We start from the raw sequence: 102804 nt of genomic DNA, 5'->3' as shown, positions 1-102804 counted from the left end.
TGGATGTCCACGATCAGCAGCGGCAGCTCCAGGGAGACCGCGAGCCCGATCGTTTCCGACTTCAGGGCAACGCCGGGGCCCGAGGTGGTGGTCACGCCGAGCGCGCCGCCGAAGGCCGCGCCGAGGGCCGCGCCGATGCCGGCGATCTCGTCCTCGGCCTGGAAGGTCCGTACGCCGAAGTTCTTGTGCCGGCTCAGCTCGTGCAGGATGTCCGAGGCCGGGGTGATCGGGTAGGAGCCCAGGTAGAGCGGCAGATCGGCCTGCCGGCTCGCCGTGATCAGGCCGTACGACAGGGCCAGGTTCCCGGAGATGTTGCGGTAGGTGCCCGTCGGGAAGGCGCGGGTCGCCGGGGCCACCTCGTACGAGACGGCGAAGTCCTCGGTGGTCTCGCCGAAGTTCCAGCCGGCCCGGAAGGCGGCCACGTTCGCCTCGGCGATGTTCGGCTTCTTCGCGAACTTCTGCCGCAGGAAGGTCTCCGTGCCCTCGGTGGGCCGGTGGTACATCCAGCTCAGCAGCCCCAGCGCGAACATGTTCTTGCTGCGCTCGGCCTCCTTGCGGGAGAGCCCGAAGTCCTTCAGCGCCTCGACGGTCAGCGTGGTCAGCGGCACCTGGTGGATGTTGTAGGCGCCCAGCGAACCGTCTTCCAGGGGCGAGGTCTCGTATCCCACCTTCGCCATCGGGCGCTTCGTGAATTCATCGGTATTGATGATGATCTCGGCGCCGCGCGGAACGTCCGCGATGTTCGCCTTCAGCGCCGCCGGATTCATGGCCACCAGTACGTTCGGGGCGTCGCCCGGCGTCAGGATGTCGTGATCGGCGAAATGCAACTGGAATGACGAAACGCCCGGCAGGGTGCCGGCGGGGGCGCGGATCTCGGCCGGGAAGTTCGGCAGCGTGGAGAGGTCGTTCCCGAAGGAGGCCGTCTCCGAGGTGAAGCGGTCGCCGGTGAGCTGCATGCCGTCACCCGAGTCACCCGCGAAGCGGATGATCACCCGGTCCAGACGGCGTACTTCCTTGCCCCCCGGAGCCGGGGGGGTCCGCTGTTCGCCGACTACGGCACCTTCGGCCCCGTCGGCCTGCTCGGCTGGACTACTGACCTGGCTGGTCACTGAACTGGACCTCCTTCGAGGCGTGGCGTTCCCGTTCCCAAGGTCAACCCTACGTCGGCAGGGACGGCCTTCCTGGGGGACGCTCGTATTCTGGACCGTCGTCCGCGGCGGTCTGTCGAGAGAATCCCGTGGGATTGCGCCGGTCCACGGGATTCCGAGAGATTCCGAGATTTCGTGCCGTGCAGAAATAGTGCGAGCCCCGTGCGGCCGGGTGAGGGAACGCCACACCTGACAGAGTGTCAGTTGATCAAGGTTTTGATCAATGCCCCGGATCTGTCGATCAAGACCGCAGGTAGGTGAGAACGGCCAGAACTCGCCGGTGGTCCCCGTCGCTGGGCGACAGCCCGAGCTTCATGAAGATGTTGCTGACGTGCTTCTCCACCGCCCCGTCGCTGACCACGAGCTGCTTGGCCACGGCCGAATTGGTCCGCCCCTCGGCCATCAGGCCCAGCACCTCGCGCTCGCGCGGGGTCAGCCCCGCCAGCACGTCCTGCTTCCGGCTGCGGCCGAGCAGCTGCGCGACCACCTCCGGGTCCAGGGCGGTCCCGCCCCGGGCCACGCGTACGACGGCGTCCAGGAACTCGCGCACGTCGGCCACCCGGTCCTTGAGCAGATACCCCACCCCGGTACTGGAACCGGCCAGCAGTTCGGTGGCGTACTGCTCCTCCACGTACTGCGACAGCACGAGCACGCCTATCCCGGGATGCTCGCGCCGCAGCCGCACGGCGGCCCGTACGCCCTCGTCGGTGTGGGTCGGCGGCATCCGTACGTCGGCCACCACCACGTCCGGCAGCGCATCCTCTGCGGCCAGCTCCGCCACCGTCTTGATCAGGGCTTCCGCGTCCCCGACGCCGGCCACGACGTCATGCCCCCGGTCGGTCAGCAGCCGGGTCAGGCCCTCACGCAGCAGCACTGAATCCTCGGCGATGACCACCCGCACCCTGTCTTCCACGTCCAGCAGCTCCCGAGTCCACGTCGTCCGATGTACCTGACGCAGCCAAGCATCCCAGCCCGGGGGCCGGATGGAGGCGAGTAGGGATCATCGAATGAGGCGGACGCGGGAGCCGCGGACGGGACTACCGGGAACGCCAGGGGAGCTCGGCGGTGACGGTGGTGCCGTCACCGGCCGGGGAATCCACGACCAGCACCCCGTCCACGGCGTCCAGCCGCTCGGCGAGACCGGCCAGCCCGGTGCCGGATCCGTCGCTGCGCGCACCGCCGCGGCCGTCGTCCACGACCTGGATCAGGAGCCGGTCCCCGGACTTCCACACGTCCACGCTCGCCGTACGGGCCCCGGAGTGCTTGCTGATGTTCTGGAGCAGCTCGGAGACGGTGAAGTACGCGATCCCCTCGATCGCGGCCGCGGGCCGGTCCGGCAGATCCGCGGACACCCGGACGGGCACCGCGCAGCGGGAGGCCACCGAGGACAGCGCCGCGTCCAGACCGCGGTCGGTCAGCACGGCCGGGTGGATCCCGCGGGCCAGGTCGCGCAGTTCCTGGAGTGCGACCTTCACCTCTCCGTGCGCCTCGTCCACCATCCGGGCGGCGGCCTGGGGGTCCTCGGCCAGCTTCTCCTTCGCCAGACCGAGATCCATGGCCAGAGCCACCAGGCGGGCCTGGGCCCCGTCGTGCAGGTCGCGCTCGATGCGGCGCAGGTCGGCGGCGGCCGTGTCCACGACGACCCCGCGGTCGGACTCCAGCTCGCTGACGCGGTCGTCGAGGCGCGAGGGGCCGAGCAGCCCGGCGACGAGGACGCGGTCGACGGTGGTCAGGGCCCGCACCACCCAGGGCGTGGCCAGGGTGAAGGCCAGTCCGACCAGGCAGGCGAGGGCGATCTCGGCGGGGGAGTCGAGGTAGAAGGTGTAGTCGTCGTTCTGGAAGAGCTGGAGCCCGGGCATGTCCGTGTAGGCCGGGAAGACCCAGAACCAGACGGGGTACAGGAGGAACGCCCACCCGTACGCCCAGAACACCAGTGCCAGGGTGAAGGCGAAGACGGCCCAGGGGAGGTGGATCACGGAGTACAGGACGTGCCGCCAGGCGGTGCCGCTCTTGAGCAGGGCTCCCATGGCGGCGAGCGCCCCCCGCTTCCGCGCCCGGACGGGCGCCGGCTCGGCGATGTCCAAGCCGAGCATGGCCCGTGCCCGGCCCCGCTCGACGCGCCCGAACCCCCGGCACATCGCGAGCACCCCGGCGAGCACCGGGATCCCGAGGAAGGTGACGAGCAGCCCGGCGCCGAGGCTGACACCGGTGATCGCGAGCGAGAAGTAGAGAACGCTCAGCGGCAGCCCGAGCAGGAGATAACCGAATTCCCGCCAGGTCCGCCCCTCGACGGGAGCCCGCAACGCTCGCCCGAAACCCATGACCCGGCCCGCCCTTCCCGCATCTCCCATGACAACCCCCACCCTCCCGCCCGGCCGCTCGGGAAACCATCGGGCGGGTAGGCGTCCCCATGGTGGGGATAACCCCACCACCCCCCGGTCCAGCCCGCCTGGACCGCGGTCGGATCCCGGCCCCCGGCCCCCGGCAGAACGACGGGACCCCCGCCCGCACCCACCCCGGACGGGGCCCCGATCACAGGCCGAAGCCGGCGGCTCAGCCGCGCCCGCGCCACGGCAGCTCCGCCGTCACGACCGTCCCGCGGCCCTCGGGGGAGTCGACCACGAACACCCCGTCCACGGCCCGCAGCCGCTCCGCCAGCCCGGCCAGCCCCGACCCGCCCCCCACATCGGCCCCGCCCCGCCCGTCGTCCGAAACCCGGATCAGCAGCCGGGCCGACGCGGGAGAGGCCCCGGCGCCCCGCCAGACCTCCACGCTCGCCACCCGGGCTCCCGCGTGCTTGCTCACGTTCTGCAGCAGCTCCGACACCGTGAAGTACGCGATCCCCTCGATCGCGGCCACCGGCCGCTCCTCCAGGTCCACCGCCACCTTCACCGGCACCACGCACCGCGAAGCCACCGCCGACAGCGCCGCGTCCAGCCCCCGGTCCGTCAGCACCGCCGGATGGATCCCCCGCGCCAGGTCCCGCAGTTCCTGGAGCGCCAGCTTCACTTCCCCGTGCGCCTCGTCGACCATCACCGCCGCCGCGTCCGGATCCTCCAGCAGCTTCTCCTTCGCCAGGCCCAGCCCCATCGCCAGCGCCACCAGGCGGGCCTGGGCCCCGTCGTGCAGATCCCGCTCGATGCGCCGCATGTCGGCCGCCGCCGTGTCCACGACCACTCCCCGGTCGGACTCCAGCTCCGCGATGCGCCGCTCCAGCTCGTCCGAGGGCGACAGCAGCCCCCGCACCATCAGCCGGTCCACGTTCGACAGCCACCGCACCACGTACGGCAGCACCGGCCACAGCACCAGCAGCCCGATCAGCGCCACCGTGAAGGTCAGCACCCCCCACGGCAGCCGGACCAGCCCGTACAGCACGGTCCGCCAGCCCACGGGGTCCTTCACGCCCGCCCACAGCCAGGGGAAGAACCCGCCGGCCCGCCGCGGCCCGGGCAGCGGGCTCGGCTCCTCCACCCGTACGCCCAGCAGCACGCGCGCCCGCGCCCGTTCCAGCCGTCCCAGCTGGCGGGATCCGAACAGGCCGACCGCGAGCAGCGGCAGCCCGATCGCGGTCACGGACAGGCCGCCCGCGGTCGCCACCATGGTCACCGTGTAGACGAAACCGACGAGCGCGAGCGGCAGATTGCCCAGCAGATGGACGGTCTCTTTCCACGCCGCGGCCCCCAGAGCGGGGCGTACGGGCGGCGGCCGGTCGTTGTCGGGACCGGGGTGGGAGGCTTGAATGGGCGCGGTCATGCGGCCCAGCCTGCCAAATCCCGGTCCGCCGCTGCCATGGGGCAGCCGGGCGGCTGTAAACGGGGGATAACCCCACCCTGTGTGGACCAGGCCCTAGACTCCCGTCCGTACCAGATCATCGACAGTGGCCAAGGAGCGAGGAACGGACGTGCCCGACCCGACGGTATCGACCGTAACCGTGCTCGCGGCGGACTATTTCCGGAGTTATTCGGTCGTCGGCCTGCTGGCCGTCCTCGGTGTGCTCTTCGTGGCCGTCGCGTTCGGCGCGGGCCGCCTGCTGAGACCCGTCGTCCCGACCCCCGAGAAGCTGCTGACGTACGAGTGCGGCGTGGACCCCGTCGGCGAGGGCTGGGCGCACACCCAGGTCCGCTACTACGTCTACGCGTTCCTCTACGTCATCTTCGCCGTCGACTCGATCTTCCTCTTCCCGTGGGCGACGGTGTTCGCCGACACCGGCTACGGCGCCACCACGCTCGTGGAGATGTTCGTCTTCCTGGGCTTCCTGGCCGTCGGCCTGCTCTACGCGTACAAGAAGGGCGTCCTCGAATGGACGTGACACCGGCCGCGACGCCGGCCGAGCCCCAGCTGCTCCCGGAGCCCAAGCGCCTGGGAGTCCTCTCCCGCCTCGCGCCCGAGCCCATGAAGGTGGTCCTGAACTGGGGCCGCCGCTACAGCCTGTGGGTCTTCAACTTCGGCCTCGCCTGCTGCGCGATCGAGTTCATCGCCGCGTCGATGGCCCGGCACGACTTCATCCGCCTCGGCGTCATCCCGTTCGCGCCGGGCCCGCGCCAGGCGGACCTGATGATCGTCTCGGGCACGGTGACGGACAAGATGGCGCCGGCCGTGAAGCGGCTGTACGAGCAGATGCCGGAGCCGAAGTACGTCATCTCCTTCGGTGCCTGCTCCAACTGCGGCGGGCCCTACTGGGACTCGTACTCGGTGACCAAGGGCGTCGACCAGATCATCCCGGTCGACGTCTACGTCCCCGGCTGCCCGCCGCGCCCGGAGGCGCTGCTCCAGGGCATCCTCAAGCTCCAGGAGAAGATCGCCAGGGAGTCGCTGGCGGACCGCTACGCGACCGGGCCGTCGACCGCCCAGCTCACGAGCGGTCTGATCACCCCGCCGCCCGCCCCGGGGGCCGACGCGTGAACCTCTACGACTCCCTCCCGGACGCGGCGGCGACGATCTTCGGCGCGGAGGCGCTGGCCGACCACTCCTACGACGTGCTGACGGTGGACGTGCCGGCCGGGAGCTGGATCCCCTCGCTGGAGATCGCCCGGGACAAGCTGGGCTGCACGTACTTCGACTGGCTGAGCGCGGTGGACGAGCCGGGAACGGGTTTCCGCGTCTGCGCGCACGTCGTGTCCCTGGAGAACCACCGCGTACGCCGCCTGCTGCTCCGTACGACGGTCCCGCACTCGGCGCCTTCCCTGCCCTCCGCGGTCGCGATCTACGCGGGCGCGGAATGGCACGAGCGGGAGACGCACGAGATGTTCGGCGTGGTCTTCACGGACCACCCGCATCTGGTCCCCCTCCTCCTCCCGGAGAACTTCGAAGGCCACCCGCTGCGGAAGGACTTCGTCCTGGCCGCGCGCGTCGCGAAGGCGTGGCCGGGAGCCAAGGAGCCGGGCGAGGCCCATGACCCGGCCGCCCCCAAGCGCCGCCAGATGCTCCCGCCGGGCGTTCCGGACCCCAACGACTGGGGCCCCATGAAGGGCCAGCTCCCGCCGGCCCCGGCCCGCCCCGCCCGAGGCGCCCGCGCGGCGGCCGCAGGAGCCACAGGCACTGCAGGAGCCGAAGCCCCCGCCCGCCCGGCCCGCCGTACCCGTTCGGTGGCGGAGGGCTCGGCGAGCCAGGCGGCCACCCCGGCGGAGCCCGGCGCCGAGGCCGCGCCCGCGCGCCCGGCCCGCCGTACCCGCTCGGTCTCGGAAGGCTCGGCGAGCCAGGCGGCCACCCCGGCGGAGCCCGGCGCCGAGGCCGCGCCCCCGCGCCCGGCCCGCCGTACCCGCTCGGTCTCGGAAGGCTCGGCGAGCCAGGCGACCCCCTCGGCGGCATCCGAAGCGACGCCCGCCGCCCCCGAGGCCGCCCCGCAGGCCGACGCCCCGCGCCCGGCCCGCCGTACCCGCTCCGCATCGGACGGTCCGGCCGGCCAGGCCGTCACCCCGGCCGAGCCGGAAGCCGAGGGCGGGCAGGGCGACGCGGCCGCGAGCCAGGCGATCCGAGGCCGCACGGTGGCGCCGGGCAGGCGCCCCGCCCCCCGCAGCGCGGACGCCCCCTGGCACAACGCCCAGCCCGCCTTCGCGGAACCGGAACCCACGCCCGCACCCACGCCCGCACCCGCACCCGCACCCGCGGCCGAGCCCGAGCCCGAGTCCGCACCCGCACCCGCGGCCGAGCCCGAGTCCGCACCCGCACCCGCGGCCGAGCCCGGGGCCGCCCCCAGGCCCGACGCCGAACCGGATCCCGCCCCCGGCGCGGATCCCGGCGCGGGCCCCGCCGAATCCGAATCCGACACCAACGGAGGCGACGCGTGAACGACGTCCTCGACGTCGCGCTGCGACTCATCGTCGTCTTCGCCGTGTTCCTCGTGCTCCCGCTCGTCGTCGGGCAGACCGAGCACAAGGTCATGGCCCACATGCAGGGCCGCCTCGGCCCCATGTACGCCGGCGGCTTCCACGGCTGGGCCCAGCTCGTCGCCGACGGCGTGAAGTTCGCGCAGAAGGAAGACGTCGTCCCGGCGGGCGCCGACCGCCGGATCTTCCAGCTCGCCCCCGCCGTCGCCCTGCTCCCGTACCTCCTCGTCCTCGTCGCCATCCCCATCGGACCGGGAGAGGGTGCCGTCGGCCAGGTGATCGACGCCGGGCTGTTCTTCGTCCTCGCCGTCATGGGCGTCGGCGTCCTCGGCAGCCTCATGGCCGGCTGGGCCTCGGCGAACAAGTTCTCCCTCCTCGGAGGCCTGCGCACCGCCGCCCAGCTCCTCGCCTACGAGCTCCCCATGCTGCTCGCCGCCGCCTCCGTCGCCATGGCCGCCGGGACGGTGTCCCTCCCCGGCATCGTCGGCGCCTTCCAGTGGTGGTGGCTCCCCTGGCAGATCACCGGCGCGCTCGTCTTCTTCACGGCCGGCCTCGCCGAACTCCAGCGGCCGCCCTTCGACATGCCCGTCGCCGACTCCGAGATCATCTTCGGCGCCTACACCGAGTACACCGGCCTGCGCTTCGCGCTGTTCCTGCTCGCCGAGTACGCCGGCATCGTCGTCCTCTGCGCCCTCACCACCGTCCTCTTCCTCGGCGGCTGGCACGGCCCGATCGCCGACGGCTGGGTCTGGACCCTGCTCAAGACGGCCGTCCTCGCCTTCGTCGTGATCTGGCTGCGCGTCAGCTACCCGCGACTTCGCGAGGACCAGCTCCAGAAGCTCGCCTGGACCGTACTCATCCCGCTCGCGCTCGCCCAGATCGCGCTCACCGGCATCGTGAAGGTGGCGATCAGCTGATGCCCATCCCCGGATCCGGCCTCGCCAAGGGCCTCGCCGTCACCCTGCGCACGATGACGAAGCGCGCGCACACCGCCCAGTACCCCGAAGTGCAGCCCGAGCTCCCGCCCCGCACCCGCGGGGTCATCGGCCTGTTCGAGGAGAACTGCACGGTCTGCATGCTGTGCGCCCGCGAGTGCCCCGACTGGTGCATCTACATCGACTCCCACAAGGAGACGGTCCCGGCCGCCGCCCCCGGCGGCCGCGAGCGCAGCCGCAACGTCCTCGACCGCTTCGCCATCGACTTCTCCCTCTGCATGTACTGCGGCATCTGCATCGAGGTGTGCCCCTTCGACGCCCTCTTCTGGTCGCCGGAGTTCGAGTACGCGGAGACGGACATCCTCGAACTCACCCACGAGCGCGACAAGCTGCGCGAGTGGATGTGGACCGTCCCGGCCCCGCCCGCCCTGGACCCGGCCGCGGAGGAGCCCAAGGAGATCGCCGCGGCCCGCAAGGCGGTGGAGAAGGCCGAAGCCGCCGCCGCCGCGGCGGCGGCGGCAGCGGCAGCAGCGGCCGCCGAGGCCGCCGCCCCCACGACGCCCGAGACCGACACCCCCACCACCCCGGAGGCAGACGCGTGAGCGACCTGACCCCCGCGGCCACCGCCCTGGCCGCCGCGGCGACGGGTCACGGGTTCCTCTCCCCGACCGGCGTCGAGATCGCGTTCCTCCTCGTCGGCCTCGCCACCCTCGGCGCGGCCGTCGTCACCGTCACCACCAAGCAGCTCGTGCACGCCGCCCTCTGGCTGGTCGTCGCCCTCGGCGGCATCGCCGTCGAGTACCTGCTGCTGACCGCCGAGTTCATCGCCTGGGTCCAGGTCCTGATCTACCTCGGCTCCGTGGTCGTCCTCCTCCTCTTCGGGCTGATGCTGACCAAGGCCCCCATCGGCCGCTCCCCGGACGCCGATTCCCACAACCGCTGGGTCGCCCTCGGCGTCGCCGTCGTGGCCGCCGCGTCCCTCGTGTGGGTCGTCGTCGATGCCTTCCGCACCACGTGGATCGACCTCGACGGACCCGTCCAGGGCTCGACGAAGGTCTCCGGCGAGATCCTCTTCCAGCACTGGGTGCTGCCCTTCGAAGCGCTCTCCGTCCTCCTCCTCGCGGCCCTGATCGGCGCCATCGTGCTCTCCCGCAGGGAAGCCGCCGATGGGCCCGAAGACAACACGAAGGGGCAGCAGCGCTGATGCACCTCGCCTACCCCGCCGTGCTCGCGGCGCTCCTCTTCTGCACGGGCCTGTACGGAGTGCTCGCCCGCCGCAACGCCATCCTGGTCCTGATGTCCGTCGAGCTGATGCTCAACGCCGTCAACCTCAACCTGGTGGCCTTCGACGTCTGGCTGCGCGACGCCCTGCACGCCGGCCAGGCCCTCACGCTCTTCACCATCGCCATCGCCGCCGCCGAGATCGGCATCGGCCTGGCGATCGTGCTGATGGTGTACCGCAACCGCGGCACCTCGGACGTCGACCGGCTGCGCGACACCGCGGAAGGCCACGAGCCCGCGGTGAACGCCCGGATCGCCCCGAACGGCCAGCCCGCCCCGAACCACCAGAGCGAGGTCACCGCGTGAGCACCACGACCCTCGCCGTCCTCGTCCCGCTCCTGCCCTTCCTGGGCGCGGTGGCGGGACTGCTGCTCGGCCGCAGCGCCCCCGGGTTCGTCCGGCCCCTCGCGGTGCTGCCGGCCCTGGCCTCCGCCGTACTGGCCGTGGTCGTCGCCGTCCGCCAGGGCGGTGGCAAGCCGATCGTCGCCTCGACGCAGCTGACCCCGACCGGCTCGGTGCCGATCGACCTCGCGCTCTACCTGGACGGATTCGCCGTCCTGGTCGCCGTGCTGGTCGGCGTCGTCGCCACCTGCGTACAGCTCTACTCCACCGCGTACCTCCGCGAGGACCCGCGCTACCCCTCGTACGCCGCTCTGGTCTCGCTGTTCACCTCCGCCATGCTGCTCGTCGTCTACTCCGGCGACCTGATGGTGCTGCTGGTCGGCTGGGAGGTCATGGGCATCTGTTCGTACTTCCTCGTCGGCCACTACTGGGAGACCGAGGCGGCCCGATCCGCCTCCCTCAAGGCCTTCCTCGTCACCAAGCTGGGCGACGTCCCCTTCCTGATCGGCCTGTTCGCGCTCGCCACCGACGCCGGCTCCTTCCGGATCACCAAGATCCTGGGCACCGTCGCCGCGGGCGGGCTCGACCACCCGACGCTGATCGCGCTGCTGCTGCTCGCCGGAGTCGCGGGCAAGTCCGCGCAGTTCCCGCTGCACACCTGGCTCCCCGACGCCATGGCGGGCCCCACCCCGGTGTCCGCGCTGATCCACGCCGCGACGATGGTCGCCGCCGGTGTCTACTTCGTCGCCCGCCTCCTCCCGGTCTTCGAGGCCTCGCAGGCCGCGATGGTGGTCATGGCCGTCATGGCGGCCGTCACGATGGTCGGCTCCGGCCTCGCCGCCCTGGCCCAGGACGACATCAAGCGCGTGCTCGCCTACTCCACGATCGGCCAGCTCGGCTACATGACCGGGGCCCTGGCCGTCGGCGACCGCGGCGCCGCCGTGTTCCACCTGCTGTCCCACGGCGCCTTCAAGGCGCTCCTGTTCCTCGGCGCGGGCGTGATCATCCACGCCGCCGGGACGAACTCCCTGGCCGCCATGTCCCGCATGGACGGCCTGGCCAAGCGCATCCCCGACGCCTTCTGGACCATGACGATCGCGCTGCTCGCGCTCGCCGCGATCCCGCCCTTCGCCGGCTTCTTCTCCAAGGAAGCCGTCCTCGTCGCCGCCGAGCACGCCGCCGGCGGGCACACGGAGGCCGCTCCCAGCGCCGCCGGCTGGCTCGTCCTCGTCGCGGGCGTACTGACCGCCCTGCTCACCGCCGCCTACGCCGCCCGGCTGTGGCTGATGGCCTTCCGCGGCCGGGGCGCGGCCGCCCCCGACCACGGCAAGGAGCCCGTCGCCATGACCGGCGTGCTGTGGCTGCTCGCGATCCCGTCCCTCGGACTCGGCCTCGCCGCCGGCCCGATCGCCGACTGGTTCGACGGCAACGGGCTCACCCCGACACCGGTCACCTCCGTGCTCGGCACCGGAGCCGCCGCCGTCGGCGCGGTCCTGACGTACGCCCTGTGGCAGCGGGCCGCCGCGAAGGCCGCCGCGGCTCCCGCCACGGCAGCACCCGCCCCCGGCGCCACCATCGCCGCTGCCGAACAGCCCGCCGCCGTCGCCGCCACGGTGTCCGCGGCCACCGCCGCCGCCGAATCCGCCGCCGAGACGCCCGAGGTCGCCGAGGTCACCCACGAGCACCCCGCCGTCCCGGCCGGCCCCGCCGCCGACCCCGGCCGGGCGCTGCTCGGCCCCCTGCACCGCCACGCGGCCGCCGGCTTCCACCTCGACGCCGTCTACGACCGGCTGTTCGTCCGACCCGTCCGCGCCGCCGCGAGCCTCGTCCGCTTCCTCGACCGCGAGGTCGTGGACACGTACGTCAGCGGCGCGGGCGCCGGCCCCCGGCTGCTCGGCGCTCTCGTACGCCGGGCCCAGACCGGCAACGTGCAGAGCTACCTGAGCGCCCTGCTCGCCGGCGCCGTGGTCCTGGCGATCGCCACCGCCGTCCTCGCCAACGTCAACGCCGGATCGTGAGCCGTGAGTCAGCCGTGATTGATATCAGCCCGTCCGTGATGCAGTTCCTTCTGGCGTTCGTCGTGGCCGCACCGCTCCTCGGCGCCCTCGCGGCCTTCCTGCCGGCCCCGCCCGGACTCAAGGGCAAGAGCCCCGAACAGGCCGTGCTGCGCCACGGCGTGACCGTGACCGGCGTGATCCTCGCCGCGGCCATCGCCCTCGCGCTGGGCTTCGACCACGACGCCCCGGCCCGCTTCCAGGCGACCACGGACATCAGCTGGATCCAGGCGCTGAACGTCCGGATCCACCTCGGCGTCGACGGCATCTCGCTCCCCCTCCTCCTGATGACCGCGCTGCTGTTCTTCCTCTGCGCGCTCTACAGCTACTTCAAGCTCCCCGAAGGCCCCTCCCCGAAGGCCTTCGTCGCCCTGCTGCTCGTCCTCGAATCCGGCACCCTCGCGACCTTCGCCGTCCTCGACCTGCTGCTGTTCTTCCTCGCCTTCGAGATGGTCCTCATCCCGATGTACTTCCTCATCGCCCGCTGGGGCGGCGCTCAGCGGCAGGCCGCCGCCTGGAAGTTCATCCTCTACACCCTCCTCGGCTCCGTGGTCATGCTCCTCGGACTGCTGCTCATCGGACTGAACAGCGGCACCTTCGACATGGTGGCACTCGCCTCCGACAACGGCCGCGAACTGACCCACACCACCCAGCTCCTGGCCGTCCTCGCCATCGGAATCGGCCTCGCCGTGAAGACCCCGATGTGGCCGCTGCACAGCTGGCTGCCCGACGCCCACACGGCCGCGCCCACCGTGGGCTCCGTCCTGCTGGCGGGCGTCCTGCTCAAGATGGGCACCTACGGGTTCGTCCGCATCCTGCTGCCGGCCACCCCCGACGGCATGGCGACCTTCGCCCCGTACCTGGGCGCCTTCGCCGCCGTCGGCATCGTCTACGGGTCGCTCGCCTGCCTCTGGCTCGCCCGCAAGGGCAACAAGGGCGACCTCAAGCGCCTCATCGCGTACTCCTCAGTCGGCCACATGGGCTTCGTCCTCCTCGGCATCGCCTCCATGACCCCCACCGGAGTCAACGGCGCACTGTTCGCGAACATCGCCCACGGCCTGATCACCGGCCTCCTCTTCTTCCTGGTCGGCGCCCTCAAGGACCGCTACGGCACCGCCGACCTCGACACCCTCGCCGGAGCCACCGGCGCCGCCCTCTACGGCCGCGCCCCCCGCCTCGGCGCCTTCCTCGCCTTCGCCGCCGTCGCCTCGCTGGGCCTGCCCGGCCTGGCCGGCTTCTGGGGCGAGATGCTGGCCCTGTTCGGCGCGTTCGAGCCGGCGCAGGGCCTCTCCCGGCCCGCCTTCCTCACGTACATGGCCTTCGGCGCCTTCGGCACCCTGCTCACGGCCGCCTACCTGCTGACCGTCGTACGGCGCGTCTGCATGGGCGACCCCAAGGCCCGGCCGGAGCCCGCGCCCGCAACCGCGTCCGGGCCGGCCCTCGAACTCGCCGACATCCAGCGCTACGAGTTCGCCGCCTGGACCCCGCTCGTGGCCCTCACCGTCCTCGCCGGCCTGTGGCCCGCCGTCCTCCTCGGCCTCACCGACCCGGCCGTCCAGAAGCTCCTCGCAGGAGGCAACGCATGACGGCCATGACGGCCCCGCACACCACGGCCGCGAGCCTCGTCCAGAGCGTCGACTGGCTCGCGATCACCCCGGTGGTCCTGCCCGCCGCCGTCGCCCTGGTCGTCCTGGTCGCCGACCTCTTCGTACCGCAGCGCCGCAAGCCGCTGCTCGGCTGGCTCTCCGTCGCCGGCCTCGCCGCGGCGACCGCCACCCTGATCCCGCTGCGCGCCGGCGACCGCGCCACCTTCTGCCTCGCCACCGACCCCGGGGCGTGCAGCTACACCGCCGACCACTTCGCGCTCGTCATCCAGTTCCTGGTGCTGGCCGGCGCCCTGGTCACGGCCCTGCTGTCGGTCACCGCGGTCCGCGACGCGCGCATGCCGGCCGGCGAGTACTGGTTCCTGCTGCTGTCCTCCGCCGCCGGAGCCGCCCTGCTGCCCGCCTCCCGCGACCTCGCCACCCTGATCGTCGCCCTCGAAGTGGCCTCGCTGCCCGCCTTCGCCCTCGTCGGCATGCGCCGCGGAGACCGCCTCTCCTCCGAGGCGGCCCTCAAATTCTTCCTCTCGTCGGTCACCGCGACCGCCGTGTCGCTGATGGGCGTCAGCTTCGTCTACGCCGCCACCGGCTCCCTGCACCTCACCCAGGTCGCCGACCGGCTCGAAGACGTCCCCGGGCAGCTCGACACCCTCGCCATGGCCGGCGTCGCGCTCACCCTCGTCGGCTTCGCCTTCAAGACCGCCGCCGTCCCCTTCCACTTCTGGGTCCCGGACACCTACGTCGGCGCGCCGCTGCCCATCGCGGGCTACCTGTCCGTGATCGGCAAGGCCGTCGGCTTCACCGGCCTCATCCTCGTCACGGTGATCGCCTTCCCGGCGTACTCCGACGTCTGGGGCCCGGCCCTCGCCGTCCTCGCCGCGCTCACCATGACGCTCGGCAACTCCGCAGCCGTGCGCCAGCACGCGGACCGGCCGAACAGCGCGGTCCGGCTCCTCGCCTGGTCCTCCGTCGGCCAGGCCGGCTACCTGCTCGTCCCGATCGCCGCCGCCGCGTACTCCGGGCGCGACCAGATCGGCTCCACCGTCGCGTACGCCCTCATGTACGGCGCAGTGAACCTCGGCGCCTTCGCCGTGGCCGCCCTGGTCGCCCGGACGAAGCCGCAGAACCGGATCAGCGACTACCGCGGCCTGTACGCGCAGCGCCCGGCGGCCGCCCTCGCGCTGGCGTTCTTCCTGCTGTGCCTGGCCGGTCTGCCGCCGGGCCTCATCGGCCTCTTCGCCAAGGTCACCGTCTTCCGCTCCGCGGTCGACGCGGGCCTGGGCTGGCTGGCCGTGGTCATGGCGGTCAACGTCGTCATCGCCCTGTACTACTACCTGCGCTGGACGGCGCTGCTCTTCCGCGCCCCGCAGGCCCCCGCCGAAGGCGTCCGTACGAAGGCCCCGTGGCCGGTCAGCGTCGCGATCGCGGTCACGGCCGTCGTCGCGGTGGTGCTCTCGGGCGCCCCGCAGCTGGTCCTGCGCTTCGCGTCGGGCAGCCTGTTCCCGCTGTAGCCCGCTGTAGCCCGCTGTAGCCCCCGCGGTACCGGGGGCCGCCCGCACGAGGGGCCCGCACCGGCACACCCGTACGCCATGACCCGTACGGCCCAGCGCCCGCCACGGGCCCGCCGCCCCGGCCTCCCGGGCGGCGGGCCCGCCGCGCCCCGGGAACCAGACGCCCTCACCTCGCGTTGAGCGATGAGGGAGGGTCCACTGGACCGTAGACCCTCAGAACCAGGACGGGGCTCCCCTGCCGCACCATTTGGAGGGCGTACCGTGCACCGCCGGCACAACGGGCTGAAGACCGCCGTACTCCTCGGCGGGCTGTCCGCACTCATCATCGTCATCGGCAGTTTCTTCGGGCGGGGCGGCCTGATCATCGCCGTCCTCATCGCCCTCGGGACGAACGCGTACGCGTACTGGAACAGCGACAAGCTGGCTCTACGCGCGATGCGCGCCCGCCCCGTCAGCGAGTTCGAGGCCCCGCAGCTCTACCGCATGGTGCGCGAGCTCTCCACGTCCGCGCGCCAGCCCATGCCGCGGCTCTACATCTCGCCGACCGAGGCGCCGAACGCATTCGCCACCGGCCGCAATCCGCGCAACGCCGCGGTCTGCTGCACCGAGGGCATCCTGCGCATCCTCGACGAGCGCGAGCTGCGCGGGGTGATCGGCCACGAGCTGAGCCACGTCTACAACCGCGACATCCTGATCTCGTCCGTCGCCGGAGCCCTGGCCTCCGTCATCATGTTCCTGGTGAACTTCGCCTGGCTGATCCCGGTCGGCCGGTCCAACGACGAGGAGGGGCCCGGCATCCTCGGCATGCTGCTGATCATGATCCTGGGCCCGCTGGCGGCCTCCGTGATCCAGCTGGCGATCAGCCGCTCGCGCGAGTACGAGGCGGACGCGTCCGGCGCCCAGCTCACCGGCGACCCGCTCGCCCTGGCCAGCGCCCTGCGCAAGCTGGACGCGGGCGTCAAGCAGCTCCCGCTGCCCCCCGAGCCCAGGCTGGAGACCGCGAGCCACATGATGATCGCCAACCCTTTCCGCCCGGGCCAGGGCCTTTCTAAGATGTTCTCGACGCACCCTCCGATGGCCGAGCGCATCGCCCGGCTCGAACAGATGGCAGGACGTAGCCGATGAAGACCATCCTCAACATCATTTGGCTCGTCCTCAGCGGCGTCTGGCTGTTCCTGGGCTACTGCCTGGCGGGCGTGATCCTGTGCATCACGATCATCGGGATCCCGTTCGGCATCGCCGCCTTCCGCATCGCCCTGTACGCCCTCTGGCCCTTCGGCTACACCACGGTCGAGCGCCACGACGCGGGCGCGGGATCCTGCATCGGCAACGTCCTGTGGCTGGTCCTCGCGGGCTGGTGGCTGGCCCTCGGCCACATCGTCACCGGCATCGCCCTGTGCGTGACGATCATCGGCATCCCGTTCGGCATCGCCAACTTCAAGATGGTCCCGCTGTCCCTGCTCCCGCTGGGCCGTGAGATCGTCCCGACCGACGCGCCGTTCGCGTCCCGGTAGGCGGCAGAACCAGTGTCGGCTGCGAGCACGGCCACGACCCTCTCGGTCATCGTGCCGATGTACAACGAGGAAGAGGCCCTTCCCGCCCTGGTGGGCCGGCTGCGCCCGGTGCTCGACGACACCGGCGTCCCGTACGAGGTGCTCGCCGTCGACGACGGGAGCACCGACCGGACCCCCGAACTCCTGGAGAAGTTCCGTACGGACTGGCCCGAGCTGCGCATCGTCCGGCTGCGCGGCAACTCCGGCCACCAGGCCGCCCTGCGCGCCGGACTGCACAGCTCGGTCGGGGCGTACGTGGCCAGCATCGACGCCGACCTCCAGGACCCGCCGGAGAAAATACCGGAGATGCTGGACCTGGCCCGGTCCGAGAACCTCGACATCGTCTACGGCGTCCGCTCCGACCGCAGCACCGACACCGGCTTCAAGCGCCGCACCGCCGCCGCGTACTACTGGCTGATGCGCCGCATGGTCGGCAAGCAGGTGCCCGCGCAGGCCGGGGACTTCCGGCTGCTCAGCCGCGAGGCGGTGGAGGCCCTCAAGTCCCTGCCGGACCAGCACCAGGTCTACCGGCTGCTGGTGCCGTGGCTCGGCTTCCCGAGCGGGCAGGTGACCTACCGCCGGGGCGAGCGGGTGGCGGGCGAGACCAAGTACCCGCTGAGCAAGATGATCCGCCTCGCCGTGGACGGCATCACCAACTTCTCGGCCGCGCCGCTGCGGCTGGCGACCTGGCTCGGCGTCGTCAGCTTCGTCACCTGCTTCGTGATGATCGCCTGGACGCTGGTGGTCTTCCTGCTCGGCAAGACCGTGCCCGGCTGGAGCTCGCTGTTCGTCGCCATGCTGTTCCTGGGCGGAGTGCAGCTGATCTGCGTGGGGCTGCTCGGCGAGTACATCGGCCGGATCTACACCGCGGTGCAGCGCCGGCCCACGTACTTCATCGGGTACGACTCGGCGCGCGATGACTGCGGCAAGTCCCCCGGGCAGCAGGGGAGCTGACGGCGAATCCGAAGGCGTCGTCGCAGGTCGGGGTGATTGTCAGTGGGGTGGGTCACGATGGGTGCATGGACGAGACCGAGCAGTTGCTGGAGCAAGTCGCCCGACATGTGAGCGGCTTCGGGCCCGAGGGCGGGACCTTGGTGCCCGGGCGCCTGCCCGCCCCCGCGGACCAGGACGCGGTGCGCCGGGCCGAGGGCGTGCTCGGCTTCGCCCTGCCCCCGCTCCTGGCCGGTCTCCACACCCGGATAGCGGACGGCGGGTTCGGCCCGGAGTACGGGCTGCTCCCCCTGGAGGCGGCCGTCGCGCAGTACACCGCGATGCGCGCCTCGGACTGGGGCTGGCCCGAGGGCGTCCTGCCGATAACCGACTACGGCTGCGCGATGCTGGGGTGCGTGGACTGCCGCTCCGATACGGCCCGGGTCCTGCTGTTCGAGCCGAATCCGGGAGATCCCGACCTCGCCTGGTACGCCGACTCGCCCGCCCTCGCCGACTGGCTGCGCGGCTGGCTCGACGGCACCGCCTGGTTCTGCGACGACTCGCAGGACGCGGGCCTGGAGATGGCCCCCTGGGCGGAGTTCAGATCCCGGATCTGAGCCGGCCGCGCACCCCGTGGGCGGCCGCGCCCAGTGCCAGTACCGCCGCCCCCGCCAGCGCCGAGGCGGCCGGCAGTGCGCAGGCCAGTACGACACAGCCGGACAGCCCGACGGCTGCCACGGCCCGGCCCTTGACACCTGAACCGAGCGTCCACGCGGAAGCGTTCGCGATCGCGTAATAGGCCAGCACCCCGAAGGACGAGAAGCCGATCGCGCCCCGCAGATCGGTGGTCGCCGCGAGCACCGCGACCACCGCACCCACGGCGAGCTCCGCATGGTGCGGCGCCCGGTGCCGGGGATGTACGGCGGCCAGGGCGCGGGGGAGATGGCCGTCCCGGGCCATCGCCAGGGTGGTCCGCGACACCCCGAGCACCAGGGCCAGCAGCGAGCCCAGCGCGGCCAGGGCCGCCCCGACCCGGACCACGGGGGTCAGTCCGGGCACCCCCGCCGCCCGTACGGCATCGGCCAGCGGGGCCGGCGAAGCCGCCAGGGCCCCGGCGCCCAGCACCGACAGCGCGGCGACCGCCACCGCGGCGTAGACGAGCAGGGCGATCCCCAGGGCCAGGGGCACCGCCCGCGGGATCGTGCGCTGCGGATCACGCACCTCCTCGCCCAGGGTGGTGATCCGGGCGTACCCCGCGAAGGCGAAGAACAGCAGCCCGGCCGCCTGCAACAGACCGCCGGCACCGGCCCCGGCCGGGCCGCCGAGCCGTCCGGCGTCCGCCGCGCCGGACGTCAGGCACACCACCACGACCCCGGCCAGCACGGCCAGTACCGCCGCCACGATCACCCGGGCGATCCGGGCGGACTTCTGCACGCCGCCGTAGCTCGCGGCGGTGAGCGCCACCACCGCCGCGACGGCCACGGCACGCTGCTGCCCGGGCCACACGTACGCCCCCGCGGTGAGCGCCATCGCCGCGCACGAGGCGGTCTTGCCGATGACGAAGCCCCAGCCCGCCAGATATCCCCAGAACGGGCCGAGCCGCTCCCGCCCGTACACGTAGGTCCCCCCGGAGGCCGGATACCGGGCGGCCAGCCGCGCCGAGGAATGCGCGTTGCAGTAGGCGATCAGGGCCGCCACCGCCAGGGCCGCGAGCAGCGCGCCGCCCGTCGGCCCCGCCGCGCCCGCCGCCGGGGCGAGGGCGGCGAAGATGCCCGCCCCGACCATGGCGCCCAGTCCGACGACGACGGCGTCGGCCACCCCCAGCGTGCGCTTCAGCTCGTTGTCCACGCGGCGGAGGGTAACCGCCCTAGATGACGCCTTCGCGGCCGGTCAGTGGCGTCCGGGTCTGCTCCCAGCCGTGGAGGGCCGTCAGGCAGGCGTGGTCGAGGTGGCGCAGCCCGCTCAGGTCGAGCCGTACGGGGTGCCCGGCCGGCAGGGCGTCCAGCTCGTCCAGCAGCTTCGGCAGTCGCAGGAAGCTGGCGCTCCCCAGCACCTGGACGTGGAGCTCGCCGCCCTCCCAGACCTCCTCGATGTGCACGTGGGAGGTCTCCCAGGCCGCCTTGACCACGGCCATCCCCAGTCCGATGAGCACGCCCTCGAAGAGGTTGGTGGCCACGACCGCGGCGGCCGTCGTCACCAGCACCACCGCCTCGCCCCGGTGCGTCCGCCACAGGCCGGCGACGGCCCGGGCCGGCAGCAGCTTCCAGCCGGCGTGCAGCAGCACCCCGGCCAGCGCGGCGAGCGGCACGATCTGCAGCAGCTGGGGGAGCGCCACGGCGAACAGCAGCAGCCAGCCGCCGTGCATGACCCGGGAGGCCCGGGTGCGGGCCCCGGCCTCCACGTTGGCGGCGCTGCGCACGATCACGGCGGTCATCGGCAGCGCCCCGAGCAGCCCGCAGACGGTGTTGCCGACGCCCTGGGCCATGAGCTCCCGGTCGTAGTGGGTCCGCGGCCCGTCGTGCATCCGGTCGACGGCGGCCGCGCTGAACAGGGTTTCGGCGGAGGCGATCAGCGCCAGGGCGGCCACGGTGCCGAGGGCCCCGGCGGAGGCCAGCAGCCCGAAGTCCGCCCAGCCGGGCGGGGCGATGGCCCCCAGCACCCCGGTCACGGTCACCTTGTCGACGGGCAGCCCGAGCATCACCGACGCGGCGGTGGCGGCCGCGACCCCGACCAGCGCGCCCGGTACGAGCCGCAGCCGGGCCGGCATCCGGCGCCAGGCCACGAGGATCGCGATGGTCCCGGCCCCGAGCGCCACGGCCGCCCAGTTCGCCTCCGCGGCGAGCGCCGGGACCGCGGCCAGCTTCTCCAGGGTGGCGCCGGGAGCCGGTACGCCGCCCAGGGCGTACAGCTGCCCGGCGATCAGTACGAGCCCGATCCCGGCGAGCATCCCGTGCACGACGGCGACGGAGATCGCCCGGAACCACCGCCCGAGCCGCAGCGCCCCCATGCACAGCTGGAGCACCCCGGCGGCCAGGACCAGGACCCCCAGCGCGCGGGCCCCGTGCGTGTGCACCGCTTCGTAGACGAGCACGGTGAGCCCGGCGGCCGGCCCGCTCACCTGGAGCGAGCTCCCCCGGAACCAGCCGGTGACCAGCCCGCCCACCACCCCGGTCACGATCCCCAGCTCCGCGGGGACGCCGGAGGCGACGGCGACCCCCACGCAGAGCGGCAGTGCGACGAGCGCGACCACGACGGAGGCCCCGAAGTCTTCGCGAAACGTTCCGACTCCAGACATCCGTGAACCTCCCCTGTCCCGCGGCGATGAATACCGCCAGGTTGGCGGGCGCGGGCACGGTTGCCCAAGTGCTCATTGGGGGCTGGTGAGGCGCATGCGCCGCGCACGCCGGGCACATGATCCGCACGCCCCCGAAGAGGGCGCGGCCCCCGGCTTCTAAGATCTTCGGCATGGCGACACGACTGGTGCAGATCAACATGAAGGCCCACGACGACCTCGCGCTCGGCCGGTTCTGGGCGGCGGCGCTCGGTTGGGGGGTCGACAGCGAGGGCCCCGGCGTGACCAACCTCGAACCCGTGGGCTTCGCCTACCCGGACCCGGTGGCCGTGTGCATCGACATCGTCGCCCGCCCGGAACCCAAGACGGTCAAGAACCGCGTGCACCTCGACCTGGCCACCACCTCGACCGCCCATCAGGCGGAGCTGGTCGCACGCCTGGAGGAGCTCGGCGCGACGCTCGCCGACGTGGGGCAGGGCGACGTCCCGTGGACGGTCATGGCCGATCCGGAAGGCAACGAGTTCTGTGTCCTGGAGCCCCGTCCGATCTACCAGGACACCGGGCCGGTCGCCGCGGTGGTGGTCGACTGCACCGACCCGCGGGGCATGGCCCGGTTCTGGGGCGAGGCGACGGACTGGACCGTGCACGAGGTCACCGACGAGCGTGCGGCCCTGCGCTCCGCCAAGGGCGTCGGACCCTACCTGGAGTTCCTGCGCACTCCCGACACCAAGAGCGGGTGGAACCGCGTCCACCTCGACGTCTGCCCCTACCCCGGTGACGACCTGGCCGCAGAGGCGGCCCGACTGCGCGCCCTGGGCGCCACCGACCCCGATCTGGACCGGTCCGCGATCCACTGGACGGTTCTGGCCGACCCGGAAGGCAACGAGTTCTGCCTCCTCACGCCCCGCTGACCGTCGATCGCGCCCGACGCGTACACGCACCCGAGGCCGGACGAGGAGGGCACAACGAGGGCCGTCGTCGAAGCTGTGCTCGGCGATGTGCCCCCGCTGTGCCCCGCAAGGTCTGCCCAGCCACGTCCGTGCAGGTCAGATCAGTCGATCAGCGGTAGTTCACGAACTGGATCGCGAAGTCGAGGTCCTTGCCCTTGAGCAGCGCCTGGATGGCCTGCAGGTCGTCACGGCTCTTGGAGCTGACGCGCAGCTCCTCGCCCTGGACCTGGGCCTTGACGCCCTTCGGGCCCTCGTCCCGGATGATCTTGGCGACCTTCTTGGCGTTCTCCTGGGAGATGCCCTCCTCGATCGAGGCGAAGATCTTGTACTCCTTGCCGGACAGCTGCGGCTCGCCGGCGTCGAGCGCCTTCAGCGAGATGCCGCGCTTGACCAGCTTGGTCTCGAACACGTCGAGGACGGCCTTGACGCGCTCCTCGGAGTTCGCCTCCATCAGGATCTTCTCGCCGGACCAGGCGATGGTGGCGCCGGTGCCCTTGAAGTCGTAGCGCTGCGAGAGTTCCTTGGCGGCCTGGTTGAGGGCGTTGTCGACCTCCTGCCGCTCGACCTTCGAGACGATGTCGAAACTGGAGTCGGCCATGTGCTGTGGCTCCTTGAAGTCGGCTGTCATTGCCCCGGAGGGCGCGGCCGGACATCCCCGGCCCGCTCGGCAAAGCCTAGGGGGTGTCCGGTGGATCAGACCCGGGACCGGGCCTGATCCACCGGACACCCCCAGGCCCCCGCGCCCGGTCCCGGCGCTGATCAATCCAGTGGCGAAGCACCCCCGAGCATCAGGTATCGTTTACGTCGTTGCCAGGGAGCGCCGCCGAGAGGCGGAAAAATGGCAGCGATCATGGCGGTGTGCCCGAGTGGCCAAAGGGAGCAGACTGTAAATCTGCCGGCTCAGCCTACCCAGGTTCGAACCCTGGCGCCGCCACGCGATGTGAGACCCCCGTTACTGCGGAAACGCAGCGGCGGGGGTCTTCTCGTACGCCCCCGCACCGGTGCCCGTATCGTCCGGGTCGCGTGTTCGTTCTCCGGACGTGAACTTCATTTCTGACACGCGCGGGAGGGTCGGCGGCGGCGTGCTGCTCGCCCTCCTCGGAGCCGGGATCCCGGCCCTCGTCGGGGCGGCACTGCACAGCCACGTGGGCGAGCCCTACCAGGAGACCACGCTCTACTTCGGCACCGAGCGCCCCGGCGGCCGGACCCCCGTCGCCGAACAGGAGTTCATGGGCTTCCTGGACCGGGAGATCACCCCCGCCTTCCCCGAGGGGCTCACCGTCCTGGACGGGCACGGCCAGTGGCAGCGGGCCGGGAAGGTCATCCGCGAGACCTCCTACGAGGTGGTGCTCCTCTACCCGGAGAAGGAGGCCGAGGAGCGCAGCGCGCGCATCGAGCGGATCCGGCAGGCCTACGAGGACCAGTACCAGCAGGACTCCGTCGGGCGTTCCGACGACAAGGTGACCGCCGAGTTCTGAGAGCCCGTCAACGCGGAGGAGCCCCCGGCGGCCTCAGTTGCCCGCGACGGCCTTGACGGCCACCGCGACGGGGGTCGATCCCTCCACCAGCTCCAGCGTCAGGCCGGCCGTCGCCGGGGTTTCGACCAGCTCCGCCAGCACGGCGGCCACGTCGTCGCGCGGCACCGCCCCGCGGCCCGTCCGCGCCTCCAGCCGCACCTGCCCGCTCCCTGGGTCGTCGGTCAGCGACCCGGGCCGCAGCACCGTCCACTCCAGGCCCAGCCGGGTGCGTACGTGGTCGTCCGCCTCGCCCTTCGCCCGCAGGTAGACGTCGAAGACCTCGTCGCCCCCGTGGTGCGCGTCCGCTCCCATCGAAGAGACCATCAGGAAGCGCCGCACCCCCGCCCGTTCGGCCGCGTCCGCGAACAGCACCGCCGCGCCCCGGTCCACGGAATCCTTGCGCGCCACGCCGCTGCCGGGACCCGCGCCGGCCGCGAACACCGCGACGTCCGCGCCCTGAAGAATGCCCGCCACATGGTCGACCGAAGCCGATTCCAGGTCGCAGAGCACCGGTTCGGCGCCCGCGTCCCGCAGGTCGTCGCCCTGCTCCGGATCGCGGATGATGCCCGCGACCCCGTATCCGCGCGCGGCGAGCAGTTGCTCCAGCCGCAGCGCGATCTGACCGTGTCCACCCGCGATGACGATGCGCATGCCCCGACCGTACGACGAGCCGGGCGCCGCCGCCCGCGAAACCCCCCGCCGCCGGGTCGCCGGGCGATCAGGGGCCGGGCTCCGCACGGCCCTGCCGGGGCAGGTCCAGGGCCACCGCGACCGCCGAGTCGCAGTACTCCCGTACGGCACTCGTCCGGGCCACCACCCGGCCGCGGTGGATCACGATCCGGCTGTACGCCAGGGACAGCACCCCCGCGATCCGGTCCCCCCGCACGGCCAGCAGCTCCGCCGGGAACCCGGCCTCCACCCGGACCTCCGGCAGGCCCATGGCCTCCCGGGCGGCCCCGCTGACCGACGCGTAGGCCTCCGGCGCCCGCAGCCCGCCCTGGGAGGCGAGCAGGAAGGCGGCCTCCAGCGGGTCGCCGCGGCCGACCGGGTTCCCGGCGTCCCGCACCGCCCCGCTGCCGGCCGCGACCCGGACCCCGGCGGCGCGCAGCAGCCGTACGGGCGCCGTGCGCAGGCCGCGCCGCTCCAGGGCCGCGCAGTCGCCCTGGGGCAGGCAGGTGACCCGTACGCCGGCCGCGGCCAGCTGGTCGGCGGCCCGGTGCGCCACGTCCAGCGGGAGGCGCGAGAGGCCGCCGCAGGGGCCGATCGTCACCCCCGGGCGCAGCCCGCCGGCCATCGCGGCGAGCCGGGCCAGCCGGCCGGGATCGTCACCGTCCGTGTGCAGGTCCACGGGGCAGCCGTGCTCGGCGGCGAGTTCCAGGACGGCTTCGAGGAAGCCCGTCGGGTCGGGATCCAGGTCCGGGCAGCCGCCGATGACGGAGGCGCCCATCTTGACGGCGTCGCGCAGCATGGCGAGCCCGTCGGCGCCGGCCAGGCCGGTGAGGAGGCGGGGCACGGCGACGGTGGTCAGGTCGGTGAGCCCGCGCAGCGAGCGGCGGGCCTGGAGCACGGCCTCCATGGGGCCGAGGCCGTGCACGTCGCCGATCCGGACGTGGGAGCGGACGGCCGTGGCGCCGTGTCCGAGCTGGAGCAGCGCGGCCTCGGTGGCCCGGCGCTGCACCTCGTCGGTGCCGTACGAGACGGGCCCCTCGCCGTCGGCGGTCAGGGCGGTGTCCCCGTGGGCGTGCGGCTCGGCGGGGGCGGGGAGCAGCAGGTAGCCGCCGAGGTCGACGCGGGCGAGCGCGGGGGAGGGCAGGCTGCCCGCGGTGCCGACGGCCTGGATCCGACCGCCGCCGAGCCGGACGTCGACCGTACGGCCGTCCGTGAGGCGGGCTCCGCAGAGCAGGAGGGTGGTGGACTCGGCGGCGGCCGCGTTCGCGTTGCCGGGCGGGCGCCGGGGCCCTTGGCCGCCGCCCTCACCACGGCCGCCCGGCGGGAAGGGGGACGGCTGCTGCGGCTGGCTGTCGGACATCGCGCTCCTGCGGTGGCTCGGGCGGTTCCTGGGCCGAGTGGCCGCGGCCCGCGGCCCAAGATCACGCAGCGTGCTCAGAGCCTAGGGCGCGGGGCTCCCCGCTTCGGGGAAGAGCGAAATAGTCGTACCGGTGTGGTGCCCGAGCGCGCCGCGGCAGGGGGGCTCGGAGCGTCTCGCGGGGCCGCCGGGAATGTGAGCCCGGCCACATTCTGCCCCGAAAAGGGCCTCGGCGGTGCTCGGAGCTTGATCGGGAAAGCCTTGGCCGCCCCCTCGGAGGCCAGTCCCCGCAAAGGATTTGGGCGATGGGCGGGCAACCGTGTAATGTCTTCATCGCTCGCCCCAATAGCTCAGTCGGTAGAGCGTCTCCATGGTAAGGAGAAGGTCTGCGGTTCGATTCCGCATTGGGGCTCTGGTGAGAGAGGTTCCCCACCCTCGGGTGGGGACTGATCACATCAAAGCGGCGTAGCTCAGTCGGTAGAGCAAGCGGCTCATAATCGCTGTGTCACCGGTTCAAGTCCGGTCGCCGCTACCAACAGTAGCCGATTGCGGGGTCGGTCTCCCGATCGGCTACTCTTTTATGCGTTCATCCGTCCCATAGTCCGTCAAGGAGCACTCACGTGGCTGCCACCGACGTCCGCCCGAAGATCACGCTGGCCTGCGTGGAGTGCAAGGAGCGGAACTACATCACCAAGAAGAACCGGCGTAACAACCCGGACCGCATGGAGATGAAGAAGCACTGCCCGCGCTGCAACTCGCACACCGCGCACCGCGAGACCCGCTGACCCCAGCGAAGTCTCGAATACAGGCACCGTCATGAGGTCGTCCCCTTCTTTGGGGGGCGGCCTCGTGTCGTTTCCGTGATCGCCGGTCTCTGATCGTTTTCCTCATGTGACCGACTTTTTCCAACAGGAGGTAGGGAGCCATGGCGCTCGACCAGTCCTTCGTGGGGCGGAGCTACCCGCCCACCGATCCGTACGAGGTCGGCCGGGAGAAGATCCGCGAATTCGCGGTGGCGGTGGGGGACGCGAATCCCGTCTACACCGACCCCGATGCCGCCAAGGCGTTCGGCCACCTGGACGTGATCGCTCCGCCGACTTTCGTGTTCGCGATCACATTTGCGGCCGCCGGCCAGGTCGTCGAGGACCCGCAGCTGGGCCTGGACTACAGCCGCGTCGTGCACGGCGACCAGAAGTTCGCGTACTCGCGGCCCGTGCGTGCCGGTGACCGGCTGTCGGTGACCTCCACGATCGAGGCCGTGAAGTCGATGGCGGGCAACGACATCATCGACATCCGCGGCGAGGTCCACGACGAGACCGGCGAGCACGTGGTGACGGCGTGGACGAAGCTCGTGTCCCGCGCCCCCGAGGAGGCCTGAGATGACCGCGCAGATCAAGTACGCCGACGTCGAGGTCGGCACCGAGCTGCCGTCGGCCTCCTTCCCCGTGACGCGCGCCACGCTGGTGCGCTACGCGGGCGCCTCGGGCGACTTCAACCCCATCCACTGGAACGAGAAGTTCGCCCTGGAGGTCGGACTGCCGGACGTGATCGCGCACGGCATGTTCACCATGGCCGAGGCGATCCGCGTGGTCACCGACTGGGCCGGCGACCCGGGTGCGGTCGTCGAGTACGGGGTCCGCTTCACCAAGCCGGTCGTCGTGCCCAACGACGAGGCGGGTGCGCTGATCGAGGTCACGGCCAAGGTCGCGGCGAAGCTGGACGACAACCGCGTACGCGTGGACCTGACGGCGATGAGCGCGGGGCAGAAGGTCCTGGGCATGTCCCGGGCCCTGGTGACCCTGGCCTGAGTCCGGCGCGCTGCGTACCGGGCGCCGAGCACCGAGCCGGGCGCCGGGCGGGGAGGATCCCGCTCGGCGCCCGGCTCAGCGCGTGCCGATGCCGTGGGCGGTGCCCCCGGTGACGGCCCGGAGCTTGTCCGGGTTGGCGACGTTGTGGATCGTGGTGATCCGCCCGTCGGCATCGAAGTCGAAGGTGACCGTGGAGATCACGCGGTCCGGTGCGCTGAACAGCAGGCCCGGGCCGCCGTTGATCTCGACCAGCTCGGCCCTCATGTCGGCGGGGGCGACGCCCTGGTAGGTGACGCTGCCCATGGCGGCGAACCAGGAGGCCACCGTCTGCGCGCCCAGGACCGGCCGCATGGCCTGGCGGACCTTGCCGCCGCCGTCGGTCCACAGGGTCACGTCCGGGGACAGGACTTCCATCAGCGCGTTGACGTCGCCGCCGGTCGTGGCGGCGAAGAACCGCTCCGTGACCTCGCGCTGGCGGGACCGGTCGGCGGTGAAGCGCGGCCGCCGCGCCTGTACGTGCTCGCGGGCCCGGTGAGCGGCTTGGCGCACCGCCGCCTCGGAGCGCTCCAGCGCCTCCGCGATCTCGGCGTGGCTGAAGTCGAAGACCTCCTTCAGCACGAACACCGCGCGCTCCAGCGGGCTGAGCGTCTCCAGTACGACGAGCACGGCCATGGACACCGATTCGGCGTCCATGACGGTCTCGGCGGTGTCGCCCGTGGTGAGGATGGGCTCCGGGAGCCACGGTCCGACGTAGGTCTCGCGCTGGTGGCGGGTGGACCGCAGCCGCGCCAGCGCCTCGTTCGACACGATCCGCGCCAGGTACGCCTTGGGGTCGGCCACCTGTGAGCGGTCGGCCGCCGACCACTTGATCCAGGTGTCCTGGACCGCGTCCTCCGCGTCGGCCGCCGTGCCCAGGATGCGATAGGCCACCGTGAACAGCAGGTTCCGGTGCCGGTGGAACACCTGTTGGTCGAGGTCCGTGGACGGATCGGCACCGGTCACCGGAGTGCCCCGTTCCGGGTGAAGCGGCCACCACGCGGCCAGACGGCTCCCGAGGCGGGCATCTTCTTCATGCGGCCGTACGTCGGCCAGGGTGCAGCGCTCACCACCTCTTTGTACCGGGCCGCCGTACGGCCGGTCAGATGAATACGCCGCGGACTGTCGTCGGGCCGGGTGAACTGCACCACCGCGTCGTTGCGCCCCAGGCTGACCGGCGTGTGGTAGTAGCCGAAGCGGAACGGCCGGGGCTCCTTGCCCTTCAGGGTGCGGACGATCGACACCGCGGCGTGCACGCCCGTCGGCATGCCGCCCTGGCAGGTGCCGTGCATGACGCCGTAGCCCTGCCGGATCGCCGCCGCGTCGCCCACCGCGTACACCTGCGGGTGCGACAGCGACCGCAGCGCGGCGTCGGTGAGGACGCGGCCGCGCTCGTCGACGTCCAGTCCCGCGGCGGCCGCCAGTGGCGACACCCGCGTACCGCTGGTCCACAGGACCGCGTCGGCGGGGATTCGCTCGCCCCCGGCCAGCGCGACCGTGCCGGGGAGCACCTCCACCACCTCGACCCCGCTGCGCACGGCCACGCCCAGGCGGCCGAGCGCGGCCCGCAGGTACGCCCCGGCCTTCGGGGTCATGGCGGCGCCGGGTTCCTCCCGCCCCAGCAGGACGACGTTGAGCCCGGGGTGGCGCTCGGCGATCTCCGCGGCGGACTCGACGCCGGTCAGCCCGCTCCCGACGACGACCACGGTCCCGCTGCCGCTGCCGCTGCCGCTGCCGCTGCCGCTGCCGCTGCCGCTGCCGCTGCCGCTGCCGCTGCCGCTGGCGCTGGCGCTGGCGAGTCGCTCCAGCCGGTCGGCCAGGAGCGCCGCGTCCTCGGCGCTGTTCAGGGTGTACGCGTGTTCCTCCACCCCCGGCACCGCCGCGAGGTCGGCCACGCTGCCCAGCCCGTAGACCAGCGTGTCGTAGTGCAGGACCCGGTCGTCGTCGATGCGGACCGTCCTCGCGTCCGCGTCCACCGCCGTCACCCAGCCGCGGACGAATCCCGCGCCCGTCCCCTCCAGCAGCTCCGGGATGCTCAGCTCGGCGAGCTGCTGCCCGGTCGCCGTCATGTGGAGCCGCAGCCGCTCGGTGAACCGTTCCTGCGCGTTCACCAGGGTCACCCGCACGTCCTGGCGCCGTCCGACCCGGGCCCCGAGCTGGACGGCCGCGGACATCCCCGCGTACCCCGCCCCCAGGACCACGACGCGGTGGGTGCCGGTCCCGCTGTCGACTCCGTCCACGTCCACGTCCACGTCCGCGTCCGCCTGCCGTGTGTTCTTCGGCTGTGCGCTCATCGCTCTCGCCCTTCTCCACTCGCTGTTGACGACCACCAGATGCGAGCAGGCCTCCCGTTCGTGACACGGCTCGGGTATGACGCGCGTCACACGGGTGTCCGGGCGCGCTGCGCCGCGCGGGAGCAAGGGGCTTGCCAAGTTAGTGATTGAGTACTAACTTCGTATCCATGGCAAGGATGAGTGCGGACGAGCGGCGCGAGAGCGTCATCCGCGCGGCGGTGCACGAGTTCGCCCGCGGCGGCTTCCACGGGACCTCCACCGAGGCGATCGCCAAGCGGGTCGGCGTCTCGCAGCCGTACCTGTTCCGGCTCTTCCCCAACAAGCCGGCCATCTTCCTCGCCGCCGCCGATCGCTGCCTCCAGGAGACCCGCGAGGTGCTCGCCGGGGCGGCCGAGGGGCTGGAGGGCGAAGAGGCCATGCACGCCATGGCGAACGCGTACGCCCGGCTCATCACCGAGGATCCCGACAAGCTGCAGATGCAGCTCCAGATGTACGTCACCGTCGCCGCCGCCGAAGCGGCCGGCGACCACGAGCTCGGCGAGCTCGTGCGCAAGGGCTGGATGGAGCTCTGGGACGCCGTTCACATCCCCCTCGGCGGGGACGCGAACGAGACCACGACCTTCATGGCCTTCGGAATGCTGATCAACAACCTGGCCGCCATGGGCTTCCCGCCCGGGCACCGGGTCTGGGGGGCGCTGTATCCCGCCGCCCGCGTCCAGGGCCGGGACGGTCGGCCGGGGGAGTGAGCTCCCGGCGGACCCGGTCCGCCGGCCCGCGCGCGCGTTCTCATGGGCGCAAAAGTTAGTCAGTGATAACTAACAACGCTTGTCATCACCTTCAGGGGAAAATCGTGAACTCCACGCACGAAGCCGAAGGCGCCGAAGGCACCCGGGACACCGCGCTGCGCGGCCCCGCCGTCTGGGCGCTCGTCCTCACCTCCGTCGCCGGCTTCATGGCCGCCCTCGACAACCTCGTCGTCACCACCGCCCTCCCCGCCATCCGGGGGGATCTCGGCGGCGCGCTGGAGGACCTGGAGTGGACGGTGAACGCGTACACGCTCACCTTCGCCGTCCTCCTCATGTTCGGCGCGGCCCTCGGCGACCGCTTCGGGCGGCGGCGGCTCTTCATGGCCGGCCTCGTGGTGTTCACCGGCGCCTCGGCCGTCGCCGCCCTCTCGCCTGGCATCAACGAGCTCATCGCCGCCCGCGCCGTCCAGGGCGTCGGCGCCGCGGTCATGATGCCGCTCACCCTCACCCTGCTCACCGCCGCCGTCCCGCCCGCCCGCCGCGGCATGGCCCTCGGTATCTTCAGCGCCGTCAGCGGCCTCGCCGTCGCCAGCGGCCCGCTCGTCGGCGGCACCCTCACCGAGCACATCTCCTGGCAGTGGATCTTCTGGCTGAACGTCCCGATCGGGCTGGCCCTGATCCCGCTCGCCCGCCTGAAGCTGTCCGAGTCCACCGCCCCGAACGCCCGGCTCGACGTCCCGGGAACGCTCCTCATCAGCGGCGGCCTCTTCGGCATCGTCTACGGCCTCGTCAACGCCAACGCCCACGGCTGGACCAGCGGCCCCGTGCTCACCGGCCTGATCGCCGGCACCGCGCTCGTCGGCGCGTTCGTCGTCCACGGCTTCCGCAACGCGAACCCCATGCTGCCCATGCGCCTCTTCCTGAACCGGGGCTTCCTGGGGATCAACATGGCCAGCCTCCTGATGTACCTGGGCATGTTCGGCTCGATCTTCCTGCTCAGCCAGTTCTTCCAGGGCGTCGCCGGCTACTCGCCCACCGAGGCCGGTGTGCGCATGCTCCCCTGGACCGCCATGCCGCTGGTCGTCGCCCCGATCGCGGGCATCCTCTCCGACCGAATCGGCGGCCGCCCCGTCGTCGCCGCCGGGCTCGCGCTGCAGGCCCTCGGCCTCGGCTGGTTCGCGATGATCCTGAGCACCGACGTCTCGTACGCCGCCCAGCTCCCGGCGCTGATCCTCAGCGGCATCGGCATGGGCCTCTACTTCGCCCCCGCCTCCAACATCCTGATGTCCACCGTGTCCCCCGCCGACACGGGCAAGGCCTCCGGCGCCAACAACGCGCTGCGCGAGGTCGGCGGCGCCCTCGGCGTCGCGGTCCTGGCCTCGGTCTTCTCCGCCCAGGGCGGCTACGAGTCCCCGCAGGCCTTCACCGACGGGACCGTGCCCGCACTGTGGATCGGCGCGGCCGGGGTGGCCGTGGCGGCCGCCTTCGCCCTGCTGGTCCCGGCCAAGCGCAGCCTCGCGACCCCCGAGCCCGTCGCCGCCGGGAACACCTCCGGGAACACCTCCGGGAACGCCTCCGGGAACGCCTCCGGCACCGGGTACGCGACCTCCGCCAAGGTCTCCGCGACCGGCTGACCGCCCGCCCCCTCCCCTCCCTTCCCCGGAACGGCTCGACCAAGGAGCGCACACCATGCCCGACATCCCCTGGTTCACGCCCACCCCGCCCGCTCCCGACGCCGAGGTCCACGTCATGGCCTCCCGCTTCGAGACCGAGACCCTGCTCGGCGCCGTCAGGTTCTTCCTCAAGGCGCCCGGCATCATCAACCAGATCCGCAAGGCCCCCGGCGCCCACGGCGTCGCCCTGCGCGCCCGGATCCTCGACCGGACCTTCCTCACCCTCTCCGCCTGGGAGGACCCGGGCGCGCTCCACCGCTTCGCCCGCAGCGAGCCGCACCGCTCCAGCTCCCGGGCCGCCGCCGCGTTCATGCGGGAGTCGACCTTCACCTTCTGGACCGTCCCGGCCTCCGCCCTCCCCATCACCTGGGCCGAAGCCGAGCACCGGCTCGCCGAGGAGGCCGCCCGCCCGCAACGTACGGCGTGACATGCGACGAGACGTACGGTCCGTGGCCCCGCAGGGATGCGAGGGGTACGGACCGTACTCTTGTGCACGTGCAGGAACTCCACGACGCCCCCCTCGCCCCCCTGACCACCTTCCGCCTCGGTGGCCCCGCCACCCGTCTGGTCACCGCGACCACCGACGCCGAGGTGGTCGAAGCCGTCCGCACCGCGGACGGGAGCGGCACCCCGCTCCTCGTCATCGGCGGAGGCAGCAACCTGGTCATCGGCGACCGCGGCTTCGAGGGCACCGCCCTGCGCATCGCGACCACCGGCTTCCACCTCGAAGGCACGCGGCTGGAGCTCGCCGCGGGCGAGAACTGGAGCGACGCCGTCGCGCGCAGCGTCGAGGCGGGTCTGGCCGGCATCGAGTGCCTCGCCGGAATCCCCGGCTCCGCCGGTGCCACCCCCATCCAGAACGTCGGGGCGTACGGCCAGGAGGTCCGCGACACCATCACCGAGGTCGTCGCGTACGACCGCACCACCGGCGAGACGGTCACCCTCACCACCGCCGAGTGCGCCTTCCGCTACCGCAACAGCACCTTCAAGGACCAGCCCGGCCGCTACGTCGTCCTGCGCGTCCGCTTCGCCCTGGAGGACGCGGGCGGGCTGTCCGCGCCGATCAAGTACCCCGAGACCGCCCGCGCCCTGGGCGTCGAGGCCGGCGACCGGGTCCCGGCGGCCCGCGCCCGCGAGACCGTACTGCGGCTGCGCGCCGGCAAGGGCATGGTCCTCGACCCCGCCGACCACGACACCTGGTCGGCCGGCTCCTTCTTCCACAACCCGATCCTGAGCGACGAGGCGTACGCCGCCTTCCTCGCCCGCGTCCAGGACCGGCTCGGCGCCGAGGCCGCCCCGCCCGCGTACCCCGCCGGCGAAGGCCGTACGAAGACCAGCGCGGCCTGGCTGATCGACAAGGCCGGCTTCACCAAGGGCTACGGCACGGGCCCCGCCCGCATCTCCACCAAGCACACCCTCGCGCTGACCAACCGCGGCCAGGCCACCACCGAGGACCTCCTCGCCCTGGCCCGCGAGGTCGTCGCGGGCGTCCACGCGGCCTTCGGCGTCACCCTGGTCAACGAGCCGGTGACGGTCGGCGTCAGCATCTGAGGAGTCCCGGCCGCCATGCTCTGTCCACTGCACGGGGCCGGTACGGACCCCACCCGCCTGGTGGGACGCACGATCAGCAGGATCGTCGCGTCCTGGCACGTCTGCGAGGGCGAACGCTCCGAGGCGCCGCTCGACGTCTGGCTGATCGACAGCGAGGGCGAGTCCACCAGGATCAGCACCGGGTCCGACGGGTGCCTCATCGTCGAATGCGCCCCGCCGCACGAGCCGTACGACATGGGGGAGTGGGGCCGCATCGAGGTCGGTGAGGACCTCGGCGACCACCCCTTCCTGCGGCACCTCGGCGACACGGTGGCGACCGTGGCCGAGTTCGCGGCGCCGCGGACCGGGCGCACGCAGCTGGAGATCGGCTTCACCGACGGGGACCGGGTCCGGGCCGACTGCTGGGAGGGCGACCTGCGGCTCACGCGGTGAGTCCCGCCGGCCCCCTCAGGTGGCCAGCCAGTGGTCGATCCCGGCCAGCAGCTTGTCCTGCACCTCGCCGGGCGCGGCGCTTGCGCGCACCGACTGCCGGGCCAGCTCGGCGAGCTCCGCGTCCGTGAACGCGTGGTGGCGGCGGGCGATCTCGTACTGGGCCGCCAGCCGGGACCCGAACAGCAGCGGGTCGTCCGCGCCCAGCGCCATCGGCACCCCGGCCTCGAAGAGCGTGCGCAGCGGGACGTCCTCGGGCCGCTCGTAGACCCCGAGGGCGACGTTCGACGCCGGGCAGACCTCGCAGGTGATCTGCCGGTCCGCGAGCCGCTTCAGCAGCCGGGGGTCCTCGGCGGCCCGCACTCCGTGGCCGATGCGGGAGGCGTGCAGATCGTCCAGGCAGTCGCGGACGGAGGCGGGACCGCCGAGTTCGCCGCCGTGCGGGGCCGCGAGCAGCCCGCCCTCGCGGGCGATGGCGAAGGCCCGGTCGAAATCGCGGGCCATGCCGCGGCGCTCGTCGTTGGAGAGCCCGAATCCGACGATGCCGCGGTCGGCGTAGCGGACGGCGAGGCGGGCCAGGGTGCGGGCGTCGAGGGGGTGCTTCATGCGGTTGGCGGCGATCAGCACCCGCATGCCGAGTCCGGTCTCGCGCGAGGCGGCCTCGACGGCGTCCAGGATGATCTCGACGGCCGGGATCATGCCGCCGAGCAGGGGGGCGTAGGAGGTGGGGTCCACCTGGATCTCCAGCCAGCCGCTGCCGTCCCGTACGTCCTCCTCGGCGGCCTCGCGGACCAGTCGGCGGATGTCCTCGGGCTCGCGCAGGCAGGAGCGGGCGGCGTCGTAGAGCCGCTGGAAGCGGAACCAGCCGCGTTCGTCCGTGGCGCGGAGCCTGGGCGGCTCGCCGGCGGTCAGGGCGTCGGGGAGGCGCACGCCGTACTTGTCGGCGAGCTCCAGGAGGGTCGAGGGGCGCATCGACCCGGTGAAGTGCAGGTGGAGGTGGGCTTTCGGCAGAAGCGTGAGATCGCGTACGTGCTCCATCCGGTGATCCTGCCGCACTTGTCACCCGTTCGGCAGCCCGATTCCCTGAACGGGACCTTGCTCGAACGTAAAAACGCCGGTGGGGCGGTACCCGTACGGGTACCGCCCCACCGGCGTTCGCGGAGCGGCGGCTCAGGCCTTGGCCTCGGCCAGCAGCTTCTGGATGCGGGACACGCCCTCGACCAGGTCCGCGTCGCCCAGGGCGTACGACAGGCGCAGGTAGCCGGGGGTGCCGAAGGCCTCGCCGGGAACGACCGCGACCTCGGCCTCGTCCAGGATCAGCGCGGCCAGCTCGACGGAGGTCTGCGGGCGCTTGCCGCGGATCTCCTTGCCCAGGAGCTCCTTGACCGACGGGTACGCGTAGAACGCGCCCTCGGGGGTCGGGCAGAACACGCCGTCGATCTCGTTCAGCATCCGCACGATCAGCTGGCGGCGGCGGTCGAAGGCCGTGCGCATCTCGTGGACGGCGTCCAGGTTGCCGGAGACGGCGGCGAGCGCCGCGACCTGGGCCACGTTGGAGACGTTGGAGGTGGCGTGCGACTGCAGGTTGGTCGCGGCCTTGACCACGTCCTTGGGGCCGATGATCCAGCCCACGCGCCAGCCGGTCATGGCGTACGTCTTGGCCACGCCGTTGACGATGATGCACTTGTCGGCGAGCTCGGGGACGATCGCCGGCAGGGAGACGAACTTGGCCTCGCCGTAGACGAGGTGCTCGTAGATCTCGTCGGTCAGGACCCACAGGCCCTTGTCGGCGGCCCAGCGGCCGATGGCCTCCGCGTCGGCCTCGGAGTACACGGCGCCGGTCGGGTTCGACGGGGAGACGAACAGGACGACCTTGGTGCGCTCGGTGCGGGCGGCTTCGAGCTGCTCGACGGAGACGCGGTAGCCGGTGGTCTCGTCGGCGACGACCTCGACCGGGACACCGCCGGCGAGGCGGATCGACTCGGGGTAGGTGGTCCAGTAGGGAGCCGGGACGATGACCTCGTCACCCGGGTCCAGGATGGCCGCGAACGCCTCGTAGATCGCCTGCTTGCCGCCGTTGGTCACCAGGACCTGCGAAGCGTCCACCTCGTAGCCCGAGTCGCGCAGCGTCTTCGCGGCGATCGCGGTCTTGAGCTCGGGCAGGCCGCCGGCCGGCGTGTAGCGGTGGTACTTGGGGTTGCGGCAGGCCTCGACCGCGGCCTCGACGATGTAGTCGGGCGTCGGGAAGTCGGGCTCGCCGGCGCCGAAGCCGATCACCGGGCGCCCGGCGGCCTTGAGGGCCTTGGCCTTGGCGTCCACGGCAAGGGTGGCGGACTCGGAAATGGCGCCGATACGGGCGGAGACGCGGCGCTCGGCGGAAGGCGTTTCAGAGGTCATGAGGCCAATCGTCCCAGACGCCTCAGAAGCCCCGCACGCCGTTTCAGTCATCGGACGGACCAGTCGGGAATGTGCTCTGTTCGACGTCAGGTCCAGGACCACGTACACTCACCTGTCGTTGGCCCCTGCCGGTCACTCCAGAGCGTGAGCACTCCGTGCACCCGACTGGATGCGGTAGGTTGGGGGACGCAACAAAGGGTCGTAGCTCAATTGGTAGAGCACTGGTCTCCAAAACCAGCGGTTGGGGGTTCGAGTCCCTCCGGCCCTGCTCCACACTCCTTCTCGGACGTGTGCGCAGGTACGTACTTCGATGCAACGCCGTGCGGCGCAACCGGGCGCGGCTACGGCCACGACCCGGATTCAGGTGAGAGACGTGACGGACGCCCTGGGCTCCATCGACATGCCTGACGCCGAGGACGACACCCGCGAGAAGAAGGCCCGCAAGGGCGGCAAGCGCGGGAAGAAGGGTCCTCTGGGTCGGCTCGCGCTGTTCTACCGCCAGATCATCGCGGAACTCCGCAAGGTCGTCTGGCCGACGCGCAATCAGCTCACGACGTACACCACCGTGGTGATTGTCTTCGTCGTCATCATGATCGGTCTGGTGACCGTGATTGACTATGGGTTCCAGGAAGCCATCAAGTTCGTCTTCGGCTGATCCCCGCGGAGGGCGGCGCCTTGATGGGTGCCGCCCGTTTTCGCATGTTCGACCACCTTTTGTATCCAGGAAGAAGCAGCCACCGTGTCTGACCCGAACCTGAACGCGAGCCCCGACTCCGTCGAGTCCGTCGAGGACGCGCTCGACATCGTCGAGGCGGCAGACGCTGTGGACCCGGACGAGGCCGAGCTGGCCGACGCCGAGGCCGGTGTCGCCGCCGAAGAGGCCGCGCTCCACGTCGAGGACGAGGCTGACGAGGTCGCGGACGACGCAGAGGCCGGCGAGGACGAGGACTCCGACGAGGACGCCCCCGAGGCCGTCGAGGCCGAGGACGCCCCCGAGGCCGACGAGGACGCGGAGGAGGCCGAGGAGGCCGCCGACGCCGAGCCCGTCGACCCGATCCAGGCCCTGCGCGACGAGCTGCGCCTCCTGCCCGGCGAGTGGTACGTGATCCACACCTACGCGGGCTACGAGAAGCGCGTGAAGGCCAACCTGGAGCAGCGCGCCGTCTCGCTGAACGTCGAGGAGTTCATCTACCAGGCCGAGGTGCCCGAGGAAGAGATCGTCCAGATCAAGAACGGCGAGCGCAAGAACGTCCGGCAGAACAAGCTGCCCGGTTACGTTCTGGTCCGCATGGATCTGACGAACGAGTCCTGGGGCGTCGTCCGCAACACCCCCGGTGTCACCGGCTTCGTCGGCAACGCGTACGACCCGTACCCGCTGACGCTGGACGAGATCGTCAAGATGCTCGCCCCGGAGGCGCAGGAGAAGGCCGCCAAGCAGGCCGCCGAGGACGCCGGTCTGCCGGCCCCCGCGGTCAAGCGCACCATCGAGGTCCTGGACTTCGAGGTCGGCGACTCGGTCACCGTCACCGACGGTCCGTTCGCGACGCTGCAGGCGACCATCAACGAGATCAACCCGGACTCGAAGAAGGTCAAGGGCCTCGTCGAGATCTTCGGTCGCGAGACCCCGGTCGAGCTCAGCTTCGACCAGATCCAGAAGAACTGACGATCTTCTGAGCCAACGCTTCCGGACAGGTCAGACAGCCCCCTGAAGGGCGGTCTGACCTGCTCGGTTTTTAGCCCCGCTCCGATACCCGTTATCGTGGTGCGGTATGCCTCCATCCGGATGACCGGATTGGCGGCGAAAAACTCTCACTAGGACCCGGAGAGAGCAATGCCTCCCAAGAAGAAGAAGGTCACGGGGCTTATCAAGCTCCAGATCAAGGCCGGTGCGGCCAACCCGGCTCCGCCGGTCGGCCCCGCGCTCGGTCAGCACGGCGTCAACATCATGGAGTTCTGCAAGGCCTACAACGCCGCGACCGAGTCGCAGCGTGGCATGGTCGTGCCGGTGGAGATCACGGTCTACGACGACCGCTCCTTCACCTTCATCACGAAGACTCCGCCGGCCGCGCGCCTCATCCTGAAGGCCGCGGGCATCGAGAAGGGCTCCGGCGAGCCCCACAAGACCAAGGTCGCCAAGCTCACCGGCGCCCAGGTCCGCGAGATCGCCGAGCTGAAGATGCCCGACCTCAACGCCAACGACGTCGACGCCGCGATGAAGATCATCGCCGGCACCGCGCGCTCGATGGGCGTCACGGTCGAAGGCTGATCCAGCCACCCCCAGCACCACCAGTGGTAGGGCCAAGCGCTGGTCCGCACCACGACTCCATGCCTGAAGCCGAAAAACAGGAGCAGAAGTGAAGCGCAGCAAGACTCTCCGCGCTGCGGACGCCAAGGTCGACCGGGACAAGCTGTACGCCCCGCTCGAAGCCGTCCGTCTCGCCAAGGAGACCTCCGCGACCAAGTTCGACAGCACCGTCGAGGTCGCCTTCCGCCTGGGTGTCGACCCGCGCAAGGCCGACCAGATGGTCCGTGGCACCGTGAACCTCCCGCACGGCACCGGCAAGACCGCCCGGGTCCTGGTCTTCGCGACCGGTGACCGTGCTGCGGCCGCGGAAGCCGCCGGCGCCGACATCGTCGGCGATGACGAGCTGATCAACGAGATCGCCAAGGGCAACCGCCTGAACGAGTTCGACGCGGTTGTCGCCACTCCGGACCTCATGGGCAAGGTCGGCCGCCTCGGCCGCGTGCTCGGTCCCCGTGGCCTGATGCCGAACCCGAAGACCGGCACCGTCACCATGGACGTTGCCAAGGCTGTCACCGAGATCAAGGGTGGCAAGATCGAGTTCCGTGTCGACAAGCACTCGAACCTGCACTTCATCATCGGCAAGGTCTCCTTCACCGATGAGCAGCTGGTCGAGAACTACGGTGCGGCCCTGGACGAGATCCTTCGTCTGAAGCCGTCCGCCGCGAAGGGCCGCTACGTCAAGAAGGCCGCCCTGAGCACCACGATGGGCCCCGGCATCCAGCTGGACTCGAACCGCACCCGGAACCTCCTCGTCGAGGAAGACCCGGCCGCTGTCTGAGCTCCGCTGAGCCCCCGGCTCACCTGAGTGGCTGAAACGGGCCCCTCGCCCCCTTCACAGGGTGGCGAGGGGCCCGTTTTCCGTGTTTCGGAACACATGTCCCGAACCGGACGGTAACCGGCGCGCCAGGGCCGGGCGGGGGAACGTAGGGTCGGCTTCGAAGCGAACGTTCACACAGGGGTGGGGATCTCTATGTCTGCATACCGCGCCGCACACCGCGCGTACCGGAGGAAGGCCGCCGGCGCGATGCTGGCCGCCGTACTGCTCGCGGGCGGGGCCACCGCGTGCGACACCGACAAGAAGGACGGCTCCGGCAAGGCCGCGGGCGCGCCCTCCGCGCAGCCCTCCGCGCCCGCGGCGGGCGGTTCGGCCACCGAGGCCCTCACCGCGGCCTACAAGAAGACCTCGGCCGCCAAGTCGGCCAAGGTGCGCATGACCATGAAGATGTCCGGCGGCGGCGGTGAGAGCGTCGAGATGACGGGCGTGCAGGGGTGGGACCCGCAGGTCATGGACATCACCGTGAAGGGCGGGCTCGGCGCCTCCGGCGTCGACTCCATGCACACGATCGTGTCGAACGACGTCATGTACATGGAGGTGCCGGCCGGCTCTCCGCTGTCCTCGGCGGCCATGGACGGCAAGCGCTGGATGAAGATCGACGTGAAGGCCGCCGCGGAGGCCGCCGGAGACGCCGCGGCGCTGAACCAGCTCGGCGGCATGGGCGGCATGGGCAGCCTGGGCGGGGCGGAGCAGAACCAGGACCCCGCCAAGCAGCTCGCCCTGCTGCTGGCCTCGCCGAACGTGAAGCTCGTCGGCTCCGAGAACGTCGAGGGCGCCGACGCCCAGCACTACAAGGGCACCCTGACCTTCGAGGAGATGCTCGCCGCGAACGGGGGCTCCCAGGCGCTGCCGGAGGCCGACCGCGCGAAGCTCACCGAAGCCATGAAGAAGGCCGGCATCAAGGGCTACGACATGGACGTCTGGGTGAACAAGGACGGCTACCCGGCCCGCCTGAAGGTCGCGATCGGCACGCCCGAGGGAAACCTCGACCTGGACGCCCACTACTCCGACTACGCCACGACGGTGACCGTCCGGACCCCGCCCGAGAACGAGACGGTCGACGTCTTCGCGAAGCTCAAGGAGCTGGGCGCCACGGGCGCCGGCGGGGCCGGGTCCGGGACCTGAGACCGACCGGCCGCGAGGCCGAACGCAACACCGGCAGAACCATCCATGGGGGAGAACCGATGAACACGGCTGCACTGACCCGGGCCGCGATCGCCGCGGCGGGGGCCGCACTGCTCGTGGGCGGCCTGACCGCCTGCGGGACCGACAAGGCCGCGGGGACGGCCGACGGCAAGGCGGAGGCCAAGACCAAGGCCGAGACGCCGGCGGACGCGGTGAAAGCGTCCTACACGAAGACCGCGGCCGCCAAGTCCGCCACGTACGAGATGACCGTGACGTCGAGCAGCGGCAAGGCCGAACAGCTCACGGGCACGAAGGGCTGGTACCCGTCGGCCACCGGCATCGACGCCAAGGGCGACGGCGCCAACCAGGTCATGATCGGCGACGTCATCTACACCCACTCGGACAAGCCCCTGGAGGGCAAGTCCTGGATGAAGATGAACCTGAACAAGGACGGCAAGCCCCGCTCCCGGTTCAACGACGACCCGGCCGACTACCTCGCCGTGCTCCTGGGCCAGCAGAAGCTGACGCTGGTCGCCGCCGAGCAGATCGACGGCGGGGAGGCCAGGCACTTCAAGGCCTCCCTCACCAACGCCGACCTGCTCGCGGCGGACGAGTCCACGAAGGTGATGGAGACGGCGAACCGGCAGTACCTCCACGAGGCGCTGAAGGAGTACACGAGCCTGGACGTGGACCTGTGGATCGGCAAGGACGGCTACCCCGTCCGCGTCGATTCGGCGCAGGGCACCAAGGACGGCACGACGAAGGTCTCGGCGAAGTTCTCCGGATTCGGCACGACGGCTGCGGTCACCGCGCCGCCCGCCGACCAGGTGGCCGACTTCGACGAGGTGATGAAGGGCATCGACGACAAGCTCAAGGGCGTCGACGAGACGCTGAAGGGCGCCGACCAGACCCTGAAGGACGCGGGGCTCGGCGGTCTCGGCGGCTCCTGAATCGGTGGGAGCGCCCGGGGATGCCGGGCGCTCCCGAGGCGATTTGCCTTGGCTCGGCCGGTTCACGTACTCTTCCGGAGAAGCCAAAGACCGCTGGTCGTTGTCGTGCCCGTGAGGGTGCGGCGGCCGAAGGATCCGCCAATTGCGGACGTCCTGCGCAGGTGACCTTGGATTGTTCCCGGAATTTCATTTCGGTTGAGCTACGCCCTGGCGCCTGCGCCGGGGCGTTTCGTATGTCAGCCCCTTCTGAGCGGTCCTCATCACCCGGAAGGAGGCGAACGCACTATGCCGACGCCCAACAAGGCTGCCGCGGTAGCCGAGCTCAAGGACGCGTTCCAGAGCTCGAACGCCGCCGTGCTGACCGAGTACCGGGGTCTCACCGTCGCGCAGCTCAAGACGCTGCGTCGCTCTCTCGGTGAGAACGCCCAGTACGCCGTGGTGAAGAACACGCTGACCAAGATTGCGGCCAACCAGGCCGGGATCACCGCGCTGGACGAGCACTTCGCTGGTCCGACCGCGGTCGCCTTCATCACCGGTGACCCGGTGGAGTCGGCGAAGAGCCTGCGTGACTTCGCCAAGGACAACCCGAACCTCATCATCAAGGCGGGTGTCCTTGATGGCAAGGCGCTCACCGCCGATGAGATCAAGAAGCTTGCGGACCTTGAGTCCCGCGAGGTTCTGCTCAGCAAGCTGGCCGGCGCGTTCAAGGGCAAGCAGTCTCAGGCTGCCTCGCTCTTCCAGGCGCTGCCGTCGAAGTTCGTCCGCACCGCGGAAGCGCTTCGCGTCAAGCTCGCCGAGCAGGGCGGTGCCGAGTAATTCGGCTCGCGCATTGATCCACGCCGCCTAGTGCGTGGGTCGTAGCGGGCCGTTACGCCCGCCTCTATATACATCCGGCACCTGCCGAATTAGTGGAAGGATCGCCCATCATGGCGAAGCTCTCTCAGGACGACCTCCTCGCCCAGTTCGAGGAGATGACCCTCATCGAGCTCTCTGAGTTCGTGAAGGCCTTCGAGGAGAAGTTCGACGTCACCGCCGCCGCGGCCGTCGCCGTTGCCGGTCCGGCCGGCCCGGGCGCCGTTGCCGAGGCTGCTGAGGAGCAGGACGAGTTCGACGTCATCCTCACCGGCGCCGGCGACAAGAAGATCCAGGTCATCAAGGTCGTGCGCGAGCTGACCTCCCTGGGCCTCAAGGAGGCCAAGGACCTCGTGGACGGCGCCCCGAAGCCCGTCCTTGAGAAGGTCGCCAAGGAGGCCGCTGACAAGGCTGCCGAGGCCCTCAAGGGTGCCGGCGCGGCTGTCGAGGTCAAGTAACACCTCTGGGGCCCTCCTGGGCCCCAACCAAAGGGCGATCACCCGTAAGGGTGGTCGCCCTTTGGCGTACCCGCAGTGCCTGACTTGCCCTGGTCTCGTTGGGGAGTAGGGTGATCATCGTTGCCCCGCGGCCGGGTCCTGAGCTGATCCGCACGGAGCAGGGGGCCTTGACGAACGGGACGCGGCGCGCAATTCTCAGTCCCGTCGTGGGATCGATCGGATCGGTCCGAGATCGCTTGCACGGATCGGTGATCCGAGGCATGGATCGACTACGAAGAGGGCAGTACTGATACGCGCTCTGTGTGCGAGAGCCACGAGAGCCGCGTGTTGGCCGCAGTTTCGCAGGGTCGCAGGGTTTGTTTAAACGACATGGGGAAGGCCTGTTGCCGGTTTCCGGAGACCTGGTCTGGACATCAGTGAGCCGAGTGGCTACACTGACCCTTTGCGCTGCCTGTTAGCTGCCCCCTGCCCGTCGCCAGGGGCATGCCCACGCTAGAGCACACTTGATTGATACGCCCTGACCAGGTCTTTTTGATCGAATCAGGCGGGCCGTCTTCTGTGTCAGCTGGGACCGGTACGCGCGTAGTGAGTCCGAGCCCTCGGAAGGACCCCCTCTTGGCCGCCTCGCGCAACGCCTCGACCAATACGAACACCGGTGCCAGCACCGCCCCGCTGCGCATCTCCTTTGCAAAGATCAAGGAGCCTCTTGAGGTTCCGAACCTCCTGGCGCTGCAGACCGAGAGCTTTGACTGGCTGCTCGGGAACGCCGCCTGGAAGTCTCGCGTCGAGTCGGCGCTTGAGAGTGGACAGGACGTCCCCACCAAGTCCGGTCTGGAAGAGATCTTCGAGGAGATCTCGCCGATCGAGGACTTCTCCGGGTCGATGTCGCTGACCTTCCGCGACCACCGTTTCGAGCCGGCGAAGAACTCCGTCGACGAGTGCAAGGACCGCGACTTCACGTTCGCGGCGCCGCTGTTCGTCACTGCCGAGTTCACGAACAACGAGACCGGAGAGATCAAGTCTCAGACGGTCTTCATGGGCGACTTCCCGCTCATGACCAACAAGGGCACCTTCGTCATCAACGGCACCGAGCGTGTCGTGGTGTCGCAGCTCGTCCGTTCCCCCGGTGTCTACTTCGACTCCTCCATCGACAAGACGTCCGACAAGGACATCTTCGCCGCCAAGATCATCCCGTCCCGGGGTGCCTGGCTTGAGATGGAGATCGACAAGCGCGACATGGTCGGTGTCCGCATCGACCGCAAGCGCAAGCAGTCCGTCACCGTCCTCCTGAAGGCTCTCGGCTGGACCACCGAGCAGATCCTTGAGGAGTTCGGCGAGTACGAGTCCATGCGCGCCACCCTGGAGAAGGACCACACCCAGGGCCAGGACGACGCGCTGCTCGACATCTACCGCAAGCTGCGTCCGGGCGAACCGCCGACCCGCGAGGCCGCTCAGACGCTGCTTGAGAACCTCTACTTCAACCCGAAGCGCTACGACCTCGCCAAGGTCGGCCGCTACAAGGTGAACAAGAAGCTCGGCGCGGATGAGCCGCTGGACGCCGGTGTGCTCACCACCGACGACATCATCGCGACCATCAAGTACCTCGTGAAGCTCCACGCGGGCGAGACCGAGACCACCGGTGAGTCGGGCCGTTCGATCGTCGTCGAGACCGACGACATCGACCACTTCGGCAACCGTCGTCTGCGCAACGTCGGCGAGCTCATCCAGAACCAGGTCCGCACGGGTCTGGCTCGTATGGAGCGCGTCGTCCGCGAGCGGATGACCACCCAGGACGTCGAGGCGATCACGCCGCAGACCCTGATCAACATCCGGCCGGTCGTCGCCTCCATCAAGGAGTTCTTCGGCACCAGCCAGCTGTCGCAGTTCATGGACCAGAACAACCCGCTGTCGGGTCTGACGCACAAGCGTCGTCTCTCGGCTCTGGGTCCCGGTGGTCTGTCCCGTGAGCGGGCCGGCTTCGAGGTCCGTGACGTGCACCCGTCGCACTACGGCCGCATGTGCCCGATCGAGACCCCTGAAGGCCCGAACATCGGTCTGATCGGCTCGCTCGCCTCCTACGGCCGCGTCAACGCGTTCGGCTTCGTGGAGACCCCGTACCGCAAGGTCGTCGAGGGCGTCGTCACCGACGAGGTCGACTACCTGACCGCGGACGAGGAAGACCGCTTCGTCATCGCCCAGGCCAACGCCGGCCTGTCCGAGGACATGCGCTTCACCGAGAACCGCGTCCTGGTGCGCCGTCGTGGCGGCGAGATCGACTACATCGCCGGCGACGACGTCGACTACATGGACGTCTCCCCGCGCCAGATGGTGTCCGTCGCGACCGCGATGATCCCCTTCCTGGAGCACGACGACGCCAACCGTGCCCTCATGGGCGCGAACATGATGCGCCAGGCCGTTCCGCTCATCAAGGCGGAGGCCCCGCTCGTCGGCACCGGCATGGAGTACCGCTGTGCGGTCGACGCCGGCGACTCGATCAAGGCGGAGAAGGACGGTGTCGTCCAGGAGGTCTCGGCCGACTACATCACCGTCGCCAACGACGACGGCACGTACACCACGTACCGCGTCGCCAAGTTCTCCCGCTCGAACCAGGGCACCTCGGTCAACCAGAAGGTCATCGTCAACGAGGGCGACCGGATCGTCGAGGCCCAGGTCCTCGCCGACGGCCCGGCCACCGAAGAGGGCGAAATGGCCCTCGGCAAGAACCTGCTCGTCGCGTTCATGCCGTGGGAAGGCCACAACTACGAGGACGCGATCATCCTGTCGCAGCGCCTCGTGCAGGACGACGTCCTCTCCTCGATCCACATCGAGGAGCACGAGGTCGACGCCCGTGACACCAAGCTGGGCCCCGAGGAGATCACCCGGGACATCCCGAACGTCTCCGAGGAGGTCCTCGCCGACCTCGACGAGCGCGGCATCATCCGCATCGGTGCGGACGTCGTCGCCGGCGACATCCTCGTCGGCAAGGTCACGCCCAAGGGCGAGACCGAGCTGACCCCCGAGGAGCGCCTGCTCCGCGCGATCTTCGGTGAGAAGGCCCGCGAGGTGCGTGACACCTCGCTCAAGGTCCCTCACGGTGAGATCGGCAAGGTCATCGGTGTCCGCGTCTTCGACCGCGAGGAGGGCGACGAGCTTCCTCCGGGCGTGAACCAGCTGGTCCGCGTCTACGTCGCCCAGAAGCGCAAGATCACCGACGGTGACAAGCTCGCCGGCCGCCACGGCAACAAGGGTGTCATCTCCAAGATCCTTCCGATCGAGGACATGCCCTTCCTTGAGGACGGCACGCCGGTCGACATCATCCTGAACCCGCTGGGTGTCCCGTCCCGAATGAACCCGGGACAGGTCCTGGAGATCCACCTCGGCTGGCTCGCCAGCCGCGGCTGGGACGTCTCCGGGCTCGGCGAGGAGTGGGCCGAGCGTCTGAAGGTCATCGGGGCCGACCGCGTCGAGCCCGGTACCAACGTCGCCACCCCGGTGTTCGACGGTGCCCGTGAGGACGAGCTCGCCGGCCTGTTCGAGCACACCATCCCGAACCGCGACGGTGACCGTCTGGTCCTGCCGTCCGGCAAGGCGCGTCTGTTCGACGGCCGCTCCGGCGAGCCGTTCCCGGACCCGATCTCGATCGGGTACATGTACATCCTCAAGCTCCACCACCTGGTCGACGACAAGCTCCACGCCCGGTCGACCGGTCCGTACTCGATGATCACGCAGCAGCCGCTGGGTGGTAAGGCGCAGTTCGGTGGCCAGCGCTTCGGTGAGATGGAGGTGTGGGCGCTTGAGGCTTATGGCGCCGCTTACGCCCTCCAGGAGCTGCTGACCATCAAGTCCGATGACGTCACCGGCCGCGTGAAGGTCTACGAGGCCATCGTCAAGGGCGAGAACATCCCCGAGCCGGGCATTCCCGAGTCCTTCAAGGTGCTCATCAAGGAAATGCAGTCGCTCTGCCTCAACGTGGAGGTGCTGTCCTCGGACGGCATGTCCATCGAGATGCGCGACACCGACGAGGACGTCTTCCGCGCGGCGGAGGAGCTCGGTATCGACCTGTCCCGGCGTGAGCCGAGCAGCGTCGAAGAGGTCTGACGGGCCTGACGGGGGGCTCGCTCAAGAGCCCCCCGTCATCCCCGGGACCGTTCAGACCATGATTGAGACTCGACCCCGAAAGAGGGATTGACGCACAGTGCTCGACGTCAACTTCTTCGACGAGCTGCGGATCGGCCTTGCCACCGCGGACGACATCCGAACCTGGTCGCACGGCGAGGTCAAGAAGCCGGAGACCATCAACTACCGCACCCTCAAGCCCGAGAAGGACGGACTCTTCTGCGAGAAGATCTTCGGTCCGACCCGGGACTGGGAGTGCTACTGCGGCAAGTACAAGCGTGTCCGCTTCAAGGGCATCATCTGTGAGCGCTGTGGCGTCGAGGTCACGCGCGCCAAGGTGCGTCGTGAGCGGATGGGCCACATCGAGCTTGCCGCTCCCGTCACCCACATCTGGTACTTCAAGGGCGTCCCGTCGCGTCTGGGCTACCTGCTGGACCTCGCGCCGAAGGACCTTGAGAAGGTCATCTACTTCGCCGCGTACATGATCACGTTCGTGGACGACGAGCGCCGCACCCGCGACCTCCCGTCGCTGGAGGCCCACGTCTCCGTCGAGCGCCAGCAGATCGAGAACCGCCGTGACGCGGACCTCGAAGGCCGTGCCAAGAAGCTTGAGACCGACCTGGCCGAGCTTGAGGCCGAGGGCGCGAAGGCCGACGTGCGCCGCAAGGTGCGCGAAGGCGCCGAGCGCGAGATGAAGCAGCTCCGTGACCGCGCCCAGCGCGAGATCGACCGCCTCGACGAGGTCTGGGCGCGCTTCAAGAACCTCAAGGTCCAGGACCTTGAGGGCGACGAGCTGCTCTACCGCGAGCTGCGCGACCGCTTCGGCACGTACTTCGACGGTTGCATGGGCGCCGCCGCGCTGCAGAAGCGCCTGGAGTCCTTCGACCTCGACGAGGAGGCCGAGCGCCTCCGCGAGATCATCCGTACCGGCAAGGGCCAGAAGAAGACCCGTGCGCTCAAGCGCCTCAAGGTCGTCTCCGCGTTCCTGCAGACCAGCAACAAGCCCAAGGGCATGGTTCTGGACTGCGTGCCGGTGATCCCGCCGGACCTGCGTCCGATGGTGCAGCTGGACGGTGGCCGCTTCGCGACCTCCGACCTGAACGACCTGTACCGCCGCGTGATCAACCGCAACAACCGTCTGAAGCGTCTCCTCGACCTCGGTGCTCCCGAGATCATCGTGAACAACGAGAAGCGCATGCTTCAGGAGGCCGTGGACGCCCTCTTCGACAACGGTCGTCGTGGTCGTCCGGTGACCGGTCCCGGCAACCGTCCGCTGAAGTCCCTGAGCGACATGCTCAAGGGCAAGCAGGGTCGATTCCGTCAGAACCTCCTCGGCAAGCGCGTGGACTACTCCGCGCGTTCCGTGATCGTCGTCGGTCCGCAGCTGAAGCTGCACCAGTGTGGTCTGCCCAAGGCCATGGCGCTGGAGCTCTTCAAGCCGTTCGTGATGAAGCGCCTGGTCGACCTGAACCACGCGCAGAACATCAAGTCGGCGAAGCGCATGGTCGAGCGCGGCCGCACGGTCGTGTACGACGTGCTCGAAGAGGTCATCGCCGAGCACCCGGTTCTGCTGAACCGTGCGCCCACGCTGCACCGCCTCGGCATCCAGGCCTTCGAGCCCCAGCTGGTCGAAGGCAAGGCCATCCAGATCCACCCGCTCGTCTGCACCGCGTTCAACGCGGACTTCGACGGTGACCAGATGGCCGTGCACCTGCCGCTCTCCGCGGAGGCGCAGGCCGAGGCCCGCATCCTGATGCTGTCCTCGAACAACATCCTCAAGCCGGCCGACGGCCGTCCGGTCACGATGCCGACCCAGGACATGGTCCTCGGTCTGTTCTTCCTGACCACCGACGGTGAGCTCCGTGACACCAAGGGCGAGGGTCGCGCGTTCGGCTCCACGGCCGAGGCGATCATGGCGTTCGACGCCGGCGAGCTCGCGCTGCAGTCGTCCGTCGACATCCGCTTCCCGGTGGGCACCATCCCGCCGCGCGGCTGGGTGGCGCCGGTCGCCGAAGAGGGCGAGCAGGAGTTCCAGCCGGGCGACAGCTTCCGTCTGAAGACCTCGCTGGGCCGTGCGCTCTTCAACGAGCTGCTGCCCGAGGACTACCCGTTCGTCGACTACTCGGTGGGCAAGAAGCAGCTCTCCGAGATCGTCAACGACCTGGCGGAGCGCTACCCCAAGGTCATCGTGGCGGCGACGCTCGACAACCTGAAGGCGGCCGGCTTCCACTGGGCGACCCGTTCGGGCGTCACCGTGGCCATCTCCGACGTCGTCGTGCCCGAGGCCAAGAAGGCCATCGTCGCGGGCTACGAGGCGATGGACGAGAAGGTCCAGAAGCAGTACGAGCGCGGTCTGATCACCAAGGACGAGCGCACGCAGGAGCTCATCGCGATCTGGACCAAGGCGACCAACGAGGTTGCCGAGGCGATGAACGCGAACTTCCCCAAGACGAACCCCATCTTCATGATGGTTGACTCGGGTGCCCGAGGAAACATGATGCAGATGCGACAGATCGCCGGTATGCGTGGTCTGGTGTCGAACGCGAAGAACGAGACCATCCCGCGTCCGATCAAGGCGTCCTTCCGTGAGGGCCTCACCGTTCTGGAGTACTTCATCTCCACGCACGGTGCCCGTAAGGGTCTGGCGGACACCGCCCTGCGTACCGCCGACTCGGGTTACCTGACCCGTCGTCTGGTGGACGTCTCGCAGGACGTGATCATCCGCGAGGAGGACTGCGGCACCGAGCGCGGCCTGAAGCTGAAGATCGCCGTCCGCGGCGAGGACGGCGTGCTGCGCAAGGCCGACGACGTCGAGACGTCCGTCTACGCCCGCATGCTGGCCGAGGACGTCGTCATCGACGGCAAGGTCATCGCGCCGGCCAACGTCGACCTCGGTGACGTCCTGATCGACGCCCTGGTCGCCAACGGCGTCGAGGAGGTCAAGACCCGCTCGGTCCTGACCTGTGAGTCCGCGGTCGGCACCTGTGCCTTCTGCTACGGACGCTCGCTCGCCACCGGCAAGCTGGTCGACATCGGTGAGGCGGTCGGCATCATCGCCGCCCAGTCCATCGGTGAGCCCGGCACCCAGCTGACGATGCGTACCTTCCACACCGGTGGTGTGGCCGGTGACGACATCACGCAGGGTCTGCCGCGTGTCGTCGAGCTCTTCGAGGCCCGTACCCCGAAGGGTGTCGCCCCGATCTCCGAGGCCGCCGGCCGCGTGCGGATCGAGGAGACCGAGAAGACGAAGAAGATCGTCATCACGCCCGACGACGGCAGCGACGAGACGGCGTTCCCGATCTCGAAGCGCGCCAAGGTCATCGTGCACGAGGGCGACCACGTCGAGGTGGGCCAGAAGCTCACCGCGGGTGCCACCAACCCGCACGACGTGCTGCGCATCCTCGGCCAGCGTGCCGTCCAGGTCCACCTGGTCGGCGAAGTCCAGAAGGTCTACAACTCGCAGGGCGTGTCGATCCACGACAAGCACATCGAGATCATCATCCGGCAGATGCTGCGCCGCGTGACGATCATCGAGTCCGGCGACGCGGAGCTCCTGCCGGGCGAGCTCGTCGAGCGCTCGAAGTTCGAGACCGAGAACCGTCGTGTGGTCACCGAGGGCGGTCACCCCGCCTCCGGCCGTCCGCAGCTGATGGGTATCACCAAGGCCTCGCTGGCGACGGAATCCTGGCTGTCGGCCGCCTCCTTCCAGGAGACGACCCGAGTCCTGACGGATGCGGCGATCAACGCCAAGTCCGACAGCCTCATCGGCCTCAAGGAGAACGTCATCATCGGTAAGCTCATCCCGGCCGGTACGGGCCTCGCCCGCTACCGCAACATCCGGGTCGAGCCCACCGAGGAAGCGAAGGCCGCGATGTACTCGGCCGTCGGCTACGACGACATCGACTACTCGCCCTTCGGCACCGGCTCCGGCCAGGCAGTCCCGCTGGAGGACTACGACTACGGCCCGTACAACGGCTGACAGCTCGTATGAACGAAGCCCCCCGCCGCTCCGAGAGGAGCGGCGGGGGGCTTCTTCGCGTCCGGGGCCCGGGGCGATCCCCCGGGGTTCCGGGGGATGCCGTCAGGCGCGTCGCCGCCGGCGGAAGGCGGCGGTTGTTACTGCGGTGAGGGTCAGGAGGGAGAGGGCGGCTGCGGCCAGGCCCGGGGTGAGGCCCTTCGGGGTGAAGGTGCAGGAGACCTCGTCGGTGCCCGCGGGGATGTCCAGGGCGACCAGGCCGTGGAAGCTCCTGGCCGGGGCCGAGCACCGCCAGCCCGGGACGTCGGTCATCGCGAAGACCGCGGTGCCCGTGGCGCCCTTCGGGAGGGTGGCCTCGATGGAGTGGCCGCCCGCGGTGACCTTCGTGGCACCCGTGGACTTCAGGGAGGCGACCGCCCCGTCCAGGGCGGCGCGGTCCAGGCACCCGACGGGGTGGTCGCCCGCCGTCGCGTCCTTGGTCCCCGTACGGATCGACACCGCCACCTCGCCGTCCGCGGGGACCTTGCCCAGCTTGATCACGCCCGTCATGCGGTCTTCCAGGGGGCGGGACGTGCCGCCGTGGGTGAGGGTGCCGTAGAGCTCGGGGGAGAACCAGTACGCCTCGGAGCCGGGGGCGCACCGGGCCGCGTACGTCTGCTCCGTGGCGGTGCCCCCGCGCGTCGTCTCCGGGACCTGGTACACCGTGGCGCCGAGGACGTTCTCCTGGCGGGCGTAGACGCTGTCCGCCGCGTTGGGGGAGGCGTAGGGCCCGGTGCGGACGGTCACCAGGGGAGGGGCCGTGAAGCGGGTGGACGTCCAGCTGCCCGGGGCGGCCCCCGGGCTGACCCGGGCGCCGATCGAGAAGATCGCGTCGAGCACCGGGCTGTCGGCGCCGAAGAAGGTGCGGCCGTCGTTCTTGAAGCCGTAGCCGAGGGGCTCCAGGGCCCGGTACGTGGCCTCCGGCAGGTAGCTGCTGTAGTACTGCGGGCCCTCCGCGCGCAGCGCCAGGGCGTCGTTGTACGCGCTCTGCGGCGCGCCGGAGTCGGTCCGGTACGCGGGCCAGCCGTCCACCTGCCGGACGGCGTCGAAGTGTGCGCCGATCGACTTGTTCGAGGTGGCGACCGGCTTCGCCCAGCGTTCGCGGCCGCGGCGGGAGTCCGCGTTCGCGGCCGCCACCGTGGACTCCGCGAAGACCACGCCGATCATGAGGACCGCGGCCACCGGGATCAGGTACCGCCGCTTCTCGCCCAGCGAGAGGAGGACGAGGGCCAGCAGCGAGACGCCCCCGCCGACCAGCACCGCCGGCCAGGTCCAGCCGCCGAAGTCGTTGGCGTGGCGCAGTACGAAGGTGGCCGCCACCAGCAGGGCGGCCGCCGATGTCACGTGCAGCGGGCGCGGGCGGTGGGCCAGGGCCAGCCAGGCCAGGACCACCACCATGCCGCTGAAGACGAAGGCCTCGCGGTACGGGTTGCCGTTCGGCACCGCCAGCCCGTGCCACACGTACTGGGTCGGCGGGAACTGGAACGAGGCCGCGACGAGCAGCGTCGCCGCCGCCCACACGAGGCGGGTGCGGCGTGCGATGGCGGCGTTGAACAGGAACGATCCGGCGAGGATCAGGCCCAGCGAGGCCACGTACAGCCGCGGCCGGCCGCCCCACAGGTGCGTGGCCGGGAGCATCCCGGCCAGGAACAGCTCGATCCGTACCGGCTCGAAGGCCCCGGCCCGGGTGGGCTGCGCGGAGCCGCTGGAGAGGAAGGACGGCAGCAGCAGCGGCAGCGTCAGCAGGATTCCGGTCCCGGCGGCCGTCGCGGCCCGCCACACGGCGCGCAGCCGCTGCCGGCCGGTCATGTCCCGGGTGATCAGGCGGATGGCGAGCAGCACGCAGGCGGCCATCGTGGCCATCATCGCGGTGTAGAAGTTGCCGAACCAGGCGAGCGCGACGAACAGGGCCACCCCCGGCCAGCGGCGCTCCTCCAGGCACCACTCGACGGCGATGCCGAGCAGGGGCAGCGCGACCAGGCCCCACAGCCACATCGGGATGTACGAGGCGTCGCTGAGCGCCCACCCGCACAGCCCGTAGCAGGCGCCGAGGACCCCGCGCTGCCACCACGGGCCGGGGTGCAGCTTGCCGAGGTAGACCGTCATGACGGCGGCGGCCGCGCCCATCGTGACGGGGGTGATCGCGAAGACGGCGAGGTCGACGTGGGCGCGCGGGACCAGGACGGCCAGCCAGGAGAACGGGTTGCCGAGGTACGTGTAGTAGTCGGACAGGAACTGCTGGCCGAAGCCGCCGCGCCAGGTGAAGAGCACGTCGCCGGCGGCCTGCCCGTGGACGAGGTCCCAGAGCGCGCGGTGGAAGGGCACGTACTGGTTGGCCTGGTCGTTGATGGCCCGGCCGGTGTCGCCGAAGGGGAACGTGCCCCGGGCGGCCCAGGCCGAGCAGAACGCGGCCGAGGTGATCAGGAACGCCAGGAGGGGTCCGTACAGGCCGCCGCGCAGGCGGGCGGGTACGCGGGGGAGCCGCAGCGGTCCGCGGCGGGGTGCCGGGACGAGTGAACGGTCCGTCGCCGTCGTCTCCGAGGTGACCGTCCCCAATGTCCCGCTCCCTGAGTGCTTGTGGATGCCGTGGATGCCCGTGCATGCCTGGAGACCCGTGGACGCCCGTTCCGTTTCGGGACGAATCCAGTGGATGCGGAGGCAGTTTAGTTCGCGGGGGAGACCGCCTCGTCCCGCTCCCCTTAGCACGCCTTTACCACATGCGCGAGTCGGGAGGGCCACACGGGGCTCTCGCCCAAGCGGCGCATGACCGGCGGCGATCTCGCGGCGGTCCCGCGCGGGCCTTTGTTTTGACCGGATGGGATGCGGTGGGTACGCTCAGACCTTGTGCCTGGGGTGTGCCTGGGCTCCTGTGCGTGTCCATCAACCGCATGAGAGCCGGATCAGCCACCGCGATCCATGCGTTTCCGTGCTTGCGCGGAGTCCCGCCGGATCCGACACACCCGACCGCGTGGGTCGGCAAAGTTCCAGGTTAGCTTCACTACACGGCACACAGAAACCGGAGAAGTAGTGCCTACGATCCAGCAGCTGGTCCGGAAGGGCCGGCAGGACAAGGTCGAGAAGACGAAGACCCCCGCGCTTGAGGCTTCGCCCCAGCGTCGTGGTGTCTGCACGCGTGTGTTCACGACCACCCCGAAGAAGCCGAACTCGGCGCTCCGTAAGGTCGCGCGTGTGCGTCTGACCTCCGGCATCGAGGTCACCGCTTACATTCCGGGTGAGGGACACAACCTGCAGGAGCACTCGATCGTGCTCGTGCGTGGTGGCCGTGTGAAGGACCTGCCGGGTGTTCGTTACAAGATCATCCGCGGTGCGCTTGACACCCAGGCTGTCAAGAACCGCAAGCAGGCCCGCAGCCGCTACGGCGCCAAGAAGGAGAAGTAAGAATGCCTCGTAAGGGCCCCGCCCCGAAGCGCCCGGTCATCATCGACCCGGTCTACGCATCTCCTCTGGTGACGTCGCTCATCAACAAGATCCTCCTGAACGGCAAGCGCTCCACCGCCGAGCGCATCGTTTACGGCGCCATGGAAGGCCTCCGCGAGAAGACCGGCAACGACCCGGTCATCACGCTGAAGCGCGCGCTGGAGAACGTCAAGCCGTCGCTTGAGGTCAAGTCCCGCCGTGTCGGTGGCGCGACCTACCAGGTCCCCGTCGAGGTCAAGCCGGGTCGCCAGTCGACCCTGGCCCTCCGCTGGCTCGTGGGTTACTCCCGCGCCCGTCGTGAGAAGACCATGACCGAGCGCCTCATGAACGAGCTGCTCGACGCCTCCAACGGTCTTGGCGCTGCCGTCAAGAAGCGCGAGGACACGCACAAGATGGCCGAGTCCAACAAGGCCTTCGCGCACTACCGCTGGTAGTCCCAACCCACATCGAGACCGAGAGAAGACTGAGCCGATATGGCTACCACTTCGCTTGACCTGGCCAAGGTGCGCAACATCGGCATCATGGCTCACATCGACGCGGGCAAGACGACCACCACCGAGCGCATCCTGTTCTACACCGGTGTGTCTTACAAGATCGGTGAAGTCCACGACGGCGCTGCCACGATGGACTGGATGGAGCAGGAGCAGGAGCGCGGCATCACGATCACGTCTGCCGCGACGACCTGCCACTGGCCGCTCGAAGACGTCGACCACACCATCAACATCATCGACACCCCGGGTCACGTGGACTTCACGGTCGAGGTGGAGCGTTCGCTCCGCGTCCTCGACGGTGCCGTCACCGTGTTCGACGGTGTCGCCGGTGTGGAGCCGCAGTCGGAGACGGTGTGGCGTCAGGCCGACCGTTACGGCGTGCCGCGCATCTGCTTCGTCAACAAGCTCGACCGCACCGGTGCCGAGTTCCACCGCTGTGTCGACATGATCAAGGACCGCCTCGGTGCGGTTCCGATCGTGATGCAGCTCCCCATCGGTGCCGAGATGGACTTCCAGGGCGTTGTCGACCTGGTCACCATGAAGGCGTTCGTCTGGTCCGCCGAGGCGACCAAGGGCGAGATGTACGACATCGTCGACATCCCGGCCACGCACACCGAGGCTGCTGAAGAGTGGCGCGGCAAGCTGGTCGAGACCGTCGCCGAGAACGACGACGAGATCATGGAGCTCTTCCTGAACGGCGACGAGCCGTCCGTGGAGCAGCTGCACGCCGCCGTCCGTCGGATCATCCTGAACTCCGGCAAGGGCAAGGGCGAGCCCACGATCACCGCGGTGTTCTGTGGCACGGCGTTCAAGAACAAGGGCGTTCAGCCCCTGCTCGACGCCGTCGTCCGCTACCTGCCGTCGCCGCTGGACATCGAGGCCATCGAGGGCCACGACGTCCGCGACGCCGAGGTGGTCGTGAAGCGCAAGCCGTCCGACGAGGAGCCCCTCGCGGCGCTGGCGTTCAAGATCATGAGCGACCCGCACCTCGGCAAGCTCACCTTCGTCCGGGTTTACTCGGGCCGCCTGGAGGCCGGCACCTCGGTGCTGAACTCCGTCAAGGGCAAGAAGGAGCGCATCGGCAAGATCTACCGCATGCACGCCAACAAGCGTGAAGAGATCGCCGCGGTGGGCGCCGGTGACATCGTCGCCGTCATGGGCCTGAAGCAGACCACCACCGGTGAGACGCTGTGTGACGACAAGCAGCCCGTGATCCTGGAGTCCATGGACTTCCCGGCTCCGGTCATCCAGGTCGCCATCGAGCCCAAGTCCAAGGGCGACCAGGAGAAGCTGGGTGTCGCCATCCAGCGCCTGGCGGAGGAGGACCCCTCCTTCCACGTCCACTCGGACGAGGAGACGGGCCAGACCATCCTCGGCGGTATGGGCGAGCTGCACCTTGAGGTGCTGGTCGACCGTATGAAGCGCGAGTTCAAGGTCGAGGCCAACGTCGGCAAGCCGCAGGTCGCCTACCGCGAGACCATCCGCGGGACCGTGGAGCGTCACGACTACACCCACAAGAAGCAGACCGGTGGTACCGGTCAGTTCGCCAAGGTGCAGATCGCGATCGAGCCGATCACCGAGGCCGACGGTCCGGCGTACGAGTTCGTGAACAAGGTCACCGGTGGCCGCGTGCCGAAGGAGTACATCCCTTCGGTCGACGCCGGTGCGCAGGAGGCCATGCAGTTCGGCATCCTGGCCGGCTACGAGATGACGGGCGTCCGCGTCACGCTTCTCGACGGTGGCTACCACGAGGTCGACTCCTCCGAGCTCGCGTTCAAGATCGCCGGTTCGCAGGCCTTCAAGGAGGCCGCGCGCAAGGCGTCCCCCGTGCTCATGGAGCCGATGATGGCCGTCGAGGTCACCACCCCTGAGGACTACATGGGTGACGTCATCGGTGACATCAACTCCCGCCGTGGCCAGATCCAGGCCATGGAGGAGCGTCACGGTGCTCGTGTCGTGAAGGGCCTCGTGCCCCTTTCGGAGATGTTCGGCTACGTCGGAGACCTCCGCAGCAAGACCTCGGGTCGCGCCAGCTACTCGATGCAGTTCGACTCCTACGCCGAGGTTCCCCGGAACGTCGCCGAGGAGATCATCGCGAAGGCCAAGGGCGAGTAACTCTTCCGAGTACACGCTTTAGGCTTGTCACCGGAGCCTCTGGGGCAACAGGAGTAACCCTCCGTTGCCCCGGAGGGGCCGGCTTTCCAGCAAAGATCACCTGGCGCCGATGAGTAAGGCGTACAGAACCACTCTCCAGGAGGACCCCGTGGCGAAGGCGAAGTTCGAGCGGACTAAGCCGCACGTCAACATCGGCACCATCGGTCACATTGACCACGGTAAGACGACCCTCACGGCCGCCATTACCAAGGTGCTGCACGACGCGTACCCGGACCTGAACGAGGCCTCGGCCTTCGACCAGATCGACAAGGCTCCCGAGGAGCGCCAGCGCGGTATCACCATCTCCATCGCGCACGTCGAGTACCAGACCGAGGCGCGTCACTACGCCCACGTCGACTGCCCGGGTCACGCTGACTACATCAAGAACATGATCACGGGTGCCGCGCAGATGGACGGCGCCATCCTCGTGGTCGCCGCCACCGACGGCCCGATGCCGCAGACCAAGGAGCACGTGCTCCTGGCCCGCCAGGTCGGCGTTCCGTACATCGTCGTCGCCCTGAACAAGGCCGACATGGTGGACGACGAGGAGATCCTGGAGCTCGTCGAGCTTGAGGTCCGTGAGCTGCTCTCCGAGTACGAGTTCCCGGGCGACGACCTGCCGGTCGTCCGCGTCTCCGCGCTGAAGGCGCTTGAGGGCGACAAGGAGTGGGGCGAGAAGCTCCTCGGCCTCATGTCCGCCGTCGACGAGGCCATCCCGACCCCGCCGCGTGACACCGAGAAGCCGTTCCTCATGCCCGTCGAGGACGTCTTCACGATCACCGGTCGCGGTACGGTCGTCACCGGCCGCATCGAGCGTGGTGTCCTGAAGGTCAACGAGACCGTGGACATCATCGGCATCAAGGAAGCCAAGACCACCACCACGGTCACCGGCATCGAGATGTTCCGCAAGCTGCTCGACGAGGGCCAGGCCGGTGAGAACGTCGGTCTGCTCCTCCGTGGCATCAAGCGCGAGGACGTCGAGCGCGGCCAGGTCATCATCAAGCCCGGTTCGGTCACCCCGCACACCGAGTTCGAGGCCCAGGCCTACATCCTGTCGAAGGACGAGGGTGGCCGTCACACCCCGTTCTTCAACAACTACCGCCCGCAGTTCTACTTCCGTACCACGGACGTCACGGGTGTCGTCACCCTGCCGGCCGGCACGGAGATGGTCATGCCGGGCGACAACACCGAGATGACGGTCGCGCTGATCCAGCCGGTCGCCATGGAGGAGGGCCTGAAGTTCGCCATCCGTGAGGGTGGTCGTACGGTCGGCGCCGGCCAGGTCATCAAGATCACGAAGTAATTCGTGTTCTGACCTGGTAGCTCGTGCGAACGGGCACCATGTTTGACGGGAGGGCCCCTTCCCCACCGCTTCGGCGGCGGGGAAGGGGCCCTTCGTCGTACGGGCGGGCACGGACCGCATCCGCGTACGGAAGAGGGCCGCACCCCCGATCACGGGGTGCGGCCCTCTCTCGTGCCCTGCGGGGAGCCGTCAGCCGGTCACGCGCAGGGACTCGGTGAACTCCTTGCACGCGGCGTGGTCCGGCAGCAGGCCCGACTCGATCGCCTCGGCCAGCGTCGGCGCGGCCTCGTCGCGGGCGGACAGCAGCGGGACGTCCGCCGGCCACTCGATGCCCAGGTCCGCGTCGAGCGGGTGGACCGAGTGCTCGCCGGTCGGGTTGTACGTCTCCGAGCAGAGGTACGACAGCGTGGCGTCGTCGCTCAGCGCGCAGAACCCGTGGCCCATGCCCTCCGGGATGTAGACCGCGCGGCGGTCGACGTCGTCCAGGCGGACACCCTCCCACCGGCCGAAGGTCGGGGAGCCGACCCGCAGGTCCACGATGACGTCGAGCACGGCGCCGCGCACGCAGGTGACGTACTTGGCCTGGCCGCGCGGGACGTCGGCGAAGTGGATGCCGCGGACCACGCCGCGCGAGGACACCGAGAGGTTCGCCTGCGCCAGGTTCAGCGGGTGCCCGACGACCTCCGACAGCTTGTCGAAGCGGTACCACTCGGTGAACAGGCCGCGCGGGTCGCCGTGCAGCTGCGGGGTGATCTCGTACGCGCCCTCCATGGAGAGCTGGCGGAACTTCACCGGGAGGACTCCTCGTCGAGCAGGGCGATCAGGTAGTCGCCGTAGCCGCTCTTGAGCAGCGGCTGGGCCAGTTCGCGCAGCTGCGCGGAGTCGATGAGGCCGGCCCGCCAGGCCGCCTCCTCGATGCAACCGATCTTGAAGCCCTGGCGCTCCTCGATCACGCGGACGAACTCCGAGGCCTGGACCATGGAGACGAAGGTCCCGGTGTCCAGCCAGGCGGTGCCGCGGTCGAGAATGGTGACATTCAGCTCACCGGCCTGGAGGTACGCGTCGTTGACCGCGGTGATCTCCAGTTCGCCGCGCGCGCTGGGCTTCAGGTTCCGGGCTATCTCCACGACGCGGTTGTCGTAGAAGTACAGACCGGGCACCGCGTAGCGGGACTTGGGCTTGACCGGCTTCTCCTCGATGGAGATGGCCTGGCCGTTCTCGTCGAACTCGACCACGCCGTAGGCGGTCGGATCGGCCACCGGGTACGCGAAGACCCGGCCGCCCTTGGAGTCGGTGTGCTCCGCCAGGCGCGTGCCGAGGCCGCTGCCGTGGAAGATGTTGTCGCCGAGGATCAGGGCGACGGATTCGTCGCCGATGAAGTCGGCGCCGAGCACGAACGCCTGGGCGATGCCCTCGGGACGCTCCTGGACCGCGTACTCCAGCCGGATGCCGAACTGGGAGCCGTCGCCGAGCAGTCGCTCGAACTGCGCACGGTCCTCCGGCGTGGTGATGACGAGAATCTCGCTGATTCCGGCCATGACCAGGGTGGAGAGCGGGTAGTAGATCATCGGCTTGTCGAAGACGGGGAGCAGCTGCTTCGAGACTGCCCGGGTCAGCGGCCAGAGTCGGGATCCGGTGCCACCGGCCAAGAGAATTCCACGCATGGGCACAACCCTATGCGAGAGCGCGGGGGGCGCCGCGGCCCGGGCCCGGCGGGTGGTGTACGAGCGGCTAGACTCTTCGTATTATGCGCATCCTTGTGACCGGCGGCGCCGGCTTCATCGGTTCAGAATTCGTCCGCCAGCAGCTCGGTGCAGACGCATCGGCCCAGATCACGGTCTTCGACAAGCTGACCTACTCGGGCGTCGAGGCCAACCTCGCCCCGGTCGCCGACCTCCCCGGTTACAAGTTCGTCAAGGGCGACATCTGCGACGCCGAGGCCGTCGACCAGGTGATGCCCGGGCACGACGTGGTGGTGCACTTCGCCGCCGAGTCCCACGTGGACCGCTCGATCGCGGGCGCCGGCCCGTTCGTGATGACCAACGTCGTGGGCACCCAGGTGCTGCTCGACGCCGCCCGCAAGCACGGCGTCGGCCGCTTCGTCCACATCTCCACCGACGAGGTGTACGGCTCGATCACCGAGGGCTCCTGGACCGAGGAGTGGCCGCTGGTGCCTAACTCCCCGTACTCCGCCTCCAAGGCCTCGTCCGACCTGCTGGCCCTGGCCTACGCCCGGACGCACGGCATGGACGTCGTCGTCACGCGCTGCTCCAACAACTACGGGCACTACCAGTTCCCGGAGAAGGTCATCCCGCTGTTCGTCTCCAACCTGATGGACGGCAAGAAGGTCCCGCTGTACGGCAACGGCGGCAACGTCCGCGACTGGCTGCACGTCTCCGACCACTGCCGCGGCATCGACCTGGCGATGCGAAAGGGCCGCGCCGGCGAGGTCTACAACATCGGCGGCGGCACCGAGCTCACCAACAAGGAGCTCACCGGCGTCCTGCTGGAGGCCGCGGGCCTGGGCTGGGAGATGGTCGAGCAGGTCGAGGACCGCAAGGGCCACGACCTCCGCTACTCCATCGACATCAGCAAGATCGGCTCGGAGCTGGGTTACGCCCCGCAGGTCACCTTCGAGGACGGCATCAAGGCCACCATCGAGTGGTACCGCGAGAACCGCGCCTGGTGGGAGCCGCTCAAGGTGAAGGCGGCCCTGCAGAAGTGAGCACCAACGCGATCGCCGGGCGCTGGCTCGTCACCGGTGCCGCCGGAATGCTCGGCCAGGACGTCCTGGCCGAGCTGAAGTCCGCCGGCATCGAGGCCGTGGGCCTGCGCCGAGCCGACCTCGACATCACCGACCCGGCCGCGGTCCGCGCGGCGGTCGAGGGCGTCACCGTGGTCGTGAACTGCGCCGCCTGGACCGACGTGGACGGCGCCGAGACCGCCGAGGACGCCGCGACCGCCGTCAACGGCACCGGTGTGCGCGTCCTGGCCGAGGCCTGCGCCGACGCGCACATACGCCTGCTGCACGTCTCCACCGACTACGTGCTCCCCGGCGACGCCACGGAGCCGTACCGCGAGGACGCCGCGACCGGCCCGCTCAACGCGTACGGGCGCTCCAAGCTGGCCGGCGAGCAGGCCGTGGCCGAACTGCTTCCGCAGGACGGCTACATCGTCCGCACCGCCTGGCTGTACGGCGAGCACGGTCCGAACTTCGTCGCCACCATGCTCAAGCTGGCCGCCCAGCGCGAGACCCTCGACGTCGTCGACGACCAGCACGGCCAGCCCACCTGGTCCCGCGCGCTGGCCCGCCGGCTCGTCGAGCTCGGCCTGGCCGCGCTCAAGGGCTGGGCGATGGGCGGGATCTACCACGGCACCGCGAGCGGCCGCACCACCTGGATGGGGCTCGCCCGCGAGACGTACCGGCTGAGCGGTCTCGACCCCGAGCGGATCCGGCCGACCACCTCCGCCGCGTTCGTCCGCCCGGCCGCCCGCCCCGCGTTCAGCGTGCTCGGCCACGACGCCTGGGACGAGGGGGCGGGCCTGGCCCCGCTCGCCGACTGGCGCGAGCAGCTGGCCCAGGCCCTGGCCACCCCCGCGTTCAGCACGCTGGCCGCGGCCGCCGGGAAGCACGCCGGGGACGGCGCGGCGAAGGGCAGTACGGGATGAAGTCCCTGCTGAGCAGGCTCACCGCGGCGCTGCCGCCGGGCACCGTCGCGGTGGCCGGCGGCACTGTCGTGCTCGGTGCGGCCTCGTACGTCCACCTGGGCGTGGCCGGCCACAGCCTGTCCACGGACGCCATGGCCAACGTCTCGGTGCTGTGGACCATCGTCATGGCGCTGGGCCTCGGCATCTTCTTCCCCATCGAGCAGGAGCTCACCCGGATCGTCGCCGCCCGCGTGGTGCACGGTCAGGGCGCGGCCCCCGTGCTGCGCCGGGCCACGCTGCTGACCTCCGGCATCCTCGGCGCGACGCTGCTCGTCCTCGCGCTGGGCGCGGGCCCGATCGCGGACCTGCTGTTCCGCGGCGACCGCGGCCTGGTGGCGGCCCTCGGCGGCGCGTTCACCGGCATGGCCGTCTGCTACCTGACCCGCGGGGTGCTGGCCGGCCTCGGCCGGTTCGGCGCGTACGGTACGCAACTCGCCGTCGACGGCGGGCTGCGCATCGCCCTCGCCTTCGGCTGCGCTGTCGCCGGACTGCACTCGGCGCTCGCCTTCAGCCTGGTCCTGGCCGTCGCTCCGATCGCCGCGACGCTGGTCACCCTGCCGACGCTGCTGCGCGCCGTGGAGCCCGGCGAGGAGATCGCCTGGCGGGAACTGACCGCCGGACTCGGCCTGCTGATCTGCTCGACCCTGCTGTCCCAGGTCGTCGTCAACGCCGCGGTGATGAGCACGAAGCTGCTCGCCCCCACCGACAGCGTGCTGATCGGCGCGCTGCTGAACGCGCTGGTCCTGGCCCGGGTACCGCTGTTCGTCTTCGGCTCCCTCCAGGCCTCGCTGCTCGGTGGGCTGACGGCCGCCTACACCGCCGGCGACCGGGCGGCGTTCTCCGCGATGCTGCGCCGGATCGGCGTGGTCGTCGGGGCGCTCGGACTGCTGGGCGGGGTGCCCGCGACCGTGCTCGGCCCGTGGCTGATCACGGTGCTGTTCGACGCCAAGCCCGTACTGGGCTGTCTCGACTTCTTCCTTTTGTCCGCCGGCACCGTTGCGTACATGTTCGCGATGGTCCTCGGTCAGGCGCTGATGGTATTCAAGCGGCACAACCTGCAACTGCTCTGCTGGGCCGCCGGCACCGTCGTCCTGATCGGCGTCACCTTCGCACCGGGCGAAGTGGCCCTGCGCGTCATCCTGGCCTACGCTCTCGGATCCCTCGCCACCGTGCTCGGTATGCTGGCGGTGCTGAGGCTGAGGTTCCCCGGAGCGGCTCCGGGAGCGACCGAAGGACCCGGGCACAAGGTCGCCGCAAGCCCACTGGGCGCCGGAGCGGTCGGAGAGTGACCATGCCGGCTTCCCGTTCCGACGTCCCACCGATCACCGCGCACGCGCACGTGCCACATTCCGCTGGAGCTACCGTGTCCCAATACGACGACGTCTGGCTGGTCATCCCGGCCTACAACGAGGGCCAGGTGATCGCCGATGTGGTCGAGGGAGCGCGCAAGACCTTCCCGAACATAGTCGTCGTCGACGACGGCAGCTCCGACAACTCGGCCGAGCACATCGCGACGACCGGCGCCCACCTGGTGCGCCACCCCGTCAACCTCGGCCAGGGCGCCGCCCTCCAGACCGGCCTCAAGTACGCCCTCTCGCAGCCCGGCGCCCGGTACTTCGCGACGTTCGACGCGGACGGCCAGCACCAGACGCCCGACGTCGAGAAGATGGTCCGGGTGCTGCGCGACGACGAGGCCGACGTGGTCCTCGGCTCGCGCTTCATCGAGCAGAACGGCCAAGTGCCGTGGATCAAGCGGGTCGTGCTGCGCACGGCCGCGTCGGTCAGCCCGACCGCCCGCAAGCTGAAGCTCACCGACTCGCACAACGGGCTGCGCGTGCTCAGCCGCAAGGCCGCCGAGCAGCTGAACATCACCATGAACGGCATGGCGCACGCGTCGGAGATCGTCGGCTTCCTGGCCGGGTCCGGCCTGCGCGTCACCGAGGTCCCGGTGGACATCCTCTACACCGAGTACTCGCGCGCCAAGGGTCAGTCCCTGATCAACGGCGTCAACATCATCTTTGACATCACGATGCGGGAGCGAAGCCGCTGATGAAGTACTTCTGGATCCAGCTGCTGCTCATCGCGGGCTCGGTGTCGATGGCCCTCATGTTCATACGGACGTGGGGCCAGGCGAAGAACCGCGCCTGGAAGCGCATCGCGTTCTCCGTGTTCGTCATCGTCAACGTGTACGCGGTGCTCCGCCCCACGGACGTGACGTGGGTGGCGCACCAGCTCGGCGTCGGCCGCGGTACGGACCTCGTGCTGTACGTCATGGTGCTGGCGATGGGCTTCCTGACCCTCAACACCTTCCTGCGCTTCCGCTCGTTGGAGAAGAAGCTCACGGACCTGGCCCGCACGGTGGCCCTGGCCGAGGGAAGTCGTCACAACGACGCGCGCCTGGGCGCGGGCCCCGCCGTCGTGGCCGAGGTCAAGGTCGAGGTCGAGGTCGACGTCGAGCCGAAGCCCGAGCCCGCCGACTCCGACTCCGTGAAGGCCTGACGTCCCGTGGTGACCTTCGACTTCATGCTCCCCTACTACGGGGACGTGCAGCTGATGCAGGACGCCGTCCGCAGCGTCCTGGCCCAGACGGACCGCGACTTCCGCCTCGTCGTCATCGACGACGGCAAGGAGCCGGACGTCCCGGGCTGGTTCGAGGCCCTCGGCGACGAGCGGGTGCACTACACCCGCAACGAGCAGAACCTCGGCATCACCAAGAACTTCCAGAAGTGCGTGCGGCTCTCCGAGGCCGACCACGTCGTCATCATGGGCTGCGACGACCTGCTGCACCCGCACTACCTGGAGACCGTCCGCGCTCTCATAGCCGACAACCCGGGCATCGGCATGGTCCAGCCCGGCGTCGAGGTCATCGACGGCACCGGGCAGGTCGCGTACGGGCTGGCCGACCAGACCAAGCGGCGGCTGTACGCACCGCAGGTCAAGGGAGGCCGCCTGATGGGCGGCGAGGAGCTGGCGACCAGCGTGCTGCGCGGGAACTGGCTGTACTTCCCGTCGATCGCATGGCGCGGCGAGGCCCTGCGCGGGGTCAACTTCCGCGACGAGTACTCGGTCATCCAGGACCTGGCCCTGGTGGTCGACCTCCTCGAACGCGGCGAGCAGATGGTGATCGACGAGTCCACCACCGTGTTCCAGTACCGCCGCCACGCGGTCAGCGAATCCTCGGTACAGGCCTTCTCCGGCACCCGCTTCACCGAGGCCGAGCGGTACTTCTCCGCGGTGGCCGCCCGGATGGACGCCCGCGGCTGGCCCAAGGCCGCGCGCGCGGCCCGCTTCCACAGCGCCTCCCGCTTGCACGCCCTCACGATGCTCCCCGGCGCGCTGCTCCGCGGCCACCGCGAGGGGCTCCGTACGCTCGCCAAGCACGCATTCACCGCCGGTCAGCGCGCCGACTGACCCCGGAGCACCCCAGACAGCGGCCGACGGGCACCGCCCCGCGCACCGCGGTGACACCCGCGATGGAATTGGACTGAGATGACACACCTGGCCCCCGAGGTCGTCGGAACGTCCGGCACGGCGCACAGCCGCTCCGGTACCGGGACCCCGGACGCCGGAGCGGTCCCGTCCTCTTCGGCGGCCCGCCGTCCCTGGACGTCTCGGCGGCGGGTGCTCGCGGTCGCGGAGGGTGTCGTCAGCCTCACGGCGGCCCTGGGCTACATGCTGCTGAGCCGGCGTGTCGACGTGAACCCGATCGTGCGCCTCGGCCAGGTCAGCGGCCTCGCCACGCTGCAGACGTACGCCGCGCTCATCGGCCTGCCGCTGCTCGGTCTGCTGCTCTACACCGCCCACCGGGGTGCGGCCCGGCGCCACCAGCTGGTCAAGCGCATGGTCTGCGCCGCCCTGGCGGGCCTGGCCACCGGAGTGATCGCGGGCGGCATCGTCGTCGCGCTGCACGGCACGCCCCATCCGCTCGGCGGCCAGGAGGGCGACCCGGGCGTCCTGATCGACATGGCCAACTCGTTCCTGCACCACGAGGGGATGTCGGGCATCTACCCGCCCGCCTTCCCGGCCCTGATGGCCCTCTGGGCCAAGGTCCGCTACAACGGCCGCGGCGAGACCGGCTTCGCCCTGCACGACCTCCAGATCTTCTTCACCGCCGTGGCCGGTCCGATGGCCTACCTGGCCTGGCGGCTGCTGCTGCGTCCCTTCTGGGCGCTGCTGATCGCGGTGCCGGCCGCGGTGCTCTTCCTCGACCCAATCCGCCCGTACAGCCACATCGTCATGATCGTGCTGCTGCCGCTGCTCGGTTACTGGCTGCGCGAGATGCGCCTGGCGGGCCGGCGCGGCACGCGGCACCTGATGGTGCGCGGGCTCGTCCTCGGCGTGACCTTCGGCGCGCTGTTCCTCTGGTACTCCGGCTGGTACGTCTGGGCCGCGCCGGGTGCGCTCGTGGCCGCGCTGTTCTTCTTCCCGTGGCGCCAGGGCGCGGCCACCGTCAAGAAGGCGGCCCTGTACATAGGGGTCACGCTGCTGTCGGCCGGCGTCGTCGGCGCACCGCTGCTCTACCAGATGGCCCGGCTGGGCGCGGACAACCCCGACCGCTACGCCTTCCTCGCCGTCTACGCGGACCCCGGGTACGTGCTCGGCTGGGTCTCGGACCGGTCCGGCACCCTCACCTACCAGACCTGGCCGGTGGCCGGGGAGATGGCGGGTCAGAGCGGGTTCGCCCTGCTGCTGCTGTTCGGGGTGGGGCTCGGCCTCGGCCTCGGGATGCGCAACATCATGGTGCGCACGGCGGCGGCGGTCCTGGCCGGCGCCTGGCTCGCCCGGTTCTGGTTCGCCGGGCACATGGCCCAGGACAAGGCCGTCCAGCTCTACCCGCGCACCACGTGGATCATCATGTACTGCCTGATGATCCTGGCCGTGCTCGGCATGATGGCCGCGGTCAACCGGGGCTCCGGGTGGATCGAGCGCACATTCCGCCCGAGCGGTTCCGCTTCCGCCTCCGGTTCGGGTTCCGGTTCGGTTCCCGGGGCCGGGCTCGCCCGGGTCGTTCCGCAGCGGGTGGTCCGCCAGCTCGCCGCCGGCATGGTGTGCGTGGTGGCCCTGTTCGCGACCATGGGCGCGTCCTGGTCGGTCAACCGGTACATGCCCTCGTCCGACGTCGACTCGATGGGCATCGACGCGTACCGCGCCCACGTCATCAAGGAGCGGGACGGCAGCTGCCCGCGCTTCTCGCCCCGCGCGACCTGCTGGGACATCGAGAAGGACGACTGGAAGCCCGGTCCCATCCAGAACTTCATCTGGTGCGCCGGCATCGTGGCCGACGACTGGCCCGCCGTCTGCGGGATGGAGGCGCCCAAGCGCGTGCGCTCGCGGGCGGACATCGAGCGCGACGCCGAAGCCGACCGCCTGGCCCGCAAGCAAGCGGCGCACAAGGAGCAGGACGCCCAGAAGCGGTGACGCGGTCGGGTCGCCCGGACGGCCGGGGTGCCCCCCCCTGCACGGATTGTCACAACCGACCAGTAGCATCCGCCCCGACAGTCGTGTCAGATGGCGCACGAGCCACAGGGGTGGGGAACACAAGTGAGACTGAGTCGTGTGCGCGGTACCGCTCTGGCGGCCGCGCTCGGTGCCGCAGCGGTGCTGGGCATCCAGGGAATGGCCGGGGGAGCCGAACTGACGGCCGCCCCGGGGGGTGAGGGAGCGGCGAAGGCGTACAGCGCCGACGCCAAGGAGACCGGACCGGTCGAGGGCGAGCTGCACAAGCTGGCCCTCCAGCCCAAGGGCGCCGGCGAGGCCGTGCTCTCCCGGCAGGAAACGCAGCCCTTCGGTCTGCTGGGCGTGTCCTGGACGGACCCCGCGGCCGAGCTGAAGGGCACCATCGAGGCCCGCTCCCGCGACGCCGAGACCGGCGCGTGGTCGAAGTGGATCGCCCTCGACCCGGTGAAGCCCGGGATGGACGGCGTACGGCCCGGCGCGCACGGCTCGACCGAGCCCGTCTGGGTCGGCGCGTCGAACGGCGCCGAGGTGCGCATCAGCGGCGGCGGCGCACTGCCCGCCGGGCTGGAGCTGAACCTGGTGGACCCGGGCGGCTCGGCCGCCCAGGCGAAGCAGGGCGGTCAGAAGAAGAACGCCGCCCAGAAGGGCGGCGCAGCGCGGACCGCCGCCCTCCAGGCGGCCCCGGCCGCCTCGGCCGCCACCACGATCGACCCGGGACCGGCTTCCACCGCACCCCAGCCGGCCGTGGTCTCGCGCGCGGCGTGGGGCGCCGACGAGTCCCTGAACAACGAGGGACCGCTGTACCAGACCAGCGGCAAGATCAAGGCGGTCTTCGTCCACCACACCGCCGACACCCAGCCGTACGACTGCTCGCAGTCGGCGGCGATCGTCCGCGGCATCCACGTCTACCACGTGCAGACCAACGGCTGGCGCGACCTCGGCTACAACTTCCTCGTCGACAAGTGCGGCACGATCTTCGAGGGCCGCCAGGGCGGCATCGACCAGGCCATCATCGGCGCGCACACGTTCGGCTGGAACACCGACACGGAGGGCATCGCCGTCCTCGGTGACTACAACGCGGGCGGCGCCTCGGCGGCCGCCCAGGACGCCGTCTCCCGCATCGCGGCCTACAAGCTGGGCCAGTACGACGGCGACATGAACGGCACGACCACGCTGACCGCCGGCGCCACGCAGACCAACTTCTTCGGCACCGCGTTCGAGGTCGGCAAGCAGTACCAGTTCAAGACGCTGTCGGGTCACCGCGACGGCTTCAACACCGAGTGCCCGGGCAACCAGCTCTACGCCCAGCTCGGGTCCCTGCGCGCCTCCGGCCCCGCCGCGCAGCTGAAGGTGGGCACCGTCAACGGCGTCCCGGTCCAGCCGGGGGTCGACGCCACGTCCGACGGCGTCCTGACCGTCGGCTGGTCGACCAGCACCGCCAGTGACCGCATCGGTTCGTTCGAGGTCCTCGTCGACGGCGTCCCGGCGGCCACGGCCTCCGGCACGGCCCGTACGGCGACCTCGATCGTCACCAGCGGCACCCACGAGGTCCAGGTGAAGGCGAACGCGGTCAACGGCAAGACCTCCACCACCCTGCCCGTCAAGGTCGTCTCGGAGGTGAAGCCGGCGAAGTTCACCCCGGTCACCCCGAAGCGCCTGATGGACACGCGCTCGGGCCTCGGCGGCGTTCCGCAGGCGAAGGTCGGTGCGGGCGGCACCGTGACGCTGCCGGTGGCCGGTACGAACGGCATACCGGCCGCCGGTGTGACCGCCGTGGTCCTGAACGTGACCGCGACCGGCCCCACCGAGCCGAGCTACGTGTCCGTGTTCCCCAGCGGTACGACGCGTACGAGCGCTTCGAACCTGAACTTCACCCCCGGCCAGACGATCCCCAACCTGGTGGTCGTCCCGATGGTCGACGGGAAGGTCAGCTTCTTCAACAACCAGGGCACCGTGGACCTGATTGCGGACGTCACGGGTTACTTCACCTCGGCCGGTGACGGCGCGACGCACACGAACATCGGTCCGAAGCGGCTGATGGACACCCGTGCGGGCCTGGGCGTGCCGCAGGGCAAGGTCGGTGCGGGCGGTGTCGTGACGCTGCCGGTGGCCGGTACGAACGGCATCCCGGCGACGGGCGTGACCGCGGTGGTCCTGAACGTGACGGCGACCAACCCGACGGAGCCGAGCTTCGTGTCGGTCTACCCGAGCGGTACGACGCGTACGAGCGCTTCGAACCTGAACTTCACCCCCGGCCTGACCATCCCGAACCTGGTGGTCGTCCCGGTCGTGGACGGGAAGGTCAGCTTCTTCAACAACCAGGGCACCGTGGACCTGATCGCGGACGTCACGGGTTACTTCACCTCGGCCGGTGACGGCGCCTCGCACACGAACATCGGTCCGAAGCGGCTGATGGACACCCGTGCGGGCCTGGGCGTGCCGCAGGGCAAGGTCGGTGCGGGCGGTGTCGTGACGCTGCCGGTGGCCGGTACGAACGGCATTCCGGCGACGGGCGTGACCGCGGTGGTCCTGAACGTGACGGCGACCAACCCGACGGAGCCGAGCTTCGTGTCGGTCTACCCGAGCGGTACGACGCGTACGAGCGCCTCGAACCTGAACTTCACCCCCGGCCAGACGATCCCGAACCTGGTGGTCGTCCCGGTGGTCGACGGGAAGGTCAGCTTCTTCAACAACCAGGGCACCGTGGACCTGATCGCGGACATCACGGGCTACTTCAGCAAGTAGCAGCAACGTTTCGGCGGGCCTCCAGGACGCGGTCCTGGGGGCCCGTGACCTTTCAGGGGCGGGACATGGCGAACAACAACACCACCAACAACGACAACCACGACGACGACAGACCGGCGGTCTCCGACGAGGAGTGGACCCGGTTCATGGAGCAGGCGCGGGCGGGCGCGGGCGAGGCCCCGCAGGAGCCCTCCGCCCGGGCGCGCATGGTCACCGCGCGGCTGCGTGCCGAGTCCGCCGAGCCGCCCGGCTGGCGCACCGGTCCGGCCTGGCAGGAGATGCAGGGGCGGGGGAGGGGCAGGCGGCGGCTCAAGGCCGCGGCGGCGATCGTCTTCATCGCCGCCCTCGCGCTGATCGCCGTACGCCCGGAGCTGGTCATCGACCGGGTCACCGGAAAGGCCGAGCGCGAGGAGAAGGTCCGTGAGCCGCTGCCTGCCGAGACCGCGCGGCCCAGCGCCCCGCCCTCGGCCATCGACCCGGACCGGCCGACCCTCAAGGAGCCCTTCAAGGGCTCCCCGGCCCAGCAGTGGGCCGACGGGGCGGCCGGGATCGAGCTCCCGGAGGCGCAGGCCGTCGGCGGCATGAGCAAGGACCAGGTCGCGGAGGCCCTGGAGAAGGCCAAGCAGTTCCTGGTCTCGGCCAACCTGGACCCGGCGACCCTGCGCGGGGAGCGGCCCGCGGCGGCGCTGGAACTGCTCGACCCGAAGCTCAAGGAAGAGCTGGACCGCGTGGAGGGCACGCTGACGGCTCCGACGAAGGAGAACGACCCGCTGCACCTGTTCACCCGGGTCAAGCCGACCGAGCTGAAGCCCGCGGGCGACGTGGTCAAGGTCCGCGGCCGGATGTGGGTGGAGCCCGGCAAGGAGGCCGGCCAGGCCAACGTGCTGGCCGACTACACCTTCGTCCACCCGCTGATGAAGACGGAGCCGGGCGCCGACGAGGTGGTGCGCTCCATCGTGCGGCGCGAGATCACCTTCTCGATCGCCGATCCGCGCAAGTGGCAGGCCACCGCCGGAAAGCTCTGGCTGGAGAAGTACAACGTCAACCTCGCCAACAGCGCGTGCGACGTGTACGACGGCTACCTGCACCCCACGTTCGCCGACGACGCCCGGACCGGCCCCGCGCCCTCCGGCACGCCCGTGGACCCGTACGACCGGAGCAAGGGCATCGACTCCGGTGCGCCGGAGGGCTGCGGGACCCTGTCCCGCACCTGAGGCCCGTGGGACGGCCCGGGCGGACCCCAAGCGGGGCCCGGGCCGTCCCGTCGCGTGGCGCGGTTTGACCACTCACCGGGGAGGGGTATTCTCTTCGGCCCGATTGGCGCAGTACGTGTCTTGTATGGCAGACTACTCAAGTTGCTCGGCTGAGTGCCGATGCTGCGCGCCTCCCGCCGGGAGGACCGGAAGCGAGTCCCACAGTACTCGTCGCCTTCACCTGCCTTTCGGGGCAGCAATGGGGCGGACGTACGGGAATCTTCTGGGAAGCGTCAGCACGGTGCCTACCAGGCGCTCGGTGGGTGTTTCTCCCCCGAACCGCGGTCTTGGGACCGCACCCCCTTGGACGAGGGAATTTCCGTATGGGAATTTTCTGTAGAGGGAGTGCGACACGCCCGACCGCGTGGGTCGGAGAGAAGCAGTGGAGAGATCCACGGCCGACCGAGGGCCAGAGCGTTTCCACAACAGACAGGACTACGGAGTAGCCATGGCGGGACAGAAGATCCGCATCCGGCTCAAGGCCTACGACCACGAGGTCATCGACTCCTCGGCGAAGAAGATCGTCGAGACGGTGACCCGCACTGGTGCGTCGGTCGCAGGCCCGGTGCCGCTGCCCACTGAGAAGAACGTGTACTGCGTCATCAAGTCGCCGCACAAGTACAAGGACTCGCGCGAGCACTTCGAGATGCGCACGCACAAGCGCCTGATCGACATCCTCGACCCGACGCCCAAGACCGTTGACTCGCTGATGCGCCTGGACCTTCCGGCCGGCGTTGACATCGAGATCAAGCTCTGAGAGGCGTCGAGAAGATGGCAAAGCAGATCAAGGGCGTCCTGGGCGAGAAGCTCGGCATGACCCAGGTCTGGGACGAGAACAACCGTGTCGTCCCGGTGACCGTTGTCAAGGCCGGGCCCTGCGTCGTTACCCAGGTCCGTACGAACGACATCGACGGCTACGAGTCGGTCCAGATCGCCTTCGGCGAGATCGACCCGCGCAAGGTGAACAAGCCCCTCAAGGGCCACTTCGCCAAGGCCGACGTGACCCCGCGCCGCCACCTGGTGGAGCTCCGCACCTCCGACGCCAGCGAGTACACGCTCGGCCAGGAGATCACCGCCCAGGTGTTCGAGTCCGGCGTCAAGGTTGACGTCACGGGCAACAGCAAGGGCAAGGGCTTCGCCGGTGTCATGAAGCGGCACAACTTCCGGGGCCTCGGCGCCGGTCACGGTGTGCAGCGCAAGCACCGCTCCCCCGGTTCGATCGGTGGCTGCGCCACCCCTGGGCGTGTCTTCAAGGGCATGCGCATGGCCGGTCGTATGGGCAACGAGCGCGTCACCACCCAGAACCTGACCATCCACGCGGTTGACGCGGAGAAGGGTCTGCTCCTCATCAAGGGCGCAGTCCCCGGTCCGAACGGCGGCCTCGTCCTGGTCCGTACCGCGGCCAAGGGGGCTTGAGGTAATGAGCACCATTGACATCCTTTCGCCGGCAGGCGACAAGGCCGGTACCGTCGAGCTCCCCGCGGAGATCTTCGACGCGAAGACCAGCGTTCCGCTGATCCACCAGGTCGTTGTCGCCCAGCTGGCTGCTGCCCGTCAGGGCACGCACAAGACCAAGCGCCGTGGCGAAGTCCGTGGTGGTGGCCGCAAGCCGTACCGCCAGAAGGGCACCGGCCGCGCCCGTCAGGGTTCGACCCGCGCTCCGCAGTTCGTCGGCGGTGGCGTCGTCCACGGCCCGCAGCCGCGTGACTACTCCCAGCGGACCCCGAAGAAGATGAAGGCCGCCGCCCTCCGCGGTGCCCTCTCGGACCGTGCGCGTCACTCCCGCATCCACGTCGTCACCGGCGTGGTCGAGGGTGCCGCCTCCACGAAGGCCGCCAAGACGCTGTTCGGCAAGATCTCGGAGCGCAAGAACCTGCTCCTGGTCGTCGAGCGTGCCGACGAGGCCGCGTGGCTGTCCGCCCGCAACCTGCCCCAGGTCCACATCCTGGAGCCGGGCCAGCTGAACACGTACGACGTGATCGTCTCTGACGACGTGGTCTTCACTCAGGCCGCTTTCGAGTCCTTCGTGTCTGGCCCCAAGGCCGATGAGACCGAAGGGAGCGACGCCTGATGTCTGAGGCGACCGTTACCAGCAAGACCTTCACTGACCCGCGCGACCTGCTGATCAAGCCGGTTGTCTCGGAGAAGAGCTACGCGCTGCTGGACGAGAACAAGTACACGTTCATCGTCGCGCCCGGCTCCAACAAGACCCAGATCAAGCAGGCCGTCGAGGCGGTCTTCGGGGTCAAGGTCACCGGGGTCAACACGATCAACCGTCAGGGTAAGCGCAAGCGCACCAAGACCGGTTTCGGCAAGCGCGCTGACACCAAGCGCGCCATCGTGACCCTCGCTGAGGGCGACCGAATCGACATCTTCGGCGGCCAGGCCTCCTAACGGAGGTCTAGTCGTCCGGAATCGGACGAGGACTGAGAAATGGGTATCCGCAAGTACAAGCCGACGACCCCGGGCCGTCGTGGCTCCAGCGTCGCCGACTTTGTCGAGATCACGCGGTCCACGCCGGAGAAGTCGCTGGTTCGCCCGCTGCACAGCAAGGGCGGCCGTAACAACACCGGTCGGATCACTGTTCGCCACCAGGGTGGCGGTCACAAGCGCGCCTACCGCGTGATCGACTTCCGTCGTCACGACAAGGACGGCGTGCCGGCCAAGGTCGCGCACATCGAGTACGACCCCAACCGCACCGCGCGCATCGCGCTGCTGCACTACGCGGACGGCGAGAAGCGCTACATCATCGCGCCGAAGGCTCTGAAGCAGGGCGACCGGATTGAGAACGGCCCCACGGCCGACATCAAGCCCGGCAACAACCTTGCGCTCCGCAACATCCCGGTCGGTACCACGATCCACGCGATCGAGCTCCGTCCCGGTGGCGGCGCCAAGTTCGCGCGCTCCGCTGGTGCCTCCGTGCAGCTGCTGGCGAAGGAGGGCACCATGGCCCACCTCCGCATGCCGTCGGGCGAGATCCGTCTCGTCGACGCGCGCTGCCGCGCCACGGTCGGCGAGGTCGGCAACGCCGAGCAGTCGAACATCAACTGGGGCAAGGCCGGCCGCATGCGCTGGAAGGGCGTTCGCCCCTCCGTCCGCGGTGTCGCGATGAACCCGGTTGACCACCCGCACGGTGGTGGTGAGGGCAAGACCAGTGGTGGTCGCCACCCGGTCTCCCCGTGGGGTCAGAAGGAGGGTCGTACTCGCTCGCCGAAGAAGGCTTCGAGCAAGTACATCGTCCGCCGCCGCAAGACGAACAAGAAGCGCTAGGAGCGGGTTTAGATGCCGCGCAGTCTCAAGAAGGGGCCCTTCGTCGACGACCACCTCGTAAAGAAGGTGGACGTCCAGAACGAAGCCGGCACCAAGAACGTCATCAAGACCTGGTCCCGTCGCTCGATGATCATCCCCAGCATGCTGGGTCACACCATCGCGGTGCACAACGGCAAGACCCACGTCCCGGTGTTCGTCACCGAGTCGATGGTCGGCCACAAGCTCGGCGAGTTCTCGCCGACTCGCACCTTCCGCGGCCACGTCAAGGACGACCGGAAGTCGAAGCGCCGCTAAAGGCGGGGTGGTTACGACTATGACTTACACCGAAGGGACAACCATGGAAGCCAGGGCCCAGGCGCGGTACATCCGCGTCACGCCCATGAAGGCCCGCCGAGTGGTGGACCTTATCCGTGGCATGGATGCCACGGAGGCTCAGGCGGTCCTGCGTTTCGCCCCGCAGGCCGCGAGCGTGCCGGTCGGCAAGGTGCTGGACAGCGCCATTGCCAACGCCGCACACAACTACAACCACCCGGACGCCTCCACGCTGGTCATCAGCGAGGCGTTCGTGGACGAGGGCCCGACCCTGAAGCGGTTCCGTCCGCGTGCGCAGGGCCGTGCCTACCGGATCCGCAAGCGGACCAGCCACATCACCGTGGTCGTCAGCAGCAAGGAAGGTTCCCGGTAATGGGCCAGAAGGTAAACCCGCACGGGTTCCGGCTCGGCATCACCACCGACTTCAAGTCGCGTTGGTACGCCGACAAGCTGTACAAGGACTACGTCAAGGAAGACGTCGCCATCCGTCGGATGATGACGTCCGGCATGGAGCGCGCCGGCATCTCGAAGGTTGAGATCGAGCGCACCCGTGACCGCGTGCGTGTGGACATCCACACCGCTCGTCCGGGCATCGTCATCGGCCGCCGTGGCGCCGAGGCCGACCGCATCCGCGGTGACCTCGAAAAGCTCACGGGCAAGCAGGTCCAGCTGAACATCCTCGAGGTCAAGAACCCCGAGCTCGACGCTCAGCTGGTTGCCCAGGCCGTTGCCGAGCAGCTCTCCTCCCGCGTCTCCTTCCGTCGTGCCATGCGCAAGAGCATGCAGGGCACGATGAAGGCCGGCGCCAAGGGCATCAAGATCCAGTGTGGCGGCCGTCTCGGCGGCGCCGAGATGTCCCGCTCCGAGTTCTACCGCGAGGGTCGTGTGCCGCTGCACACGCTGCGCGCGAACGTGGACTACGGCTTCTTCGAGGCCAAGACCACCTTCGGCCGTATCGGTGTGAAGGTCTGGATCTACAAGGGCGACGTCAAGAACATCGCCGAGGTTCGCGCCGAGAACGCTGCGGCCCGTGCGGGTAACCGCCCGGCCCGTGGCGCGCAGGGCGCTGGCGACCGTCCCGCCGGCCGTGGTGGCCGTGGTGGCGAGCGCGGCGGCCGTGGTGGCCGCAAGCCGCAGCAGGCTGCTGGTGCCGAGGCCCCCAAGGCCGACGCTCCCGCCGCCGCTCCGGCCGAGAGCACCGGAACGGAGGCCTGACCGACATGCTGATCCCTCGTAGGGTCAAGCACCGCAAGCAGCACCACCCGAAGCGCCGCGGTATGGCCAAGGGCGGTACTGAGGTCTCGTTCGGCGAGTACGGCATCCAGGCGCTCACCCCCGCCTACGTGACGAACCGCCAGATCGAGGCGGCTCGTATCGCGATGACCCGCCACATCAAGCGTGGCGGCAAGGTCTGGATCAACATCTACCCGGACCGTCCGCTGACGAAGAAGCCGGCCGAGACCCGCATGGGTTCCGGTAAGGGTTCTCCCGAGTGGTGGATCGCGAACGTGCACCCGGGCCGGGTCATGTTCGAGCTGTCCTACCCGAACGAGAAGATTGCTCGTGAGGCGCTCACCCGCGCTGCTCACAAGCTTCCGATGAAGTGCCGGATTGTTCGGCGCGAGGCAGGTGAGTCGTGATGGCGACGGGAACCAAGGCGTCCGAGCTGCGTGAGCTCGGCAACGAGGAGCTCGTTGGCAAGCTGCGCGAGGCCAAGGAGGAGCTGTTCAAGCTCCGCTTCCAGGCGGCCACGGGTCAGCTGGAGAACAACGGCCGGCTCAAGTCCGTCCGTAAGGACATCGCTCGCATCTACACCCTGATGCACGAGCGTGAGCTCGGTATCGAGACGGTGGAGAGCGCCTGATGAGCGAGAAGAACGTGACTGAGACGAACGAGCGCGGTTTCCGCAAGACCCGTGAGGGTCTCGTCGTCAGCGACAAGATGGACAAGACCGTCGTCGTCGCCGTCGAGGACCGCGTGAAGCACGCGCTGTACGGCAAGGTCATCCGCCGTACGAACAAGCTCAAGGCTCACGACGAGCAGAACGCTGCCGGCGTCGGCGACCGCGTCCTCATCATGGAGACGCGTCCGCTGTCGGCGAGCAAGCGCTGGCGCATCGTCGAGATCCTTGAGAAGGCCAAGTAAGGAACTTCGCGCAAGCGAATTCCAATAGTCAAGGCCTGAGGGGTCTCCCTCAGGTTCGTTCCGCCAGGCTCGGTGGGGGCCACAGCTCTTCGGAGTACGAGGCCCCCGCCGGGAACCGGCAGACAATCAGGAGATACACGTGATCCAGCAGGAGTCGCGACTGCGTATCGCCGACAACACTGGTGCCAAGGAAATCCTTTGCATCCGTGTTCTCGGTGGTTCCGGTCGCCGCTACGCGGGCATCGGTGACGTCATCGTCGCCACCGTCAAGGACGCGATCCCCGGTGGCAACGTGAAGAAGGGTGACGTCGTCAAGGCGGTCATCGTTCGCACCGTCAAGGAGCGCCGCCGCCAGGACGGCTCGTACATCCGCTTCGACGAGAACGCCGCTGTCATTCTCAAGAACGACGGCGACCCTCGTGGCACCCGTATCTTCGGCCCGGTGGGCCGTGAGCTGCGCGAGAAGAAGTTCATGAAGATCATCTCGCTCGCGCCGGAGGTGCTGTAAGCATGAAGATCAAGAAGGGCGACCTGGTCCAGGTCATCACCGGTAAGGACAAGGGCAAGCAGGGCAAGGTCATTCAGGCCATCCCCGCTGAGAACCGCGTCCTCGTCGAGGGTGTCAACCGGGTCAAGAAGCACACCAAGGCCGGCCAGACCGCTGGTGGCTCGCAGACCGGTGGCATCGTGATCACCGAGGCGCCGATCCACGTCAGCAACGTTCAGCTGGTCGTGGAGAAGGACGGCCAGAAGGTCGTCACCCGCGTCGGTTTCCGCTTCGACGACGAGGGCAACAAGATCCGCGTTGCCAAGCGGACGGGTGAGGACATCTGATGGCTACCACTCCGCGTCTCAAGACGAAGTACCGCGAGGACATCGCGGGCAAGCTGCGTGAAGAGTTCTCGTACGAGAACGTCATGCAGATTCCCGGTCTCGTGAAGATCGTGGTCAACATGGGTGTGGGCGACGCCGCCCGCGACTCCAAGCTGATCGACGGCGCCATCCGCGACCTGACGACGATCACCGGTCAGAAGCCGGCCGTCACGAAGGCCCGCAAGTCCATCGCGCAGTTCAAGCTGCGCGAGGGTCAGCCGATCGGCTGCCACGTCACCCTCCGTGGTGACCGCATGTGGGAGTTCCTGGACCGTACGCTGTCGCTCGCGCTGCCGCGTATCCGTGACTTCCGTGGTCTGTCGCCGAAGCAGTTCGACGGCCGTGGCAACTACACCTTCGGTCTCACGGAGCAGGTCATGTTCCACGAGATCGACCAGGACAAGATCGACCGTACCCGGGGTATGGACATCACCGTGGTCACCACGGCGACCAACGACGCTGAGGGCCGCGCGCTCCTCCGTCACCTCGGCTTCCCCTTCAAGGAGGCGTAAGCGAGATGGCGAAGAAGGCTCTCATCGCGAAGGCTGCCCGCAAGCCCAAGTTCGGTGTGCGTGCGTACACCCGCTGCCAGCGCTGCGGTCGTCCCCACTCCGTGTACCGCAAGTTCGGCCTGTGCCGCGTCTGCCTTCGTGAGATGGCTCACCGTGGCGAGCTGCCGGGCGTGACCAAGAGCTCCTGGTAATTCGCCCTCGTCCGCAAGGACTTGGGGAGTACCAGGCACTCTCGGTAAGCATCTGGTCGGTGGGTGCCCTGCTCCGCATGCCGTAGGCTTGTGGGGTTGGGCGTCCGCCGTCCATAACGACTTACTACGCCGTAGGTCCCCGCACCGCACCCGTCCCGCCACTGAGTGGGGAGAGGGATGGCGCATACAGGAAACCCCGGCGAGAGAGGCCGAAGGCCACTTCATGACCATGACTGACCCGATCGCAGACATGCTGACCCGTCTGCGTAACGCTAACTCGGCGTACCACGACACCGTCGTGATGCCGCACAGCAAGATCAAGTCGCACATCGCGGAGATCCTCAAGCAAGAGGGTTTCATCACCGGCTGGAAGGTCGAGGACGCCGAGGTCGGCAAGAACCTCGTCCTTGAGCTGAAGTTCGGGCCGAACCGTGAGCGCTCCATCGCGGGCATCAAGCGGATCTCGAAGCCCGGTCTGCGCGTGTACGCAAAGTCCACCAACCTGCCGAAGGTCCTCGGCGGCCTGGGCGTGGCGATCATCTCCACGTCCCACGGTCTCCTGACCGGCCAGCAGGCAGGCAAGAAGGGCGTAGGTGGGGAAGTCCTCGCCTACGTCTGGTAGTCGGGAACGGAGGAAAAGCAATGTCGCGAATCGGCAAGCTCCCCATCCAGGTTCCCGCCGGTGTGGACGTCACCATCGATGGCCGCACGGTCGCGGTGAAGGGCCCCAAGGGTCTCCTCTCGCACACCGTTGCCGCGCCGATCGAGATCGTCAAGGGTGAGGACGGCGTTCTGAACGTCACCCGCCCCAACGACGAGCGTCAGAACAAGGCCCTGCACGGCCTGTCCCGCACGCTGGTGGCGAACATGATCACCGGCGTGACCGCGGGTTACGTCAAGGCTCTCGAAATCAGCGGTGTCGGTTACCGCGTCGCCGCGAAGGGCTCCGCTCTGGAGTTCCAGCTTGGTTACAGCCACCCGATCCTGATCGAGGCGCCCGAGGGCATCTCCTTCAAGGTCGAGTCGCCCACCAAGTTCTCGGTCGAGGGCATCGACAAGCAGAAGGTCGGCGAGGTCGCCGCCAACATCCGCAAGCTGCGGAAGCCCGACCCGTACAAGGCCAAGGGTGTCAAGTACGCCGGCGAGGTCATCCGCCGCAAGGTCGGAAAGGCTGGTAAGTAGCCATGGCATACGGTGTGAAGATCGCCAAGGGCGACGCGTACAAGCGCGCTGCCAAGGCTCGCCGCCACATCCGCATTCGCAAGAACGTGTCGGGTACGGCGGAGCGTCCGCGCCTCGTCGTGACGCGTTCGAACCGCAACATCGTTGCTCAGGTCATCGACGACCTCCAGGGTCACACCCTGGCGTCCGCGTCGACCCTGGACACCTCGATCCGCGGTGGCGAAGGCGACAAGAGCGCCCAGGCCCAGGCCGTCGGCGCGCTCGTGGCCGAGCGTGCGAAGGCTGCCGGCGTCGAGACCGTTGTCTTCGACCGCGGTGGCAACCGATACGCCGGGCGCATTGCCGCTCTGGCTGACGCCGCCCGCGAAGCCGGGCTGAAGTTCTAAGCCCCGGTTCCGGGACTCACGGACGTAACAGAGAGAGGTAATCCAATGGCTGGACCCCAGCGCCGCGGAAGCGGTGCCGGTGGCGGCGAGCGGCGGGACCGGAAGGGTCGCGACGGTGGCCCTGCCGCCGAGAAGACCGCTTACGTTGAGCGCGTTGTCGCGATCAACCGCGTCGCCAAGGTTGTCAAGGGTGGTCGCCGCTTCAGCTTCACCGCGCTGGTCGTGGTGGGCGACGGTGACGGCACTGTAGGTGTCGGTTACGGCAAGGCCAAGGAAGTTCCCGCGGCCATCGCCAAGGGTGTCGAGGAAGCCAAGAAGAGCTTCTTCAAGGTTCCGCGCATCCAGGGCACCATCCCGCACCCGATCCAGGGCGAGAAGGCGGCCGGCGTTGTCCTGCTGAAGCCTGCTTCCCCCGGTACCGGTGTTATCGCCGGTGGCCCGGTGCGCGCCGTTCTGGAGTGCGCCGGCGTTCACGACATCCTGTCGAAGTCGCTCGGCTCCGACAACGCGATCAACATCGTGCACGCGACCGTGGAGGCCCTGAAGGGCCTGCAGCGTCCCGAGGAGATCGCGGCTCGCCGTGGTCTGCCCCTCGAAGACGTCGCCCCCGCGGCTCTCCTTCGTGCACGTGCCGGGGCGGGTGCGTAATGGCTCGCCTCAAGATCACGCAGACGAAGTCGTACATCGGCAGCAAGCAGAACCACCGCGACACTCTGCGTTCGCTCGGGCTCAAGCGCCTGAACGACGTGGTCGTCAAGGAGGACCGCCCCGAGTTCCGCGGAATGGTGCACACCGTCCGCCACCTCGTGACGGTTGAGGAGGTTGACTAACATGGCTGAGAACAGCCCGCTGAAGGCCCACAACCTCCGTCCCGCCCCCGGCGCCAAGACCGCGAAGACCCGTGTCGGTCGTGGTGAGGCGTCGAAGGGTAAGACGGCCGGTCGTGGTACGAAGGGCCAGAAGGCCCGTTACCAGATCCCGCAGCGCTTCGAGGGTGGGCAGATGCCCCTCCACATGCGCCTGCCGAAGCTCAAGGGCTTCAAGAACCCGTTCCGCACCGAGTTCCAGGTTGTCAACCTGGACAAGCTCGGCGCTCTCTACCCCGAGGGTGGAGAGGTCACGGTGGCCGACCTGGTCGCCAAGGGCGCGGTTCGCAAGAACAGCCTCGTCAAGGTCCTGGGCCAGGGCGAGATCTCCGTGGCGCTGACGGTTTCGGTTGACGCCGTCTCCGCCTCCGCCAAGGAGAAGATCGCCGCTGCCGGCGGCACCGTCACCGAGCTCGTCTAAGACGAACTTTGTGACAAATAGCGAGTAAAACCCGACCGGGGATGCCTCACATATGGGGCATCCCCGGTTGGTCGTTCCACGGGGGGCACAGTCGCCGGTAAGGTGGCCTGCACCTTTGCTTGTACGTATTCGTCGATCCCTCAGACCGTCACCTCTGACGCAGTAGCGCGGGGGTCGCAGGAGGCACCGTGCTCACCGCGTTCGCCCGGGCGTTCAAGACGCCCGACCTGCGCAAGAAGCTGCTCTTCACGCTCGGCATCATCATGCTGTTCCGGCTCGGGTCCCACATCCCGGTACCCGGCGTGAGCTACAAGAACGTTCAGATCTGTGTCGACCAGGCCGGGAGCAGCAACAGCCTCTTCGGTCTCGTCAACATGTTCAGCGGCGGTGCGCTGCTGCAGATCACGATCTTCGCGCTCGGCATCATGCCGTACATCACGGCGAGCATCATCCTGCAGCTGCTGACCGTGGTCATCCCGAAGCTGGAGAACCTCAAAAAAGAGGGTCAGTCCGGTACCGCGAAGATCACTCAGTACACGCGCTATCTGACGGTCGCACTCGCGATCCTGCAGGGCACCGGCCTCGTGGCCACCGCCCGCACTGGTGCCCTGTTCCAGGGTTGCCAGGTCGCCAGCCAGATCGTCCCGAACCGGTCGATCTTCACCACCATCGTCATGGTCATCACCATGACCGCGGGTACCTGTGTCGTCATGTGGCTCGGTGAGCTCGTGACCGACCGCGGCATCGGCAACGGCATGTCGATCCTGATGTTCATCTCGATCGCCGCCGGCTTCATCGGCGCCCTGTGGCAGATCAAGCTCCAGGGCAAGATCGCCGACGGCTGGGTCGAGTTCGGCGTGGTCATCCTCGTCGGCCTGGCCATGGTCGCGCTCGTGGTCTTCGTCGAGCAGGCGCAGCGTCGGATTCCGGTCCAGTACGCGAAGCGCATGATCGGCCGCCGCGCGTACGGGGGCACCTCGACCTACATCCCGCTCAAGGTGAACCAGGCCGGTGTCATCCCGGTCATCTTCGCCTCGTCGCTGCTGTACATCCCGGCGCTGATCGTGCAGTTCAGCGGCTCGACCGCCGGCTGGGCCGTCTGGATCCAGAAGCACTTCGTCAAGGGCGACCACCCGTACTACATCGCGGCCTACTTCCTCCTGATCGTCTTCTTCGCGTTCTTCTACGTGGCGATTTCTTTCAACCCCGAGGAAGTTGCAGACAACATGAAGAAGTATGGTGGGTTCATCCCGGGTATCCGTGCCGGTCGACCCACCGCCGAGTACCTGAGCTACGTGCTCAACCGGATCACCTGGCCGGGGTCGCTGTACCTGGGTCTCATCGCTCTTGTGCCGACGATGGCGTTGGCCGGCTTCGGAGCGAACCAGAACTTCCCGTTCGGCGGGACGAGCATCCTCATCATCGTGGGTGTGGGTCTGGAAACCGTGAAGCAGATCGAGAGCCAGCTCCAGCAGCGCAATTACGAAGGGTTCCTCCGCTGATGCGAATCGTCCTCGTCGGACCGCCCGGTGCGGGCAAGGGAACGCAGGCCGCGTTCCTTGCGAAGAACCTGTCGATCCCGCACATCTCCACGGGCGACCTCTTCCGCGCCAACATCAGCCAGAACACCGATCTGGGCCAGCGCGCGAAGGCGTTCATGGACGCCGGTGACCTCGTTCCCGACGAGATCACCATCGGCATGGCCAAGGACCGGATGGAGCAGCCGGACGCCGTGAACGGCTTCCTGCTGGACGGCTTCCCGCGCAACGTCTCGCAGGCCGAGGCGCTGGACGAGATGCTGCAGACCGCGAGCATGAAGCTGGACGCCGTCCTCGACCTGGAGGTCGAGGAGGACGAGGTCGTCAAGCGCATCGCCGGCCGCCGGATCTGCCGCAACGACTCCGCGCACGTCTTCCACGTCGTGTACGCGGCGCCGAAGGCGGAGGGCGTCTGCGACACCTGCGGCGGCGAGCTCTACCAGCGCGACGACGACTCCGAGGCGACGGTCCGCAACCGCCTTGAGGTCTACCACACGCAGACCGAGCCGATCATCGACTACTACAAGGCCCAGGGCCTGCTGGTGACCATCCCCGCCCTCGGTGAGGTCGCGGACGTCACGCAGCGTGCGATGGACGCGCTCAAGAAGTAGTTTCCCTTGTTGTGCAGGTACGGCCGCGATGTCCCCAGGGCATCGCGGCCGTACTGTTGAGAAGACCCGAACCGAAGGTGGAAGGCCCCGTCCATGGTGCAGATCAAGACCCCCGAGCAGATCGCGAAGATGCGCGAGGCAGGGCTGGTCGTCGCCGCGATCCACGCGGCGACCCGTGAGGCGGCCGTGCCGGGCGCCACGACGCGGGATCTGGACATGGTGGCCCGCAAGGTCATCGCGGATGCCGGTGCCAAGTCGAACTTCCTCGGCTACGGCGGCTTCCCCGCGACGATCTGCACGTCCGTCAACGAGGTCGTCGTCCACGGCATCCCGGACGACAAGACGGTCCTCAAGGACGGGGACGTCATCTCGATCGACGCCGGCGCGATCGTCGACGGCTGGCACGGCGACGCCGCGTACACGGCCTTCGTGGGCACGGGGCACGCTCCGGAGCTGATCGAGCTCTCCCGGGTGACCGAGGAGTCGATGTGGGCCGGCATCGCCGCGATGAAGCTCGGCAACCGCCTCGTGGACATCTCCAAGGCGATCGAGGGCTACATCCGCCGCCAGCCGCGTCCGGCGACGGGCAAGTACGGGATCATCGAGGACTACGGCGGCCACGGCATCGGGTCCGAGATGCACATGGACCCGCACCTGCTGAACTACGTCTCCCGCAAGCGCGGCAAGGGCATCAAGCTGGTCCCGGGCGTCTGCCTGGCGATCGAGCCCATGGTCTCCCTGGGCACGCCCCAGACGGAGGTCCTGGCGGACGACTGGACGGTCATCACCACGGACGGCACCTGGTCCTCGCACTGGGAGCACTCCATCGCCCTGACCGAGGAGGGCCCCATCGTCCTGACGAGCCCGGACTGCGGCAAGGCCAAGCTGGCGGAGTACGGCGTGACCACCGCGCCGGATCCGTCCCGCCGGGCCTGACGGCCCTGGGGAGACCCCACAGATTAATGATCTACGTTGTAGGGCAAACTTTCCGGATTCGTCTTTCTGGGTGCCCTGACGTAGACTGACTCGTCGGCTCCTTTGCACCCGCATGTCCTCATGCGAAGGCGAGGAGCTGATCAAGGTAGCCGATTCGAAGGGCGAAGCGTGGCCAAGAAGCAAGGTGCCATCGAAATCGAGGGCACCGTGATCGAGTCCCTCCCGAACGCGATGTTCAAGGTGGAACTGCAGAACGGTCACAAGGTCCTCGCGCACATCAGCGGCAAGATGCGTATGCACTACATCCGCATCCTCCCGGATGACCGGGTCGTTGTGGAGCTGTCTCCGTACGACCTGACGCGTGGCCGGATCGTCTACCGATACAAGTAGATCTTGTCCTCACTCCTGCCTGGGCGCACGTCCCGGTGCGGGTGGTGGCACTGACCCGGAGAACCTCACCAACATGAAGGTCAAGCCGAGCGTCAAGAAGATCTGCGACAAGTGCAAGGTGATCCGCCGTCACGGTCGGGTCATGGTCATCTGCGACAACCTGCGCCACAAGCAGCGCCAGGGCTGACGCACGCCGACCGACCTGCACTACGCAGTTCTTCGCGCGACGTAAGAAAACGTAAATACGCAGAGCCCGCCCAGCCCTGAGAGGGGCCGGCGGCACCTCCGGCGGGGGCCGGGGACCCGGACGTACCACCACCCATCAGGTGTGGTCGGCGGTCGGGAGTGGTTCTGCGGAAGACCCCCGAACACACAGGAGCCATTGAATGGCACGCGTTTCCGGTGTTGACATCCCGCGCGAAAAGCGTGTGGAGATCGCACTCACCTACGTCTTCGGTATCGGGCGCACCCGGTCCAAGGAGATCCTCGCCTCCACCGGCGTGAACCCGAACACCCGCGTTCGTGACCTGGCCGAAGAGGACCTCGTCAAGATCCGCGAGTACGTGGACGCCAACCTCCGTACCGAGGGTGACCTCCGCCGCGAGATCCAGGGCGACATCCGCCGCAAGATCGAGATCCAGTGCTACCAGGGTATCCGCCACCGTCGCGGCCTCCCGGTGCACGGCCAGCGCACCAGCACGAACGCGCGTACCCGCAAGGGCCCGCGTCGCGCGATCGCCGGTAAGAAGAAGCCGGGCAAGAAGTAGTCCTGTTCAGCGGTCTTGCGCTGTAGGACCGACCACCTCCCGTAGGAGATTTAGATGCCCCCCAAGGGTCGTCAGGGCGCTGCCAAGAAGGTGCGCCGCAAGGAAAAGAAGAACGTCGCTCACGGGCACGCCCACATCAAGAGCACGTTCAACAACACGATCGTCTCGATCACGGACCCCTCGGGCAACGTGATCTCCTGGGCCTCCGCCGGCCACGTCGGCTTCAAGGGCTCGCGCAAGTCCACCCCCTTCGCCGCGCAGATGGCCGCCGAGTCGGCCGCCCGTCGCGCGCAGGAGCACGGCATGCGCAAGGTCGACGTCTTCGTCAAGGGTCCGGGCTCCGGCCGCGAGACCGCGATCCGCTCCCTCCAGGCCACCGGCCTTGAGGTCGGCTCGATCCAGGACGTCACCCCCACCCCGCACAACGGCTGCCGCCCGCCGAAGCGCCGCCGCGTCTGACGCAGCGGACGCACCTGTGCGTCTTTGAGTGTCCGGGCGGTACGAACCCCTTCGGGGGGACGTGCCGCCCGTACCCTTGCAGTACCTGGCTTTACCCGTCGGGCGTCAAATAGTGGGCGTCCACGACTGAAGGAACACACATGCTTATCGCTCAGCGTCCTTCGCTGACCGAAGAGGTCGTCGACGAGTACCGCTCGCGGTTCGTGATCGAGCCGCTGGAGCCGGGCTTCGGCTACACCCTCGGCAACTCGCTGCGCCGCACGCTCCTGTCCTCGATCCCGGGTGCCGCTGTCACCAGCATCCGCGTGGACGGCGTCCTGCACGAGTTCACCACCGTGCCCGGTGTCAAGGAAGACGTCACCGACATCATCCTCAACATCAAGCAGCTGGTCGTCTCCTCGGAGCACGACGAGCCGGTCGTGATGTACCTGCGCAAGCAGGGTCCCGGCCTGGTCACCGCTGCCGACATCGCGCCCCCGGCCGGTGTCGAGGTGCACAACCCGGACCTCGTCCTCGCCACGCTCAACGGCAAGGGCAAGCTGGAGATGGAGCTGACCGTCGAGCGCGGTCGCGGCTACGTCTCCGCCGTCCAGAACAAGCAGCTGGGCCAGGAGATCGGCCGCATCCCGGTCGACTCCATCTACAGCCCGGTCCTCAAGGTCACCTACAAGGTCGAGGCGACCCGAGTCGAGCAGCGCACCGACTTCGACAAGCTCATCGTCGACGTCGAGACCAAGCAGGCCATGCGCCCCCGTGACGCCATGGCGTCCGCGGGCAAGACCCTGGTCGAGCTGTTCGGTCTGGCGCGCGAGCTCAACATCGACGCCGAGGGCATCGACATGGGCCCGTCCCCGACGGACGCCGCCCTGGCCGCCGACCTGGCGCTGCCGATCGAGGAGCTGGAGCTCACCGTTCGGTCGTACAACTGCCTCAAGCGCGAGGGCATCCACTCCGTGGGTGAGCTCGTCGCCCGCTCCGAGGCCGACCTGCTCGACATCCGCAACTTCGGTGCGAAGTCGATCGACGAGGTCAAGGCGAAGCTGGCCGGCATGGGCCTGGCCCTCAAGGACAGCCCGCCCGGATTCGACCCGACCGCCGCCGCCGACGCCTTCGGCGCCGACGACGACGCGGACGCCGGTTTCGTCGAGACCGAGCAGTACTGAGAAAGACTTTCCCGGGGCAGCCGCTCCGGGGGAACTGACACCGGTACCTGACACGGCCGGTGCAGATATGAAGGAGTAACACCATGCCGCGTCCCGCAAAGGGTGCCCGTCTGGGCGGCTCCGCCGCGCACGAGAAGCACCTTCTCGCGAACCTCGCGAAGGCGCTCTTCGAGCACGGCCGCATCACCACCACCGAGGCCAAGGCCCGCCGCCTGCGTCCCTACGCCGAGCGTCTGGTCACCAAGGCCAAGAAGGGCGACATCCACAACCGTCGCCTGGTGCTGCAGACGATCACGGACAAGAGCATCGTGCACACGCTGTTCACCGAGATCGCCCCGCGCTACGAGAACCGCCCCGGTGGTTACACGCGCATCACCAAGATCGGCAACCGTCGTGGCGACAACGCCCCGATGGCCGTGATCGAGCTGGTCGAGGCCCTCACGGTCGCCCAGCAGGCCACTGGTGAGGCCGAGGCCGCCACCAAGCGCGCCGCGAAGGACGCCGAGGCCGTGGCCGAGGCTCCCGCCGCCGAGGAGACCAAGGAGGCCTGATCCCGCTCCGGGATCGAGCTTGCTTGATCGGCTCTGAACGGGCCCGCCCCTTCCCGGGGCGGGCCCGTTCTGCGTTTCCCGCCCGTTCTTGAGCTTCTGAGAGGATCGGTCACGTGAGTGACGAGGTGGAGCCCGGGCACGTCCGGGTACGGCTGGACCTGTCGTACGACGGCAAGGACTTCTCCGGCTGGGCGAAGCAGCGCGTGCTGCGGACCGTCCAGGGCGAGCTGGAGTCCGCCCTGCAGACCGTCATGCGGCTGCCGGACCCGGTCGAGCTGACCGTGGCCGGGCGGACCGACGCCGGCGTGCACGCGCGCGGGCAGGTCGCGCAGTTCGACGTGCGCGACGAGGTGTGGGCCGAGCACCACGACAAGCTGCTGCGCCGCCTCGCGGGGCGGCTGCCGCACGACGTACGGGTGTGGAAGGTGGCCGAGGCCCCCGAGGGCTTCAACGCGCGGTTCTCCGCCGTCTGGCGCCGCTACGCCTACCGCGTCGGCGACCACCAGGGCGGCGTCGACCCGCTGCGCCGCGGGCACGTGCTGTGGCACCAGTGGCCGCTCGACGTGGACGCCATGAACGAGGCCGCCGCCGCGCTGCTCGGCGAGCACGATTTCGCCGCGTACTGCAAGAAGCGCGAGGGCGCCACGACCATCCGCACCCTCCAGCAGCTGAGCTGGGAGCGGGGCGAGGACGGGATCGTCACCGCGACCGTGCGCGCCGACGCCTTCTGCCACAACATGGTCCGCTCGCTGGTCGGCGCCCTGCTGCACGTCGGGGACGGCCACCGGCCGACCGACTGGCCGGGGAAGGTCCTGCGGGCCGCCGTACGGGACTCCTCGGTGCACGTCGTGAAGCCGCACGGGCTCACGCTGGAGGAGGTCGGCTACCCGGCGGACGAGCTGCTGGCCGCCCGCAGCAAGGAGGCCCGCAACCTGCGCACCCTCCCGGGGGCCGGCTGCTGCTAGGGGGTGTCCGCGAAGTGGCGGCGTCCGCCCGCGGGGCGGGCCCGCGGCCGCGTCCGGCCGCCCGTGACCGCGGGGGCGGGAATCCGTTTGGGCGGATCGGCGCCGGGCCTGGACAATGCCCCGCATGGGACATCTCGAAGCCGGCCACCTGGAGTACTACCTTCCCGACGGGCGGGTCCTGCTCCCCGACGTCTCCTTCCGCGTGGGGGAGGGCTCGGTCGTCGCCCTGGTCGGGGCGAACGGCGCCGGCAAGTCCACCCTGCTGAAGCTGATCTCCGGCGAGCTCCAGCCGCACGGCGGCGGGGTCACCGTCAGCGGCGGCCTCGGCGTGATGTCGCAGTTCGTCGGCTCCGTACGGGACGAGACGACCGTGCGGGACCTGCTGGTCTCGGTGGCCCAGCCCCGGATCCGCGAGGCCGCGAAGGCCGTCGACCACGCCGAGCACCTGATCATGACGGTGGACGACGAGTCCGCACAGATGGCGTACGCGCAGGCGCTCAGCGACTGGGCCGACGTCCAGGGCTACGAGGCCGAGACCCTGTGGGACGTGTGCACGATGGCCGCGCTGGCCGTCCCGTACGACGCCGCGCAGTTCCGCGAGGTGCGCACGCTGTCGGGCGGTGAGCAGAAGCGGCTCGTGCTGGAGGCGCTGCTGCGCGGGCCCGACGAGGTGCTGCTGCTCGACGAGCCGGACAACTACCTGGACGTCCCGGGCAAGCGGTGGCTGGAGGAGCAGCTGGGGGCCACCCGCAAGACCGTGCTCTTCGTGTCCCACGACCGGGAGCTGCTGTCCCGGGCCGCCGAGAAGATCATCAGCCTGGAGCCGAGCCCCACGGGCACGGACGTGTGGGTGCACGGCTCGGGCTTCGACACGTACCACGACGCCCGCAAGGAGCGCTTCGCGCGCTTCGAGGAGCTCAAGCGGCGCTGGGACGAGGAGCACGCGCGGCTGAGGGCGCTGGTCCTGCGGCTGCGCAACCAGGCGGCGAGCAGCCCCGACATGGCCTCGCGCTACCGGGCGATGCAGACGCGCTTCCAGAAGTTCGAGGAGGCCGGCCCGCCGCCGGAGCCGCCGCGCGAGCAGGACATCAAGATGCGCCTGAAGGGCGGCCGGACCGGCGTGCGCGCGCTGACCGTGGAGAACCTCGAACTCACCGGGCTGATGAAGCCCTTCTCGCTGGAGGTCTTCTACGGCGAGCGCGTCGCGGTGCTCGGCTCGAACGGCTCCGGGAAGTCCCACTTCCTGCGGCTGCTGGCCGGCGAGGACGTCAAGCACACGGGTGATTTCAAGCTGGGCGCCCGGGTGGTCGCCGGTCACTTCGCGCAGACGCACGCCCACCCCGAGCTGTTCGGCCGCACGCTCGTCGACATCCTGTGGACGGAGGCGGCGAAGCCGCTGGGCCCGGCCATGGCCGTCCTGCGCCGGTACGAGCTGGAGCGCCAGGGGGAGCAGCCGTTCGAGCGGCTCTCGGGCGGCCAGCAGGCGCGCTTCCAGATCCTGCTGCTGGAGCTGGCGGGCACCACGGCGCTGCTGCTGGACGAGCCGACGGACAACCTGGACCTGGAGTCCGCGGAGGCCCTCCAGGACGGCCTGGAGTCGTACGAGGGCACTGTGCTCTGCGTCACGCACGACCGGTGGTTCGCGCGGACATTTGACCGTTTCCTGGTCTTCGGTTCCGACGGTGTTGTGCGAGAGACTCAGGAACCCGTTTGGGACGAACGTAGGGTCGAGCGCAAGCGCTAGGGGGGAGACCGCCCCCTCGGGCGGAGTGAGGGGGAGGCGTTGTGGGCCTGTGGCCTGGCATCTGGCTCATGAAGCGGGAGAGGCAGGGCCTCGGCGACCGGTTGCTCGACTGGCTGCTGCGGCCCGCGTCCCGGCCCTGGCAGCTGCTCTCCCTCGCGGTGGTCCTGGGGGTCTGCGTCTCCACGAGCCTGCGGGAGAACTGGGGCTCCGACAACGCCTTCGTGGTCAAGGCGGCGCAGACGCTGCTGGCGGGCGGGTCTCCGTACGAGGACAAACGCTTCCTGTACCTGCCCAGCGCGGTCCTGATGGCCGTCCCCGAGGCGCTGCTGCCGACGGGGGCGCTGCGCTGGAGCCTGCCGGTCGCGATGTCCGGGCTGCTGGGCATCGGGTGGCTGGCCGCGCTGCGGCTGTTCTCGGTGCCGCTGCGCTCGCGCTTCGCGGTCGTCGGGTTCCCGGTGCTGGCCCTGGCCTACAAGCCGTACGTGAACCTCGTGCTGATCGGCAACTGGACGGCGATCTCGGCCGCGGCGCTGCCGGTGGCACTGCTCCTCGCGCACCGGCGGTCCTGGGCGGCCGCCGGGCTCGTGGTGGGGCTGGCCATAGCCTGCAAGCCCATGCTGGTGCCGATCGGGCTCGTCTTCGTACTGGCCCGGCAGTGGCGGGGGCTGGCCGCGGCCGTGCTCGTGCCGCTCGGGATGTCGGTGCTGGGGGCGCTGATGATGCCCAGCCCGACGCTGTTCTTCACCAAGACCCTGCCGTTCCTGTTCCAGGGGCAGGACGCGTACGCGCTGCCCTGGGACGCCTCGCCCATCGCGGTGCTGCCCCGGCTGGGGGTGCCGGCGCCGGTGGCGGTGCTGGTGGCCTTCGCGGGGGCCGGGGCGGGGCTGTGGGCCGCCTGGACGCGCTGGCGGCGTACGGCGCAGGACACGGACGGGGGAGAGCTGCGGCTCGTGGAGACGGCCTGCATGGTGATGCTCGCCGCGTTCCTGGTCTCGCGGCCGTCCTTCGACCACTACCTGCTGGTGGTGCTCCCGCTGCTGCTGGCCTCGGCGGTGCGGCCGGGCTCCATGCCCCGCTCGCCCTGGTTCTGGCTGGCCCTGACGCCCCAGGTGGCGCTGGTCCCCTGGCCCTCCGAGCTGGCCCACAAACGGCGTGCGTTCAAGGACTGCGCGACCCTGTGCGGGCTCGCGATCCTGCTGGTGCGTCGTGCACTGCTCTCCGGCCGGGTTACCCTAGAGCCCGTAACAACTGCGGGGTCCCCACCCAGGACCGAACCGGAGTGCGCCGCGACGCCAGCAGAATCGGCATCGCGGACCGCGTTTTGACCCGTACGGGTCTGCTTGGGTATCCTGCTGGTTTGTTATGCGTATTGGCTTTCTCATTCTCACGTGAAAGGGCCTTGCGCCGGTCCACCGGACCGATGACCAGCGGTTCACACGGGTTGCGTCCCCGATGTGAACGAGGGCTGTCGTGATCGTCCGTGGTGACCCTGTCAGGACCTTCCCGTGGGGGCTTGCGCCCTTGGGATACCACCACTGAAGAAGCGAAGGCATACGCGTGCGTACGTTCAGCCCCAAGCCCGGCGACATCTCGCGCCAGTGGCTCGTCATCGACGCCCAGGACGTTGTCCTCGGCCGTCTGGCGACCCAGGTCGCTGCCCTTCTGCGGGGCAAGCACAAGCCGACCTATGCGCCTCACATGGACATGGGCGACTTCGTCGTCATCATCAACGCCGACAAGGTTCACCTGTCCGGCAACAAGGCGACCCAGAAGATGGCGTACCGCCACTCCGGTTTCCCGGGCGGTCTGCGTTCCGTGCGCTACGACGACCTCCTGGCGAACAACCCGGAGAAGGCCGTCGAGAAGGCCATCAAGGGCATGCTCCCCAAGAACACCCTGGGCCGTCAGATGCTCTCGAAGCTGAAGGTCTACTCGGGCGACCAGCACCCGCACGCTGCCCAGCAGCCGGTGCCGTTCGAGATCACCCAGGTCGCGCAGTAGTTCCGGCCACCCCCTAAGACGTAGAAAATTCTGAGGAGCATCGTGGCCGAGACCACCGCCGAGACCCCCGTCGAAGAGTTCGAGGGCGTCGAGGAGTACACCACCGAGTCTGAGGTCGTCGTCGAGGGCGACTACACCTCCGAGTCCCTTGCCGGCCGTTTCGGCGACCCCCAGCCGGCCGCCGGCCTGGGCCGTCGCAAGAACGCCATCGCCCGCGTCCGGATCGTTCCGGGCACCGGCAAGTGGAAGATCAACGGTCGCACCCTTGAGGACTACTTCCCCAACAAGGTGCACCAGCAGGAAGTCAACGAGCCGTTCAAGCTCCTTGAGCTGGACAACCGCTACGACATCATCGCCCGCATCTCGGGTGGCGGCGTCTCCGGCCAGGCCGGCGCCCTGCGCCTCGGCGTGGCCCGCGCGCTGAACGAGGCGGACGTCGACAACAACCGCCCGGCGCTGAAGAAGGCCGGCTTCCTTTCCCGCGACGACCGTGCGGTCGAGCGCAAGAAGGCCGGTCTCAAGAAGGCCCGTAAGGCTCCGCAGTACAGCAAGCGTTAATCTGCGCCTGCTGTTCAGCAACAAACCGCCCCGGCAGCACTCTCCGTGCTGCCGGGGCGGTTCGTTTACCGCCACAAGCGGCAAATACATGTCACAAGCGGTCACAAACGAAGTGTGAACTCGGGAGGACAACAGTGGGACAACTCTTCGGGACGGACGGTGTACGCGGCGTCGCCAACGCGGATCTGACGGCTGAGCTCGCGCTCGGTCTCTCCGTGGCAGCTGCCCACGTACTCGCCGAGGCGGGCACCTTCGCGGGCCACCGCGCGACCGCGGTCGTCGGCCGCGACCCGCGCGCGTCCGGCGAATTCCTTGAGGCCGCGGTCGTCGCGGGCCTCGCGAGCGCGGGCGTGGACGTCCTGCGCGTCGGTGTGCTGCCCACCCCGGCGGTGGCGTATCTCACCGGTGCGCTGGGTGCCGACCTCGGCGTGATGCTCTCCGCCAGCCACAACGCGATGCCCGACAACGGCATCAAGTTCTTCGCCCGCGGCGGCCACAAGCTGGCCGACGAGCTGGAGGACCGCATCGAGTCCGTCTACGAGGAGCACCGCACCGGCGCCCCGTGGGACCGGCCGACCGGCTCCGGCGTCGGCCGCGTCTCCGACTACGACGAGGGCTTCGACAAGTACGTCGCCCACCTCATCGGCGTCCTCCCGAACCGCATCGAAGGCCTCAAGATCGTCCTGGACGAGGCCCACGGCGCGGCGGCCCGCGTCTCGCCCGAGGCCTTCACCCGGGCGGGCGCCGAGGTCATCACCATCGGTGCCGAGCCCGACGGCCTCAACATCAACGACGGCTGCGGCTCCACCCACCTGGAACTCCTCAAGCAGGCCGTGATCGAGCACGGGGCCGACTTCGGCATCGCGCACGACGGCGACGCGGACCGCTGCCTCGCGGTCGACGCCACCGGCGCGGAGATCGACGGCGACCAGATCCTCGCGGTGCTGGCCCTGGCCATGCGCGAGGCCGGCCAGCTGCGCGGCAACACCGTCGTCGGCACGGTGATGTCCAACCTCGGCTTCAAGCTGGCCATGGAGGGCGAGGGCATCGCGGTCGTGCAGACCGGCGTCGGCGACCGGTACGTCCTGGAGTCGATGAAGGAGCACGGCTACGCGCTCGGCGGCGAGCAGTCGGGCCACGTGATCATCCTCGACCACGCCACGACCGGCGACGGCACGCTGACCGGCCTGATGCTGGCGGCGCGGGTCGCGGCCACGGGCCGCTCGCTCGCCGAGCTCGCGGGCGTCATGCGGCGGCTGCCGCAGGTGCTGATCAACGTCCCCGACGTGGACAAGTCCCGGGTGACGACCTCCGGCGAGCTGGCCGCGGCCGTCGCCGACGCCGAGCGGGAGCTCGGCACCACCGGGCGGGTGCTGCTCCGTCCGTCGGGTACCGAGCCCCTCGTCCGGGTGATGGTCGAGGCCGCCGACATCGAGCAGGCGCGCGCGGTCGCCGGCCGGCTGGCGGACGCCGTGAAGTCGGCGCTCGGCTAGACCCGCCCCGTCTCCCGTGCGTCGGCCCCGTCCTCCGGTGATCCACCGCAGGACGGGGCCGACGGCGTTCGGGGCCGGGTCCGCTCAGGCCTTCGGCCTGCGGACCCAGCGGCCGCGCTGGGTCCGCCACAGCGCCTTCTGCCCGTACAGGGTCAGGACGCCGGCCAGCATGATGCCGCACAGGTTGAGCAGCAGCTGCTCCGCCGAGCCCCACATCTGGGCGAAGTCCCCGTAGCTGAGGGCCACGGCGGCGTTGGCGCCCGCCGGAACGGTGGTCACGGAGATCGCCACGCCGACCAGCGCGCCGGACTTGGCGGAGGTCAGGGACAGCACGCCCGCCATGCCGGCGAGCAGCGACACCACGAAGGACAGCGGGTCCGGCCGCCAGATGAAGCCGGTGTTCGGGCGGGGCTGCTCCAGCATCTGCGCGTGGAACTGCCCGATCGCGTCCATCCCCAGGCTGAAGACGGTGGTGGCGCCGATCGCCAGGGCGAAACCGATCAGCAGGGCGCCGAGGGACCGCAGAGCGAGCCGCGGTCGCCGCTGCACCACGCCGGTGCAGACTCCGGCGAGCGGTCCGAACTCCGGGCCGACCGCCATCGCGCCCACGATCAGGATGGCGTTGTCGAGCACCACACCGCAGGCCGCGATCATCGTTGCGAGGATCATGAACGCGGCGTACGTGATGCTGAGGGTGGACTCCTCGTGGGTGGCCTCGGTCAGCTGCTCCCACAGCACCGCGTCGGCCGCCTCGCCCGGGGCCTCCTCCTCGGCCGCGTCGGCGCGCCGGGACAGCGACAGGTCGATGTTCTCGACGGCGATCGAGCCGTCCTCCTCGATGCCCAGCTGCCGGAGCTCCTGCAGCAGCTCGTCCCCCGCCTCGCGGGCGACGTCGCACATCACCACGTCGCCCCGGGGCTCGCGGGCGGCGCCGGACAGTACGACCAGGTGGGTGGTGCCGACCGTCGATTCGATGGCCTTGACCACCGCCTCGGTCCGGTTCGCCGGAGTGATCAACCGTAGGTGCAGCATGGCCGCACCCTATGCGGCGCGGCGGTCAGAGCTTGCGGAGGCTGAGCTTCTGGACCTTGTGGTCGGGGCCCTTGCGGACGACGAGCGTGGCCCGGCCGCGGGTCGGGGCGACGTTCTCCAGGAGGTTCGGCTTGTTGATCGTGCGCCACATGGTCTGCGCGTACTCCATGGCCTCCTCCTCGGAGACCTGGGTGTACTTGCGGAAGTAGGAGAACGGGTTCTGGAAGGCGGTCTCGCGCAGCTTGCGGAACCGGTTGAGGTACCAGCGCTCGATGTCCTCGGGCCGCGCGTCCACGTACACGCTGAAGTCGAAGTAGTCGGCGAGCGCGACGCGCGTACGGCCGTCCGTGCCGGGCAGGGCCGGCTGGAGGACGTTGAGGCCCTCGACGATCAGGATGTCGGGGCGGCGTACGACGAGCTGCTCGTTGGGGACGATGTCGTAGATCAGGTGCGAGTAGACGGGGGCGCTGACCTCGTCCTTGCCCGCCTTGATGTCCGCGACGAAGCGGGTGAGCGCGCGGCGGTCGTACGACTCGGGGAAGCCCTTGCGCGCGGTCAGCCCGCGCCGCTGGAGCTCCTTCATGGGGTAGAGGAAGCCGTCGGTGGTGACCAGCTCGACGCGGGGGTGCTCGGGCCAGCGGGCGAGGAGGGCCTGGAGCAGACGCGCCACGGTGGACTTGCCGACCGCGACGGAGCCGGCGACGCCTATGACGAAGGGGGTGCCGGTCTGCGCGCCGTGGCCGTTGCCGGCGTCGCCGAGGAAGGTGTTGAGGGTGCCGCGGAGATTGCTCGTGGCGCCGACGTAGAGGTTGAGGAGGCGGGAGAGCGGGAGGTAGACGTCCCGGACCTCGTCGAGGTCGATGACGTCTCCGAGGCCGCGCAGCCGCTCGACCTCCTCGGCCGTGAGGGGCAGCGGGGTCCGCTCGCGCAGCGCGCTCCACTCGTCGCGGGTGAGGTCGACGTACGGGGAGACCTCGGCCCGGCGGTGGGGTCGCTCGGGTCGGTCGGGGCGCTCCATCGCGTTCTCCGGCGGCGTGCTTCGTGGCGGCGAAGTGATCACAGGGCCATTGTCGTGGCTCGGGGGCGGTTGTGGGTGGTGGGGTCGGTCACGTGGCGGGAGCGGAGCGTATCGCCCTGATCACGATCGGCGGCGCACGGCGGAAAATGGTCTGGCATTGATCGAACGGGCCCGTAGATTTGCTGGTCGGTGCGGCCGGGCTGCTGCCTGGTGCCGCCGATTCTTTGGTTGTGTGTCTCTGGGGGAGATCTTTCGTGCGTAGCACCCTTGTCCGTCGTACCGTCCTGACCGCTTCCGCGGTGTCCCTGGCCCTGCTGGCCACCGCCTGCGGCTCGGACAAGGCGGACGACAAGAAGGCGGACGCCAAGCCGTCCGCCGCCCCGTCCTCGTCGGCCGCCGCGGCCCCGGCCGCGAAGGGCAAGACCGACGCCGAGCTGGGCGCGCTGCTGGTGACGCAGGCGGAGGTCCCGGACTACATGGTCCAGGCCGAGGCGGGCGCCAAGCTGGGCACGGCCGACGCGACGCCGATCAGCACCGACAAGGCGGAGTGCAAGGTCCTGGTCCAGGCCCAGGCCATGCAGAAGGTCGGCAAGCCGACCGGCGCGGCCCGCATGGCGCTGAGCGCCAAGCCCAAGGAGCCGGGCGCCAACGCCTCGACGGAGGAGAAGCTCGACGCGATCAAGAACGCGCTCGGTGTCACCACGACGATGACCGGCCTCTTCTCGTACGACGGCACGGGCGCGCAGGAGCTGCTCGCCTCCGTCAAGGCGGCGGGCACCGCGTGCGCGGGCGGCTTCAGCGCCACCTCCCAGGGCGACACCACCAAGTACGAGAGCGTCAAGCCCGGCCCGGCCGTGACCGCCGGCGACGAGACCGTGAGCCTGAGCCTCAACGCCGACCTGGGCGACGGCGACAAGGGCACGGCCCTGATCACCGTCGTCCGCAAGGGCTCCACGGTCGCCACCTTCAGCTCGATCAGCCTCGCGGGCACGACCGAGCTGCCGAAGACGCTGATCGACACCCAGGTCAAGAAGCTCGGCTGAGGCAGCCCGCCGTACAGACCGTCAACCCCGCTCCGGCGCATTCGCCGGGGCGGGGTTTCGTCTTGTTCAGGTACCGGTCAGACGGCCAACTACGGCGTACGCTGCGCCGTATGTGCGGAATTGTGGGTTACGTGGGAGCGCAGTCGGCGCTCGATGTGGTCATCGCCGGACTCAAGCGGCTGGAGTACCGCGGCTACGACTCGGCGGGCGTCGCCGTGCTGGCCGACGGGGGGCTCGTCGCCGCCAAGAAGGCCGGAAAACTGGTCAATCTGGAGAAGGAGCTGGTCGGGCATCCGCTGCCGGCCGGTTCCACGGGTCTCGGGCACACCCGCTGGGCGACCCATGGCGGGCCCACCGACGTCAACGCCCACCCGCACCTCGACAACGCGGGCCGGGTCGCCGTCGTCCACAACGGCATCATCGAGAACTTCGCCGCCCTGCGCGCCGAACTCGCCGAGCGCGGGCACCGGCTGGAGTCCGAGACGGACACCGAGGTCGTGGCCCACCTGCTGGCCGAGCGGTTCGAGGCCTGCGGGGACCTCGCGGAGGCCATGCGGCAGGTGTGCCGGCGGCTGGAGGGCGCGTTCACCCTGGTCGCGGTGCACGCCGACGCGCCGGACGTGGTGGTCGGGGCCCGCCGGAACTCCCCGCTGGTGGTGGGCGTCGGCGAGGGGGAGAACTTCCTCGCCTCGGACGTGGCCGCGTTCATCGCCCACACCCGGTCCGCGATCGAGCTGGGGCAGGACCAGGTCGTCGAGCTGCGCCGCGACGGGGTCACGGTGACCGACTTCGCCGGTGCGCCCGCGTCCGTGCGGGCGTACCACGTGGACTGGGACGCCTCCGCGGCCGAGAAGGGGGGGTACGACTACTTCATGCTCAAGGAGATCGCCGAACAGCCGAAGGCCGTCGCCGACACCCTCCTGGGCCGGATCGACGGGAACGGCTCGCTGAGCCTGGACGAGGTGCGCATCCCCGTCTCGGTGCTCAGGGAGGTGGACAAGGTCGTGATCGTGGCGTGCGGTACGGCGTACCACGCGGGCATGATCGCGAAGCTGGCCATCGAGCACTGGACCCGCATCCCGTGCGAGACGGAGCTGGCCAGCGAGTTCCGCTACCGCGACCCGATCCTGGACCAGCGGACGCTGGTGGTCGCGATCTCCCAGAGCGGCGAGACCATGGACACCCTGATGGCGCTGCGGCACGCGCGCGAACAGGGGGCCAAGGTGCTGGCCATCTGCAATACGAACGGGTCGACGATCCCGCGCGAATCGGATGCGGTGCTGTACACGCACGCCGGTCCGGAGGTGGCCGTCGCCTCGACCAAGGCGTTCCTGACGCAGCTGGTGGCCTGCTACCTGGTCGCGCTGTACCTCGGGCAGGTGCGGGGAACCAAGTGGGGCGACGAGATCGAGGCGGTGATCCGCGAACTGTCCGACATCGCCGGGGCCGTGGACACCGTACTGGAGACGATGGAGCCGGTCCGGGAGCTGGCTCGCTCGCTCGCGGACAAGAACACGGTGCTCTTCCTCGGCCGGCACGTCGGCTACCCGGTGGCGCTGGAGGGTGCGCTCAAGCTCAAGGAGCTGGCGTACATGCACGCCGAGGGCTTCGCGGCGGGCGAGCTCAAGCACGGCCCGATCGCGCTGATCGAGCAGGACCTGCCGGTGGTGGTGGTCGTGCCGTCGCCGCGGGGGCGTTCCGTGCTGCACGACAAGATCGTGTCGAACATCCAGGAGATCCGGGCGCGCGGGGCGCGGACCATCGTGATCGCGGAGGAGGGGGACCACGCGGTCGTCCCCTACGCCGACCACCTGATCCGGATCCCGGCGACGCCCACGCTGCTCCAGCCCCTGGTGGCGACGGTGCCGCTGCAGGTCTTCGCGTGCGAGCTGGCCACGGCGCGCGGGAACGAGGTGGACCAGCCCCGTAACCTCGCAAAGTCCGTGACGGTGGAGTGAGCGAAGCGAGTGGGCGCCTGTGATTATCGGAGTGGGAATCGACGTTGCCGAGATCGAGCGGTTCGGTGAGTCGCTCCGTCGGACACCGCAACTGGCGCAGCGGCTGTTCGTCGACTCCGAGTTGACGCTGCCGAGCGGCGAGCGGCGCGGAACCGCCTCGCTCGCCGCCCGGTTCGCGGCCAAGGAGGCCCTCGCCAAGGCCCTCGGCGCGCCCGGCGGGATGCTGTGGACCGACGCCGAGGTGTACGTCGAGGAGACCGGGCAGCCGCGGGTGCGGGTCTCGGGGACGGTCGAGGCCAGGGCGGTGGCGCTGGGCGTGAAGTCCTGGCACATCTCCCTGAGCCATGACGCGGGCATCGCCTCGGCCGTGGTGATCGCCGAGGGCTGAGCCGCCTTTTCGGGCAGGCTGGTCCCATGCGTACTGCTTACAGCGTGGAGACCGTACGGGCCGCCGAGCGCGAGCTGATGGCCCGGCTGCCCGAAGGCGCCCTGATGCAGCGGGCGGCGGCCGGGCTGGCCGCCGTCTGCGCCGGACTGCTGGGCCGGGTGTACGGGGCGCGCGTCGTACTGCTCGTCGGGCCCGGGGACAACGGCGGCGACGCCCTGTACGCGGGCGCCCGCCTCGCCCGGCGCGGCGCGGGGGTGACGGCCGTACCGGTGGATCCGGAGCGGGTGCACGCGGGCGGGGTGCGGGCGCTGCTGTCCGCCGGGGGCCGCCTCGCGCAAGCCGTCCCGGGCCGGGCCGACCTCGTACTGGACGGGATCGTCGGCATCGGCGGCCGCGGCGGGCTCCGGCCTGCGGCCGCGGCGCTGGCGGAGCGGATCCCGGCCGGCGCCCCCGTGGTGGCGGTGGACCTGCCGAGCGGGGTGGACGCGGACACCGGTGAGGCGGCCGGAGCGGCCGTCCGCGCCGATGTCACCGTGACCTTCGGGGCGTACAAGCCGGGGCTGCTCATCGACCCGGGGGCCTCGCACACCGGCGCGCTGCGCATGGTGGACATCGGACTGTCGCTGCCGGACCCGGATGCCGAGGCCCTCCAGCACGCCGACGTCGCGCGGCTGCTGCCGGCTCCGGCGGCGTCGAGCGACAAGTACCGGCGGGGCGTGGTCGGCATCATCGCCGGATCGGCGCAGTACCCGGGCGCGGCGGTGCTCGCCGTCGCGGGGGCGCTGCGCGGCGGCGCGGGCGCCGTGCGCTACGTGGGCCCGGCGGCGGACGCCGTGCTGGCGCGGTACCCGGAGACGCTGATCGGGCGGGGCCGCGTACAGGCGTGGGTGGTCGGTCCGGGGCTCGGCGAGGGCCGGGCGGCGGAGGTCGCCGAGGCCCTGGCCGACCCGGTGCCGGTGCTGGTGGACGCGGACGGGCTGCGCGGGCTGGACCCGCAGGTGCTGCGGGCCCGCCCGGCCGAGACCCTGCTGACCCCGCACGCGGGGGAGGCGGCGGCGCTGCTCGGTACCTCCCGGGAGGCGGTGGAGGCGGCCCGGCTGTCGTCCGTACGGGGCCTGGCGGCGCGGTACGGGGCGACGGCCCTGCTGAAGGGGTCGACGACGCTGGTGGCGCGCCCCGGAGGCGGCCCGGTCCGGGTCAATCCGACGGGAACCCCGTGGCTGGCGACCGCGGGCAGCGGCGACGTGCTGTCCGGTCTGGCCGGATCCCTGCTCGCCTCGGGCCTGGCGGCGCCGGACGCCGCGTCGGTGGGCGCGTACGTGCACGGCCTCGCGGGGCGCCGGGCGGCCGCCGGAGCACCGCTCCTCGCCCAGCAGATCGCGGAGTCCCTCCCGGAGGCCTGGCGCGACGTCCGCGAGGAGGCCCAGCACGGCACCGGCCACGCGGGCCACCGCCTTTGATACGTCATCAGGGGTGAAAATCATCCAATATGTCGCCGTATGAACGGCGGTCGCACAGGCCACGGCCTCGCTCTGAGAGACTGGGGGCGATGAACGAGACACCGACGCGCGTGTACGCCGAGATCGATCTTGACGCCGTACGGGCGAACGTACGCGCCCTGCGCGCACGGGCACCCCGGGCCGAGCTGATGGCCGTCGTCAAGGCGGACGGCTACGGCCACGGCGCCGTCCGGTGCGCCCGCGCGGCCCAGGACGCCGGTGCCACCTGGCTCGGAACCGCCACTCCCGAGGAGGCGCTCGCCCTGCGCGCCGCCGGGATCACCGGGCCCGTCCTGTGCTGGCTGTGGACCCCCGGAGGGCCCTGGCAGGCGGCCGTAGAGGCCGACCTGGACGTCTCGGTCAGCGCGATCTGGGCCCTCGACGAGGTGCGCAAGGCCGCGCTCGCCGCCGGCCGCACCGCCAGGGTCCAGCTCAAGGCCGACACCGGCCTGGGCCGGGGCGGCTGCCAGCCCGCCGACTGGGTCGAGCTCGTGGGCGCGGCCGTCGCCGCCCAGGCCGAGGGCACCGTCAAGATCACCGGTCTCTGGTCCCACCTGGCCTGCGCGGACGAACCCGGCCACCCCTCCATCCCGCTCCAGCTGGCGGCCTTCCGCGACATGCTGGCGTACGCCGAGAAGGAGGGCGTGGAGCCCGAGGTCCGGCACATCGCCAACTCGCCCGCGACCCTGAGCCTGCCCGAGAGCCACTTCGACCTCGTGCGCTGCGGCCTGGCCGTCTACGGGGTCTCCCCGGCCCCCGAGCTCGGCACCGCCCGGGAGCTGGGCCTGCGGCCCGCCATGACCCTCAAGGCCTCCGTGGCGCTGGTCAAGACCGTGCCCGCCGGCCACGGGGTGAGCTACGGGCACCACTACGTCACCGAGGCCGAGACGAACCTCGCCCTCATCCCCGCCGGGTACGCGGACGGCA

The 102804-nt window shown here is 69.9% G+C and carries 106 protein-coding genes and 4 tRNA genes (1 of these 110 cut by a window edge); 92 read left to right on the top strand and 18 right to left on the bottom strand.

The window, feature by feature from the left end:
* From AB0M92_RS03145 to AB0M92_RS03130, 4 genes are all read right to left on the bottom strand, one after another.
* Nucleotides 1–1109, bottom strand: a 1109-nt coding sequence (locus AB0M92_RS03145; protein ID WP_366100310.1) for a 2-oxoacid:acceptor oxidoreductase family protein, incomplete at its 3' end; no start/stop codon positions are given.
* 280 nt (nt 1110–1389) lie between these two features.
* Nucleotides 1390–2049, bottom strand: a complete 660-nt coding sequence (locus AB0M92_RS03140) for a response regulator transcription factor (protein ID WP_030161942.1) — start codon at nt 2047–2049, stop codon at nt 1390–1392.
* 136 nt (nt 2050–2185) lie between these two features.
* Nucleotides 2186–3469 (bottom strand): sensor domain-containing protein, encoded by a 1284-nt coding sequence (locus AB0M92_RS03135; RefSeq protein ID WP_366100309.1) that lies wholly within the window; start codon nt 3467–3469, stop codon nt 2186–2188.
* Between the two features lie 232 nt (nt 3470–3701).
* A complete protein-coding gene (locus AB0M92_RS03130) occupies nt 3702–4901 on the bottom strand; it encodes a sensor domain-containing protein (protein WP_366100308.1) in 1200 nt (399 codons plus the stop codon).
* A gap of 148 nt (nt 4902–5049) precedes the next feature.
* On the opposite strand from AB0M92_RS03130, the gene AB0M92_RS03125 reads away from it, so the two are divergent.
* From AB0M92_RS03125 to AB0M92_RS03060, 14 genes are all read left to right on the top strand, one after another.
* On the top strand, nt 5050–5457 hold the full coding sequence (locus tag AB0M92_RS03125) for an NADH-quinone oxidoreductase subunit A (protein WP_366100307.1): 408 nt from the start codon (nt 5050–5052) through the stop codon (nt 5455–5457).
* Nucleotides 5448–6050 (top strand): NADH-quinone oxidoreductase subunit B family protein, encoded by a 603-nt coding sequence (locus AB0M92_RS03120; RefSeq protein ID WP_366100306.1) that lies wholly within the window; start codon nt 5448–5450, stop codon nt 6048–6050. The genes AB0M92_RS03125 and AB0M92_RS03120 overlap by 10 nt, the downstream gene beginning before the upstream one ends.
* Nucleotides 6047–7435 carry an NADH-quinone oxidoreductase subunit C gene (locus AB0M92_RS03115; protein ID WP_366100305.1) on the top strand — a complete coding sequence of 463 codons (1389 nt, stop codon included), beginning with the start codon at nt 6047–6049 and terminating at the stop codon, nt 7433–7435. Before AB0M92_RS03120 ends, AB0M92_RS03115 begins: the two co-directional genes overlap by 4 nt.
* Entirely contained in the window at nt 7432–8391 is a 960-nt protein-coding gene (locus tag AB0M92_RS03110; protein ID WP_366100304.1) for a complex I subunit 1 family protein, read from the top strand. Before AB0M92_RS03115 ends, AB0M92_RS03110 begins: the two co-directional genes overlap by 4 nt.
* Nucleotides 8391–9011 carry an NADH-quinone oxidoreductase subunit I gene (locus tag AB0M92_RS03105; RefSeq protein WP_366100303.1) on the top strand — a complete coding sequence of 207 codons (621 nt, stop codon included), beginning with the start codon at nt 8391–8393 and terminating at the stop codon, nt 9009–9011. Before AB0M92_RS03110 ends, AB0M92_RS03105 begins: the two co-directional genes overlap by 1 nt.
* Nucleotides 9012–9016: 5 nt before the next feature.
* Complete coding sequence (locus tag AB0M92_RS03100) at nt 9017–9613, top strand: NADH-quinone oxidoreductase subunit J (RefSeq protein WP_366100362.1); 597 nt, start codon at nt 9017–9019, stop codon at nt 9611–9613.
* On the top strand, nt 9613–9996 hold the full coding sequence (nuoK, locus tag AB0M92_RS03095; RefSeq protein ID WP_366100302.1) for an NADH-quinone oxidoreductase subunit NuoK: 384 nt from the start codon (nt 9613–9615) through the stop codon (nt 9994–9996). Before AB0M92_RS03100 ends, nuoK begins: the two co-directional genes overlap by 1 nt.
* Nucleotides 9993–12050 carry an NADH-quinone oxidoreductase subunit L gene (locus AB0M92_RS03090; protein ID WP_366100301.1) on the top strand — a complete coding sequence of 686 codons (2058 nt, stop codon included), beginning with the start codon at nt 9993–9995 and terminating at the stop codon, nt 12048–12050. Before nuoK ends, AB0M92_RS03090 begins: the two co-directional genes overlap by 4 nt.
* 38 nt (nt 12051–12088) lie before the next feature.
* Nucleotides 12089–13672: an NADH-quinone oxidoreductase subunit M gene (locus tag AB0M92_RS03085; RefSeq protein ID WP_366100300.1), complete on the top strand. Its 1584-nt coding sequence runs from the start codon at nt 12089–12091 to the stop codon at nt 13670–13672.
* 5 nt (nt 13673–13677) lie between these two features.
* Nucleotides 13678–15198, top strand: coding sequence for an NADH-quinone oxidoreductase subunit N (locus AB0M92_RS03080; RefSeq protein ID WP_366100361.1), 1521 nt, complete (start codon nt 13678–13680; stop codon nt 15196–15198).
* 261 nt (nt 15199–15459) lie between these two features.
* A complete protein-coding gene (gene htpX / locus AB0M92_RS03075; protein ID WP_366100299.1) occupies nt 15460–16323 on the top strand; it encodes a zinc metalloprotease HtpX in 864 nt (287 codons plus the stop codon).
* Nucleotides 16320–16712: a YccF domain-containing protein gene (locus AB0M92_RS03070; RefSeq protein ID WP_366100298.1), complete on the top strand. Its 393-nt coding sequence runs from the start codon at nt 16320–16322 to the stop codon at nt 16710–16712. The genes htpX and AB0M92_RS03070 overlap by 4 nt, the downstream gene beginning before the upstream one ends.
* Nucleotides 16713–16724: 12 nt before the next feature.
* A complete protein-coding gene (locus AB0M92_RS03065) occupies nt 16725–17705 on the top strand; it encodes a glycosyltransferase family 2 protein (protein ID WP_366100297.1) in 981 nt (326 codons plus the stop codon).
* Nucleotides 17706–17770: 65 nt separating this feature from the next.
* Nucleotides 17771–18298, top strand: a complete 528-nt coding sequence (locus AB0M92_RS03060; RefSeq protein WP_366100296.1) for an SMI1/KNR4 family protein — start codon at nt 17771–17773, stop codon at nt 18296–18298.
* Here the strand turns inward: AB0M92_RS03060 and AB0M92_RS03055 are convergent.
* Together AB0M92_RS03055 and AB0M92_RS03050 are read right to left on the bottom strand one after the other, a co-directional pair.
* Nucleotides 18282–19529 (bottom strand): APC family permease, encoded by a 1248-nt coding sequence (locus AB0M92_RS03055; RefSeq protein WP_366100295.1) that lies wholly within the window; start codon nt 19527–19529, stop codon nt 18282–18284. The two genes, AB0M92_RS03060 and AB0M92_RS03055, sit on opposite strands and share 17 nt — an antisense overlap.
* Nucleotides 19530–19548: 19 nt before the next feature.
* Entirely contained in the window at nt 19549–20976 is a 1428-nt protein-coding gene (locus tag AB0M92_RS03050; RefSeq protein WP_366100294.1) for a SulP family inorganic anion transporter, read from the bottom strand.
* A 170-nt stretch (nt 20977–21146) separates the two neighbouring features.
* On the opposite strand from AB0M92_RS03050, the gene AB0M92_RS03045 reads away from it, so the two are divergent.
* Complete coding sequence (locus tag AB0M92_RS03045; protein WP_366100293.1) at nt 21147–21884, top strand: VOC family protein; 738 nt, start codon at nt 21147–21149, stop codon at nt 21882–21884.
* A 148-nt stretch (nt 21885–22032) separates the two neighbouring features.
* On the opposite strand, the gene AB0M92_RS03040 is transcribed toward AB0M92_RS03045, so the two are convergent.
* The gene (locus tag AB0M92_RS03040) at nt 22033–22521 is read right to left on the bottom strand and encodes a YajQ family cyclic di-GMP-binding protein (RefSeq protein ID WP_030163016.1); all 489 of its coding nucleotides are present in this window, start codon (nt 22519–22521) and stop codon (nt 22033–22035) included.
* A 254-nt stretch (nt 22522–22775) separates the two neighbouring features.
* Between AB0M92_RS03040 and AB0M92_RS03035 the strand changes: the two genes are divergently transcribed.
* A tRNA-Tyr gene (locus AB0M92_RS03035) sits at nt 22776–22857 on the top strand.
* 106 nt (nt 22858–22963) lie between these two features.
* A complete protein-coding gene (locus tag AB0M92_RS03030; RefSeq protein WP_366100292.1) occupies nt 22964–23401 on the top strand; it encodes a DUF3574 domain-containing protein in 438 nt (145 codons plus the stop codon).
* Nucleotides 23402–23434: 33 nt separating this feature from the next.
* Here the strand turns inward: AB0M92_RS03030 and AB0M92_RS03025 are convergent, their stop codons facing one another.
* Nucleotides 23435–24091 (bottom strand): SDR family oxidoreductase, encoded by a 657-nt coding sequence (locus AB0M92_RS03025; protein ID WP_366100291.1) that lies wholly within the window; start codon nt 24089–24091, stop codon nt 23435–23437.
* A gap of 67 nt (nt 24092–24158) precedes the next feature.
* Nucleotides 24159–25469, bottom strand: a complete 1311-nt coding sequence (locus AB0M92_RS03020; protein ID WP_366100290.1) for an amidohydrolase family protein — start codon at nt 25467–25469, stop codon at nt 24159–24161.
* Nucleotides 25470–25805: 336 nt separating this feature from the next.
* Between AB0M92_RS03020 and AB0M92_RS03015 the strand changes: the two genes are divergently transcribed.
* The 5 genes from AB0M92_RS03015 (at nt 25806) to AB0M92_RS02995 (ending at nt 27274) form a co-directional block, all read left to right on the top strand.
* Nucleotides 25806–25878, top strand: a tRNA-Thr gene (locus AB0M92_RS03015).
* Between the two features lie 47 nt (nt 25879–25925).
* A tRNA-Met gene (locus AB0M92_RS03010) sits at nt 25926–26001 on the top strand.
* An 85-nt stretch (nt 26002–26086) separates the two neighbouring features.
* The gene (gene rpmG, locus AB0M92_RS03005) at nt 26087–26251 is read left to right on the top strand and encodes a 50S ribosomal protein L33 (RefSeq protein ID WP_007265873.1); all 165 of its coding nucleotides are present in this window, start codon (nt 26087–26089) and stop codon (nt 26249–26251) included.
* A 140-nt stretch (nt 26252–26391) separates the two neighbouring features.
* Nucleotides 26392–26844, top strand: a complete 453-nt coding sequence (locus AB0M92_RS03000) for a MaoC family dehydratase N-terminal domain-containing protein (protein ID WP_030870124.1) — start codon at nt 26392–26394, stop codon at nt 26842–26844.
* Between the two features lies 1 nt (nt 26845).
* The gene (locus tag AB0M92_RS02995) at nt 26846–27274 is read left to right on the top strand and encodes a MaoC family dehydratase (RefSeq protein WP_366100289.1); all 429 of its coding nucleotides are present in this window, start codon (nt 26846–26848) and stop codon (nt 27272–27274) included.
* Nucleotides 27275–27349: 75 nt separating this feature from the next.
* Here AB0M92_RS02995 and AB0M92_RS02990 read toward each other — a convergent pair whose 3' ends face one another.
* Nucleotides 27350–28276 (bottom strand): RNA polymerase sigma-70 factor, encoded by a 927-nt coding sequence (locus AB0M92_RS02990; RefSeq protein ID WP_366100288.1) that lies wholly within the window; start codon nt 28274–28276, stop codon nt 27350–27352.
* On the bottom strand, nt 28273–29604 hold the full coding sequence (locus AB0M92_RS02985; RefSeq protein WP_366100287.1) for an FAD-dependent oxidoreductase: 1332 nt from the start codon (nt 29602–29604) through the stop codon (nt 28273–28275). Before AB0M92_RS02985 ends, AB0M92_RS02990 begins: the two co-directional genes overlap by 4 nt.
* A gap of 167 nt (nt 29605–29771) precedes the next feature.
* On the opposite strand from AB0M92_RS02985, the gene AB0M92_RS02980 reads away from it, so the two are divergent.
* From AB0M92_RS02980 to AB0M92_RS02960, 5 genes are all read left to right on the top strand, one after another.
* Nucleotides 29772–30350 (top strand): TetR/AcrR family transcriptional regulator, encoded by a 579-nt coding sequence (locus tag AB0M92_RS02980; protein ID WP_366100286.1) that lies wholly within the window; start codon nt 29772–29774, stop codon nt 30348–30350.
* Between the two features lie 155 nt (nt 30351–30505).
* Nucleotides 30506–31984: a DHA2 family efflux MFS transporter permease subunit gene (locus AB0M92_RS02975; protein WP_366100360.1), complete on the top strand. Its 1479-nt coding sequence runs from the start codon at nt 30506–30508 to the stop codon at nt 31982–31984.
* A gap of 55 nt (nt 31985–32039) precedes the next feature.
* Nucleotides 32040–32450, top strand: a complete 411-nt coding sequence (locus AB0M92_RS02970; protein ID WP_366100285.1) for a DUF3291 domain-containing protein — start codon at nt 32040–32042, stop codon at nt 32448–32450.
* A 62-nt stretch (nt 32451–32512) separates the two neighbouring features.
* Nucleotides 32513–33574: a UDP-N-acetylmuramate dehydrogenase gene (locus AB0M92_RS02965; protein ID WP_366100284.1), complete on the top strand. Its 1062-nt coding sequence runs from the start codon at nt 32513–32515 to the stop codon at nt 33572–33574.
* Between the two features lie 15 nt (nt 33575–33589).
* Nucleotides 33590–34006 carry a hypothetical protein gene (locus tag AB0M92_RS02960; RefSeq protein WP_366100283.1) on the top strand — a complete coding sequence of 139 codons (417 nt, stop codon included), beginning with the start codon at nt 33590–33592 and terminating at the stop codon, nt 34004–34006.
* A 15-nt stretch (nt 34007–34021) separates the two neighbouring features.
* Here AB0M92_RS02960 and AB0M92_RS02955 read toward each other — a convergent pair whose 3' ends face one another.
* Together AB0M92_RS02955 and AB0M92_RS02950 are read right to left on the bottom strand one after the other, a co-directional pair.
* The gene (locus AB0M92_RS02955; RefSeq protein WP_366100282.1) at nt 34022–35041 is read right to left on the bottom strand and encodes an adenosine deaminase; all 1020 of its coding nucleotides are present in this window, start codon (nt 35039–35041) and stop codon (nt 34022–34024) included.
* Between the two features lie 132 nt (nt 35042–35173).
* A complete protein-coding gene (locus tag AB0M92_RS02950) occupies nt 35174–36400 on the bottom strand; it encodes a pyridoxal phosphate-dependent aminotransferase (protein ID WP_053687955.1) in 1227 nt (408 codons plus the stop codon).
* A gap of 195 nt (nt 36401–36595) precedes the next feature.
* On the opposite strand from AB0M92_RS02950, the gene AB0M92_RS02945 reads away from it, so the two are divergent.
* The 11 genes from AB0M92_RS02945 (at nt 36596) to AB0M92_RS02895 (ending at nt 51020) form a co-directional block, all read left to right on the top strand.
* Nucleotides 36596–36668, top strand: a tRNA-Trp gene (locus AB0M92_RS02945).
* Nucleotides 36669–36773: 105 nt separating this feature from the next.
* Entirely contained in the window at nt 36774–37055 is a 282-nt protein-coding gene (secE, locus tag AB0M92_RS02940; protein ID WP_030154653.1) for a preprotein translocase subunit SecE, read from the top strand.
* Nucleotides 37056–37139: 84 nt separating this feature from the next.
* Entirely contained in the window at nt 37140–38063 is a 924-nt protein-coding gene (gene nusG / locus AB0M92_RS02935; protein WP_366100281.1) for a transcription termination/antitermination protein NusG, read from the top strand.
* A 168-nt stretch (nt 38064–38231) separates the two neighbouring features.
* Nucleotides 38232–38666: a 50S ribosomal protein L11 gene (rplK, locus tag AB0M92_RS02930; RefSeq protein ID WP_008739735.1), complete on the top strand. Its 435-nt coding sequence runs from the start codon at nt 38232–38234 to the stop codon at nt 38664–38666.
* 88 nt (nt 38667–38754) lie between these two features.
* Nucleotides 38755–39483 carry a 50S ribosomal protein L1 gene (gene rplA, locus AB0M92_RS02925; RefSeq protein WP_366100280.1) on the top strand — a complete coding sequence of 243 codons (729 nt, stop codon included), beginning with the start codon at nt 38755–38757 and terminating at the stop codon, nt 39481–39483.
* Between the two features lie 192 nt (nt 39484–39675).
* Nucleotides 39676–40665 carry a hypothetical protein gene (locus AB0M92_RS02920; protein WP_366100279.1) on the top strand — a complete coding sequence of 330 codons (990 nt, stop codon included), beginning with the start codon at nt 39676–39678 and terminating at the stop codon, nt 40663–40665.
* A 59-nt stretch (nt 40666–40724) separates the two neighbouring features.
* On the top strand, nt 40725–41615 hold the full coding sequence (locus tag AB0M92_RS02915) for a hypothetical protein (RefSeq protein WP_366100278.1): 891 nt from the start codon (nt 40725–40727) through the stop codon (nt 41613–41615).
* Between the two features lie 285 nt (nt 41616–41900).
* Nucleotides 41901–42431: a 50S ribosomal protein L10 gene (rplJ, locus tag AB0M92_RS02910; RefSeq protein ID WP_008739730.1), complete on the top strand. Its 531-nt coding sequence runs from the start codon at nt 41901–41903 to the stop codon at nt 42429–42431.
* A gap of 110 nt (nt 42432–42541) precedes the next feature.
* Entirely contained in the window at nt 42542–42925 is a 384-nt protein-coding gene (gene rplL, locus AB0M92_RS02905) for a 50S ribosomal protein L7/L12 (RefSeq protein ID WP_366100277.1), read from the top strand.
* Nucleotides 42926–43540: 615 nt separating this feature from the next.
* A complete protein-coding gene (rpoB, locus tag AB0M92_RS02900; RefSeq protein WP_366100276.1) occupies nt 43541–47023 on the top strand; it encodes a DNA-directed RNA polymerase subunit beta in 3483 nt (1160 codons plus the stop codon).
* A gap of 97 nt (nt 47024–47120) precedes the next feature.
* Nucleotides 47121–51020, top strand: a complete 3900-nt coding sequence (locus AB0M92_RS02895) for a DNA-directed RNA polymerase subunit beta' (RefSeq protein WP_366100275.1) — start codon at nt 47121–47123, stop codon at nt 51018–51020.
* Nucleotides 51021–51122: 102 nt separating this feature from the next.
* On the opposite strand, the gene AB0M92_RS02890 is transcribed toward AB0M92_RS02895, so the two are convergent.
* Nucleotides 51123–53612, bottom strand: coding sequence for a YfhO family protein (locus tag AB0M92_RS02890; protein ID WP_366100274.1), 2490 nt, complete (start codon nt 53610–53612; stop codon nt 51123–51125).
* Between the two features lie 471 nt (nt 53613–54083).
* Here AB0M92_RS02890 and rpsL point away from each other — a divergent pair, with 471 nt between their 5' ends.
* From rpsL to tuf, 4 genes are all read left to right on the top strand, one after another.
* Complete coding sequence (rpsL, locus tag AB0M92_RS02885; RefSeq protein ID WP_007265893.1) at nt 54084–54455, top strand: 30S ribosomal protein S12; 372 nt, start codon at nt 54084–54086, stop codon at nt 54453–54455.
* Between the two features lie 2 nt (nt 54456–54457).
* Nucleotides 54458–54928, top strand: a complete 471-nt coding sequence (gene rpsG, locus AB0M92_RS02880) for a 30S ribosomal protein S7 (RefSeq protein ID WP_007265894.1) — start codon at nt 54458–54460, stop codon at nt 54926–54928.
* Nucleotides 54929–54967: 39 nt separating this feature from the next.
* On the top strand, nt 54968–57100 hold the full coding sequence (gene fusA / locus AB0M92_RS02875) for an elongation factor G (protein ID WP_350912258.1): 2133 nt from the start codon (nt 54968–54970) through the stop codon (nt 57098–57100).
* A gap of 148 nt (nt 57101–57248) precedes the next feature.
* Nucleotides 57249–58442: an elongation factor Tu gene (tuf, locus tag AB0M92_RS02870; RefSeq protein ID WP_366100273.1), complete on the top strand. Its 1194-nt coding sequence runs from the start codon at nt 57249–57251 to the stop codon at nt 58440–58442.
* Nucleotides 58443–58631: 189 nt separating this feature from the next.
* On the opposite strand, the gene rfbC is transcribed toward tuf, so the two are convergent.
* Nucleotides 58632–59234 (bottom strand): dTDP-4-dehydrorhamnose 3,5-epimerase, encoded by a 603-nt coding sequence (gene rfbC, locus AB0M92_RS02865; protein WP_366100272.1) that lies wholly within the window; start codon nt 59232–59234, stop codon nt 58632–58634.
* Complete coding sequence (gene rfbA / locus AB0M92_RS02860; RefSeq protein ID WP_048474782.1) at nt 59231–60106, bottom strand: glucose-1-phosphate thymidylyltransferase RfbA; 876 nt, start codon at nt 60104–60106, stop codon at nt 59231–59233. The genes rfbC and rfbA overlap by 4 nt, the downstream gene beginning before the upstream one ends.
* Nucleotides 60107–60189: 83 nt before the next feature.
* Between rfbA and rfbB the strand changes: the two genes are divergently transcribed.
* The 45 genes from rfbB (at nt 60190) to glmM (ending at nt 94939) form a co-directional block, all read left to right on the top strand.
* Nucleotides 60190–61167: a dTDP-glucose 4,6-dehydratase gene (gene rfbB, locus AB0M92_RS02855; RefSeq protein WP_366100271.1), complete on the top strand. Its 978-nt coding sequence runs from the start codon at nt 60190–60192 to the stop codon at nt 61165–61167.
* An 11-nt stretch (nt 61168–61178) separates the two neighbouring features.
* The gene (gene rfbD / locus AB0M92_RS02850; RefSeq protein ID WP_366100359.1) at nt 61179–62111 is read left to right on the top strand and encodes a dTDP-4-dehydrorhamnose reductase; all 933 of its coding nucleotides are present in this window, start codon (nt 61179–61181) and stop codon (nt 62109–62111) included.
* Nucleotides 62108–63439 carry a hypothetical protein gene (locus tag AB0M92_RS02845; RefSeq protein ID WP_366100270.1) on the top strand — a complete coding sequence of 444 codons (1332 nt, stop codon included), beginning with the start codon at nt 62108–62110 and terminating at the stop codon, nt 63437–63439. Before rfbD ends, AB0M92_RS02845 begins: the two co-directional genes overlap by 4 nt.
* Before the next feature lie 74 nt (nt 63440–63513).
* Entirely contained in the window at nt 63514–64200 is a 687-nt protein-coding gene (locus tag AB0M92_RS02840) for a glycosyltransferase family 2 protein (RefSeq protein WP_366100269.1), read from the top strand.
* Nucleotides 64200–64649 (top strand): DUF2304 domain-containing protein, encoded by a 450-nt coding sequence (locus AB0M92_RS02835; protein ID WP_366100268.1) that lies wholly within the window; start codon nt 64200–64202, stop codon nt 64647–64649. The genes AB0M92_RS02840 and AB0M92_RS02835 overlap by 1 nt, the downstream gene beginning before the upstream one ends.
* A gap of 9 nt (nt 64650–64658) precedes the next feature.
* Nucleotides 64659–65561 (top strand): glycosyltransferase, encoded by a 903-nt coding sequence (locus tag AB0M92_RS02830; protein WP_366100267.1) that lies wholly within the window; start codon nt 64659–64661, stop codon nt 65559–65561.
* Nucleotides 65562–65639: 78 nt separating this feature from the next.
* Nucleotides 65640–67568, top strand: a complete 1929-nt coding sequence (locus tag AB0M92_RS02825) for a hypothetical protein (RefSeq protein ID WP_366100266.1) — start codon at nt 65640–65642, stop codon at nt 67566–67568.
* A 138-nt stretch (nt 67569–67706) separates the two neighbouring features.
* The gene (locus tag AB0M92_RS02820) at nt 67707–70352 is read left to right on the top strand and encodes a peptidoglycan recognition protein (RefSeq protein WP_366100265.1); all 2646 of its coding nucleotides are present in this window, start codon (nt 67707–67709) and stop codon (nt 70350–70352) included.
* A 65-nt stretch (nt 70353–70417) separates the two neighbouring features.
* Nucleotides 70418–71566, top strand: a complete 1149-nt coding sequence (locus tag AB0M92_RS02815; RefSeq protein ID WP_366100264.1) for a hypothetical protein — start codon at nt 70418–70420, stop codon at nt 71564–71566.
* A gap of 487 nt (nt 71567–72053) precedes the next feature.
* Nucleotides 72054–72362, top strand: a complete 309-nt coding sequence (gene rpsJ / locus AB0M92_RS02810; protein ID WP_003948644.1) for a 30S ribosomal protein S10 — start codon at nt 72054–72056, stop codon at nt 72360–72362.
* Between the two features lie 14 nt (nt 72363–72376).
* Entirely contained in the window at nt 72377–73021 is a 645-nt protein-coding gene (gene rplC / locus AB0M92_RS02805; RefSeq protein ID WP_008739720.1) for a 50S ribosomal protein L3, read from the top strand.
* Nucleotides 73022–73025: 4 nt separating this feature from the next.
* Nucleotides 73026–73676, top strand: a complete 651-nt coding sequence (gene rplD / locus AB0M92_RS02800) for a 50S ribosomal protein L4 (RefSeq protein WP_030008466.1) — start codon at nt 73026–73028, stop codon at nt 73674–73676.
* Nucleotides 73676–73999, top strand: a complete 324-nt coding sequence (gene rplW / locus AB0M92_RS02795) for a 50S ribosomal protein L23 (protein WP_030154694.1) — start codon at nt 73676–73678, stop codon at nt 73997–73999. Before rplD ends, rplW begins: the two co-directional genes overlap by 1 nt.
* Nucleotides 74000–74038: 39 nt before the next feature.
* Nucleotides 74039–74875, top strand: a complete 837-nt coding sequence (rplB, locus tag AB0M92_RS02790; RefSeq protein WP_008739715.1) for a 50S ribosomal protein L2 — start codon at nt 74039–74041, stop codon at nt 74873–74875.
* 12 nt (nt 74876–74887) lie between these two features.
* Nucleotides 74888–75169, top strand: a complete 282-nt coding sequence (gene rpsS, locus AB0M92_RS02785; protein WP_008739713.1) for a 30S ribosomal protein S19 — start codon at nt 74888–74890, stop codon at nt 75167–75169.
* A 43-nt stretch (nt 75170–75212) separates the two neighbouring features.
* Complete coding sequence (gene rplV, locus AB0M92_RS02780; protein WP_037792011.1) at nt 75213–75560, top strand: 50S ribosomal protein L22; 348 nt, start codon at nt 75213–75215, stop codon at nt 75558–75560.
* Entirely contained in the window at nt 75560–76402 is an 843-nt protein-coding gene (gene rpsC / locus AB0M92_RS02775; RefSeq protein WP_008739710.1) for a 30S ribosomal protein S3, read from the top strand. The genes rplV and rpsC overlap by 1 nt, the downstream gene beginning before the upstream one ends.
* 5 nt (nt 76403–76407) lie before the next feature.
* Nucleotides 76408–76827, top strand: a complete 420-nt coding sequence (gene rplP, locus AB0M92_RS02770; protein ID WP_030026326.1) for a 50S ribosomal protein L16 — start codon at nt 76408–76410, stop codon at nt 76825–76827.
* Nucleotides 76827–77051 carry a 50S ribosomal protein L29 gene (gene rpmC / locus AB0M92_RS02765; protein WP_008739703.1) on the top strand — a complete coding sequence of 75 codons (225 nt, stop codon included), beginning with the start codon at nt 76827–76829 and terminating at the stop codon, nt 77049–77051. Before rplP ends, rpmC begins: the two co-directional genes overlap by 1 nt.
* Nucleotides 77051–77332 (top strand): 30S ribosomal protein S17, encoded by a 282-nt coding sequence (gene rpsQ, locus AB0M92_RS02760; protein ID WP_030026328.1) that lies wholly within the window; start codon nt 77051–77053, stop codon nt 77330–77332. The genes rpmC and rpsQ overlap by 1 nt, the downstream gene beginning before the upstream one ends.
* Before the next feature lie 139 nt (nt 77333–77471).
* The gene (gene rplN, locus AB0M92_RS02755; protein WP_008739701.1) at nt 77472–77840 is read left to right on the top strand and encodes a 50S ribosomal protein L14; all 369 of its coding nucleotides are present in this window, start codon (nt 77472–77474) and stop codon (nt 77838–77840) included.
* Nucleotides 77841–77842: 2 nt separating this feature from the next.
* Nucleotides 77843–78166 (top strand): 50S ribosomal protein L24, encoded by a 324-nt coding sequence (gene rplX, locus AB0M92_RS02750; protein WP_366100263.1) that lies wholly within the window; start codon nt 77843–77845, stop codon nt 78164–78166.
* Nucleotides 78166–78717, top strand: coding sequence for a 50S ribosomal protein L5 (gene rplE, locus AB0M92_RS02745; protein ID WP_030154702.1), 552 nt, complete (start codon nt 78166–78168; stop codon nt 78715–78717). The genes rplX and rplE overlap by 1 nt, the downstream gene beginning before the upstream one ends.
* Nucleotides 78718–78722: 5 nt before the next feature.
* The gene (locus AB0M92_RS02740) at nt 78723–78908 is read left to right on the top strand and encodes a type Z 30S ribosomal protein S14 (RefSeq protein WP_003956452.1); all 186 of its coding nucleotides are present in this window, start codon (nt 78723–78725) and stop codon (nt 78906–78908) included.
* A 223-nt stretch (nt 78909–79131) separates the two neighbouring features.
* Nucleotides 79132–79530 (top strand): 30S ribosomal protein S8, encoded by a 399-nt coding sequence (gene rpsH / locus AB0M92_RS02735; protein WP_007265911.1) that lies wholly within the window; start codon nt 79132–79134, stop codon nt 79528–79530.
* Between the two features lie 20 nt (nt 79531–79550).
* Nucleotides 79551–80090, top strand: a complete 540-nt coding sequence (rplF, locus tag AB0M92_RS02730; RefSeq protein WP_366100262.1) for a 50S ribosomal protein L6 — start codon at nt 79551–79553, stop codon at nt 80088–80090.
* Between the two features lie 2 nt (nt 80091–80092).
* A complete protein-coding gene (gene rplR / locus AB0M92_RS02725; RefSeq protein ID WP_008739696.1) occupies nt 80093–80476 on the top strand; it encodes a 50S ribosomal protein L18 in 384 nt (127 codons plus the stop codon).
* Between the two features lie 45 nt (nt 80477–80521).
* Complete coding sequence (gene rpsE / locus AB0M92_RS02720; RefSeq protein ID WP_366100261.1) at nt 80522–81124, top strand: 30S ribosomal protein S5; 603 nt, start codon at nt 80522–80524, stop codon at nt 81122–81124.
* The gene (gene rpmD, locus AB0M92_RS02715; RefSeq protein WP_005313525.1) at nt 81124–81306 is read left to right on the top strand and encodes a 50S ribosomal protein L30; all 183 of its coding nucleotides are present in this window, start codon (nt 81124–81126) and stop codon (nt 81304–81306) included. The genes rpsE and rpmD overlap by 1 nt, the downstream gene beginning before the upstream one ends.
* A 1-nt stretch (nt 81307) precedes the next feature.
* On the top strand, nt 81308–81763 hold the full coding sequence (gene rplO, locus AB0M92_RS02710; RefSeq protein ID WP_030154704.1) for a 50S ribosomal protein L15: 456 nt from the start codon (nt 81308–81310) through the stop codon (nt 81761–81763).
* Between the two features lie 188 nt (nt 81764–81951).
* Nucleotides 81952–83265, top strand: coding sequence for a preprotein translocase subunit SecY (gene secY, locus AB0M92_RS02705; RefSeq protein ID WP_366100260.1), 1314 nt, complete (start codon nt 81952–81954; stop codon nt 83263–83265).
* Entirely contained in the window at nt 83265–83912 is a 648-nt protein-coding gene (locus AB0M92_RS02700) for an adenylate kinase (RefSeq protein WP_366100259.1), read from the top strand. The genes secY and AB0M92_RS02700 overlap by 1 nt, the downstream gene beginning before the upstream one ends.
* A gap of 93 nt (nt 83913–84005) precedes the next feature.
* Nucleotides 84006–84848 carry a type I methionyl aminopeptidase gene (gene map, locus AB0M92_RS02695; RefSeq protein WP_366100258.1) on the top strand — a complete coding sequence of 281 codons (843 nt, stop codon included), beginning with the start codon at nt 84006–84008 and terminating at the stop codon, nt 84846–84848.
* A gap of 168 nt (nt 84849–85016) precedes the next feature.
* Nucleotides 85017–85238 carry a translation initiation factor IF-1 gene (infA, locus tag AB0M92_RS02690; RefSeq protein ID WP_003956442.1) on the top strand — a complete coding sequence of 74 codons (222 nt, stop codon included), beginning with the start codon at nt 85017–85019 and terminating at the stop codon, nt 85236–85238.
* Between the two features lie 73 nt (nt 85239–85311).
* Nucleotides 85312–85425, top strand: coding sequence for a 50S ribosomal protein L36 (rpmJ, locus tag AB0M92_RS02685; RefSeq protein ID WP_003956441.1), 114 nt, complete (start codon nt 85312–85314; stop codon nt 85423–85425).
* 199 nt (nt 85426–85624) lie between these two features.
* The gene (gene rpsM / locus AB0M92_RS02680; protein WP_007265919.1) at nt 85625–86005 is read left to right on the top strand and encodes a 30S ribosomal protein S13; all 381 of its coding nucleotides are present in this window, start codon (nt 85625–85627) and stop codon (nt 86003–86005) included.
* 54 nt (nt 86006–86059) lie between these two features.
* Nucleotides 86060–86464, top strand: a complete 405-nt coding sequence (rpsK, locus tag AB0M92_RS02675; RefSeq protein ID WP_003956432.1) for a 30S ribosomal protein S11 — start codon at nt 86060–86062, stop codon at nt 86462–86464.
* 140 nt (nt 86465–86604) lie between these two features.
* Complete coding sequence (locus tag AB0M92_RS02670) at nt 86605–87627, top strand: DNA-directed RNA polymerase subunit alpha (RefSeq protein WP_007265920.1); 1023 nt, start codon at nt 86605–86607, stop codon at nt 87625–87627.
* An 83-nt stretch (nt 87628–87710) separates the two neighbouring features.
* The gene (gene rplQ, locus AB0M92_RS02665) at nt 87711–88178 is read left to right on the top strand and encodes a 50S ribosomal protein L17 (RefSeq protein WP_030298228.1); all 468 of its coding nucleotides are present in this window, start codon (nt 87711–87713) and stop codon (nt 88176–88178) included.
* Between the two features lie 113 nt (nt 88179–88291).
* Nucleotides 88292–89143, top strand: a complete 852-nt coding sequence (truA, locus tag AB0M92_RS02660) for a tRNA pseudouridine(38-40) synthase TruA (RefSeq protein ID WP_366100257.1) — start codon at nt 88292–88294, stop codon at nt 89141–89143.
* Between the two features lie 115 nt (nt 89144–89258).
* Nucleotides 89259–90887 (top strand): ATP-binding cassette domain-containing protein, encoded by a 1629-nt coding sequence (locus tag AB0M92_RS02655; RefSeq protein WP_366100256.1) that lies wholly within the window; start codon nt 89259–89261, stop codon nt 90885–90887.
* Between the two features lie 68 nt (nt 90888–90955).
* Nucleotides 90956–92212: a glycosyltransferase family 87 protein gene (locus tag AB0M92_RS02650; RefSeq protein ID WP_366100255.1), complete on the top strand. Its 1257-nt coding sequence runs from the start codon at nt 90956–90958 to the stop codon at nt 92210–92212.
* Between the two features lie 232 nt (nt 92213–92444).
* Nucleotides 92445–92888, top strand: coding sequence for a 50S ribosomal protein L13 (gene rplM / locus AB0M92_RS02645; protein WP_366100254.1), 444 nt, complete (start codon nt 92445–92447; stop codon nt 92886–92888).
* A gap of 42 nt (nt 92889–92930) precedes the next feature.
* Nucleotides 92931–93446, top strand: a complete 516-nt coding sequence (rpsI, locus tag AB0M92_RS02640; RefSeq protein ID WP_030864407.1) for a 30S ribosomal protein S9 — start codon at nt 92931–92933, stop codon at nt 93444–93446.
* A gap of 134 nt (nt 93447–93580) precedes the next feature.
* On the top strand, nt 93581–94939 hold the full coding sequence (gene glmM, locus AB0M92_RS02635; protein ID WP_366100252.1) for a phosphoglucosamine mutase: 1359 nt from the start codon (nt 93581–93583) through the stop codon (nt 94937–94939).
* 84 nt (nt 94940–95023) lie between these two features.
* Here glmM and AB0M92_RS02630 read toward each other — a convergent pair whose 3' ends face one another.
* Complete coding sequence (locus tag AB0M92_RS02630) at nt 95024–95971, bottom strand: DUF389 domain-containing protein (RefSeq protein ID WP_366100251.1); 948 nt, start codon at nt 95969–95971, stop codon at nt 95024–95026.
* Nucleotides 95972–95996: 25 nt separating this feature from the next.
* Nucleotides 95997–96989, bottom strand: coding sequence for a type I pantothenate kinase (coaA, locus tag AB0M92_RS02625; RefSeq protein WP_366100250.1), 993 nt, complete (start codon nt 96987–96989; stop codon nt 95997–95999).
* A gap of 254 nt (nt 96990–97243) precedes the next feature.
* Between coaA and AB0M92_RS02620 the strand changes: the two genes are divergently transcribed.
* The 5 genes from AB0M92_RS02620 to alr form a co-directional block, all read left to right on the top strand.
* A complete protein-coding gene (locus AB0M92_RS02620) occupies nt 97244–98032 on the top strand; it encodes a hypothetical protein (protein ID WP_366100249.1) in 789 nt (262 codons plus the stop codon).
* 110 nt (nt 98033–98142) lie between these two features.
* Nucleotides 98143–99990 (top strand): glutamine--fructose-6-phosphate transaminase (isomerizing), encoded by a 1848-nt coding sequence (gene glmS / locus AB0M92_RS02615; protein WP_366100248.1) that lies wholly within the window; start codon nt 98143–98145, stop codon nt 99988–99990.
* 19 nt (nt 99991–100009) lie between these two features.
* On the top strand, nt 100010–100378 hold the full coding sequence (locus tag AB0M92_RS02610) for a holo-ACP synthase (RefSeq protein WP_099889922.1): 369 nt from the start codon (nt 100010–100012) through the stop codon (nt 100376–100378).
* A gap of 26 nt (nt 100379–100404) precedes the next feature.
* Nucleotides 100405–101838, top strand: coding sequence for an NAD(P)H-hydrate dehydratase (locus AB0M92_RS02605; protein ID WP_366100247.1), 1434 nt, complete (start codon nt 100405–100407; stop codon nt 101836–101838).
* A gap of 89 nt (nt 101839–101927) precedes the next feature.
* On the top strand, nt 101928–102804 hold the 5' portion of the coding sequence (alr, locus tag AB0M92_RS02600; protein WP_366100246.1) for an alanine racemase. Its footprint extends 260 nt past the window's final position; 877 of the gene's 1137 nt are visible here — the first part of the coding sequence; the start codon lies at nt 101928–101930; its stop codon lies beyond the right edge, outside the window.

Origin of the sequence: Streptomyces sp. NPDC051582 (genome assembly GCF_040681715.1) — a bacterium.
GTDB lineage: Bacteria > Actinomycetota > Actinomycetes > Streptomycetales > Streptomycetaceae > Streptomyces.
This window is presented reverse-complemented; position numbering and strand designations above follow the sequence as displayed.

Coding starts and splice junctions, on each gene's coding strand:
- rplR (WP_008739696.1), top strand. CDS start 80,093: ATGGCATACGGTGTGAAGATCGCCAAGGGCGACGCGTACAAGCGCGCT.
- AB0M92_RS03120 (WP_366100306.1), top strand. CDS start 5,448: ATGGACGTGACACCGGCCGCGACGCCGGCCGAGCCCCAGCTGCTCCCG.
- AB0M92_RS02950 (WP_053687955.1), bottom strand. CDS start 36,400: ATGACCTCTGAAACGCCTTCCGCCGAGCGCCGCGTCTCCGCCCGTATC.
- rplW (WP_030154694.1), top strand. CDS start 73,676: ATGTCTGAGGCGACCGTTACCAGCAAGACCTTCACTGACCCGCGCGAC.
- rpsE (WP_366100261.1), top strand. CDS start 80,522: ATGGCTGGACCCCAGCGCCGCGGAAGCGGTGCCGGTGGCGGCGAGCGG.
- rfbA (WP_048474782.1), bottom strand. CDS start 60,106: ATGCGTGGAATTCTCTTGGCCGGTGGCACCGGATCCCGACTCTGGCCG.
- rplL (WP_366100277.1), top strand. CDS start 42,542: ATGGCGAAGCTCTCTCAGGACGACCTCCTCGCCCAGTTCGAGGAGATG.
- rplO (WP_030154704.1), top strand. CDS start 81,308: ATGGCTGAGAACAGCCCGCTGAAGGCCCACAACCTCCGTCCCGCCCCC.
- AB0M92_RS02915 (WP_366100278.1), top strand. CDS start 40,725: ATGAACACGGCTGCACTGACCCGGGCCGCGATCGCCGCGGCGGGGGCC.
- AB0M92_RS02980 (WP_366100286.1), top strand. CDS start 29,772: ATGGCAAGGATGAGTGCGGACGAGCGGCGCGAGAGCGTCATCCGCGCG.
- AB0M92_RS03000 (WP_030870124.1), top strand. CDS start 26,392: ATGGCGCTCGACCAGTCCTTCGTGGGGCGGAGCTACCCGCCCACCGAT.
- AB0M92_RS03050 (WP_366100294.1), bottom strand. CDS start 20,976: ATGTCTGGAGTCGGAACGTTTCGCGAAGACTTCGGGGCCTCCGTCGTG.
- AB0M92_RS03060 (WP_366100296.1), top strand. CDS start 17,771: ATGGACGAGACCGAGCAGTTGCTGGAGCAAGTCGCCCGACATGTGAGC.
- AB0M92_RS02670 (WP_007265920.1), top strand. CDS start 86,605: ATGCTTATCGCTCAGCGTCCTTCGCTGACCGAAGAGGTCGTCGACGAG.
- AB0M92_RS02605 (WP_366100247.1), top strand. CDS start 100,405: ATGCGTACTGCTTACAGCGTGGAGACCGTACGGGCCGCCGAGCGCGAG.
- AB0M92_RS03085 (WP_366100300.1), top strand. CDS start 12,089: ATGCAGTTCCTTCTGGCGTTCGTCGTGGCCGCACCGCTCCTCGGCGCC.
- AB0M92_RS03045 (WP_366100293.1), top strand. CDS start 21,147: ATGGCGACACGACTGGTGCAGATCAACATGAAGGCCCACGACGACCTC.
- AB0M92_RS02920 (WP_366100279.1), top strand. CDS start 39,676: ATGTCTGCATACCGCGCCGCACACCGCGCGTACCGGAGGAAGGCCGCC.
- rplF (WP_366100262.1), top strand. CDS start 79,551: ATGTCGCGAATCGGCAAGCTCCCCATCCAGGTTCCCGCCGGTGTGGAC.
- rpsM (WP_007265919.1), top strand. CDS start 85,625: ATGGCACGCGTTTCCGGTGTTGACATCCCGCGCGAAAAGCGTGTGGAG.
- AB0M92_RS02630 (WP_366100251.1), bottom strand. CDS start 95,971: ATGCTGCACCTACGGTTGATCACTCCGGCGAACCGGACCGAGGCGGTG.
- AB0M92_RS02960 (WP_366100283.1), top strand. CDS start 33,590: ATGCTCTGTCCACTGCACGGGGCCGGTACGGACCCCACCCGCCTGGTG.
- rplB (WP_008739715.1), top strand. CDS start 74,039: ATGGGTATCCGCAAGTACAAGCCGACGACCCCGGGCCGTCGTGGCTCC.
- rpsQ (WP_030026328.1), top strand. CDS start 77,051: ATGAGCGAGAAGAACGTGACTGAGACGAACGAGCGCGGTTTCCGCAAG.
- rpsS (WP_008739713.1), top strand. CDS start 74,888: ATGCCGCGCAGTCTCAAGAAGGGGCCCTTCGTCGACGACCACCTCGTA.
- rplE (WP_030154702.1), top strand. CDS start 78,166: ATGGCTACCACTCCGCGTCTCAAGACGAAGTACCGCGAGGACATCGCG.
- AB0M92_RS03020 (WP_366100290.1), bottom strand. CDS start 25,469: ATGTCCGACAGCCAGCCGCAGCAGCCGTCCCCCTTCCCGCCGGGCGGC.
- rpmD (WP_005313525.1), top strand. CDS start 81,124: ATGGCTCGCCTCAAGATCACGCAGACGAAGTCGTACATCGGCAGCAAG.
- AB0M92_RS03130 (WP_366100308.1), bottom strand. CDS start 4,901: ATGACCGCGCCCATTCAAGCCTCCCACCCCGGTCCCGACAACGACCGG.
- AB0M92_RS02740 (WP_003956452.1), top strand. CDS start 78,723: ATGGCGAAGAAGGCTCTCATCGCGAAGGCTGCCCGCAAGCCCAAGTTC.
- AB0M92_RS03135 (WP_366100309.1), bottom strand. CDS start 3,469: ATGGGTTTCGGGCGAGCGTTGCGGGCTCCCGTCGAGGGGCGGACCTGG.
- AB0M92_RS02995 (WP_366100289.1), top strand. CDS start 26,846: ATGACCGCGCAGATCAAGTACGCCGACGTCGAGGTCGGCACCGAGCTG.
- AB0M92_RS03025 (WP_366100291.1), bottom strand. CDS start 24,091: ATGCGCATCGTCATCGCGGGTGGACACGGTCAGATCGCGCTGCGGCTG.
- AB0M92_RS03070 (WP_366100298.1), top strand. CDS start 16,320: ATGAAGACCATCCTCAACATCATTTGGCTCGTCCTCAGCGGCGTCTGG.
- AB0M92_RS02825 (WP_366100266.1), top strand. CDS start 65,640: ATGACACACCTGGCCCCCGAGGTCGTCGGAACGTCCGGCACGGCGCAC.
- rplP (WP_030026326.1), top strand. CDS start 76,408: ATGCTGATCCCTCGTAGGGTCAAGCACCGCAAGCAGCACCACCCGAAG.
- nuoK (WP_366100302.1), top strand. CDS start 9,613: ATGCACCTCGCCTACCCCGCCGTGCTCGCGGCGCTCCTCTTCTGCACG.
- AB0M92_RS02700 (WP_366100259.1), top strand. CDS start 83,265: ATGCGAATCGTCCTCGTCGGACCGCCCGGTGCGGGCAAGGGAACGCAG.
- rpmC (WP_008739703.1), top strand. CDS start 76,827: ATGGCGACGGGAACCAAGGCGTCCGAGCTGCGTGAGCTCGGCAACGAG.
- rplC (WP_008739720.1), top strand. CDS start 72,377: ATGGCAAAGCAGATCAAGGGCGTCCTGGGCGAGAAGCTCGGCATGACC.
- rpsH (WP_007265911.1), top strand. CDS start 79,132: ATGACCATGACTGACCCGATCGCAGACATGCTGACCCGTCTGCGTAAC.
- AB0M92_RS02655 (WP_366100256.1), top strand. CDS start 89,259: ATGCCCCGCATGGGACATCTCGAAGCCGGCCACCTGGAGTACTACCTT.
- map (WP_366100258.1), top strand. CDS start 84,006: ATGGTGCAGATCAAGACCCCCGAGCAGATCGCGAAGATGCGCGAGGCA.
- rplQ (WP_030298228.1), top strand. CDS start 87,711: ATGCCGCGTCCCGCAAAGGGTGCCCGTCTGGGCGGCTCCGCCGCGCAC.
- rplX (WP_366100263.1), top strand. CDS start 77,843: ATGAAGATCAAGAAGGGCGACCTGGTCCAGGTCATCACCGGTAAGGAC.
- fusA (WP_350912258.1), top strand. CDS start 54,968: ATGGCTACCACTTCGCTTGACCTGGCCAAGGTGCGCAACATCGGCATC.
- AB0M92_RS03040 (WP_030163016.1), bottom strand. CDS start 22,521: ATGGCCGACTCCAGTTTCGACATCGTCTCGAAGGTCGAGCGGCAGGAG.
- rplJ (WP_008739730.1), top strand. CDS start 41,901: ATGCCGACGCCCAACAAGGCTGCCGCGGTAGCCGAGCTCAAGGACGCG.
- rpsJ (WP_003948644.1), top strand. CDS start 72,054: ATGGCGGGACAGAAGATCCGCATCCGGCTCAAGGCCTACGACCACGAG.
- glmS (WP_366100248.1), top strand. CDS start 98,143: ATGTGCGGAATTGTGGGTTACGTGGGAGCGCAGTCGGCGCTCGATGTG.
- coaA (WP_366100250.1), bottom strand. CDS start 96,989: ATGGAGCGCCCCGACCGACCCGAGCGACCCCACCGCCGGGCCGAGGTC.
- rplK (WP_008739735.1), top strand. CDS start 38,232: ATGCCTCCCAAGAAGAAGAAGGTCACGGGGCTTATCAAGCTCCAGATC.
- AB0M92_RS02955 (WP_366100282.1), bottom strand. CDS start 35,041: ATGGAGCACGTACGCGATCTCACGCTTCTGCCGAAAGCCCACCTCCAC.
- rfbB (WP_366100271.1), top strand. CDS start 60,190: ATGCGCATCCTTGTGACCGGCGGCGCCGGCTTCATCGGTTCAGAATTC.
- rplD (WP_030008466.1), top strand. CDS start 73,026: ATGAGCACCATTGACATCCTTTCGCCGGCAGGCGACAAGGCCGGTACC.
- AB0M92_RS02985 (WP_366100287.1), bottom strand. CDS start 29,604: ATGAGCGCACAGCCGAAGAACACACGGCAGGCGGACGCGGACGTGGAC.
- rpsK (WP_003956432.1), top strand. CDS start 86,060: ATGCCCCCCAAGGGTCGTCAGGGCGCTGCCAAGAAGGTGCGCCGCAAG.
- rplV (WP_037792011.1), top strand. CDS start 75,213: ATGGAAGCCAGGGCCCAGGCGCGGTACATCCGCGTCACGCCCATGAAG.
- AB0M92_RS02815 (WP_366100264.1), top strand. CDS start 70,418: ATGGCGAACAACAACACCACCAACAACGACAACCACGACGACGACAGA.
- AB0M92_RS03105 (WP_366100303.1), top strand. CDS start 8,391: ATGCCCATCCCCGGATCCGGCCTCGCCAAGGGCCTCGCCGTCACCCTG.
- AB0M92_RS02970 (WP_366100285.1), top strand. CDS start 32,040: ATGCCCGACATCCCCTGGTTCACGCCCACCCCGCCCGCTCCCGACGCC.
- AB0M92_RS03080 (WP_366100361.1), top strand. CDS start 13,678: ATGACGGCCCCGCACACCACGGCCGCGAGCCTCGTCCAGAGCGTCGAC.
- AB0M92_RS02845 (WP_366100270.1), top strand. CDS start 62,108: ATGAAGTCCCTGCTGAGCAGGCTCACCGCGGCGCTGCCGCCGGGCACC.
- AB0M92_RS02650 (WP_366100255.1), top strand. CDS start 90,956: ATGAAGCGGGAGAGGCAGGGCCTCGGCGACCGGTTGCTCGACTGGCTG.
- rpsG (WP_007265894.1), top strand. CDS start 54,458: ATGCCTCGTAAGGGCCCCGCCCCGAAGCGCCCGGTCATCATCGACCCG.
- rpsC (WP_008739710.1), top strand. CDS start 75,560: ATGGGCCAGAAGGTAAACCCGCACGGGTTCCGGCTCGGCATCACCACC.
- rpmJ (WP_003956441.1), top strand. CDS start 85,312: ATGAAGGTCAAGCCGAGCGTCAAGAAGATCTGCGACAAGTGCAAGGTG.
- AB0M92_RS02835 (WP_366100268.1), top strand. CDS start 64,200: ATGAAGTACTTCTGGATCCAGCTGCTGCTCATCGCGGGCTCGGTGTCG.